103 protein-coding genes, 1 tRNA gene and 6 pseudogenes (1 of these 110 running past the window's edge) are annotated in these 115343 nt (G+C 42.6%); 20 read left to right on the top strand and 90 right to left on the bottom strand.

What is annotated here, in order from left to right; genetic code table 11:
- The 14 genes from rplP to murB all read right to left on the bottom strand — a co-directional run.
- Positions 1-2, bottom strand: a 2-nt sliver of a protein-coding gene (gene rplP, locus I2D69_RS04155) for a 50S ribosomal protein L16 (RefSeq protein WP_117852531.1). It extends 436 nt beyond the left edge of the window; only 2 of the gene's 438 nt are visible here; only part of the start codon is in view: it crosses the left edge, with 2 bases visible at positions 1-2; its stop codon lies off the left edge, out of view.
- Positions 2-658 (bottom strand): 30S ribosomal protein S3, encoded by a 657-nt coding sequence (gene rpsC, locus I2D69_RS04150; RefSeq protein WP_117852529.1) that lies wholly within the window; start codon positions 656-658, stop codon positions 2-4. Before rpsC ends, rplP begins: the two co-directional genes overlap by 1 nt.
- A gap of 11 nt (positions 659-669) precedes the next feature.
- Complete coding sequence (rplV, locus tag I2D69_RS04145; RefSeq protein WP_117852663.1) at positions 670-1059, bottom strand: 50S ribosomal protein L22; 390 nt, start codon at positions 1057-1059, stop codon at positions 670-672.
- Positions 1060-1156: 97 nt separating this feature from the next.
- Positions 1157-1438 (bottom strand): 30S ribosomal protein S19, encoded by a 282-nt coding sequence (gene rpsS / locus I2D69_RS04140; protein WP_015526921.1) that lies wholly within the window; start codon positions 1436-1438, stop codon positions 1157-1159.
- A gap of 15 nt (positions 1439-1453) precedes the next feature.
- Positions 1454-2299 (bottom strand): 50S ribosomal protein L2, encoded by an 846-nt coding sequence (gene rplB, locus I2D69_RS04135; RefSeq protein WP_118581211.1) that lies wholly within the window; start codon positions 2297-2299, stop codon positions 1454-1456.
- 62 nt (positions 2300-2361) lie between these two features.
- Entirely contained in the window at positions 2362-2661 is a 300-nt protein-coding gene (gene rplW, locus I2D69_RS04130; protein WP_117852524.1) for a 50S ribosomal protein L23, read from the bottom strand.
- Positions 2661-3281: a 50S ribosomal protein L4 gene (gene rplD, locus I2D69_RS04125; protein ID WP_118581214.1), complete on the bottom strand. Its 621-nt coding sequence runs from the start codon at positions 3279-3281 to the stop codon at positions 2661-2663. The genes rplW and rplD overlap by 1 nt, the downstream gene beginning before the upstream one ends.
- A 21-nt stretch (positions 3282-3302) precedes the next feature.
- Positions 3303-3935, bottom strand: a complete 633-nt coding sequence (gene rplC, locus I2D69_RS04120) for a 50S ribosomal protein L3 (protein WP_117852520.1) — start codon at positions 3933-3935, stop codon at positions 3303-3305.
- Positions 3936-4015: 80 nt separating this feature from the next.
- Positions 4016-4333: a 30S ribosomal protein S10 gene (gene rpsJ / locus I2D69_RS04115; protein ID WP_117852518.1), complete on the bottom strand. Its 318-nt coding sequence runs from the start codon at positions 4331-4333 to the stop codon at positions 4016-4018.
- Between the two features lie 569 nt (positions 4334-4902).
- Positions 4903-5970, bottom strand: a complete 1068-nt coding sequence (locus tag I2D69_RS04110) for a hypothetical protein (protein ID WP_148461642.1) — start codon at positions 5968-5970, stop codon at positions 4903-4905.
- 31 nt (positions 5971-6001) lie between these two features.
- Positions 6002-6256, bottom strand: a complete 255-nt coding sequence (locus I2D69_RS04105; RefSeq protein ID WP_118581220.1) for an HPr family phosphocarrier protein — start codon at positions 6254-6256, stop codon at positions 6002-6004.
- The gene (gene whiA / locus I2D69_RS04100; RefSeq protein WP_148461643.1) at positions 6253-7212 is read right to left on the bottom strand and encodes a DNA-binding protein WhiA; all 960 of its coding nucleotides are present in this window, start codon (positions 7210-7212) and stop codon (positions 6253-6255) included. Before whiA ends, I2D69_RS04105 begins: the two co-directional genes overlap by 4 nt.
- Before the next feature lie 17 nt (positions 7213-7229).
- On the bottom strand, positions 7230-8108 hold the full coding sequence (rapZ, locus tag I2D69_RS04095) for an RNase adapter RapZ (protein WP_118581226.1): 879 nt from the start codon (positions 8106-8108) through the stop codon (positions 7230-7232).
- 114 nt (positions 8109-8222) lie between these two features.
- Entirely contained in the window at positions 8223-9134 is a 912-nt protein-coding gene (gene murB, locus I2D69_RS04090) for a UDP-N-acetylmuramate dehydrogenase (protein ID WP_148461644.1), read from the bottom strand.
- 229 nt (positions 9135-9363) lie between these two features.
- Between murB and I2D69_RS04085 the strand changes: the two genes are divergently transcribed.
- A complete protein-coding gene (locus I2D69_RS04085) occupies positions 9364-9783 on the top strand; it encodes a stage V sporulation protein AB (protein ID WP_148461645.1) in 420 nt (139 codons plus the stop codon).
- Positions 9784-9814: 31 nt separating this feature from the next.
- On the opposite strand, the gene I2D69_RS04080 is transcribed toward I2D69_RS04085, so the two are convergent.
- The gene (locus tag I2D69_RS04080) at positions 9815-10819 is read right to left on the bottom strand and encodes an AraC family transcriptional regulator (protein ID WP_148461646.1); all 1005 of its coding nucleotides are present in this window, start codon (positions 10817-10819) and stop codon (positions 9815-9817) included.
- A gap of 221 nt (positions 10820-11040) precedes the next feature.
- Here I2D69_RS04080 and I2D69_RS04075 point away from each other — a divergent pair, with 221 nt between their 5' ends.
- From I2D69_RS04075 to phnE, 8 genes are all read left to right on the top strand, one after another.
- Complete coding sequence (locus I2D69_RS04075) at positions 11041-11511, top strand: SpoVA/SpoVAEb family sporulation membrane protein (RefSeq protein WP_148461647.1); 471 nt, start codon at positions 11041-11043, stop codon at positions 11509-11511.
- Entirely contained in the window at positions 11508-12602 is a 1095-nt protein-coding gene (locus tag I2D69_RS04070; protein WP_148461648.1) for a stage V sporulation protein AD, read from the top strand. The genes I2D69_RS04075 and I2D69_RS04070 overlap by 4 nt, the downstream gene beginning before the upstream one ends.
- Positions 12603-12715: 113 nt before the next feature.
- The gene (locus I2D69_RS04065) at positions 12716-13072 is read left to right on the top strand and encodes a SpoVA/SpoVAEb family sporulation membrane protein (protein ID WP_118581240.1); all 357 of its coding nucleotides are present in this window, start codon (positions 12716-12718) and stop codon (positions 13070-13072) included.
- A gap of 55 nt (positions 13073-13127) precedes the next feature.
- Positions 13128-13739 carry a stage V sporulation protein AA gene (locus I2D69_RS04060; protein ID WP_148461649.1) on the top strand — a complete coding sequence of 204 codons (612 nt, stop codon included), beginning with the start codon at positions 13128-13130 and terminating at the stop codon, positions 13737-13739.
- A 204-nt stretch (positions 13740-13943) separates the two neighbouring features.
- The gene (locus I2D69_RS04055) at positions 13944-15230 is read left to right on the top strand and encodes an O-acetylhomoserine aminocarboxypropyltransferase/cysteine synthase family protein (protein ID WP_148461650.1); all 1287 of its coding nucleotides are present in this window, start codon (positions 13944-13946) and stop codon (positions 15228-15230) included.
- A 767-nt stretch (positions 15231-15997) separates the two neighbouring features.
- Complete coding sequence (locus I2D69_RS04050) at positions 15998-17029, top strand: PhnD/SsuA/transferrin family substrate-binding protein (protein WP_148461651.1); 1032 nt, start codon at positions 15998-16000, stop codon at positions 17027-17029.
- Between the two features lie 93 nt (positions 17030-17122).
- Positions 17123-17902, top strand: a complete 780-nt coding sequence (phnC, locus tag I2D69_RS04045) for a phosphonate ABC transporter ATP-binding protein (protein WP_148461652.1) — start codon at positions 17123-17125, stop codon at positions 17900-17902.
- Positions 17895-19445, top strand: coding sequence for a phosphonate ABC transporter, permease protein PhnE (gene phnE, locus I2D69_RS04040; RefSeq protein ID WP_148461653.1), 1551 nt, complete (start codon positions 17895-17897; stop codon positions 19443-19445). The genes phnC and phnE overlap by 8 nt, the downstream gene beginning before the upstream one ends.
- A 99-nt stretch (positions 19446-19544) precedes the next feature.
- Here phnE and I2D69_RS04035 read toward each other — a convergent pair whose 3' ends face one another.
- From I2D69_RS04035 to I2D69_RS20765, 6 genes are all read right to left on the bottom strand, one after another.
- Entirely contained in the window at positions 19545-21536 is a 1992-nt protein-coding gene (locus I2D69_RS04035; protein WP_148461654.1) for a TIM-barrel domain-containing protein, read from the bottom strand.
- A gap of 92 nt (positions 21537-21628) precedes the next feature.
- Entirely contained in the window at positions 21629-23302 is a 1674-nt protein-coding gene (locus tag I2D69_RS04030; RefSeq protein WP_195379431.1) for an alpha-glucosidase, read from the bottom strand.
- 103 nt (positions 23303-23405) lie between these two features.
- Positions 23406-24248 (bottom strand): carbohydrate ABC transporter permease, encoded by an 843-nt coding sequence (locus I2D69_RS04025; protein WP_173769318.1) that lies wholly within the window; start codon positions 24246-24248, stop codon positions 23406-23408.
- The gene (locus tag I2D69_RS04020; protein ID WP_195379430.1) at positions 24245-25132 is read right to left on the bottom strand and encodes a sugar ABC transporter permease; all 888 of its coding nucleotides are present in this window, start codon (positions 25130-25132) and stop codon (positions 24245-24247) included. Before I2D69_RS04020 ends, I2D69_RS04025 begins: the two co-directional genes overlap by 4 nt.
- Positions 25133-25262: 130 nt before the next feature.
- Positions 25263-26528, bottom strand: a complete 1266-nt coding sequence (locus I2D69_RS04015) for an extracellular solute-binding protein (protein ID WP_173735079.1) — start codon at positions 26526-26528, stop codon at positions 25263-25265.
- A gap of 333 nt (positions 26529-26861) precedes the next feature.
- On the bottom strand, positions 26862-26981 hold the full coding sequence (locus I2D69_RS20765; RefSeq protein ID WP_313721529.1) for a DUF6783 domain-containing protein: 120 nt from the start codon (positions 26979-26981) through the stop codon (positions 26862-26864).
- On the opposite strand from I2D69_RS20765, the pseudogene I2D69_RS20760 reads away from it, so the two are divergent.
- Positions 26940-27041 (top strand): annotated as a pseudogene (locus tag I2D69_RS20760) (DUF6783 domain-containing protein); the annotation flags it as partial. The gene I2D69_RS20765 and the pseudogene I2D69_RS20760 sit on opposite strands and share 42 nt — an antisense overlap.
- A 34-nt stretch (positions 27042-27075) precedes the next feature.
- Here the strand turns inward: I2D69_RS20760 and I2D69_RS04010 are convergent.
- Positions 27076-28083: a LacI family DNA-binding transcriptional regulator gene (locus tag I2D69_RS04010; protein WP_173735080.1), complete on the bottom strand. Its 1008-nt coding sequence runs from the start codon at positions 28081-28083 to the stop codon at positions 27076-27078.
- Positions 28080-28583 carry a GNAT family N-acetyltransferase gene (locus I2D69_RS04005; RefSeq protein WP_173735081.1) on the bottom strand — a complete coding sequence of 168 codons (504 nt, stop codon included), beginning with the start codon at positions 28581-28583 and terminating at the stop codon, positions 28080-28082. Before I2D69_RS04005 ends, I2D69_RS04010 begins: the two co-directional genes overlap by 4 nt.
- 411 nt (positions 28584-28994) lie before the next feature.
- Here I2D69_RS04005 and I2D69_RS04000 point away from each other — a divergent pair, with 411 nt between their 5' ends.
- Entirely contained in the window at positions 28995-29315 is a 321-nt protein-coding gene (locus tag I2D69_RS04000) for a hypothetical protein (RefSeq protein ID WP_173735065.1), read from the top strand.
- Here the strand turns inward: I2D69_RS04000 and I2D69_RS03995 are convergent.
- The 4 genes and pseudogenes from I2D69_RS03995 to I2D69_RS03980 form a co-directional block, all read right to left on the bottom strand.
- Positions 29316-29477, bottom strand: a pseudogene (locus tag I2D69_RS03995) (carbohydrate kinase); the annotation flags it as partial. It lies immediately after the preceding gene.
- Entirely contained in the window at positions 29461-30825 is a 1365-nt protein-coding gene (locus tag I2D69_RS03990; RefSeq protein ID WP_173735082.1) for an MFS transporter, read from the bottom strand. The gene I2D69_RS03990 and the pseudogene I2D69_RS03995, both read right to left, overlap by 17 nt.
- Before the next feature lie 18 nt (positions 30826-30843).
- Entirely contained in the window at positions 30844-31236 is a 393-nt protein-coding gene (locus I2D69_RS03985) for a VOC family protein (protein WP_173735083.1), read from the bottom strand.
- Between the two features lie 9 nt (positions 31237-31245).
- Positions 31246-32274, bottom strand: coding sequence for an alcohol dehydrogenase catalytic domain-containing protein (locus tag I2D69_RS03980; protein ID WP_118581284.1), 1029 nt, complete (start codon positions 32272-32274; stop codon positions 31246-31248).
- A gap of 285 nt (positions 32275-32559) precedes the next feature.
- Here I2D69_RS03980 and I2D69_RS03975 point away from each other — a divergent pair, with 285 nt between their 5' ends.
- Entirely contained in the window at positions 32560-33963 is a 1404-nt protein-coding gene (locus I2D69_RS03975) for an IS1182 family transposase (protein WP_173769741.1), read from the top strand.
- A 152-nt stretch (positions 33964-34115) separates the two neighbouring features.
- Here I2D69_RS03975 and ltrA read toward each other — a convergent pair whose 3' ends face one another.
- Both ltrA and I2D69_RS03965 read right to left on the bottom strand, forming a co-directional pair.
- A complete protein-coding gene (gene ltrA / locus I2D69_RS03970; RefSeq protein WP_173735084.1) occupies positions 34116-35510 on the bottom strand; it encodes a group II intron reverse transcriptase/maturase in 1395 nt (464 codons plus the stop codon).
- Positions 35511-36144: 634 nt separating this feature from the next.
- Complete coding sequence (locus I2D69_RS03965) at positions 36145-37224, bottom strand: ROK family transcriptional regulator (protein ID WP_330634115.1); 1080 nt, start codon at positions 37222-37224, stop codon at positions 36145-36147.
- A gap of 65 nt (positions 37225-37289) precedes the next feature.
- Here I2D69_RS03965 and I2D69_RS19970 point away from each other — a divergent pair.
- Positions 37290-37571, top strand: a pseudogene (locus I2D69_RS19970) (plasmid segregation actin-type ATPase ParM); the annotation flags it as partial.
- A gap of 71 nt (positions 37572-37642) precedes the next feature.
- On the opposite strand, the gene I2D69_RS03955 reads toward I2D69_RS19970, so the two are convergent.
- The 11 genes and pseudogenes from I2D69_RS03955 to I2D69_RS20755 all read right to left on the bottom strand — a co-directional run.
- On the bottom strand, positions 37643-38404 hold the full coding sequence (locus I2D69_RS03955; protein ID WP_173769326.1) for a helix-turn-helix transcriptional regulator: 762 nt from the start codon (positions 38402-38404) through the stop codon (positions 37643-37645).
- 318 nt (positions 38405-38722) lie between these two features.
- Positions 38723-39094 carry a TnpV protein gene (locus I2D69_RS03950; protein ID WP_173769327.1) on the bottom strand — a complete coding sequence of 124 codons (372 nt, stop codon included), beginning with the start codon at positions 39092-39094 and terminating at the stop codon, positions 38723-38725.
- A 133-nt stretch (positions 39095-39227) separates the two neighbouring features.
- Positions 39228-41657 carry an ABC transporter permease gene (locus I2D69_RS03945; RefSeq protein ID WP_173769328.1) on the bottom strand — a complete coding sequence of 810 codons (2430 nt, stop codon included), beginning with the start codon at positions 41655-41657 and terminating at the stop codon, positions 39228-39230.
- A complete protein-coding gene (locus I2D69_RS03940) occupies positions 41654-42328 on the bottom strand; it encodes an ABC transporter ATP-binding protein (protein WP_173769329.1) in 675 nt (224 codons plus the stop codon). The genes I2D69_RS03945 and I2D69_RS03940 overlap by 4 nt, the downstream gene beginning before the upstream one ends.
- Positions 42329-42441: 113 nt before the next feature.
- Positions 42442-43707: a HAMP domain-containing sensor histidine kinase gene (locus tag I2D69_RS03935; protein WP_195379429.1), complete on the bottom strand. Its 1266-nt coding sequence runs from the start codon at positions 43705-43707 to the stop codon at positions 42442-42444.
- The gene (locus tag I2D69_RS03930; RefSeq protein ID WP_008120506.1) at positions 43683-44372 is read right to left on the bottom strand and encodes a response regulator transcription factor; all 690 of its coding nucleotides are present in this window, start codon (positions 44370-44372) and stop codon (positions 43683-43685) included. Before I2D69_RS03930 ends, I2D69_RS03935 begins: the two co-directional genes overlap by 25 nt.
- Before the next feature lie 20 nt (positions 44373-44392).
- Positions 44393-44695 (bottom strand): 23S rRNA methyltransferase, encoded by a 303-nt coding sequence (locus tag I2D69_RS03925; protein WP_330602557.1) that lies wholly within the window; start codon positions 44693-44695, stop codon positions 44393-44395.
- A gap of 132 nt (positions 44696-44827) precedes the next feature.
- On the bottom strand, positions 44828-46120 hold the full coding sequence (locus I2D69_RS03920; protein WP_173770441.1) for a hypothetical protein: 1293 nt from the start codon (positions 46118-46120) through the stop codon (positions 44828-44830).
- Positions 46120-49260: a serine/threonine-protein kinase gene (locus tag I2D69_RS03915; protein ID WP_173770440.1), complete on the bottom strand. Its 3141-nt coding sequence runs from the start codon at positions 49258-49260 to the stop codon at positions 46120-46122. The genes I2D69_RS03920 and I2D69_RS03915 overlap by 1 nt, the downstream gene beginning before the upstream one ends.
- Positions 49261-49384: 124 nt before the next feature.
- Positions 49385-49915: a recombinase zinc beta ribbon domain-containing protein gene (locus I2D69_RS03910; RefSeq protein ID WP_347708377.1), complete on the bottom strand. Its 531-nt coding sequence runs from the start codon at positions 49913-49915 to the stop codon at positions 49385-49387.
- A 9-nt stretch (positions 49916-49924) separates the two neighbouring features.
- Positions 49925-50185, bottom strand: a pseudogene (locus I2D69_RS20755) (phage portal protein); the annotation flags it as partial.
- 270 nt (positions 50186-50455) lie between these two features.
- Between I2D69_RS20755 and I2D69_RS03900 the strand changes: the two are divergent.
- The gene (locus I2D69_RS03900; RefSeq protein WP_173770439.1) at positions 50456-50977 is read left to right on the top strand and encodes a type III toxin-antitoxin system ToxN/AbiQ family toxin; all 522 of its coding nucleotides are present in this window, start codon (positions 50456-50458) and stop codon (positions 50975-50977) included.
- A gap of 51 nt (positions 50978-51028) precedes the next feature.
- Here the strand turns inward: I2D69_RS03900 and I2D69_RS03895 are convergent.
- The 5 genes and pseudogenes from I2D69_RS03895 to I2D69_RS03875 form a co-directional block, all read right to left on the bottom strand.
- Positions 51029-51271, bottom strand: a pseudogene (locus tag I2D69_RS03895) (terminase TerL endonuclease subunit); the annotation flags it as partial.
- A pseudogene (locus I2D69_RS03890) lies at positions 51265-52365 on the bottom strand (lysozyme family protein); the annotation flags it as partial. The pseudogenes I2D69_RS03890 and I2D69_RS03895, both read right to left, overlap by 7 nt.
- A gap of 151 nt (positions 52366-52516) precedes the next feature.
- Positions 52517-53815 (bottom strand): hypothetical protein, encoded by a 1299-nt coding sequence (locus I2D69_RS03885; protein WP_173770456.1) that lies wholly within the window; start codon positions 53813-53815, stop codon positions 52517-52519.
- 100 nt (positions 53816-53915) lie between these two features.
- Positions 53916-55592, bottom strand: coding sequence for a 23S rRNA (uracil(1939)-C(5))-methyltransferase RlmD (gene rlmD / locus I2D69_RS03880; protein WP_173770455.1), 1677 nt, complete (start codon positions 55590-55592; stop codon positions 53916-53918).
- Positions 55593-55597: 5 nt separating this feature from the next.
- The gene (locus I2D69_RS03875; RefSeq protein ID WP_195379428.1) at positions 55598-56545 is read right to left on the bottom strand and encodes an HD domain-containing protein; all 948 of its coding nucleotides are present in this window, start codon (positions 56543-56545) and stop codon (positions 55598-55600) included.
- A 797-nt stretch (positions 56546-57342) separates the two neighbouring features.
- Here I2D69_RS03875 and I2D69_RS03870 point away from each other — a divergent pair.
- From I2D69_RS03870 to I2D69_RS03860, 3 genes are read left to right on the top strand one after another with little or no spacing between them, the layout of a single operon-like run.
- The gene (locus I2D69_RS03870) at positions 57343-59724 is read left to right on the top strand and encodes an endonuclease MutS2 (protein WP_173769850.1); all 2382 of its coding nucleotides are present in this window, start codon (positions 57343-57345) and stop codon (positions 59722-59724) included.
- Between the two features lie 22 nt (positions 59725-59746).
- Positions 59747-60448: a response regulator transcription factor gene (locus I2D69_RS03865; RefSeq protein WP_173769851.1), complete on the top strand. Its 702-nt coding sequence runs from the start codon at positions 59747-59749 to the stop codon at positions 60446-60448.
- On the top strand, positions 60445-61950 hold the full coding sequence (locus tag I2D69_RS03860) for a HAMP domain-containing sensor histidine kinase (RefSeq protein WP_118582330.1): 1506 nt from the start codon (positions 60445-60447) through the stop codon (positions 61948-61950). Before I2D69_RS03865 ends, I2D69_RS03860 begins: the two co-directional genes overlap by 4 nt.
- 70 nt (positions 61951-62020) lie before the next feature.
- Here the strand turns inward: I2D69_RS03860 and I2D69_RS03855 are convergent, their stop codons facing one another.
- From I2D69_RS03855 to I2D69_RS03830, 6 genes are all read right to left on the bottom strand, one after another.
- Positions 62021-62521, bottom strand: coding sequence for a tRNA (cytidine(34)-2'-O)-methyltransferase (locus I2D69_RS03855; RefSeq protein WP_173718216.1), 501 nt, complete (start codon positions 62519-62521; stop codon positions 62021-62023).
- 43 nt (positions 62522-62564) lie between these two features.
- Complete coding sequence (locus I2D69_RS03850; RefSeq protein WP_173716892.1) at positions 62565-63152, bottom strand: AIR synthase-related protein; 588 nt, start codon at positions 63150-63152, stop codon at positions 62565-62567.
- A gap of 210 nt (positions 63153-63362) precedes the next feature.
- Positions 63363-65102: a B12-binding domain-containing radical SAM protein gene (locus tag I2D69_RS03845; protein WP_173718215.1), complete on the bottom strand. Its 1740-nt coding sequence runs from the start codon at positions 65100-65102 to the stop codon at positions 63363-63365.
- A gap of 5 nt (positions 65103-65107) precedes the next feature.
- Entirely contained in the window at positions 65108-65410 is a 303-nt protein-coding gene (gene trxA, locus I2D69_RS03840; protein ID WP_118582321.1) for a thioredoxin, read from the bottom strand.
- A gap of 55 nt (positions 65411-65465) precedes the next feature.
- Complete coding sequence (locus I2D69_RS03835) at positions 65466-66464, bottom strand: FAD-dependent oxidoreductase (RefSeq protein ID WP_173718214.1); 999 nt, start codon at positions 66462-66464, stop codon at positions 65466-65468.
- Positions 66465-66625: 161 nt separating this feature from the next.
- Positions 66626-68482, bottom strand: coding sequence for a DUF6020 family protein (locus tag I2D69_RS03830; protein WP_195379427.1), 1857 nt, complete (start codon positions 68480-68482; stop codon positions 66626-66628).
- 175 nt (positions 68483-68657) lie between these two features.
- Between I2D69_RS03830 and I2D69_RS03825 the strand changes: the two genes are divergently transcribed.
- A tRNA-Phe gene (locus I2D69_RS03825) sits at positions 68658-68730 on the top strand.
- Positions 68731-68787: 57 nt separating this feature from the next.
- Here the strand turns inward: I2D69_RS03825 and I2D69_RS03820 are convergent.
- From I2D69_RS03820 to I2D69_RS03760, 13 genes are all read right to left on the bottom strand, one after another.
- Positions 68788-69396, bottom strand: a complete 609-nt coding sequence (locus I2D69_RS03820) for an HAD family phosphatase (protein WP_195379426.1) — start codon at positions 69394-69396, stop codon at positions 68788-68790.
- On the bottom strand, positions 69396-70412 hold the full coding sequence (gene galE, locus I2D69_RS03815; protein WP_118582312.1) for a UDP-glucose 4-epimerase GalE: 1017 nt from the start codon (positions 70410-70412) through the stop codon (positions 69396-69398). The genes I2D69_RS03820 and galE overlap by 1 nt, the downstream gene beginning before the upstream one ends.
- 202 nt (positions 70413-70614) lie before the next feature.
- Positions 70615-71697: an aminoglycoside phosphotransferase family protein gene (locus tag I2D69_RS03810; protein WP_148461808.1), complete on the bottom strand. Its 1083-nt coding sequence runs from the start codon at positions 71695-71697 to the stop codon at positions 70615-70617.
- A gap of 36 nt (positions 71698-71733) precedes the next feature.
- The gene (locus tag I2D69_RS03805; protein WP_148461673.1) at positions 71734-72663 is read right to left on the bottom strand and encodes a sugar phosphate nucleotidyltransferase; all 930 of its coding nucleotides are present in this window, start codon (positions 72661-72663) and stop codon (positions 71734-71736) included.
- Positions 72664-72810: 147 nt separating this feature from the next.
- On the bottom strand, positions 72811-73638 hold the full coding sequence (locus tag I2D69_RS03800; RefSeq protein WP_118582306.1) for an acyltransferase domain-containing protein: 828 nt from the start codon (positions 73636-73638) through the stop codon (positions 72811-72813).
- A complete protein-coding gene (locus tag I2D69_RS03795; protein ID WP_118582303.1) occupies positions 73625-74875 on the bottom strand; it encodes a Gfo/Idh/MocA family oxidoreductase in 1251 nt (416 codons plus the stop codon). Before I2D69_RS03795 ends, I2D69_RS03800 begins: the two co-directional genes overlap by 14 nt.
- 6 nt (positions 74876-74881) lie before the next feature.
- On the bottom strand, positions 74882-76192 hold the full coding sequence (locus I2D69_RS03790) for an alpha-L-fucosidase (protein ID WP_173716896.1): 1311 nt from the start codon (positions 76190-76192) through the stop codon (positions 74882-74884).
- A gap of 82 nt (positions 76193-76274) precedes the next feature.
- Positions 76275-77129: a carbohydrate ABC transporter permease gene (locus tag I2D69_RS03785; RefSeq protein ID WP_148461675.1), complete on the bottom strand. Its 855-nt coding sequence runs from the start codon at positions 77127-77129 to the stop codon at positions 76275-76277.
- Between the two features lie 19 nt (positions 77130-77148).
- Complete coding sequence (locus I2D69_RS03780) at positions 77149-78084, bottom strand: sugar ABC transporter permease (RefSeq protein WP_227199100.1); 936 nt, start codon at positions 78082-78084, stop codon at positions 77149-77151.
- An 83-nt stretch (positions 78085-78167) separates the two neighbouring features.
- Complete coding sequence (locus I2D69_RS03775; RefSeq protein ID WP_148461677.1) at positions 78168-79445, bottom strand: ABC transporter substrate-binding protein; 1278 nt, start codon at positions 79443-79445, stop codon at positions 78168-78170.
- 178 nt (positions 79446-79623) lie between these two features.
- Complete coding sequence (locus I2D69_RS03770) at positions 79624-80883, bottom strand: ABC transporter substrate-binding protein (RefSeq protein ID WP_148461678.1); 1260 nt, start codon at positions 80881-80883, stop codon at positions 79624-79626.
- Positions 80867-81622, bottom strand: a complete 756-nt coding sequence (locus I2D69_RS03765) for a response regulator (RefSeq protein ID WP_148461679.1) — start codon at positions 81620-81622, stop codon at positions 80867-80869. The genes I2D69_RS03770 and I2D69_RS03765 overlap by 17 nt, the downstream gene beginning before the upstream one ends.
- Positions 81597-83339, bottom strand: coding sequence for a histidine kinase (locus I2D69_RS03760; protein WP_148461680.1), 1743 nt, complete (start codon positions 83337-83339; stop codon positions 81597-81599). Before I2D69_RS03760 ends, I2D69_RS03765 begins: the two co-directional genes overlap by 26 nt.
- Positions 83340-83598: 259 nt before the next feature.
- Here I2D69_RS03760 and nagB point away from each other — a divergent pair, with 259 nt between their 5' ends.
- On the top strand, positions 83599-84324 hold the full coding sequence (nagB, locus tag I2D69_RS03755) for a glucosamine-6-phosphate deaminase (protein WP_118582282.1): 726 nt from the start codon (positions 83599-83601) through the stop codon (positions 84322-84324).
- Between the two features lie 89 nt (positions 84325-84413).
- On the opposite strand, the gene I2D69_RS03750 is transcribed toward nagB, so the two are convergent.
- The 20 genes from I2D69_RS03750 to I2D69_RS03650 all read right to left on the bottom strand — a co-directional run bounded on the left by I2D69_RS03750 (position 84414) and on the right by I2D69_RS03650 (position 110399).
- Entirely contained in the window at positions 84414-85748 is a 1335-nt protein-coding gene (locus tag I2D69_RS03750; protein ID WP_195379425.1) for an ATP-binding protein, read from the bottom strand.
- Positions 85745-86431, bottom strand: a complete 687-nt coding sequence (locus tag I2D69_RS03745) for a response regulator transcription factor (RefSeq protein ID WP_148461682.1) — start codon at positions 86429-86431, stop codon at positions 85745-85747. Before I2D69_RS03745 ends, I2D69_RS03750 begins: the two co-directional genes overlap by 4 nt.
- 296 nt (positions 86432-86727) lie before the next feature.
- On the bottom strand, positions 86728-88497 hold the full coding sequence (locus I2D69_RS03740; RefSeq protein WP_148461683.1) for a Na/Pi cotransporter family protein: 1770 nt from the start codon (positions 88495-88497) through the stop codon (positions 86728-86730).
- A gap of 436 nt (positions 88498-88933) precedes the next feature.
- Entirely contained in the window at positions 88934-89434 is a 501-nt protein-coding gene (greA, locus tag I2D69_RS03735) for a transcription elongation factor GreA (protein ID WP_118582273.1), read from the bottom strand.
- 131 nt (positions 89435-89565) lie between these two features.
- Entirely contained in the window at positions 89566-92487 is a 2922-nt protein-coding gene (locus I2D69_RS03730; protein WP_195379424.1) for a TetM/TetW/TetO/TetS family tetracycline resistance ribosomal protection protein, read from the bottom strand.
- A 91-nt stretch (positions 92488-92578) separates the two neighbouring features.
- Entirely contained in the window at positions 92579-94084 is a 1506-nt protein-coding gene (locus I2D69_RS03725) for a recombinase family protein (protein WP_271742580.1), read from the bottom strand.
- A 134-nt stretch (positions 94085-94218) separates the two neighbouring features.
- Positions 94219-94383: a hypothetical protein gene (locus tag I2D69_RS03720; RefSeq protein WP_195379422.1), complete on the bottom strand. Its 165-nt coding sequence runs from the start codon at positions 94381-94383 to the stop codon at positions 94219-94221.
- A 492-nt stretch (positions 94384-94875) separates the two neighbouring features.
- Complete coding sequence (locus I2D69_RS03710; RefSeq protein WP_004840986.1) at positions 94876-95301, bottom strand: sigma-70 family RNA polymerase sigma factor; 426 nt, start codon at positions 95299-95301, stop codon at positions 94876-94878.
- A gap of 616 nt (positions 95302-95917) precedes the next feature.
- Entirely contained in the window at positions 95918-98410 is a 2493-nt protein-coding gene (locus I2D69_RS03705) for an ABC transporter permease (protein ID WP_195379421.1), read from the bottom strand.
- Positions 98407-99081 (bottom strand): ABC transporter ATP-binding protein, encoded by a 675-nt coding sequence (locus I2D69_RS03700; protein WP_004611623.1) that lies wholly within the window; start codon positions 99079-99081, stop codon positions 98407-98409. The genes I2D69_RS03705 and I2D69_RS03700 overlap by 4 nt, the downstream gene beginning before the upstream one ends.
- A 68-nt stretch (positions 99082-99149) precedes the next feature.
- A complete protein-coding gene (locus I2D69_RS03695; protein ID WP_004611622.1) occupies positions 99150-100232 on the bottom strand; it encodes a HAMP domain-containing sensor histidine kinase in 1083 nt (360 codons plus the stop codon).
- A gap of 5 nt (positions 100233-100237) precedes the next feature.
- Positions 100238-100915 carry a response regulator transcription factor gene (locus tag I2D69_RS03690; protein ID WP_004611621.1) on the bottom strand — a complete coding sequence of 226 codons (678 nt, stop codon included), beginning with the start codon at positions 100913-100915 and terminating at the stop codon, positions 100238-100240.
- Positions 100916-101079: 164 nt separating this feature from the next.
- Positions 101080-101850, bottom strand: coding sequence for a response regulator (locus I2D69_RS03685; protein WP_195379420.1), 771 nt, complete (start codon positions 101848-101850; stop codon positions 101080-101082).
- Between the two features lie 82 nt (positions 101851-101932).
- Positions 101933-104317, bottom strand: a complete 2385-nt coding sequence (locus I2D69_RS03680; protein WP_195379419.1) for an FtsX-like permease family protein — start codon at positions 104315-104317, stop codon at positions 101933-101935.
- Between the two features lie 77 nt (positions 104318-104394).
- A complete protein-coding gene (locus I2D69_RS03675) occupies positions 104395-106779 on the bottom strand; it encodes an ABC transporter permease (protein WP_050624150.1) in 2385 nt (794 codons plus the stop codon).
- A 14-nt stretch (positions 106780-106793) separates the two neighbouring features.
- A complete protein-coding gene (locus I2D69_RS03670) occupies positions 106794-107459 on the bottom strand; it encodes an ABC transporter ATP-binding protein (RefSeq protein WP_003501940.1) in 666 nt (221 codons plus the stop codon).
- Between the two features lie 293 nt (positions 107460-107752).
- Positions 107753-108169 (bottom strand): hypothetical protein, encoded by a 417-nt coding sequence (locus I2D69_RS03665; RefSeq protein WP_077138744.1) that lies wholly within the window; start codon positions 108167-108169, stop codon positions 107753-107755.
- A 121-nt stretch (positions 108170-108290) separates the two neighbouring features.
- Positions 108291-108551: a hypothetical protein gene (locus tag I2D69_RS03660; protein ID WP_195379418.1), complete on the bottom strand. Its 261-nt coding sequence runs from the start codon at positions 108549-108551 to the stop codon at positions 108291-108293.
- Between the two features lie 130 nt (positions 108552-108681).
- Complete coding sequence (locus I2D69_RS03655) at positions 108682-109713, bottom strand: HAMP domain-containing sensor histidine kinase (RefSeq protein ID WP_118555897.1); 1032 nt, start codon at positions 109711-109713, stop codon at positions 108682-108684.
- The gene (locus I2D69_RS03650) at positions 109710-110399 is read right to left on the bottom strand and encodes a response regulator transcription factor (protein WP_039959333.1); all 690 of its coding nucleotides are present in this window, start codon (positions 110397-110399) and stop codon (positions 109710-109712) included. The genes I2D69_RS03655 and I2D69_RS03650 overlap by 4 nt, the downstream gene beginning before the upstream one ends.
- 258 nt (positions 110400-110657) lie before the next feature.
- Here I2D69_RS03650 and I2D69_RS03645 point away from each other — a divergent pair, with 258 nt between their 5' ends.
- Positions 110658-111014 carry a helix-turn-helix transcriptional regulator gene (locus I2D69_RS03645; RefSeq protein ID WP_172698083.1) on the top strand — a complete coding sequence of 119 codons (357 nt, stop codon included), beginning with the start codon at positions 110658-110660 and terminating at the stop codon, positions 111012-111014.
- A 223-nt stretch (positions 111015-111237) separates the two neighbouring features.
- Here I2D69_RS03645 and I2D69_RS03640 read toward each other — a convergent pair whose 3' ends face one another.
- From I2D69_RS03640 to I2D69_RS03615, 6 genes are all read right to left on the bottom strand, one after another.
- Entirely contained in the window at positions 111238-112650 is a 1413-nt protein-coding gene (locus tag I2D69_RS03640) for a relaxase/mobilization nuclease domain-containing protein (RefSeq protein WP_172698081.1), read from the bottom strand.
- A gap of 54 nt (positions 112651-112704) precedes the next feature.
- Positions 112705-113031, bottom strand: coding sequence for a hypothetical protein (locus I2D69_RS03635; RefSeq protein WP_172698080.1), 327 nt, complete (start codon positions 113029-113031; stop codon positions 112705-112707).
- Entirely contained in the window at positions 113028-113882 is an 855-nt protein-coding gene (locus tag I2D69_RS03630; RefSeq protein WP_172698079.1) for a nucleotidyl transferase AbiEii/AbiGii toxin family protein, read from the bottom strand. The genes I2D69_RS03635 and I2D69_RS03630 overlap by 4 nt, the downstream gene beginning before the upstream one ends.
- Positions 113879-114475 (bottom strand): type IV toxin-antitoxin system AbiEi family antitoxin domain-containing protein, encoded by a 597-nt coding sequence (locus tag I2D69_RS03625; RefSeq protein WP_172698078.1) that lies wholly within the window; start codon positions 114473-114475, stop codon positions 113879-113881. Before I2D69_RS03625 ends, I2D69_RS03630 begins: the two co-directional genes overlap by 4 nt.
- A gap of 121 nt (positions 114476-114596) precedes the next feature.
- Positions 114597-114896, bottom strand: a complete 300-nt coding sequence (locus I2D69_RS03620) for a CD1845 family protein (protein WP_002570980.1) — start codon at positions 114894-114896, stop codon at positions 114597-114599.
- Positions 114893-115195, bottom strand: a complete 303-nt coding sequence (locus I2D69_RS03615; protein WP_054330203.1) for a hypothetical protein — start codon at positions 115193-115195, stop codon at positions 114893-114895. Before I2D69_RS03615 ends, I2D69_RS03620 begins: the two co-directional genes overlap by 4 nt.
- Positions 115196-115343 lie beyond the last annotated feature (148 nt).

The following is a 115343-nucleotide window of genomic DNA, read 5'->3' as shown; positions in this document are numbered from 1 at the left end:
ATTATTTATCGCTCCCTTCCTTAGTTCCTTTAGTTGGAAGAATCTCACCATTGTAGATCCATGCCTTTACACCAACTTTGCCATATGTGGTGTCTGCTTCTGCGAAACCATAATCGATGTCTGCACGAAGTGTCTGAAGCGGAATAGTTCCATCGCTGTAGAACTCTGTACGAGCCATATCAGCTCCACCAAGACGTCCGGATACGGATGTTTTGATTCCCTTTGCTCCAGATTTCATTGTACGCTGCATTGTAGATTTCATAGCACGTCTGAAGGAGATACGGTTCTCCAGCTGAAGAGCGATGTTCTCTGCAACAAGCTGAGCGTCTCTGTCTGGTCTCTTAACTTCTTTGATATCAACGATAAGCTTCTTGTCTGTGTATTTAGCAAGTTCAGCTTTAACTTTCTCGATCTCAGCGCCGCCTTTACCGATTACGATACCAGGTTTAGCTGTGTAAATGATAACTTTGACTCTGTCAGATGCTCTCTCGATCTCGATCTTGGAAACACCTGCGCTGTATAATTTCTTTTTGAGGAATGTTCTGATGTTGTAGTCCTCTACCAGATAGTCTGCGAAATCGCTCTCTGCATACCATCTTGAATCCCAATCCTTGATAACACCGACTCTAAGGCCATGTGGGTTAACTTTCTGTCCCATGTTTATCCTCCTTATTTCTCATCCAGCACGATGGTAATATGGCTTGTTCTCTTCTCGATTCTGTAAGCTCTACCCTGTGCTCTTGGCTGGATTCTCTTCATTGTAGGTCCTTTATTTGCATAGCAGGCTGCAACGACGAGATTGTCTGCGTTCATTCCGTTATTGTTCTCAGCGTTAGCAATAGCTGATTCCAGTAACTTTTTGATTACGCTGGAAGCGTATCTTGGGTTGTATGTCAGGATACCAAGTGCTGTCTGCACATCTTTGCCACGGATTGCATCTAAAACGTAGCAGGCTTTCTGAACAGAAATTCTTGCATAAGATAATTTTGCAGACGGTCTTGTCTCTCTATTATTCTCATTTCTGGCTCTCTTAATCTGGCTTCTATGTCCTTTTGCCATTTTAAAGTGCCTCCTTTCGTCATATTCAATATTCAGGTAAACACCTGGGTTGCCCGGACCGCTTCTTGCGATCAGGCAGCCTGGTGAAAAGTACTAACTAACGAACACCGGATTTCTTTTCGTCTTTTCCGTGTCCTCTGTAGGTTCTGGTAGCAACAAACTCACCAAGTTTGTGACCAACCATATCCTCAGTAATATATACCGGCACATGTTTTCTTCCGTCATGGACAGCGATTGTATGTCCAACAAAAGACGGGAAGATTGTGGAACGGCGTGACCAAGTTTTGATTACGGATTTATCATTTGCAGCGTTTAATGCATCTACTTTTTTAAGTAAGCTCTGATCTGCAAAAGGTCCTTTTTTCAGTGAACGAGACATTCTTAATCCTCCTTATTATTTGCTTAAAGCTTTTCCATCGCGTCTTCTTACGATGAGCTTGTTGGACGCTTTGTTTTTCTTTCTTGTCTTCAGACCAAGAGCAGGTTTGCCCCAAGGTGTACACGGACCTGGACGTCCAACCGGAGCGCGGCCCTCTCCACCACCATGTGGATGGTCATTCGGGTTCATAACAGAACCGCGAACTGTAGGTCTGATTCCCATGTGACGCTTACGGCCAGCTTTACCGATGTTGATCAGGTTGTGATCACCATTTCCGATGATACCAACTGTAGCACGGCAGATGATCGGAACCATTCTCATCTCACCAGATGGGAGACGAAGTGTAGCGTATTTGCCTTCTTTAGCCATAAGCTGAGCACCATTACCAGCGGAACGAACCATCTGTCCGCCCTTTCCTGGGTGAAGCTCAATGTTATGAACCATAGTACCAACCGGGATAAGCTCTAACGGTAAGCAGTTACCTACACGGATTTCAGCTTCCGGTCCGTTCATAACTTTCTGTCCAACTTTAAGTCCTTCCGGAGCAAGAATGTATGCTTTCTCGCCATCTGCATAGCAGATAAGTGCGATGTTTGCTGTTCTGTTCGGATCATACTCAACAGATTTAACTACTGCCGGGATTCCATCTTTTCTTCTCTTGAAGTCAATGATTCTATATTTTCTACGGCTTCCGCCTCCCTGATGTCTTACAGTGATCTTACCCTGGTTGTTACGTCCAGCGTTTTTCTTTAAAGACACGGTAAGGGATTTCTCTGGTGTTGCTTTAGTGATCTCAGAGAAGTCGGAACCAGTCATATGTCTTCTAGACGGGGTATATGGGTTATAACTTTTGATTCCCATTTCTTTTCTCCTTTCAAATTTGTTCTCACGCTTTTGAATGCGTATAAACTGCTATCTGTTAATTAAAGACCCTCGAAGATCTCGATGTCTTTGCTGTCCTCTGTAAGGGCTACGATAGCTTTTTTGGATTTAGCAGTTTTTCCAACTACCATTCCGCGGCGTTTTTTCTTACCATCAAGATTCATGGTATTTACGCTTTTAACTTTTGTTCCATCGAACATTTTCTCAACTGCTTCTTTGATCTGAGCTTTGTTTGCTTCCGGATGAACAAGGAAAGTATATTTCTTCTCACCCATAGCAGCCATGGATTTTTCAGTGATCACTGGTCTTTTGATCACGTCGTAATATTTAATATCTGCCATTATGCGTATACCTCCTCGATGGATGCTACAGCGTCTTTAGTTACTACTACAGTACCGTGGCTCATAACATCATATACGTTGATGCCGTTAGCAGCTACAGTCTGTACGTTCTCGATATTTCTTGCAGAAAGGATTACGTTCTTGTCTTCCTGTGCTGTTACAATAAGAGCTTTCTCTGCTTTCAGGTTTGTAAGAACCTTCTGCATTTCTTTTGTCTTTGCATCAGCAAGTGCAAGGCTATCAACAACTACGAATTTATTGTCCTGAACTTTGGAAGTCAGAGCGGATTTAAGAGCTGCTCTTCTTTCTTTTTTGTTCATTTTTACTTCATAATCTCTTGGAGTTGGTGCGAAAATAATTCCGCCGCCTGTCCACTGTGCAGCACGGATGGATCCCTGTCTAGCATGACCGGTTCCTTTCTGTCTCCAAGGTTTTCTTCCGCCACCGCTTACTTCAGAACGAGTTTTCGCTTTCTGAGTACCCTGGCGTTTATTTGCAAGCTGACGAACAACAGCAAGGTGAACAAGATGCTCATTGACTTCAACGCCGAATACTGCATCGTTCAGCTCCATTGTTCCAACTTCATTGCCTTCCATATTATAAACAGTTACGTTTGCCATTTGTGTGCTCCTCCTTTCTTATTATAAGGACTTTACTGTCTCTTTGATTGTAACCAAGGATTTCTTAGGTCCTGGAACAGCACCTTTAACTAACAGTAAGTTATTCTCTGTATCTACGCGTACGATCTCAAGATTCTGAACAGTTACCTGCTCGCTTCCCATATGACCTGGCATGTGTTTTCCTTTGAATACCTTGCTCGGATCAGAACAAGCACCATTGGAACCTGCATGACGATGATATTTGGAACCGTGAGCCATAGGTCCTCTGGACTGTCCATGTCTCTTGATTGCGCCCTGGAAGCCTTTACCTTTTGAAACTGCTGTTGCATCGATGTGATCTCCAGCTGCAAAGATATCAGCTTTAATTTCCTGTCCTACCTCATATTCAGCAGCGTTCTCAAAACGGAATTCTTTAACGAATCTCTTAACTGCAACGCCTGCTTTTGCAAAGTGGCCTGTTTCCGGTTTGTTCACCAGTTTCTCTCTGATGTCGCCGAAGCCAACCTGAACTGCTGTGTATCCGTCGTTCTCATCTGTTTTAACCTGAGTTACGACACATGGACCAGCCTGTAAAACGGTTACCGGAATTAACATTCCATCTTCGTTGAAGATCTGAGTCATTCCGACTTTGGTAGCTAAAATAGCTTTCTTCATCTTTCTTCCTCCTATAGCGGATTGCCCTTTCGGGTAATCATATAATAAATAGCTAAATGCTTATGCATTTACAAGATTAATTATTTTGCCTTCATCTTGATGTCGATATGAACACCAGCAGGCATTTCCAGTCTGGACAGTGCATCAACTGTCTTCTGGGTCGGAGCAATGATATCAATCAGTCTCTTATGTGTTCTCTGCTCAAACTGTTCTCTGGAATCTTTATATTTGTGAACAGCTCTTAAGATTGTAACAACTTCCTTCTTAGTTGGAAGCGGAACCGGTCCGCTAACTGTTGCACCATTCTTCTTAACAGTGTCGATGATCTTTGCAGCAGATGCATCTACTAACTGATGATCGTAAGCTTTTAATGTGATTCTCATTACCTGATTTGCCATAAAAAAAGTCTCCTCCTATTCGTACTCACTATCAGTACGACAAGCGGCGACTGTACACATCTCCGTGTGTGTCCTAAAACATCTTCCTGCTACGGACATTCTTTCACACGTCCCATCCCAAGATGGCTATTGAACTTGTACAGTGACTTGTCGTCAGTTTCCTAACTTGACATTCGCTCCACGGAAAACCCGCCTTAGTCGGCGGCAACCTCGCGCTTCATTGCTATCATGTCACAGCAGATATTAGTATACACAAAGGTTTTAAAAATTGCAAGTGTTTTTTTCAAAAAATCCAGATGTTTTTTTGTATTATTTTAAATACAATCCAGAGTGTGTCTGAAAATGGTTTTATGCAAGATGTGAGTGTGTATATTCCAGTTTTTTCTTTCTTCCTATTATATAGTGCTTCTAATAGCTGTCGGTTACACTCCTGCTGCCGGCAACTATCAATCAGCTTTCATTATTTAACACAGTGGCTCTAAAACCTTACGAAATCATTGTCTTTTCCTTAATATAAAAACGAGAAGAGGCATCATCGAATGCCTCTTCTTTCCTATTATAATAATGAATTAATCTTCATCATCATAGTATTCGTCTTCATCCTCATCTTCGTCAGCAAAGATATCAGAATAATCAAACAAAGTTACCTTGGTTATCTCATCCTTTACAATGTCAGGAGCATCTCCTTCTTTCTTTGCTTTCGCAGCAAGCTGCGCCGGTGAATATCTTGGGATTGCCAGTTTCTTGATCTCAACTGGTTTATCCTCTTCTTCCTCATGAATCTCCGGAGCTGCTTTCTTCTTCAGTGCTGCCTTCTTAGTCTGTGTTGCAGGCTTAGCAGACTTCCTGACTGGTTTGGAGTCTTTTGCAGTAGCTGCTGCTACTTCTTTCTTCAGAAGTTCATGTGCTTCACTTGTAGCACTCTGTACAGCTCTTTGTGGCGCTTCCTCTTCCTCTACATCAAAATCATCTTCATCGATTTCATCCACAAAGCCACCGGTACGGATCTTACGCTTCTCTTTCTTGCTGCGCTTGCCCTGAGCTTTGATTTCACGCTCTTCATCACGGTACTCACGCTCTTTACGCTTTTCTTCTTTCTTCAGCTCTTTACGGCTCTTCACGTATCCTGGTTCTGTATCCTCCGGATAGTCGTCATAATCATCCAGATCTTTTTTCCAGAGTTCTGCGATTACATAAAGAATAATCAGAAACAAAACGGTAAGCCCAAGAACAATCAGACCCTCAATACTCTTGGTAGCTGCCATCAGATATCCGATAAACGGAATTGTTACAACAATTTTCGGAAGGTAGCTTCCAATTGCCACATTAATCGGCTGTCCCTGAGAAACAGTTGGATCCATAGCAGTACCTGTACCATTTGTGACTTCAGCGCTGGCCAGTGTATAACGATACACTGCATTCTCATCATTTACAAGGATCGGTGTACCCAGAGCTGCTTCTTCGGTTTTAACCGGAATTGCATATGTAACAGATCCCATTGCCAGATTTGACTTGACTGTGGAGTCGTCTCTGATTTCAGTCGTCACTCCAAAGAATGGAGGAACCGCTAATGCAACCACACAAAGTATGGTACATATTACAACAAAATGTACTATAAATTTCAAAAACTTAGACATTGGTAACCATCCTCACTTTTTACGGCAGCCTTTACTGGTTGCTCAGATACTGTTCAATACTGCTCATCGCAGCTTCTTCATCTTCACCATTAGCAGAAAGTGTAATCTCCTCACCGGCGTCAAGTCCCAGTGTCATCATACCCATAATACTCTTGGCATTTACTTTCTTCTTGCCTACTTCTACATAAATTTCACTGTTGAACTGACTTGCCACCTGTACCAGCTGTGCAACGGGTCTGGCTTCAAGCCCTGTGGACAGGTGAATGGTGATTGGTTTTTTAATCATAATAACTCCTCCTTGTTTTCCCTCAGGTCATCTGCAAGCAGGCTTAATTTACGAAGCCGGTGATTTACTCCAGACTTTCCAACCTGTGGATTCAACATCAATCCTAGTTCTTTAAGTGTTGCTTCCGGATACTGCAACCGCAATCTGGCGATCTCCTCAAGTCCTTCATTCAGACTCTCCAGGCCCACCTTTTCCTCAAGAAGTCTGATATCCTCGATCTGCTTCACTGCTGCATTAACCGTCTTATTTATGTTAGCAGTCTCACAGTTTACCTTCCGATTCACAGAATTGCGCATCTCTTTCAGGATACGGATATTCTCCAGATCCATAAGAGCAACATTTGCTTCCATAATAGCAAGCATGTCTACGATCTGTGCGCCTTCCTTCACATAGAGTACATAAGACTTCTTACGCAGAACAATCTTGGCATCTATATGAAAGCTGTGAATAATTTCCTGTAGCTGCCCGCTGATCTCCCGGCTGGGACATACAATTTCGAAATGATATCCCTTCTGCGGATCACTGATCGAACCTGCCGAGAGAAAAGCACCGCGTACAAACGCCCTTTTGCAGCAATCCCTCTGATATACAATAGAATTGGATACAAGTGGCATTCCTCCGCTCACTCCCGAAAATTCCAGCTTGGCAGAATCCAGTATTTCCTTTACCAAAACCTGATCAATAATGGAAATACAATAAAGATTTCCCTTTCTGAAACAGTCAATCCGGGAATTTGATACATCTGTCTCTATATTAAATGTTTTTTGCAATAATGTAAAGCCTTTTCTTGAAAGTGCCTCATTTTCTGTCTGGATACGCAGGGATTTTTTCCCATCAGTTCCAGCCTCCAGGCTGCCGCAGAAAGTAAAGATTGCAGCCAGTTCCGCAATCCTGCAGTGTCTTCCGGAGCCGATATGCCTGGAAAGTTCTTCTTTCACCATCCCTGAAAAAGACATTCATCGATCTCCTCTTTCTATTTTTTCAATAGGCGATCTTTATCCACATCTCTGTGCTCCAATCGAAAACCGTATTCACCATTTCTGGCGATCCGGCTATACAACTCTCTTGCAATGGTAACGGAACGGTGCTTGCCCCCTGTGCAGCCAACTGCAATTACAAGGCTTGTTTTACCCTCCTGTGCATACTTAGGAATCAGGAACTCCACCATATCTTCCAGTTTATTTGCAAAAATCCTTGCGGTCTCATTATCCATCACATAATTAAACACGCTCTCATCCATACCGGTAAGGGGACGTAATTCATCCTCATAATATGGATTCGGAAGAAAACGCACATCGAATACCAGGTCTGCATCTGCCGGAATTCCATACTTAAATCCAAAAGACAGAACCGTGACCATCATATTACAGAATTTTTCATTATTTACAAAAATCTTCTCAATTTCCTGGCGCAGCTCCCTTGTAAGAAGGTGACTGGTATCAATAATATAATCAGCTCTCTTACGAAGAAAATCCATTTTCTGGCGTTCCAGACGGATTCCGTCATCTACCCTGCCGTTACTGGCAAGCGGATGGCTGCGTCTGGTTTCCTTATAACGCTTTACCAGCACGGAATCTTCTGCATCCATAAAAAGAATCTCAAAATCATATCCAGCTTCTTTCATATGATCCAGAACCTGTGCCAGTTCTTCCAGAGAGTGACCGCTTCTGGCATCAATACCAAGAGCCGCATTCTGGACTCCTTCTTCATGTACTTCCAGCATCAGGGAAGCAAATTTCTCCACCAATGGAATAGGAAGATTGTCCACACAAAAATAGTGGGCATCCTCCAGCATTTTCAGCACTGTGGATTTTCCAGCACCGGAAACGCCTGTAACAATTACAAATCGCATAATTTATCTCCTGCCGGGCAGAATGTTTAATGTTCATAACCTAACCTGTAACGCAAATTGAACTCATCTGCCTCTTATGTGTCTTAAGTCCATTCCAAAGGACTCTTTATGGATCTAGAATTCTCCCAGAAACTTCACCTCAGGTTCAAGCTTCACACCAAATTTCTCCAGAACAATTCTTTGAACGTCAGACATCAATGTAGTAACATCTTTCGCTGTGGCATTTCCTGTATTGATCACGAAACCGCAATGTTTCTCGGAAACCTGGGCACCGCCTACCTGATAGCCTCGCAATCCGCTGTCCATGATCAGTTTACCTGCAAAATAGCCCTCTGGCCGTTTGAAAGTGCTTCCTGCACTTGGATAAGAAAGCGGCTGCTTGCTGGTTCGCATCCCTGCCAGCTCCTGCATACGGCTGCGAATCTCCTCCTGATCACCTTTTTCAAGAGAAATGACAGCTTCCAGAACAATATAGCCAGCTTCTTTTATCACACTGGTTCGATAACCCATGTGAAGTTCATCTGCCTGCAAGGTCAGGACTCCGCCCTCTGGAGTAAGAACCGTGACTTCTTTCAGAACATCCTTCATTTCTCCGCCATACGCTCCTGCATTCATCACCACAGCGCCGCCTAAGGTTCCCGGAATTCCCCCTGCAAACTCAAAGCCAGTCAGCGATGCCTCTCTTGCAGCTGCAGCAATTCCAGATAAAAGAGCTCCTGCCTGGGCATGGATCCGGCTGTCTTCAACTCTGATCTGTCCAAAGTTTCTATACAGCTGCACTACCACTCCCTGATAGCCCTTGTCGCTTACAAGAAGATTGCTTCCATTTCCAAGAATAAAATATGGAACATTTTTTTCCTTACAAACTGCTATGATTCTCCTAATCTCGTCAGCATTCTCCGGTACCAGAAAGAAATCTGCCGGACCGCCAATTCGGAATGTAGTATGCCTGCTCATAAGCTCCGCTTCCAGTATCCGGTTATCTTCCAGAATTTCCTGGAACCTCTGTTTTAAATTCACATTCACAGATTTACATCCTCTATCTTTCTATACTCAACTTTTCTATCAAATAATATCTGCGCCAATCCTATTCTTTCCATTGCCGCATCGTTTTATTATACTATTTAACTTCACAAATGTACAGAAAAAACGCATATTTTCTAAGATTCTTTCCATACTAAATGTTGTTATGATAGTTGCAAAACAACAAACTTTTCTCAGCGACAGGTCCGTTTCGTGAAAGGAGAATTCACCCATGCTCCAGCAAGTTTTTCTATCCATAGTTGGCTTCTGCTCTGGAATCATCATCGCAGGCGGTGTAGTTGGCCTGCTTATCGGTCTTTCCATCGTTCCCCGCTATGCCGGTATCACTCATACAGGAAAACATATATTGTTATATGAAGATATTACGCTTCTTGGCATTGTATGTGGCAACCTTTTTTTCCTCTATGGCTGGCACATTCCAGGCGGAACCTTTGCTCTGCTCCTTTATGGACTTTTTTCCGGTATCTTTCTGGGCGGATGGATCATGGCACTTGCTGAGATGGCAGATGTTTTCCCCATCTTTTCCAGAAGGATCAAACTGACCAATGGAATCCGATGGGTCGTGATCGCGGTGGCCTTCGGAAAAGCTTTGGGATCTTTGTATTATTTTTATAAACGGTGTTTTCCCTGAATTGCGTAAAAAAATCGACGCAGCTAATTTTCTATAATAAATAAGAAGGAACGTTTTTACCAGACTTTCCTTTTTTATCCTTCTTTGACACCTTGGCGCTTTCTTCTTTATTTTCTCCGGTGATTATCGGACATTCATCTGACAGGCCACGGTACCATTTCCGATAATCTGCAGGAGAACAGCCCATCTCTTTTCGGAAAGTCTCTGAAAAATAGCTTGCTCCTGCAAAACCATTTTCCACTGCAATATCTCCCATGGAAGCAGTCTTCTCCAGAACTGCATCCATACTGTTCCAGATTCTGCATTTCTGCAAATATTCGAATGGAGTCATCTCCATATGTTTCTTAAAGAAACGGCAAAAATCACCAGTGCTTACCTGGCATGCTTCTGCCATAGCAGAAAGAGTCAGTTTCTCGTTACAATGCTCCGTGAGATATCCTGTCATACGATTTAGTTTCAACCGTTCCCTGATCACTGCATTCTTACATTCTGGACGCGGCTGGGCAAATTTCTTATAAAGGCTTCCCCATGCAGTGAACAGCCAGCTCTTCATATCCAGTTCATAGGCCATATCCCTGCCTTCTGCTGTCTGCGCAGCGGCAAGAAGTGCCTGAAGAAGAATGTCTTCATCTGTATCTTCCTCAGCTGATGGCATAAACCTGCAATAAGCGAATGATTCTGCTTCTGCAACCGGTGAAATATATTTATTCTGAAGGCTCTCATCTCCAGCTGCCAGATACTCTCCAGCCACCTCAATTATATAAAAACTGCTGCTTTCCTTCTCACTTCTGACCAGACGATAGGACTGTCCTGCATTGATAAATAAAGCCTCTCCAGCTTCCAGATCTACTTTCTCCTGATTTATCTGACACTGTATTTCTCCTTCTTCTGCCAATAAAAAAGTAAATGCATTCCCACTGATGCATGGCATATGTCCAAATTCCGGCTGAAGCAGTCCCAGCTTATAGATTCTGATCTTATTCTCAGTTTCCTCTGTAAGGAGCTTTACTCCCTTCCCCATAAAATATTTTCCCATAAGTTACCTCTCTTCTTTGGTTTATAATATAAAGCTACTGCTATTCTGTTTACAAGCAATAGCAGCATCTTCCGTAATAACTATAACAATACTATCATAATAGTATAAATTCAGCTAAAAAGAAAGTATATTTTACATATTTTTTCACATAATAATAAAACCCAAAAGGTTACTGTACTCTAAACAAGCAGTTCCATTCATCATGGCTACAGGAGGCATTTATGAACAATTCCATACCAAAAGAAAAGCAGAAACAATACGCCGATTATGTAAAACAGATCACCCCCACCCACAGTCTTCCCATGAACATGGCAAAGGCTTTTCTCACAGGCGGTGCAATCTGTGTCGTTGGGCAGATTATAACAAATTTCGCAAAATCCAGAGGATTAGACCAGGATATGGCCGGTACCTGGTGTTCTGTCACCCTGGTTTTCATCAGTGTTATTCTTACCGGATTTAATATTTATCCAAAGATTGGAAAATTTGGCGGAGCGGGAAGTCTGGTTCCAATCACTGGTTTTGCTAATTCCGTAGCTGCCCCTGCCATTGAATATAAAACGGAGGGTCAGGTCTTTGGAATCGGCTGCAAGATTTTCACCATTGCAGGTCCTGTGATTCTTTACGGAATCATGAGTTCCTGGGTTGCCGGAGTGATCTACTATCTTCTGAAAATAATGGAGGTGATTTCATGAATTCACAGACACCAGCCAGACTTACCGGTTCTGCCAGTATGAGCTTTCAGAATCCGGTTTACGTTGTAAGCTGTGCTTCTGTAGTTGGAAAAAAGGAAGGGGAAGGACCTCTTGGAAGCAAATTCGATCTGGTCTGCGAAGAGCCTATGTTTGGAGAGGATACCTGGGAAGCTGCGGAAAGCACCATGCAAAAAGAAGCAGCCGCATTGGCTCTTGGAAAAGCCGGGCTTACTCCCGGGGATATCCGCATGACCTTCGCAGGTGATCTTCTGGCTCAGACTACCGCCTCTTCCTTTGGAATTGCCGGAATGGGAATCCCATTTTATGGACTTTTCGGTGCATGCTCCACCATAGGGGAATCCCTCTCTCTTGGCGCCATGTCTGCCGCAGCCGGATACGGAGAACATATTCTCTGTGCCACTTCCAGCCATTTTGCCAGTGCAGAAAAAGAATTCCGCTTTCCTCTGGCTTACGGAAACCAGCGTCCTCTCTCAGCCACATGGACTGTTACCGGGAGCGGTGCCTGTGTTCTCTCCGGAACTTTGCCTGTTCCGGAAATCCCGGAAAAGACTGAGTCGCTTATTTCAGAAGAAGGATGTGTCCAAATAACAGGACTTACCACTGGAAGGCTGATTGACTTTGGACTTAAGGATTCTCTGAACATGGGTGGATGCATGGCACCTGCCGCCTGCGATACCATTTACCGGAATTTTTGTGACTTTGGCCGAGCACCTGATGATTACGATGCAATCTTCACCGGAGACCTGGGAGCTGTTGGAAAACGGATCCTACTGGATCTGTTAAATGAAAAAGGATATGATATAGAGTCCATTTATCAGGACTGTGGGCTTTTAATCTTTGATGGTGAAACACAGGATACTCATTCTGGTGGAAGTGGTTGTGGGTGCAGTGCATCTGTGCTGGCTGCCTATATTCTGCCGGAACTGGCAAAAGGAACCTGGAAAAGGGTGCTCTTTGTTCCTACAGGAGCATTGCTTTCCAAAACAAGTTTTAATGAGGGAGATTCCATTCCGGGGATTGCACATGCGGTAGTGTTAGAGCATGTTTCAAAAAAAGATCAAAAGCAGTAAACTAAATAATTGTGCGTACTTCCTGTATAATTGCAATCCTATAAACCGTACTGTATTAATTATAATCTGTCTCTACCAACTATCTTTGTCTGTATCTATGAGGAGATGATTCCATGGACTATTTTAATGCATTCTGGGTAGGTGGCCTGATCTGCGCCCTTGTCCAGATTTTACTTGATAAAACCAAACTTATGCCCGGACGTGTCATGGTTCTTCTGGTATGCACCGGCTCTATTCTTGGCGCCATAGGCATTTATCAGCCTCTGATTGATTTCGCCGGTGCCGGTGCTGCTGTGCCACTACTTGGTTTCGGGAATACACTATGGAAAGGTCTGAAAGAAGCCATCGACACAGATGGTGTCATCGGGCTTTTCACAGGAGGCTTCACCGCCTGCGCAGCTGGTGTCTCTGCAGCCCTGATTTTTTCTTATCTGGCAAGCTGGTTTTTTAAACCGAAAATGAAAGAATAACAACGTACTTTATCCTTGCCTGTAACCAACATTTTTTGCAATGGGAGTGAATTTCATGAGTGACACACTATACATCCAAACCAAAGAAAACGTGGAGGTTCATCACCCCCATGTCTATCTCCAGGACATTGCTAAGCTATCCTGCACCAATTCCAAAATTTTAAATCACCTGCGGGTTCTCCCGGTAGCAAACCTGGATCCGGACAAGACAGGCAGGTATGTGATTTCTGTTATGGATCTTATAAATGATATCCAGCTCAAAGAGCCTGATCTTGCTATTACGCATATTGGCGAACCAAACTTCATCATCACCTATCAGAAGGAAGGAACTGTCAATATTGTTATAAGATGGTGCAAAGTCATATTTGTCTGCCTCGCCACCTTTTTCGGTGCAGGCTTTTCCATTATGACCTTTAACAATGACGTAGACATCCCCGCTCTATTTGAGCAGATCTACACCCAGGTCACCGGACAGCCCACAACCGGCAATACTGTCTTGGAAATCTCCTACTCTCTCGGTATCGGTCTTGGTGTCCTGTTCTTCTTCAACCACTTCGGTAGAATAAAGCTCACCGACGATCCCACACCTATGCAGGTGCAGATGCGTCTGTATGAAGATGACATAAATACCACGATCATTGAAGATATTTCACGAAATAAAGAATGACCGCTCACAGTAAGTTACTGTTCACTCCGTGACCAGTAACACGCTTCGCGATGCACAGAAATCATGCATTCGCATGATTTCGCGCCGCAATTTGCACCAAGCCGTTGCTATTTTTATAAAAAAATGATACTATATCTTTATGTGAATGCTCTCTGTGAACACTTTTCCACAGGGAGCTTATTTTACCAGAAGAGGAGACACATCATGAACAATTACAGAATGGGAACAAAATGTGTTCAGGCCGGATATAAACCGGGAAATGGTGAACCAAGACAGATCCCGATCATTCAGTCAACAACATTCAAATACGACACCAGCGAGGATATGGGAAAACTTTTCGACCTTGAAGCTGAGGGTTATTTCTACTCCCGCCTTCAGAATCCTACCTGCGACCATGTTGCAGCCAAGATTGCTGCAATGGAGGGTGGAACTGCAGCTATGCTCACTTCTTCCGGACAGGCAGCCAATTTCATGGCTCTGTTCAATATCTGTGAGTGCGGAGACCACATTGTGGCTTCTTCTTCCATTTATGGCGGAACCTTCAACTTAATCTCTGTTACCATGGCCAAAATGGGTATCACCGCAACCTTTGTTTCCCCAGATGCTACTGAAGAAGAATTAAACGCAGCTTTCAAGCCAAATACCAAAGTTATGTTCGGCGAAACCATTGCGAATCCGGCACTTACCGTCCTGGATATTGAACTTTTTGCAAAAGTTGCTCACGAACATGGGGTTCCCCTTGTAGTCGATAACACCTTCCCTACACCAGTAAACTGCCGCCCCATCGAATGGGGTGCTGACATTGTTACTCACTCCACCACCAAATACATGGACGGACATGGTGCAGCATTAGGCGGTGCTATAATTGATGGCGGTCACTTTGACTGGATGGCGCACAAAGACCGATATCCAGGACTTTGCACGCCAGATGAGAGCTATCACGGAATTACATATGCTGAGAAATTTGGAAAAGAAGGCGCATTCATCACGAAATGTACCGCTCAGCTTATGCGTGATTTCGGTTCCATGCAGTCCCCGAACAGTGCTTTCATCCTGAATCTCGGACTGGAGTCCTTGCATGTACGCATGCCGAAGCATGTGGAGAATGGACAGGCTGTAGCAGAATTTCTGGAAAGCCATCCGAAGGTAGCTTACGTAAATTACCCTGGACTTCCATCTAATAAATACTATGACAGAGCGAAGAAATATCTGCCAAACGGCGGCTGCGGTGTTGTCTCCTTCGGTCTGAAGGGCGGCCGTGAAGCAGCTTCCACCTTTATGCAGAACTTAAAGCTTGGCGCAATTGAGACTCACGTAGCAGATGCAAGAACCTGCTGCCTGAACCCTGCCACCTCCACCCACAGACAGATGACAGACGAGCAGCTCATTGAAGCTGGCGTACCGGCAGAGCTGATCCGTATCAGTCTTGGTCTTGAGGATAAAGAGGATCTGATCGCGGATATTTCCAATGCGCTGGATGCAATTAAATAATTGCATGCTTTCCACAATAACGGATTGAAATTATAGAGTTTTACACTTTTTATAACTATTCCTACACATAAATCCCCATAACAGACCTTAAATTTGATCTGTTACGGGGATTTTTCTTTTCCTCACTAAAGCATATACCACGTCAATTATTTTCGATGGAGAACTGCCATGTTTTTTTTCCATATTATTGAACTTCGAATAAGCAATAACTTCTCCATCTCCATTTTTACATTTTTACATTTTTACAAATGCTATACCAGAATTTTTTATTGTAATTCCAGGACAGGTATGATACAATTTATCCGGTTAACGGAATGCAGTGCCAGGGGGAGCGCCCTTGTGCTGCGGTCAGAATTTGTGATGACGAAAACCAGATTGCGAGGGAGCCCGTAGGTCCGGGTTGAGAGGATCCCGTCAGGATCGACCGAAACCTGTTCACCTGTTTTTTTGCAGGTGGATTGTCAGCATCTGCTCGAAAGTCATTTTCGATACATGCTGGGAGGCATGTATTTTTATTTACATGAATAATGAGCCCTTCTCACCATGGCATATTTGAGAGTCCATTGCTGTAATCTCTATTCCCAGCTTTGCAGAAAAATTTTTTCAAACATTCTATAGTAAGAAATTGGGCAATTTTCTCGTTATAACCGACTTCCAGCAGAAATAAAGTTACTGCCCATTTTATTCGCAGCGATTCGCTTTGCGTCATATTTCAAATGCGCAGTAACACATTATATGATCAAACAAAAGCATGGAGGTATTTCACTATGAAGAAACACATTGTATCCGCACTTTCCCTGGCATTATGCCTGGGACTTACCGTTGGGAGCACTGTCACTGTTTTTGCAGAGGACACCAAAACCATTGATTCTCTGAAGATTGCATTTTCCCCATATGCAGATTCCGACACCATCACCACTGCTACAGAGCCGCTGGAAGATTTACTGAAGGAAACATTGCTCACCAAGGGGTATGACGTGGAGAACGTGGACATGACAGTAGGTACAAGCTACACCGCTGTTGGCCAGGCTTTAAGTGCAGGAAGCGCAGATATCGGATTTATTTCCGGCGGAAATTACGTACTTTTCTCTGATGACTGTGACGTTCTTCTTACCGCCCTTCGCTATGGAATCAACAAAGATTCTGATGATCCGAAAGATTGGAATGATGGTACAATCGAAGAAAACACCGATGAGATGTCTACCTATTACCGTTCTATTATTCTGGCAGGTCCAAGCGAAAAGGGACAGGCTTTACTGGAAAAGGTAAATAACGGCGAAGAGCTTACCTGGGATGATCTGAACGATGCTACCTGGGCTGTTATGGGACCAACTTCAGCTTCCGGTTATATTTATCCAAGCTTATGGCTGAACGAAAAATATGGAAAGGGAATCAGTGATCTGGCAAATGCGGTAGAATCTGATTCTTATACAACCTCTCTTGCACGTCTGGCTTCCGGACAGGCTGATGTGATGGTTTCTTATGGCCACATCCGTACCAAATACGCACCGGAATGGAAAGAGACCTTCGGAGGTACAGATGATATGGTAAATCAGACTGGTGTGATCGGAGTTACAGATAAGATTTACAATGATATGATTGCCTACAGCAAAACTTCTGAAGTTATGCAGGATGAAGATTTCCGCCAGGCGCTGGGAGATTCCTTTATTGAGATTGCGAATACGGACGAGGGAAAAGATATTATCAGCGTGTTCAGCCAGGTTGGATATGAATGGGGCGATGACTCCAATTACGATGGCGAACGAGAGGCGCAGGAGCTGCTGAAGTCTATGGAATAGACTTCAACTTTTCTGAATAGTTACAAAATATTTTAAACTGCCGGGGCAGATTATTTGCCTCGGCAGTAGTTTTAAACGAGGTCAATTTTATCTATGAATTTACAGATTCAGCATATCGCAAAAAAATTTCATAATGGCACAAAAGCCCTGGCAGATGTGGATTTCTCCGTCTCACAGGGGGAATTTGTCTCGGTGATCGGGCCTTCGGGGGCGGGGAAGACAACGCTCTTTCGCATTCTCAATGGAATGATGGAGTGCACTGGCGGACAGGTGCTTCTGGATGATAAGCGCTTTGATTCTCTAAAAGGAAGGAAAAAACGTGAACTGCAAAAATCCATCGCAACTATTTATCAGGACTTTTGTCTGGTGGAGAATTCTACCTGTCTGAAGAATGTGCTGACTGCCGGACTTCCGGATATGGGATTTTTCCAGGGCGTGTTTGGACTTTATGGAAAAACACGTAAAGAAGAAGCTCTGAAACTGCTGGATCGGGTTGGACTTCTGGAAAAGGCAGAGGAACCGATTAAGAATCTGTCTGGCGGACAAAAGCAAAGGGTGGCAATTGCAAGAGCACTTATGCGGCACCCGGCGATCCTGCTGGCAGATGAACCGGTGGCGTCTCTTGATCCAGTTACCGGGAGACAGATTCTAGAGTTGCTGAAGAGTATTCATGAGACTGATGGTGTCACCATTTTAATGAACAGCCATAATCTGGAATTCTCCCAGGAGTTCTCCGACCGACTTATTGGTCTGAAAGATGGCAAGGTTGTATTTGACGGTAAGACTGCTGATCTGACTGATTCTATCACTACACAAATTTATAACAAAAATGATACTCAGATAGAGAATAAGCGAGGTGTCGCTTATGAATGATAACAAAACAAGCAAAAATTCCATTGTGGCAAAATTTGCTGTTCCAATTTCTTTTCTGATTTTGTTTTTCCTTGCAGCAAATTTCACAGACTGTGACCTTGTAACTTTCTGGAAACGAAGGAACCACCTCACCGACCTGGTCGTGGATATGATCCCGCCAGATTTTTCTTATATTCAGAAGATCCTGCTACCGCTTTTTTACACCATTCAGATGTCTGTTACCGGAACGGTACTTGGCACCTTTTTTGCCCTTGTACTCTCGCCTTTTGGCGCTGCAAACTTAGGATTTCCAGCTGTAATACGACGGATACTTAGAATTGTAATCCAGATTCTCCGTTCTTTTCCAGCCTTGATTCTGGCGCTTACTGCTACCTTTCTTTTCGGGCTTGGAACCTTTGCAGGTACTTTTGCCATTACCTTGTACACCTTTGCCATTATGACAAAACTTACCTACGAGGATGCAAGTGCCGCCGATGTAAAAGCTTACCAGGCACTTCGGGCTATGGGTGTTTCAAAGTATGTAGCTTATATCCATGGAATTCTACCAGAGATCATTCCTGGATTTCTCACCAATGCACTTTACCTGTTGGAAACCAATGTACGGCACAGCTCCATTTTAGGATATGTGGGAGCTGGCGGTATCGGACTGCTTCTCAATGAGAAGATTTCCTGGTTGGAGTATGACAAAGTGGGGACCATTCTGCTGATGCTGTTTCTAACAGTGTGTGTGATTGAATATTTCAGTCGGTATCTGGCCGCCTTGATACGAAAAGAGCGCACAATAAAAAAAGAGCAGGCCAGACTGCTGCTTCTGTTTCTGGCTGCCCTGTTTCTGATCTGCACGTTTACCCTTTCCCTGCCGGATTTTTCCAGAACCAGTCCACAGACTTTGCGAAATATGTTTGCTGGCTTTCTGCAGCCAGACTGGAGCTTCTTTTTCTCGGCTGAAAAAGATGGGCTTGGGTATCTTTTACTGGAAACAGTGTGCATTGCTTTTATTGGAACGGTAATCGGAGCCATTGTATCTGCACCGCTGGCTTTTCTAAATACCAAACGTTTCGTACCTGCTCCTGTGTCCTTTCTTTTTAACCTGGTGATCATGGTAATCCGTTCGGTGCCTTTTCTGGTGTATGGACTGATTTTCATCCGGGTATCCGGGCCAGGAGCTTTCACAGGAGTGCTGACATTGGCCGTATGCAGTATCGGACTTCTCACCAAAAGATTTACAGAAGCACTAGATGCCCTGGACCCTCGTCCCTATCATGCGCTGCTGGCCATGGGGGTCCGTCCTCTTCCCGCCATCTGCCACAGTGTCCTGCCGCAGCTGAAGCCTGTTTTCACCTCTATCATCCTCTACCGGTTTGATGTAAACATCCGTGAAGCTTCCGTTCTCGGTCTGGTAGGCGCAGGCGGAATCGGAGCGCCCCTTATTTTTTCCATGAATCAATATGCCTGGGAAAAAGCTGGTGCAATCATGCTGGGATTGATTCTGTTTGTGTGGTTTATCGATATGGTATCTGAAAAAATCGGAGCTGGCAATTGATGGCCAGCTCCGATTTTCTGTCTTCTGGATCCTGTTTAAAAAATCTTTTAAACCTCGTCGTGAAATTTCCAAAGACTTTCAAGGGATCTTTTCATTCTGTTATTTTTCTAATTTTCTATAATTCTCAGCCTTATCGTACTCCTTATGCACGCCATCATCCTCGTACAAAGTATAACTGCTGCCTTCATATCCCAGCATAGTGAGTTTGGAAGTATCAATATCCTTCACACACTCCGCAGCCTCTGCAACCGGAATACACTTACCACTACGGATAAACAGAGGCACTTCATTTAAGGCAACCTCCACATAATGAACGCCCTTTTCCAGAATCTCCTCAGAAATGCTTCCGTCTGTCAGAAATTTCACAAACTTCATTTCTTCCGGAAGGTAAACATAACGCCCTCTTGCGTTCTGCTCGTAAACCGGTGCGATCATAATCTCATTTCCAAGGATCAGCTGGTCTTCCACCCGGATTGCCATCTTATCATCCGGATAAACAAAGCCAAGTGGTTTGAAATACATATCATCGTTTAAAGCGGCCTTCATGTATTCGCTGTACAGATACGGAACAAGGCGGTATCTCGTATTTACCACATTTCGGAAATCCTCAACATTCTCAAACTGATAGCACTCTTGCTCTCTTGTTCCGATTGCGGAATGGTTACGCATAAGCGGAGTAAATACCCCAAGTGCCATATGGCGAAGCACCAGGTCTCTTGTTGCATCCGCACCAAATCCACCAAGATCTGCTCCTGTGTAAAGGAATCCGCACATATTCAAAGACGGCAGCATTTTCAGGTTCAGAAGAATGTGTGACCACCAGGATTTATTGTCTCCCATCCAGATTCCGCCGTAACGGTGCATTCCAATATAGGAGGAACGGGAAAACATCAGGAAACGCTTCTCCGGATCAATGCGGTCGAATGCTTCGCCTGCTGCTCTTGTCATATTGTAGCCAAACAGGTTATGTACCTTGTCGTGACGGATCTTTTTGCCATCCACATTATGATAAAATCTGCGGTAATCTTCTGGGTTGTTTGCGAGTCCGTTTAGCTCGCCCTGCATTTTCCAAATGTGGATCTTACCTTCTTTATCCTGGTAAAACTCTCCGGCAAGTTTCTTCGCCTCTTCCATTCCCTCTGAGGAATAGAAAATAGCAGGCTCATTCATATCGTTCCAGAAGCCTTCAATCCCCTGTCTAATAAGGAAGCTGTATTTGTCTCCAAACCACTTTCTGGCATCCTTGTTCAGAAAATCCGGGAAATGAGTATCCCCCGGCCATACGGCTGCCACAAAATCACTTCCGTCCTCCCGCTGGCAGAAGTATCTTTTTTCCACACCTTCCTCGTAAACCTCATAGCCGCTTTCCACTTTTACACCAGCATCAATAATAGGGATCAGGCGTAGCTCCTGGTCTTTCATCTCTTTTACAAAATCCGGGAAATCAGGGAAATTCTCCGGATTCAACGTAAAGTCCTTGTAGGAATCCATATAATCAATATCCATGTAGATCATGTCCAGGGGAATGTGATTCTCACGGTATCCTGCTGCCACCTTGCGAAAATCCTCCTTGGTGGTATATCCCCATCTGCTCTGTCCGAAACCAAATGCAAATTTCGGGGGAATATAGCTGCGTCCGATCACATGGCGAAACTGCTTTACAATATCATAGGCAGATTCACCTTCAATCACATACACATTCAGATCTGCATCTGCGCATGTCACTTTCAGGGTGTCCATTCTGGTATATCCAATATCAAAGGTCAGTTCAGAAGGGTAGTCGAAAAACAGTCCAAATGTTGTCTTTCCGCTTACAATGATAAAGTTGTGGGCACCATACAAAGAACGCTTGTCTTCCGTATGGTTTGGATCATCGGTACAATTGCTGATATAGCAGTATCCTCTTTTATTGATGCCGCGGTTGGCTTCCCCAAGTCCATAAACAATATCATCCTCATCCATCACATATGTAAAATCAAAGCCCTTTTCCAGGCTGATTTTTCCATAAGGAAAAGCGCCATTCGCTGTTTCAATCTTCTCTGTTACTGCCTCCGTATCAAAAGGAGCTCCGTATCTGTATTTTCTGATCATAACAATCTTCCTCGTCTTTCAAAAAAGAGGCAAAAAATTTTGCCCCTTTAAGTCTGGTTATGCTGCTGTCCGTTTCTCGTCCAGTAACCTGTTTATTTATATAACACAAATGCCTCATAAGGTTTCAGCACGATTTTACCCTTAAATACTTTTCGGTCAAGGTTTGTAATCAGGCACTGGGAACCTTCAAATTCTGCAGGAACTTCAAATTCTGCAGACTGCTCACTGAAATTGCAGACTGTAAGAAGTCTTTCCTCATCCAGCTTTCTTGTATATGCGAAAATCTGATCATCCTCACGGCAAAGAGGTTCAAACTCACCGTACACAATAATATCTTTCTCCTTGCGAAGAGCGATCAGTTTCTGATAATAATGGAAAATGGAATCCAGATCATCCAACTGACTGGCTGCATTGATTTCTTTACAGTTTGGATTTATTTTAATCCACGGCTCCCCATCTGTAAAACCTGCTTTTTCTGAACCGTCCCACTGCATAGGTGTTCTTGCATTATCACGGCTTCTGAGCATCAGACATTTCATCATGTAATCCGGCTCCATCAGCCCTGCATCTGTCAGCTCTGTATAATACTGAATGCTCTCAATATCCTTATAATCTTCCAGCTTATGGAAATATGCGTTTGTCATGCCAAGCTCTTCTCCCTGGTATACATAAGGGGTTCCCTGCATCATATGAAGACAGGTTGCCAGCATTTTTGCAGAAGTCTCTCGGTATGCCGGATTGTCATTTCCAAATCTGGAAACGCTTCTTGGCTGATCATGATTTCCCAGGAAAAGACTGTTCCATGCTTTTCCCTGAAGTTCCTCCTGCCATTTGATCATCGTCTTTTTGAAAGCCTTAAAGTCATATCTGTCAGTGGTCCATTTGCCAAACTCCGCATGCGGGGAAGCATCTTCTACATGTTCAAACTGGAACACCATATTCAGCTCGCCACTGTCTTCCCCGGCATATTTCTGTGCCTCTTCAATGGTAACACCAGAAGTTTCCCCAACTGTCATGATATCATATTTAGACAATACCTCACGGTTCATTTCCTGTAAAAATTCATGGACCCGCGGACCGTGAACGCTGTATGGACCGAAATCTCCATACAGGCCGCTTTTCACTTCTCCATCCGGGAAAGCCTGATCCTTTGAAATCATACTGATCACATCCATACGGAAGCCGTCGATTCCCTTGTCACACCAGAATTTCATCATATCGTAAACTTCCTGGCGCACTTTCTCATTTTCCCAGTTCAGATCCGGCTGTTTTTTGGAAAACAGGTGCAGGTAATACATCTGTGTCTCATTGTCGTATTCCCATGCAGAACCGCCGAATGCACCGCCCCAGTTATTTGGCTCTTTTCCGTTTACCGGATTTTTCCAGATGTAATAGTCACGGTACGGATTATCCTTGGACTTTTTGCTCTCCAGGAACCACTGATGTTCGTCTGAAGTATGATTTACAACCAGGTCCATCAGCACCTTGATTCCACGCTCATGCGCCTGAAAAAGTAACTCCTCGTAATCCTGCATGGTTCCGTAATCTTTGTAAATTCTGCGATAATCTGAAATATCATAGCCATTGTCATCCTGTGGGGACTCCAGCATAGGTGAGATCCACAGAACATTTACCCCAAGTTCCTTCAGATAATCAAGTTTCTCTATAATTCCTCTGATATCACCAATTCCATCCCCATTGCTGTCATTGAAGCTTTTTGGATAGATTTGGTATACAATACTTTCTTTCCACCAGTTCTTCTTCATTTCCTGGCTGTCCTCCTGATATTCTATATTTATTTTCCCACAGAATATTCTTGCCCGGTACATGACCGCAGTGAAATATTCCCATGGCGCGTATTTGTTTTCTCTATTTTACTGCACCGGCTACTACACCATTCATGATCCATTTCTGACAGAAAATATACACAATCAGCACTGGAAGCAGAACAAGCAGATAAGAAGCAAATGCCAGATTATAATCAACAGAAAACTGTTTTTTAAATACATACTGGGCAAGCTGCAGTGTCTGTTGGCTTTCATCACTTAACAGTACCAATGGCATGGTAAAGTCATTCCAGGTCCACATGAAGGAAAGGATCGCTACTGTAGCTGTGGTAGGCTTCAGAACCGGGAAAATAATCCTGGAAAAAATCTGAATCGGATTTGCCCCGTCAATCATGGCTGCTTCGTCAAGTGCCTCCGGGATTGCCTTTACTGCCCCTGTATAAAGGAACGTATTCATAGGAAGACCGAAAATAATGTACAGGAATGTAATTCCGAAAATATTATCCAGGTGAAAAGCATTTGCCTGCACAACCAGCGGAAGCATGATTACCTGGAACGGTATAAACATGGCACTGATAAAGTAATAATACATGAGGGAAAAGAATTTGCTCTTTTTACGGTTTCTTGTGATGGCATAAGCGGCAAAAGAGTTTGTGATCAGTGTAAAAATCAGATTCACCACTGTGATAAATGCTGTATTAAGAAACTTTCTTGGAAAATTTGTCATTACCCAGGCATCTGCAAAGTTCTGAAGTCTGATTTTTCTTGGCAGTGCCAGAATGTTGTTCATATCTGTTGGATCCTTGATGGCAATCATCAGTGCCATATAAAGAGGCAGCAGGATGACAAGTACGATTCCAATGATCAGAAGGATCGTAACAGGCCAGTTGTAACGCTCTTTTACTTTCACTGTATTCTGTTTCATCCTAATTTTTCCTCCCTCTTCTCAAGTACACGCAGCTGGAATACGGAAATCAGTACCACTACCACAAAAAGCATAACCGCATTGGCTGACTGATAAGCGAACTGTCCGCCTCCGAAGCCCTTTTTGTAGATCAATACTGCAATAGATGTTGTGCTGGTTCCAGGACCGCCATCTGTCATAGCCATGATCTGATCGTAAACCATCAGATAACCCTTTGCGGAAAGTACCATATTGATGGTAAAAGATGGTGCCAGCAGAGGGAACGTGATTTTGCTGAATCTTTTTAAGCCGGTCGCTCCATCCAGGTCAGCAGCCTCATATACATCTGTGTCAATGGACTGAAGTCCTGCAATGTAGATCAAGGTGTTAAAAGCGCATCCGATCCATAAGGATACCGCAACAATTCCCCAGATAGCATAATTGGTTCCAAGAATATTTACACTTAAAGCTTTGATTCCAAGGCCTTTTCCCAGCTGTGGAATCAGGTTCGCAAAAATATAGTTGAAAATAAATCCTACGATCAGACTTCCCAGCATATATGGAAGGAAATAAAAAGCTTTGATTGTGTTTTTAAACTTGATCTTTGCATTTAATGCACAGGCCAGGATCAGACTGATCACGTTTACCAGAATAGTAGTGATCACCGCAAATTTGAATGTAAACAAATATGCATTTCCTGTATCCACATCAGAAAACATATGGATATAATTTCGAAGTCCTACAAAATTCCACTCTCCATATCCTCTCCAGTCTGTAAAACTGTACATAACACCTTTTAAGAATGGAATGGTGTGGAAAGTGAAAAACAGAACTGCAAGAATTCCTACATAAATGTAGTAAACCCGGTTAACAGCAGGTTTTTTCCGTGGGGCTTTATTCTTCATGGAATCCTCCCTTATTTTCTTACAAGGCTGCTGTTCACTTAGTGGCCAGCAGCCTTACAATTCATACGGATCAAAAGGTGACAGTTCACGTTCTTCACCTTTCGCCTGTATTTTCCATCAGTCACATAGATCAGTCTACATTTGCAATGTCATATTTCTCATCGCACTGTGCAAGGAACTGATTTATGTTCTCCTCGTTGTCCATTCCGTTTGTGTAGTTCAGGCACATTTCGGTCAGAAGTGCGGACATATCAAATCCGGATGGATAGTAATGATCTGGGAAGTTTGCAACCTTTCCAGCTGCAATATCTTCTTTCACACCTGCCACTGTCTCATTCTCCTGCTCTACACCTTTTACAGCTGAGAAAGCAAACTGATCATCAATGTACATTTTTGCATTTTCTGGCTCAAGCATAAAGGATACAAATTCTTTTGCCACTTCTTCATTTGCACTGTCTTTGCATACGCCAAGAAGTATATCTACACCAGAGGTTACATAGTTCTGGGATTCCTCATTGGAAGCCGGGAATGCAAACATATCCACATTGATATCTTTATTTGCATTTTTGTACTGGTTGACTGCCCAGTTTCCATTGATGATCATGGCAGCTTCTCCATTTGCAAAAGCTTTGTTTCCATCGTCGTAGGTTAGTCCCATAAAATCGTCCTGAGCATAGTCAAGAAGCTTCATATATTTTTCTGCAATTTCCTCGTGGGTTCCAACAAATGTGGTCTTGCCGGCTTTACGTTCATCATTAAAGCTCTCCGGAGCAAGGTCAGATGCAATACTGTTCCATGGGCAGTTACTTGTCCATGCATCTTTGTATGTCATAAGAAGTGGCTGTTCACCTGCATCCTGAAGTTTCTCGAGTACATCAATGAATTCGTCCCATGTTTTTGGAATCTCAATGCCATATTCTTTGAATTTGTCAACGTTATAAATGACACCGGAAGCGTTTGTTGCATACGGAACGCCATATGCTTTCTCTTCTTTATCCTTATTTACATCATATACCATCTGAAGGTAGGATTCCTGAATATTGGAAATGTAATCCTCGCTGCTTAAGTCCACCAGCATTCCGGCACTTTCTACCTCTGTGTAGTTGTTGTCACCGCCCATTGCAACGATATCCGGCATATCATTCTTCGCCATTCTGGTCTTTAATACAGTTCCTGCATCTGCCGGAGCTGTGATCTTGATTGTCACGTCCTCATGTGTCTCATTAAATTTGTCTACCAGCTTCTGAAGAATATCCTTGTTCTCTGCCTTGCTGGAAAAAAGTTCCAGTTCTGTTCCTTTTGCAGAAGAATCTCCCTCAGAGGAACTGCCGCAGCCGGTAACTGTACCAACCAGCAATGTACCTGCCATTAATGTGCAAATAAGTTTCTTGTTCATCTTTCTTTCCTCCATTATTTTACTCAATGAAGGCTGCGCAGCACTTGTTTATTTGAAAGCTTTTCCGGACACGTCTGTCCTGCTTTCCTTTCGGTGGCTTCATAATATCGTAACTTTTCAGCAAAATCAACAGGTTTCTCGAGAAACTTAAATTGTAGACAAACTTTTATTTTGTATTTTGTGCATATTGTATAGTTTTTTATCATGAAGATTCATGAGTTCTCAGATTGTCCCCCCTGTCTTATAATTTCCCCGGATAGCAGGGATTTCATGCAAATTGTTTTCTTTATGTAACAGGAATCCAAACGTAAGCTTCTGTTACGAAAAAAACAGTCAAGCTCCAGAGCGTGTTTGAAAAAGGCTTTCTGCAAGATGTGCGTCACAATTTGTGGGAGATTTCGCCCGGATGAGGGCGCCGTAGCGGGCTACGGCAACCGAATTCGGGTGAAATATACCGCAAAGTGGGGCGTGCAGATTGCGGGAATGATTTTTCAAACAGGCTCTATAGCCTGACTGTCTTCTCTTCAAATTCTTTTGAACGATCTGTTCATATTTTCACAGAATCTCTTTTTACAAGGTACACCGGACTTTTTATATTAAACTCTTTTAACTGCTCCCCGGCAACCATCCGAAGCAGGCGGCTGAACGCCAAATGTGCCTTCTGACCTACATCCTGATGAACTGTTGTAAGTCTTGGACGGACCATTCTGGCATAGATACTGTCGTCGAAGCCGGTAACAGATACCTGTTCCGGAACCTTAATTCCATGATCTGACAAAAAGTTCATGGCCTCAATTGCTGCATAATCTGAGGAAAATGCCACTGCTTTTACCTGCAGAAAACGCGGAAGAAGTTCTTTATATTTCTGGATACGGCGGTTTCTTTCCCCCGGGATCACGATCAGACGAGTGCGGCTACAGAATTTTCCTTCTTTTTCCATAGCCTGCTTAAAGCCCATCCAACGGCTGTAATCACTGTCAATATCTGTTTCTGCAAGAAACAAAGCTTTGTCAAAACCGCAGGAACAGAGGTAACTTCCAATCTGATAGCCGCCTGAATAATCATCCACTCCCACATTCTGGAAAAAATATTCTCCTGCGGGATAGGCATCTATGAGAACCATTTTCTTATTCAGCTTTCTGGACAATTTCCGATATTTTTCATCATTATATCCCAGAATGATCAGTCCTTCTACATTCCATCTGGAAGCAATATCCACCACGTTCTGGATATTCTCCCCTCCGATCAGCATGATATAGTATCCTTTCATTTCAGCTTCCATCTGAATGGTTCCTACCAGTTCTCCTACAAAGGAGTCCTGCAGGGAGTACATTCCATGAGCCTGGGCAAAACCAAGTACCACGCCTATGATCCTGGAACCATGTCCGGACAGCATAACGGAACCCATATGCGGAACATAATTCTGTTCTTTCAGGATTGCCGTTATTTTATCAATGGTTTTCTGGGAAACTCTTTTCGTATTGCCATTTATTACATTTGATACGGTAGTCCTGCTCACTCCCGCCATATCCGCAATATCCTGAAGCCGGATCATCTGATTTTCCTGCTCATATCATGCCATTCTTCCCCGCCCCAAGCGGAACCGGAAATTCCGTTGTCGGTGTAGTCCATTTTTTTGTACATCTCTACTTTGTTATCCAGACAGGTCAGGTACAGGCATTCGCGTCCTCTTTTTTGTTCTCTTTTCACATATTGTGTCATGATTTCACGTGCAAGCCCCTGGTGGCGATACTCTGGAAGAACGTCAAGACCAAGGAGCATAACGTTCTTTCCTTCCGGATTGTGAAGAGTACTATCCGTAAAAAATTCATCACGAAAGACTGCTTCGTCTGTTGCCACCCCATTGAGAAAGCCGGCAACTTTACCTGTTTCTTTATCCACTGCAACCATAAATGTCTCGGGTGCATTTGCCACTCGTTCTCTCATACTCTTGGCAGAGCAGGCCTCATTTGGCGGAAAACAGATCTGCTCAATCTGAATCACCTGGTCTAACTCCTCTGGAAGAATGTCTCTAAATTCGTATTTGGTTGTCATTTTTTCCTCATCCTTTTATATTTCATGCGCTCTCTCCACTTTAATAGCGAAAAAACCGTAAACTCCTTTTTATTATACCTCTGCGTCTTTTTTCCGTCAATGTAAGAACAGCAAACGGCATACCTTGAAATATCCCTTGAAGTGTCCCGGAGGACTTCATCGCCGTACTTATCAATCATCCGTACCAGAAAATCAATGCACCGCTCAAATTCAATATTCTGTTGCATAAGCTCCTCCCGTTATTGTTTTGATCTGAGCTTATTTTACAGAACCTGCTTGAAAACCACATTGAATAGAAATTGATTGTAAATTGACACAATCACTTTAAAAATATCCGCATTTTCTTGAATCGAATATATGTTCGTATTATGATAGATATACTCAATCTTAACTACGAAAGGGGAATTTCTATTGAATCAATGCGATTTTTCTTCTATTAGCACTTGTTTAAAAAACCATATCAGCGAAAGTAATCAAATGAGTCAGCCTGATTTTTTATACGAATTATTTGAAGATTTTATGGATGATCCGGCAAATCAGGATTTTTCAATGGACAACGGTCTGGTTTGCCGCTGGATGACTGGTCAGACTAAAATCAGTCCTAAAATATCCGCTTACTATTCCAAGCCATCCAACCAGAGAAAATTAGCCCATATGTTTAATGCATGGAATGGAAGTAGATTGTTACAAAAAGCTATTTCAAACAATAGGAAATATCTTAGATCTGATTGAAAAAGATGTGCGATACCCAAAGTGGCTTGCAACGGTTAGAAGATTTGCCGGAGCACCGCCGGGATTCTGTTCGAACAATTTTCTCCCATCCTGACTGTGTCCTGCTTCCGTAAAATCAATCAGCAATTCTCCCAATGCCACGATATCAACTTTTTCTTCCATTTTTCAGTTCTTCCACAATCTCGTTATAACGTTTTTTATTTAACCGGTAGAAAAATAATACAACCGCAGTCACAATCCACAGTGCACCTGGAATCGTCGTAAATGCATGTTTCATAATTGAAAGTACAATTGCATTTTGTGTCTGATTTGCAATATAACCATATTTTCCAAGTAATCCTGCTAAAAGTGCTGTTCCAACTGCCATTCCGACTTTATTTCCAAGTGAAATAAATGCATACTGAAAACCATCATTTCTAAGTCCGGTTTTCCACTCCCCATATTCCACACAGTCTGGAATAATTGCATAGATTGCGGTATTAAATCCAGAGAAAAAAAACTGTGTGAGACCAGATAATGCATAAAAAATAGCCGGTGATTCTTTGGCATTGAAGAAAAACATAGTCAACATGAAAATTCCTGTAAATAAAGCAAAGAGAGATGCTGTTCTTCCTTTGTTATTTAACTTGCGGAATAATGGTTGAAAACAGGCTGCCCCGATGATAGAAGGAATAATGATGCACATCGAATAAGTTGTGTAGTAGGAGGCATTCCCTTCCACATATGTAAAGTAATACAGAATATCTGCGTTTCTACCATACAGTGTAAATCCAAATAATATCTGTCCTGCCAATGCAAGAAGATATGGTCTGTTCTGCATGACTGCTTTCAATTGTATCTTTACAGAAATTTTTTCTTTTTCCGGAGTAAGCACTGCCTCTTTCGTCTTCGCAAAGCAGAAGAAATGACAGGCTGTAAAAATACATCCATATATGACCGCAACCGTCAGATATCCTGTCTTTGCACTATGACTGCCGAATTTGCTGAGCAGTGGAACTGTGATAATATTTATCACACCAATTGCAATCATCGCTGCAACCGAACGGGATGTATTTATTTTTGCACGTTCATCAATATCCTGTGTCATAGCACCACACAAGGTTCCATATGGAATATTCACACAGGTATACCCCAAAACCAGCAGACAATATGTAATTACCATATAAATGATCTTTCCATTCTGCGGCCAGTCGGGTCTTGCCCAGAATGTCATAACAAGAAGAATCGCTGTGATTGGTGCCGCTACTAACAGCCATGGACGGTACCGTCCCCATCTCGATTTTGTTTTATCTGTAAGTCCCCCGACGATTGGATCATTGATTGCATCCCAGAATCTTGAAAAAAGCATAAGTGCTGACACAGCCGCCATACTGATTCCGAACACGTCTGTATAAAATATCATCAGAAAATTACTGACGAACATCCAGCTGAAATTACATCCAACATCACCAAACCCATATGCAATCTTACTGATCAGCGGTACTTTTCCATTTTTGTTTTCGCTTCCCATATGTCTCTCCTATTTTTATCAGAGTTTCTGACAGAACTCTATTCTTTCCTCATTTGGGCCCTTAATCATAAAATACTTCACACCATTTTCCCAAAATGGTAGTTCTTCGATTCCGTCTGTAATAATTGTGTATTTTTCATTGCAGATTTTCTGATACATACTTTCAATGTCTTCCACATCAAGTGCAACATGTTGGTATGCACCGTCTGACATTGCCGCCTGCCCATTTTCAAAAGTCTCTATACAGTAATTTTTTATCTGTAAAAATGCCACTTTTCCCCCTGCTTTTTCATTATAAGACTGCATAATCACTTCAAATCCAAGACTCTTATAAAACTCAACTGTTTTCTGTAAATCGTTTGTCGGAAGCCCGACATGGGCAACTCCGACAATTCCATATTTATTTTCCATACGAACTCCTTACTTTTCACTGACGTTGATAATTACTTTCATCGTTGTTTCGCGGTTATCATCAATATACTGGTATGCTTTCAGATAATCTTTAAAAGCAAATGTCTTTGAGATGAGCGGTTTCAAATGAACTTTGCCCTCATTTACCAATCTGATTCCATCTATATAATCATCATGGCGGTACATCATCGTGCTCTTAATGTCAAGTTCGTGGTCATTTGCCACTGCAAGATCTACTTCTGCCATTCCTGCAAAAACAGCCACCAGTACAATCGTGCTTCCTTTTCTTGCATATTTAATTGCCTGTCCCATTGTGATATTGTTTCCGGCACAGTCGTAGATCACATCCGCCTTGTCCGGTCCAAATGCTTCGAGCATTGCCGCACTGAAGTCTTTATTTTTGGTATTCACACACACATCAATTCCACATTCTTTTGCCTTTGCCAGTCTAAGATCACTGATATCTGTGATCATCACTTTCGCTGCCCCCATTCCTTTTGCTGCCTGTGCCACGAGATTTCCAATCGGTCCTGCTCCAAGAACTGCAATATTCATGCCAGCCACATCACCTATCTGTTTTACACCATGAACTGCCACAGCAAGAGGTTCAATCATAGCGCCTTCTTCATAGGACATATCTTCTGGAATAGGTGTTACTTTAGATGCATCCACTGCAAAATACTCAGATGCTGTTCCTGTCGTCTGAAATCCCATTACTTTTAATTCCTCACAGAGATTATACTTTCCATGACGACATGGATAGCAATGTCCACAATATACCTGAGGCTCTATCGTCACCTTCTGTCCCACATGAAACTCTGTGACATTTTTTCCAAATTCTGTAATCTCACCGGAAACCTCATGTCCTTGTGTTACCGGATATTTTGTAAACGGATGTTTTCCATGATAAACATGAATATCTGATCCACAAACACCAATATTCATAATCTTTACCAAAACCTGATTTTCCTTTACCTCCGGAACCGGAACCTCTCTGAAAATAATTTCTCCTGGATTTGTCATTACCTGTTGTAACATAATTGTTTCCTCCTTTTTCATGTCGTTTTATTCTATGTTTTATAAAATGTTTTATTAAAGTAATTACATTATTACAATGTAAACACAATTTGTCAATATGTTTTTTCATATTTTTATACATTTCATAATTTTAAAATACATTTTTTGTATATTTTTCACAATTAAATCGAGTAGGAGGCGGTGACTAACCGCCGTCCTCTCACACCACCGTGCGTCAGACTGTCTAACAATTAAGAAAAATGCTATAATAAAACTACCAAATACAGTATCGTAGGGGGATTCGTTATGGCATATATTGTTGGCACAGATAGATATCAGACAAGAATGATAACCACTTCATTAGACGACTTAATAAGTAAGGATAATTCTGTCCGAGTAATAGATTCTTATGTAGAATCCTTAGATTTAGAAAATCTGGGTTTTATAGAGTATAGCGGTAGGAATCGAGGACAATCACCTTATCGCCGATCTGATTTATTAAAACTTCATATCTATGGTTATTTAAATAAGATTCGTTCTAGCCGCGCATTGGAAACAGAAGCAAAACGCAACCTTGAATTAATGTGGCTGGTAAACTGCATAACACCTGATCATGGTACTATTGCAGGGTTTGTTCAGAAGAACAATGCTGCGTTTCATAATACATTACGAAATCTTACCCTTATTCTCAAAGGTTGGGGACTCATTGATGGCGAACTGATTGTTATTGATGGAACAAAGATCCATGCTCAAAACAGCAAGCATAATTGTATTACGCAAAGCGGTTTAGATAAAAAAATCGAATATGCAGAAGCTCAGATAAATGCATATCTTATGGCAATCGCTAAAGATGAGGTGCCGGCAGATGACCTTACAGATAAACTAAAAACCTATCAAGAGTTAAAAGAACAGTATCTTACACAAAAACAGGAATTAAAAGATGAAGGACTGGAACAAAAGAGTTTGACAGATCCTGATTCAAGAAGGATGAAAAATAACGGTTCATTGGATATCTGCTACAATGTACAGTCTGTTGTAGATGCAAAGAATCATTTCGTTGTAGATATTTCGACGACTAATGATATAAATGATCAAAACCAGCTTTATACTATGGCACAAAAAGCATCCGAACTTTTAGAAAAAGAGTCTTCTACAGTTCTTGCAGATACAGGTTATTATAACGGAACGGAGATAAAAAAATGCGTTGATGCTGGAATGAATGTCTTTATAAAAAAAGCTAAAGCGAATAATGCTACAAAAGATAATGAATTTCGCAAAGAAAAGTTTATCTATAATGGTGAGACTGATGAATACACATGCCCAGCAGGAAATAGATTACGATTTTTTGAAAACACTTCGAAGAATGGTATGAAGTATCGCAAATATAAGTGTACAGACTGCAATTCATGCAAATATAAAAAAGACTGCACTACTTCTTCATCTGGAAGAACGATACAGCGTTGGGTACATGAAGATGTTCTTGAAACTGTGTATAATGAAACACTAAATAATAACGAGGTTTATAAACAGAGAAGATGTATCGTGGAGCATCCATTTGGGACTATAAAAAGGAGCCTCGGATATAATTTCTTTCTTCGACGCAGACAAGAGAATGTTGACGCAGAAGCTGCATCTATGTTTATCGCTTATAACTTTAAGCGATTATTAAGCATGTTTTCAACAGAAGAATTAGTAATGAGGTTTGAATAATGTATGATGTAACAGAGGGGAACACATGTAATTCATGTGAAAAACAAAGATAAAAATGGTATTAAAAAAATCGAAGATAAAAATACCGTCTACATCAGACTGAATTTTTGAATTGTTAGACAGTCTGGCGTACCGTTCGGTACACGGCGGTTTCAATAGTTGACGTGCACAGACTGATAGGCTGTGGCTAAATCATAGAAGCCACTGTTTATCAGTCTTTCTTTTGTCATGGCTTTCTTAACTGTCGTCAGATTGGCACAATACCAGTGTCCCCTTCGACAGTTTGCCGCCATGTTCGCATAATATTCATGGATTCCCATTTTTATCAGATTTCTCTTCTTTGTTCTGGGCAATTTCCATTGTTTCCATATACACATACGTATTCTGTGATAGAGCCATCCGTTGACGTCATCTATGTTGTTCTTCATACTTGCAATTCCGTAATAGTTAAGCCATCCCCTCGCATATACCTTAATCTTCTCAAGGCTTGGCTTGATTGACTGACATCGCTTACGGGAAGATAACTCCTTCAGTCTAGACTTAAACTTCTTCCATGACTTCGTATGAACTCGGACATAAATGCCTTTTCCGTTCCTTCCCAATGCAAAGCCAAGGAATTTAAAATTTCGGATTGCAAACACGCTGACAGTACGGCTCTTTTCTCGGTTGACTGTAAGTTTCAGCCTCTCCTCAAGATATTTTGTACTGCTTTCCAAGAGTCTCTCTGATGCTCGCTTGCTCTCTGCAAGAAGCACGATGTCATCTGCATATCTTATGCATGGAACACCTCTTTTCAAGAATTCTTGGTCGAACTCATTGAGGTAGACATTTGCCAGCAACGGTGATAGATTTCCACCTTGTGGCGAGCCTTCCTCTGTGTCAATGACTACTCCGTTTTCCATTACACCGCTCTTCAGATAGCGCTTTATCAGCTGTACTACACGTTCATCTTTTACATTCTTTCGGAGAAGATTGATGAGAATTTCGTGATTAAGAGTATCGAAGTACTTTGACAAGTCAAGGACTACAGCAAATGTATAGCCTTGTTCGGCATACTCCTTAACCTTAAGTATTGCGTCTTTTGCACTTCTGTTCGAACGATAGCCATAGCTACCCTCTGCAAACAGCGGTTCATAGATTGGCACTAACTGTTGGGTTATTGCCTGTTGAAGTGTACGGTCTACCACTGTTGGTATGCCAAGCTTTCGCACACCACCATCTGGTTTGGGAATCTCAACTCGTCTTACTGAAGACGGAGTATACTTTCCACGATAAATGCGGTCGGTTATCTCTTGTTGATGTTCCTTTAGATATGGAAGAGCCTCCTCAATGGTCATGCCATCAATTCCTGGCGCTCCCTTGTTTGCCTTGACTCTCTTATACGCTCTGTTAAAGTTGTCTTTATACAGTATCGCTTCCAAAAGTCTCGGCTGTGCACTGTCTCTTTCTTTCCATATCCGATTGAATGACCTAGACGCTTTTGCATACCCTTCGTGTTCCGCACTATCTCTCTGCGAACAGTCATTGTTTTCAATGTTTTCTGCCATAGACGGTCATTCCTCCTTTCTCGGTCATACTTAAGATTCCTACTGATTCGGTCCTTCACCTCTCGGCTACTATGACCTCTGCTGACTTCTGTGCGTTCAGCATTGCTTTATGCAATGGTTACCTCTTTCAAGGCGTACCGCACAGACCTCCCTGGGTACCACACGTTTCTTCCTCTCCATCCATCTGCCTCATTTATCACGCAGGATTCCGTGTAGTTATTGGGCTTTGACTTGGGTGGCAGTCTTACCCTCATGCATAACCTTATATGAGATTTCTGTTCGTCAGACCAGAGATTTGCCCGGGGTTAGTCTGTTCCCACATCCGGCTTCCTTCAGATTCCACCTCACGATGGACACCCTTGCCTTCGGCTATATCCTTCCCACTACCGGGCGGATTCGGGACTTTAACCCGTTAGAAACGTGCGCCTCCAGGCGCACCACGCAAAAAAACGGAAAGGAAACCGTAGTTACTGTTTTCTTTCCGTTTTTTACTATAATTTCTTTTTTTAATTTTACACAACTTCTCGTTTTTCACACATATAAAGCGGACATCCGCATTCGCTTTGCAACCTGTCAGTGGGAGCTGTACCGTACGGAATTTTCAGTTCAGAAAATTCCTACCTGTGAACAGTTACTACAATTCTACCATATGTTTTGTGAAAAAGTATTTCGCGGCTCCAACAGCTGACGCTTCTTTCTTATACGAACAATTTTTCAAGTATGAAACATCGTGCTCAAAGCCATTATATGCCATCACTTTTTCTCCCAGTGGTATCATATAATCTGACAATACACCTCCCACATCACCTCCTAGTATGATATCCATATCATATGCCATCCGCAGATTTGATATCAAAACAGCAAGATGATCCAGATACTCATTCCATTTCTGCAAAATTTTTTCATTACCACTTTCAATTTTTTCCATAAATGCATCCAGTGACTGCCTGTTATCTTTTGTCAGTACACTTGCAGCACAATATGCATCTGCACATCCTGATTTACCACAATAACACTTTCTTCCACCGGGAACGAGTATCATGTGACCAAACTCCCCTGCTTTCTGGTTCTGCCCTCGAAACAGCTTTCCATCTATGCAGAATGCACCTCCTAATGTGTGGTTCAAAGACAGATATATCGCATTTGGATACTTTTGCTTTTTTTCTGCAAGCATTGCAGCATTAGCATCGTTTTCAAAATATGCTGGAATTTCCAGAGCCTGCTCTAAAAAGCGCAGACTATAATTCTCTATACCTAAAGCATGGGATTTTAAAACAATCCGTTCTTTCTGATCAATAATTCCTGGAATCGCCACTCCAATCCCAAGTAGCGTGTCCTTCGCTACTTCGCCTTCCAGAAAAGTTTTGACCTTTTGTGCCACCTCTGTACAATAAGATAATTCAGCCGTAAATTTTAAACGGATGCGATCTTTTTTTATAATCTCATCTCCAAGATTTACTAATACCATTTCTATATGATTCGCTGTAATCAAAATTCCCATTGCATGACAGTATGACTTATTAATCCCTATACTTTTTGCCTTCCTTCCACCGGTTGAAGCATATTCCCCAGTTTCTTCCAACACCCTTTTTTCTAACAAGTCATTCACATTTGCTAACACAGTCGGCATACTCAAGTTTAACTCTTTTGCGATTTCTGCCTTGGATGTAACATGATTGTTTAGAACATAATTAATTATTTTTTTTCTTGTTATATTTTTTTTATCTTTATTTTCCGTTTTCTTACCCTCTTTTATTAAATATATTATAAAAGAATTATATGCTTTTTTATTCTTCTTGTAAAGTAATGTTCTATAATAAAAATTTGCTGCATTCAGAAATAGTTACTGTTCCCTCTGATTTTCGTATGCTTATCTCACAGCAAAGCAGTACCACACCGGTACAGCCTGCTGAATCAATCAATACGAAAACGGAGGTATTTTTTATGCGAGAACTCAGAAACACAAAAATCATCGCTGTAGATCATGGCTATGGCAATATGAAAACAGCAAACACCGTCACGCCAACCGGAATCAAAGCCTATGAAACAGAACCACTCTTCTGCATCATTCCATATTTCCCATGAAGAATGTTGTAAATTAGTACTATCCACAACGATAACAGGTAATTTAATTATTCGTATTTTTTCCCAATAATGTAAATCGAAACTACCATACCACCTAATATTATAATTAAGAAAATTTTATTCAAAATATCCCATAAAGCTATATTGAAACAATTGATTATTATAATACCTGCAAGAGGATATAGAACAACCGTTGCAAGTGTCCATATTTTTAAAGTTGTGCAGATGTATATCCAATTTCCATTGTTAAAAGATAAACCAACTAGATGTATTCTAAAAATTCCTTGTGAAACATAATTTATCTTATTGGCATCATAATATGTTGGTAATATGTCTTTTGCAAAGAAACAAAACCATGCACCAAATAAAAGCATTCCCCCTGTAACCAGCAATATATCCCCTTTCATCTCAGCTAACGAACTTTCAGATACAACTAACATAATAATTTCTGTAATAGATATAAAAAAACATAACAAATATGCTAATATCCAGTTTTTTCTATGCTGGTGAATAGAATCCCTAACAGCCATATCGAGAGAGCCTACCACCAATTCCTCGATTTCTTTTTTTTCAATATTTTTCTGTGTATCTATTTTTTCTCCACGTAACAATTCTGTAACGGTAACATCTAATATATCAGCTATTGGTATGAGTAATACGACATTGGGCATACTAAGACCACGTTCCCATTTGCTAACTGTTTTATCTGATACATATAATTTTTCAGCCAAATCCTTTTGAGTTAAATTCTTTTCCTTTCTTAATTCGGTTACAAATAAACCGAATTTTTCATTACTAATCTGATACATATATCCACCTCCTGCACACATATTATAATGAGAGTGTGCATAAATCACTCGACCAGCAGTAGAATTGCAGAATATTAGCACATAATTCATCAAATAATCTCCCCATTATGATTATTTCTATAAAGTTATATTCGAATATTTTTTAAGCCATACTATGGAATAATTAAATCGGCAACTTATAACTATGACGGAAAAAACCAGCCTTCCGAAACTTAGAAAAGATCACTTTCTATAGAATTGTAATTTGCTTCTTTGGCCCCTTATAAACACAAAAGCTGAACAAACAGGATTTTTCGTCCTACTTGTTCAGCTCTTTGTTTACCTGTAAATCAGTTCTTTTAACACAATCTCTTCTGCTGCATTCCGGATATTATTTACAGCTCCAACCCACACCATCTGATCACGAGCTTTCAATTCTTCCGTAACGCCTTGCTTCTCCATCATCTGACGCACCAGAATATCCATCCTCTCCTGTGCTTCATCGTCCACAGCATTCAGATGTTCTGTTAATCTGTCTTCCAACATATACAGAGAATACATTGCCGGACGATGCTCTTTCAGATACGTTTTCCGAATCATTCCATATTTCCCATAATGCGGTTCTTCATCTGTACTGACAAGATTCGGATAGTAAATTCCGTCTGCTCCCATTGTGTAGGTTCCACCTATTTTTTCAAATGTGCTTTTCATGTGTTATTCCTCCTTGAAATCAGCGATATTCTTAGATCATCGCAAAATATTTCAGGACAGCCTTGATAGCATACAAAATGGAAGTTATCTATTTCTCCTCTTCGTTAAGACCTAGTTCATTACATATTACTTGCTATCCCTGATACCTTATTCTTTCTACCAGCGTTTCCTTTTTCAGATTACTGCTTAAAACAAGGGAAAGCACAATCTGCAAAAGACTGACCAGCAAAATCATAGCAAGAATTGGTGTAATTGGAACATGATAGACATTCATTCCAAATATTCCATTATGCTTTGCATAGGCAAAGAGCGCATAGCCAAGTGGCAGACCAACGATAAGTGCTACACATATGGTGCCAACCGTAAAAATCAGTCCCTGTAACTGCAGGCATAAATTTAATTGTTTATTTGTCATACCCACAGCCTGTAATACACCATATTCCTGCTTCTTCGTGGTGATATTGATGATCATGGTGTTTGCCAGATTCATAAACCCAATGAGACCGACAATTGCCATGAACAGATAGCAGCCAAGCTTCATCATACGGCTTGCGTATTCTGCAGTTTGCAATTCTGCGTGATAGGTGTTCAGCTTGATATGAGAAGTATCGGAGAGCAGGTCATTCAGGCTTTGCTCTACAGATGCCACATCTTTTTTAGCACAATCCACCCACAGGTATCCATAAGATGTCCCTTTCGGATCTACAGAGCGGTATACTTCTTCCGGAATGACCAGATAAGTGTCCGCGCTTACAAAGGAGCCTGCGATTTTTCCATGATAGGTATAGGTTCCGCTTCCGTTATCAAAGTTGAATGTAATCGGTGCACCCGCAGAATACCCGTCAGCTTCCATCCACATGGACCAGCCAAAGAAAACATCCCCGTTTTTGACAGCCTGTGCATAGTCCATGGAACCGATATCGCCATCCCCGCGCATCATTTCAAAATCCTCTTGATTTACGATTGCAACCGGAAATTTTGTTCCGTTCAGATCTGCAGAGACGATTTCTCTCGTCAGTACATCCGTTACACCGGGGATGGATTTGATTTCTTTAATCAATGAATCATTCAGTGGGTTGTTCTGTAGGATTGTGTCCAGATTATTCTCCGAATAGGCTTCATCATAATTCTGGGAATAATCCAGCTGCAACTCAAATTGTCCATGGTTGATTGCAATCCGCGCCTCGTACTCCGGGTCAATATTCCCAACATAATTAGAAATAATTACAAACAATACACAGGAAAGCCCCATGGTAAGAATCGTAGCAATGGTTCTTTTCGGATTGCCTGTCACATTTGCCATTGCCATGGAGAAAACGGTGACATCTTTTCTGCCTTTTCGTCTGCCCTGTTTTTGCGTTTTGGAGCCGTCAAGATACCGTGTCGCTTCGATTGGTGAAATCCGGGAAACAATTTTCATGGGTTTGCGCAGAGCCAAAACGACCGTAAGAAACGATACAAAAATGCAGATGAGCATAATTGGCAGTGAAAACAGAGGCACCTGATAGTTCTTGATTCCGGACGATACCAGATTTCCCTGCTCCACCAGCCAGTTGAAGCTGACTTTTGCAATCAGGAAACCAAACAGCAGCCCCAGCGGTATCGAAGGAACCGCCAGAAGAATACCCTCACGAAAGATCAACTGCTTCATCTGCTTTCTGGTTGCACCCAGCGCCTTGATTTTCCCGTACTCCTGAACCTTCTGGGCGATCCCGACCTGGAAGATATTATAAATGACCACAACGGAAAACAGCACGATTCCGAGGATCAGGATTCCACAAAGCACAATCATTTCATAGCTCGGCTGCAATACCCACTGCAGGTAGAGGTCATTGATGATCACGTTTTTCTGGTCAATGCCGCAGGAATCCGCGATTTCTTTTATAACAGGCGAAACATTATTCATAGATACATTTGCAGAATCGCTCAAGGTAAAATAGATATTATATTGCCTGTCACCCTCCGCAACACGCTCATTTAAAAAATCCTGCGAACCGAATACAACATAGGAAGCCTCGATGGTATATTCATCCCGATCATATAAAATCCCGCTGACAGTAAATTCCACCGGTGCGTATTCCGACTGCATGCCGGAACGGTACTCCAATGTTACGGTGTCTCCGACCTTTACATCATGGTATCCCTCTGCATCAAAGAAAGCGCGTCCTGCGGCAATTTCCTGCGCCTTTTTTGGATAGGTACCTTCCTTCAACACATATTCCTGATTATAGGGAAGCATTTTCCTGACCGTTTCATCCGCACTGACAAAGCCGCCATTTTCATTTCCTTTCAGGATGCCCTCCGTACACATGATGCCGATATCAGATATCTCAGCTCTGCGTTCCACTTCTTTTAATTGCGTACCATCTGCGGCGATAAACAGGCCGTAGTTGCTTCCGTATGAGCTTGCCGCCTGACTTTTCTGTAAACGAATTACCCCATTTCCCACAGTACTGATAATAACAAGCAGCATCGTGGTCAGACAAATTGCCATCATGATCAGTATACTTCTTGTCCTGTTCCTTTTGTCATTGCTATATGCAATCCTGTTTATTGTCTTCATCTGAAATCCACCACCTGTCCGTCCTCAATCACCAGAATACGGTCAGCGACCTGTGCAATTTCGTCATCATGGGTAATCATTACAATTGTCTGTCCATATTTTTTTGCTGTCATCTTAAGCAGAGCGATTACCTCATCACTGGTCTTGGAATCAAGATTGCCTGTCGGCTCATCTGCAAATATAATTTCCGGACGATTCACCAGTGCTCTTGCAATTGCTACTCTCTGCTGCTGTCCTCCGGATAACTGATTTGGCAGATTGTAAATCCTCTTTTCAATCCCCAGAGTTGCAATAATATCATTTACATACGCTTCATCCACTTTTCTTCCATCCAGCCCCAGTGGCAGTACAATATTTTCCCAGACATTAACAGATGATACCAGATTGAATGCCTGAAATACAAATCCGATTTTTCTTCTGCGGAAAACAGCAAGGGCATCTTCCTTCATTCTGTATAAATTTTTCCCTGCTAAAATAACACTGCCTTTTGTCGGGGTATCAAGCCCTCCAAGCATATGTAGTAATGTACTTTTACCCGAACCTGACTTTCCGACAATTGCGACAAATTCTCCCCGCTCAATCTGAATGTCCACCTGATTGACCGCTTTGACCTGATTCTCACCTGCGCCATAAAACTTACAAAGCTGCTTGGTTTCTAATATCACACTCATGTGTTGCCTCCTTTTCATCCTACATCCAAATTGTATCAGGGCAATCTTTCATTTCACTTTCAAAAAACGAGCAGAAGTCTTACAGAATTGTAAGATTTCTGCTCACTTAAAATTTAACCAACATATGGTAATTGAATCACAAACGTGCTTCCTTTTTTCTTTTTGCCGGAGGTTACCGTAATCGTACCTGCGTGTTTTTCGATAATTTCTCTCGATAGAAAAAGTCCGATTCCTGTACCACTCTTTTCCATGACCTCCTTGGAACTTCCTCTGTAAAATCGTTGAAAAATTTTGTGATACTCATTCTGCGGAATACCAATTCCCTGATCCTCAATTTCCATTCTTACAAGATCGTTTCTTTTTTGTAACCGGATAAATATTTTTGAACCACACGGACTGTACTTGACCGCATTATCCAGAACGTTGATCACAGCTTCACCAAGCCACCTTTTATCCTGCATAATCGTGCATGTTTCCAACTCTTTTTCATAGTCAAAAACGAATTCAATTTCTTTCTCATCCGCTTTAGGATAAGTGCGATTCACAGCAGATATGACAGTATCCATAAGCGGAAGTTTTTTCTTATTAATCTGAATCAGTCCAGTTTCCATCTTGGATATTTCAAGAAGCGACTGCAATAATGTCTCCAGTCCATCCAGAGCACTCCGACAACGGATACGAAACTCCTCCTGTTCTGTGGCACTTAAGTCATTCTGCATCAGCACACTAAAACATGTATCCAAAGCTGCAACCGGTGTCTTTAACTGGTGAGAAATATCAGAAACCATTTCTTTCGTGTTCTCCTTTTCTGCCCTTGCTTCTTCCTTTATCAACTGAATATGATGTCCGATTGCTTCAAGCTGGTCATTCAATTTTTCCAGTTCTGCATGATTTTCCGTTTTCAGTAAATCATCAAATTTATTTTCACGGAATCTGATCAGAATTTCTTCCAACTGGTCTAAAATTTTCTGATGATTCGCATCTTCTTTTTTCTTCCAATAAAATAAAAAAGTCAAAAGAAGCACGCATATCACAGTGCTTACAGCACCGGTCACCATAACCTGATGTCGGAATTGCGAATAAAATGCATTCCCTTTATTCCCCCAGTATCCATATTGCTCCAATAATCGCCTTCCCTGTTCGTTAGTTTCAATATCCTTATCCTTAAGCAATTTAGAAACAGCATCCAGCCCGGAAAATTCTTCCTTTGCAGCAATCTCTGTCATAAGATTCATTTTATATTTATAATCTTCATAAAACACATACGTGGTAAAGCAATTTAATATTGCAAACAATAATATGACAGGTAATACCAAGGAGAGCACTACTGTAATCTTCTTGCGATATCTCTTTGTCACTGCCTTACCTCCTGATTCCATATATACCCAAGACCTCTGATATTCTTTATATAGACCGGTGCAGCCGGATTATCTTCGATTTTCTCACGGAGTCTTCTGATATTGACAGCGATTGTATTTTCATCCACAAAATCCCCTTCCAGATCAAACACATTTTCCAATATTTGTGTTTTTGAAAGAATCTGTTTCGGATTCTGAAGAAAAAAAGTCAGCATTTTCAACTCCGTTTTTGTCAGACTGATTTCACGACTCTTTATCAGGACTTTCATTTCTCCTGCGATAAATACGATATCTCCCGAAATCATCTTTCCGGCTTCCGTTTTCTCCTGTCTGCGGCGGAAATGTGCTTCTATTTTCAAAAGAAGTACCGAAAGACTAAACGGCTTTGTAATATAATCATCTGCCCCTGCTTCATATCCCATGACCTGATCCATCTCCTGATCTAGTGCTGTAAGACAAATAATGTATGTATTATAATTGCATCTCATCCACCTTACAAATTCCAGTCCATTCCCATCCGGAAGATTCACATCACAAATGGTAACATCCACATTATTATCACTTGCAATTCTTTTCGCTTTTTTCACTGATTCTGCTGAAAAAACCTCATATCCGGATTTTTTCAGTGAGAATGTAATTCCACGATTTAAATTTTCATCATCTTCAACCACGAGTATACCTGGCATAGCATCTGCACCTCTCTTTATTAACTATTCATCTTAAAATGCTTCAATGCCTCCACAATTGCACTCTCTTTATCTTCTGGACACTGCGGTTGCCTGCTATCTTCATTTTTAGGTAAATTATAATTCTTTCCAACCTCAATTCCGCATTTTCTCTTTACCTGTGAGATATACAGATTGGAAACCTTCATGCCGGCATTATGTTCAGCCACATATTTCTTTATCTCATCATATGTAGCCTTAGTCTCTGCAGATGTTATATCCATATCATCAAGTTCAATCGTGACATTAATGTAATTATCCTGCTTTTGTTTCAGTTGGGACAAAAGAACAACCGTCTCGACATGCGGTGAAAGTTTCTTCTTATACTAAATAGCAAAACTGTTGCCTTTTGCGAAAAGGTTCATACTCCACCTAGGGGAATACCTTTCACCCCGCCTTCAAAATCCACATATGTCTTACATTACTTGCAAATAAAATTCGACCTTATGAATATGTGTATTGCTATCCATAATTACTATGTCTTTAGGTACTCCGGTTATTATGTATTTTTCATCAAATACTAACGAAAGATAATATTCTGTCTTTACTTGAACAACCTTATCTCTTGAGCATTCTGGCATAGTTCTTTGAATAATAGAAAGTGCCTTTCTAAAATCATAACACTCCGCATACCCTATCTCAGATAGCTTTTTACCATTAAGGACTGACAGAACTTTACTACACCATTCACTTTTCGCCCAATCATCCAGATGATAAACATTAATTTTACAATTCTCACATTTATCAGCAAGATATTTTAATAGGACCTCAAATTCTTCATCTGATAATTTTCTGTCAGAAAGAATTTCCTTTTCAATTATTGGTTCTAATTCATCTCTATCGCCCTTATTTTTTCTATATTTCTGCAAGTCATTTTTTAAATTTTCATTTTCTTCTAAATCAACTCCTAAAAATGTTTTTCTTAGACCATATTTCACGAAAATATTCTTCAAAACTTTCTTTTTTCTAATTTGCTCTATTATTTCGCTCTTAAATAAGACAAGCAAAGGATCGTTCCTTTTATTAACAGCCATAATATCTATATCAATTCCTTCTGAACTGACATAAATATATATAGGAATTCGAACAAATTTAACATAAACATTTTCTATACTGTCTATGCTTAGGAGTTCATCCGGCTCACTTTTAGTTTTGTCATTATAGATATTCATTTCATCAAGGAAAACTTTATTAACACTATCGATATTTTCTTTAAATATTTCTATATCATTTACTTCGAAGTCAGCATCTAGTTTTTTGTCATTAACATTAACTCTATCAACAAACTGATAATTTTCGTGTTCAAGAATGATTTTCCGATTAATAGGATCTAAATAAACATTTTTAACTCTATCTTTCTTCCTTTGTACGGTCCTCAATTCTCGTAATGCTTGTTTCCCTTTAGCCAACAAGCTACATCGATTTGTCGTACAATAAATTACATCTTTTACGCTTAAATCTGCAAGTGTTACTTCTAGTAGATTTCTATCAATTCCCAATATATTTACTAATTCATCTATTTCTTGAATTCCTTCATTTATTAAACGTAATACTATTTCGTCCAGTAATGGAAGCGAATAAAATGAACGTTTAGTAATTGACAGTATTGTTTTCATTATAGGGACATAGATTTCATCACGTTTTATAAAAAGATATCCATCATTCTTCCGTACATTAATGTTAGACATAGATTCAATTAATTTATCCATTATATTTCACCTCCCGGTATAACAAGGCACTCGTCCTCATGTTCACAAATATAATCAATAATCTCAATAAACTTATTATCTGGGTCATCAAATTTATAAAAGAAGTCCATATCTCCACAAATAATAAGCAAATTTTTTGCCCGCGAAAAAGCTACATTAACCCTCTCCTTTTCTTTTTGAAAGCCAATTGAGTTTTTAGTTCTAACTGTACTGTATATGATAATATCATTTTCTCTACCCTGAAATGCATCAAGTGTATTAATATCAATTCCTTTTGCAATTCTATCATATCCACTATTATTTACGGACTTTCTAATTAAGTCTTTTTGACCTCGATACCCTGTAATAATACCAATATCTAAATTCGGAAGCACCCCTTCATTTTTAAAGCCCTCCAATAATTTTTTAACCAAAGTATTCTCCGCATAATTGCAATAGGAGCCTCCCTTAAGCCTACTTTCATCTTTTCTATCCATCATTGAAGTGTCAATCCAAATAATGGATTTTCCTGCAAATTTTTTTATTGGATGCATCCGATTCTTATCATCAACCTCCGTTGCAATTTTACCCTCATAAAAGACTTGACTAATCAAATTTCCAATATTTCTTCTCATTCTATATTGCACAGTCAGGATTTGCTTATGAGTATCTGGTAATACATTAAACAATAAATCAAATAGTCTATACTTTGGTTCTTTTGTCAGCTTAGCTATTATCGGAGATAATTCTTGGTCTGCATATGCTGGTAGTTGGTTTTGATCTCCTACCAATATAATCTTTTTGGATTTAATAATTGACACTAATAATTCAGGGGTTGTCGCTTTTGCTGCTTCATCTATAATTACATAATCAAAATCTAACTCCTTAACAAAATCATTAGATAAAAAACCTACGCAAGTTCCGGCAATAATAGTTGCACTTTTTATCACTTGGTAATCTAACGTTTCTAAATTACTACATCTATTAATCCAATCAGCTTGAATATCCTTAATTCTTTCCCATCTATCCAATGATTTTTGCTCAGTAATATTAGCATACAACAAATTCTGCTGTTCAATATACGTGTTAGATTTCTCTTTAATCTCTGTAAACATCTTTTTTCTAATCGCATTCATAGTACAGGTTTCTTCAACCTTTGGCGATATATTCTCTGCACGACCAATTCGGATGATATCTAATTTCCCTTCATCTATATCGACCAGTCCCTCAATAATATTGTCTACAGCGGTATGTGATTGAGATACAACTAATATTCTCGATGTATCATCGAATTTATTTATTTGCATCAAAATTTGGCGCACAATCTCTTTTATAACTGTTGTTTTTCCAGTTCCTGGAGGCCCTTGTATTAAACTTATACTATCTGAGTACAAAGCTTTTCTTATTGCTTCTTTTTGAGACGAATTTAACGTATCTTTACTAAATTTAATATTTTGCAAAAATGGAGTATAGGTTGGTTCATCCAAATTGAGCAAAATGTCTTTTAAGTTTTTAGACGAGTAGTTATCATCATGCAACGCACGAATTGCATAATGTTGCCTTTTATATGCGCTTATATTCGCTCTAAAATCTTCCATTACCGGACGATGCTTTCTAAGTAATGGGCGCACTTTCCCCATTTGCACTTTCTTGTCCAAATCAATAATAAGTAACGTTTCATCATCTTCATAGTTTATTCCATGATAAGTACCTATATCAAAATAAAAAGAATTACCTCTACTGTCCACATCCTCAATGATATAACTCATATCATTCTCCAAGCCATCAATATCATTGTTTTTATATTCTTCAACAGTTAAAATTAATTGTTGATCTACTATATTAAACGCAGAGTAAACAACTCTTCCTACTCGCTCCTTTTCATTTTTCATGGACTCATCTAATCCATCTTGCCACTTTCCGAATAATTCTTCAAATAATTCATCTTGCTTTTGTAATGCACTTTTACTGTTTATATTATTTCTAAATTGTACGATTAGTTTTTCATTATCATTATCTAATCTTCTACTGCTATAATTGCCTCTTCCACTTTCTATAAATTTAACTATGCCATCAATAATAAAACCCCTTTTTTGATTGCTAATTCTTCTATCAACGGATAATGGCATAATTCTATTAACTACAAACAGTTCATCTTTTTCATTATATATACATTCAACCGCAATTTTCTTTCCAGAAAAAATATAAACATCAGTATTGTGATTATAAAAGGCAGAACACTCCTTAAACTGACTCTTTAAAAATGATTTTGTAAAGATAGTCATATTCGTATTTGCTTCGATTAACGAAACATTCTTCAAATATCTCAGTTTATCAACATCTATACTACACAAATATGTATCTTTCTGTGAACTATTATCTCCAATAATTTCCTCAAAAGCATCAATAACCGTCCCAACCTCTTGAAATCTATTTTCCGGTTCTTCCGCTATCATCTTAGCAATTAGTATCCCTAAATTTTCCGGAACTTCTAAATCCTGCAAAGTTCTACAGATCATTTCTGTACCGTTTGGTAACATACCAAACAGAATATAGAAAATTACTGCACCTAAAGAATAAATATCACTAGCTTCCGTTGTACTATTACCTTTAACTACTTCCGGAGCCGAAAAATTAGGAGAATAAAACGGCAGAGTTGTCTCTTGCTCTACTATAGATTTTATCTTACTCGTTCCAAAATCAATAATTTTCACTTCACCCGTTTCAATATTATACATAATATTGGACGGCTTGATATCACGATGTAAAACGTTGTTATTATGTGCCTCTTCAATAGCCTTTAAAATTTTTAAGCAAAGTTCATACTTTTCTACCTGTGAAAAATTGCTTAAGTCCAATTCTTCAAGATTTGTTCCATCAACATAATCTAATAAAATTAATCCCCAGTCATTTTTACCTCTAAACTCTGCATTTAACATATAGTCTCTGATTTTTACAATATTATCGCAAGAATTTAATGTTTTAAGGGCATCAACCTCCCTCTTAAATATTAATTTTTGAAATCTATTATTTAACGAACCGATTAATTTTAATGCATAAACTTTATCGCATATTCTTTTATTTTTTTCTTTAACTTTCAAAATAATCGTTTCACTAGTCCTAGACGCATGAATTACTTCTAATACTTCATAATTATCCATATTATTTTGCAACTCCTTCTTTGAGTAATAATCTTATTTTACCATACCAGTTCAACTTTTACTATCTGCAAAAGAGCAAGAAAAAAGCCGATCAGGAATCGCAACTCCCAATCGGCATCTTTTCTTACTTCTCTTCATTTTTACATTCAATCTCCGTTCCGTCCAGGAACACTACCAACAATGTTCCGTCCCCAAAGACCTTGATGTGGTCCAGCGTTTTCAGCATGAAGTCCGTATCCATCTCCGTCAAAGGTTCTGCCCCATCGGTGTATTCTATGAACTTCTCTGCCCGATAACCTTCCAATAGGTTCTCACTCTGAAGCTGCTCCGTCCACTGCTCCATGAAATCCTCTCTGTTCTCCACCAGTGCGTTCCAAGCCATCAGATAAGCCTTTACCAGCGTTTCTTCCTCTACGTGACGGTTGGCGCATCCCATGACTCCTTTGACCTTGTAGCGTTCACTGCACTGCCATACCTTACGGTCAACGCCCGTGCTGCTCCGACAGCCCTTCCGTGCAAATACCTTATTACAGTCTCCGCAAATTATCTTGGATGCAAATGGATTGCTTTCCGGCCGGTGGGAATAGGCGTTTGTCCCATGCTCCTCCAGATACTTTTTCCTGCGTTTTATTTCAAGCTGTACACATTCCCATATCCGCTTTGAAATGAGCGTATAAAGCGGGTGGTCACAGACCCTTTCCTTCCCACCATCTTTGTATCGATATACATGAATCGGAAGTGATGCAATTGCTTCTGACAAAATCCTCACACATGCATAAACTGCAGTAGTCTGCATGGCTGTCATTTCATTGACGCTCTTTCCGCTGGTGCTTCGTCCGAAATTGAACGAATACTCACCATTACTGTAATTCCGTACAGGCTTATCCCTCGCCTGACCGAAACCAAGCAAACTTTTTATACCCATCTGCTATCCCTCTCTTTCTTTTTGTTCCTGTCTGTGATAAAATTGATTCCATAGATATCGAAAAAAGTTCATAAAATTTTAGCAATTAAAGGCATTGATTTTTTGCTGTAAATTGCATATAATAAAAACACAGATAGAAATATCTGTGCAGCGGTTAGAGCGTCCAGTTAAAATGCTCGTTTAAAAGCGGTTAGATTGTCCAATTAAAACAATCGGTTAACAGCAGTGGGTGGAGTAATCCACCCGCTTTTTTACTTTTCAGGAGGCTCTATGGATTGGTACGTTGTCGATAAAAAATATATAAATTACCTGACACAGTTTGATTCCCATGTCGGATATGTGGAGTATGGGGAACGTTTGAAACTCCATGTGGGAATTCTTCTTACTATCGGAGATTTCCACTACTATGTTCCTATTTCCTCTGCAAAACCGAAACATCAGAAGATGTCCAACAGTCTGGATTTCCACAAACTCCAGGATGAATCCACCGGATATCTTTATGCTGTATTGAATATCAATAATATGATTCCGGTTCCTGATAACTGCCTTACTCAGTTAAAATATAATCAGGTAGAAAGTTTCCGTTCTTTCAGCAACGAAAAGGAAAAAACCGACTATGTTTACCTTCTCCAGAAAGAAAAAGCCCTGATTGACAATGTTCAGGACACTCTGCAAAACAAAGCCCTGAAATTATACCAGAAGTGCATTGCCAAGCCGGATTCTTCCCTTGCTGCAAGATGCTGTAATTTCAAAATGCTGGAAGAAAAATGCAGTTCTTATTCCGATACATAAACAAAACCATGATCATTCAAACCTCTCCATCTGCCGGAGAGGTTTTCTTTCTTAAAAAACAAGAATTCCCCTGCCATCATATACACTTCCCTCGCTGCCCTGATTACGAATTGCACGGTCAAGTGCCATAACGGTTTCTACTGCTGCATCGATTTTTTCCGTAGATTTTTCCTTATCCATTTTGATATTTCCGGCAGGGTCTTGTCTGACATACACATTATCCATCATCCACCGGAGAACCTTATGTCCACCGTGGGCAATTCGCTCCTCAAGTGTCAGCTTCATAAGTTGCCGAAGTTATCACCCTGCAAGGCAAGTTTGATATGCTCCATATCAATCGGTTTTTCTACCTCAGCAGAGATAAGGGCTGCCTTTAATTCCTGCACACCGCACTCAATCGAATATTCTGGGTCTTTAATCCCATTCGGCTCGTGGGGATACCTTGTGTTAAAGCTGCCTTCAGCCGCCTGCATGGGGTCAAGTCCACGCCCGCCAGACTCCTGCATCATAACCGCCTTGATAAGCTCCACATATTCAGGAATACCGTATTGTTTGGCATATTTCTGTATCAAAGGCTCATAGGCTTCCACCTCCGCACTGACAGGGGTATAAGCGTTGCTCCCGCTTCCGCCGCCAAACAGGGAAACAGCACAGCCGAGCAGAACAACAATGAGAATAATCACAACTGCAATCCAACCGCCTGCAATTATAGCAGAAATCAGAGCTTTTGTTCCTGCAATAATCGCCTTGACCGCAGCTATGGTTGCTCTGACTGTCGCTTTGGTGGCTTCGGCGGTTGCCTTTGCGGTGGCTTTTGCCGCCTGTGATGCCTTTTGGGCAGTTTTCGCAGAAGCTTTTTCCGCCTGTGCCGTTTTTACCGAGGTTTCCGTCGTTTTGATTGCCGCCTTAGAAGTTGCCTGTGCGGTTTTAATTCCCTTTTCGGTAGTCTTGACTGTTCCCTTAGCAGTTGTTTTCACCGCTTTTTCTGCATTTCGTGCTGTGCTCTTAATCATTTTTTGCCCCTGCTGTCGGGTCTTTATCAACTGCGATTTTGCTGTCTGGGAAACATCGGGGGCAGCGGAACGGCTTGCAGCCCCGTGACGGATCTGCAAGCCGTGTTGTTCTGACATATTCTGTACTGCTTTCTGTTCTGCGGCTTTGACAGCCCGACTTTGCTTGAAATCGGTTATTTTATCTTTTGTCTTACCGATATTCTCCTGCGTTGTCTTGACTGCCTTTTGCCCCTGCTTATTGAACTGGTGGATACCTTCGTCCTTTACACGGTCTGCCGCAAAAGAAATCCTGTCCGCAGCATATTCTGTGACAGAGTTTTCATCAGAATAATATCCCTGTTCCGCTTTTTCCTTTATCCCCACATACAAGGCTATGTATCAAAAGTTTTCTTTCGTGGCTATCCAAATATAGATGATTAAATTTCTCTCTCATAAGCACACCTCCACTTCTTTAGCTTCATTATAAGTTTCGGAAAAATAATATACAAATCTATAACTGGGAGATTTTGATAAAAACTCATTCCTATCATAAATTTCTTCCATCTAAATACTGGATTGCGGTTGAAATTAAAGACAGGCAACGTTTATAAAAATATTCATAATGCCTTTTATCCTGAATATCCGTTTTTGTTGTTTCATGGTGTCGAATTCTAAAATTATTGCCAAGTATGGTAAGCTCATGAAATTCCTTTTCAAATAATTCTAAAAACGGCTGTTGATTATTACCCATATCCATTATAATCTTATTAACCGATTTCTTCTTATCTACAGTCGATGAGCAGTAATATGTCTTTAGTCTCTCAAATGCATCCCAAAGTTTCTCCACTGCAATTTGCAAATTGTTTTCATCATAATATTTTGAAGCCTCTTGTAATAACTCTTTCAGTCCTACTTCTTGAACAGACACTAATGAATTTTTATTTATCTGGGTATCAAATGTATTCATTAGCTTCCCCTTGGAAAGCTGAAACGGTATCTCATTCAGTTTTAATATAGCATTAATCTGTGGTTCAAAGTCATCTGAGATACTATGTTTCGCAAAAAACTCTATTGCGTCCAACACGCAAAATGGAGAATTAGAAAGTATGAATGCTTGCAAATCAGCAGTTTCAACATATTCTTTTTTATCATTATAACACTTTGGCACATAAAATTGCCTTATTTCATTGAAAACATCCTCAGCTACTGTTGTATTATAATTCCATCCCGTTTCGTCAGTCGCTTGATATACGATATTATATCGCTCCAGAAACTGATAAATTTGATTTCTCGCTTTCCGCTTTATGGACAATACTATCTTTTTTGCTTTTATGTCCTTTGCATTTCGTTGAGAATATGGAATAAACAACGTATTATCTTCTTGCCGATATATTCTCCATCCATAAACATCACGATTGGATATTTTCTCAGCAGGGTAAATCTCATAACCGTCATTTTGTAATAGCTTGTTAGTTGCCACTAAAAATTCTTTCCAATATCCCTTATCATATCGAACAGCAGGGTGAAATACTTCGCAAAGAAATTTTAAATATACTTCATCGCTACCATCTTGTAAATTGAATCTTTTGTCTTCAAAAACCCAGCAGTATGGATAATCATCATTATTCACTGTATGTTGCCAAATATCCTGTTCTGCATTTGCAAATCTTGAATCAAAACTTGGCATTCTCTCCAAATCATATAATCTTTTAAGAAAATCTATTTCTTCAAGGCGACCATAATAATTATAAGTAACGGTTCGGGTTTGAAAAAATTCGTCTATCTCTAATCCATTCTGAAATAAATCTAAAATATCTCGCTTTGTTATTTCTGTAATACGGTTCACTCCATTTTCCTCCTTTCAAGCATATTCAGCACTTATATATTACTTCCCAAATATTTTAAAGAAAAGCGTACCACTATTTTTAATGATACGCTCACCATTATTAAATCACTTCAAAATGCTTCAATGCATCCTTTATCGCTTCCACTTTCTCTGCTGTCGGATGCTTCCTTGGCTTTTTCAATTCTTCTACCGCATTAAGAGCATCATACATCGGCAAGCCTAAATCTCTCTTTACCTCTGCGATATATGCGGTATGTACCTTGAAGCCGTATTTAGCTTCTATGTACTCCTTTATCATTTTGTAGGTCACTCGTTCTTTGGGCTTATATTCTTCGGCTCTTTTAGCGATATTATCAAGCGGAACTTTTCCCTCACCCTCGCCAAACTCAACTTTTACGTTGATATGTCCGTCTGGCTTTTTGTGGGAAAGCAGTACTACCGTCTCCACCGACACCGTATTCGGGAACATATCAACCGGGCAGACTTTCTTCAATTCGTAGCCTCTTTCACAAAGATACTTCAAATCCCGTGCCAGAGTTGCGCTGTCGCAGCTTACGTAAACTACCCGGTCAGGCTGCATTTCGATAATGGTAGAAAGCAAGGTCTCGTCGCAGCCTTTTCTCGGCGGGTCTACTACAATCACGTCAGCACGCTCACCAGTGCGGGCAAACTGCTCTGGAAGCACTTCCTCCGCTTTTCCCACAAAAAATTCCGTATTATCAAATCCGTTCAGACATGCATTCTCTTTAGCATTCTCAATGGCAGCAGGAATGATCTCCACGCCCCTTACCATCTTTGCCTTCTGTGCAAGAAACAGAGAAATTGTTCCAATTCCGCAGTAAAGATCCCACACAGTCTCATTTCCGGAAAGTTGTGCATATTCCAGTGCTTTTCCATAAAGACGCCCTGTCTGATAAGGATTTACCTGAAAAAAGGACAGCGGCGAAATCTGATAGGAAATCTCTCCGATCTTGTCTGTAATGTATGGCTGTCCCCAGAGCAGCCGCACCTTTTCCCCAAGGATCACATTATTTCGCTTCTTATTCACATTTACCATCACACTGACAGCCTCCGGAATCTGACGAAGGGATTTCACCAGAGCCTCTTCGCCAGGAAGCTTCTCCCCGTTAATGATCAGACAGACCATCATCTCGTCTGTAAAAAAGCCATATCGAATCAGCACATGACGCACTAAACCCTTGCCAGTATTCTCATCATACGGCTGGATGTGGAACTTCTCCATATGAGCGATCACACGATCCAAAACCTCCTTATTCCGTGTTACCCCAAGAGCACAGTCCCGGTTCTCAATAATACTGTGGGTACGGCCGGCATAAAATCCGGTAATAATTCTGCCGTCTTTTGACTTTCCAACTGGAAACTGCGCTTTATTTCTATAGTGGAAAGGCTGGTCCATTCCCAGGATTTTCTCCATAGGAATATCTGTAAAGCCGCCAATCCGCTCCAAATGTCCCCTGACTTTGGAAGTCTTAAATTCCAGCTGCTTCTCATAAGAAAGGGCCTGCAGCTGACAGCCTCCGCACTGTCTTGCAAACTGACACTTCGGCTCCACACGGTCAGGAGATGGAGTGATAATCTCCTCCAATCTTCCGTAACCGTAATTTTTCTTCGCTTTCATGATCTTTGCGCGGACTGTGTCTCCGATTACTGCATCTTTGACAAAAACGGTGAAGCCATCAGCCTTTCCGATACCTTCACCGTCAATTCCGCAATCTTCAATCTTTAACGTAACAATATCATTCTTACGATACTCCATAAAGATTACCATTCTCCTGTCTTTCTTAAGTTAGATTCAAATATTCTGTTAAATCCAAGCCATTCTTTCTTGCTCTTATCTGCTGCAAAAATCTCGGTAAGAGTCTCCATGCGGGCATCTGTATTATCTGCAAGATTCAAAGCAACTGCCTCTACCATAGCAGGTTTCTTAGGGGAACCGTACTCAAGTTCGCCATGATGTGCCAGGATACAATGTACCAGCTGGTTCTCCAGATCCAGTGGAAAGTCCGGTATCTCCTTAATCAGATCATGAATCATCTGTGCTCCGATTATAATATGTCCCAGAAGCTGTCCCTCATCTGTATAATCATTCAGTGGAAAAGAAGAAAGTTCTCTTGTCTTTCCTACATCATGAAGAAGTGCTGCTGTGATCAGCATATCTCGCTTGATCACAGGATAAGCAGATGCCATATAATCACAAAGCCTGGCAACACTTAAAGTGTGCTCCATCAACCCGCCTATAAAGCCATGATGTACGGTCTTGGCTGCGGAATGCTCCTCGAAAGATTTCAAAAATTCTTTATCCTCTATAAACAGTTTCTTCAAAAGTGTATTCAGATGAGTATTCTTCACAGTGCCGATCATGGCAACCAGCTGGGTGTACATATCATCTGTGCTGTTCTCACTTACCGGAAGATAATCTGCCGGATTGTACTCACCCTCGCCTGCTTTGCGCACACGCTTGATATTCAGCTGCATAGCTCCTGCAAAGCTGGTCACGTCTCCCATGACTTCAATGTAATCCAGTGCGTCAAAATCATCAATTCCAAGAGAATTCGGATCCCAGATCTTTCCATCCATCATTCCAGTCTTATCCTGGAGTATAATATTCTCATAAGGCTTTCCGTTCTTGGTCACAGCCGGCTGCTTCTGCTTACACAGATAAATGCCACTGATCCGGTCGCCTTCATGTAACTCATTTAAAAAACGCATAATTTCCTTCCCTTTCTAAAAAAGACACGTCCGTTTTCCCAGACATTACAATCTTTTGTATCATAACAAATATTTATGAACATTTTATGAATTTCTCCCCACTTTTTCCTTTTCAAGTCCTTGAAAATCATGTACAATAAGGTGTGCAGTAATTATTGTTTACAAATTTGCTATTTAATGTGTTGGTCATTATCCCGGACGCGATTTCACAATGTATATTCACCGCCGCGCGTCGCAACGTTCCGGCAAGCTAATGACTAACTACGACTAAGACGCTCAGGAAAGCCTTCGCGCCTAAGTCTCCGTAAGTCATGGATCTCGCCTCCACTAAAACCGCTCCTAAAATGCGCGGCTTGCGAATATACATTGCAAAATCGCTGGTTACTGGAAAGGGAAGAAAGAAACAGTAACGACAACAACGCGGGTGGGGTGAAGTAGTTGGTATCCCGCAACTTTATTGTTTTTTCTAATCTATCGTTGTCAAGAAAGTATAGGGAAACCAGTCACTCACCCTCCCCCCTTCGTTAAAAGTTCTTACCAACCAGCAAGTCCCCAGTACACAGCATTTGGGCAATGTGTATTACTCCAACGAGCCATTTCAGGCGCGTTCCTAGCGAAGGTGAAATCCAGCGCTTACGAAGACTTATGCGTGAGGGCTCTCCCGAACGCATTAGTCGCAGTTAGCGATTAGTTCATCGGAGCGTTGCGCCGGCGAGTGAGTAATACACATTGTCCAAATGCGTCCGCATTGAAGAACTTTTAATCAACTAAATAGCAATTGATTTATAGGAGATATTATGAATCCAAAAGCTTTAAAATCACTTGAATACTACAAGATCATCGACCAACTGACAGAGAAGGCTTCTTCCCAGATGGGGAAAGACCTGTGCAGGCACCTCCTGCCCTCTGAAGATGTTTACGAAATCCGTCATATGCAGACCCAGACCAGAGACGCCCTCACACGCCTTTTCCAGAAAGGAAACATCTCCTTTGGAAGCGTAAAAGACGTGCGCGGCTCACTGAAACGTCTGGAAATCGGAAGTTCCCTTGGAATTTCCGAACTCCTTGCCATTGCCGGACTTCTGGAAAATACCAACCGTGTCAAAGCCTACTCCCGAAATGAGCGCGGAGATGCAAGAGAAGACTCTCTGGACGGCATGTTTGAGAGTTTGGAGCCATTGACTCCCCTCTCAGCCGAAATCCGCCGCTGCATCATTTCCCAGGACGAAATCAGTGACGACGCCAGTGCCGGTCTGATGCATGTACGCCGCAGCATGAAAGTTGCCAATGACCGCATCCACACCCAGCTGGCCTCCCTGGTAAACGGAAGCGCCCGTAATTACCTTCAGGACTCCGTTATCACCATGCGAAATGGCCGCTACTGTATCCCGGTAAAAGCCGAATACAAAGGCCAGGTTCCAGGTATGATCCACGACCAATCTTCCACAGGCTCCACCTTATTCATTGAGCCTCTGGCGATTGTCAAACTGAACAACGACATCCGCGAGCTGGAGCTTCAGGAACAGAAAGAGATCGAGGCAGTTCTCGCTACCCTAAGTGAACAGACCGCCCAGAATGTGGACGCCATTCGCGCAGACCTTGACATTATGATCCAGCTGGATTTCATTTTTGCCAGAGCAGGACTTGCACTGGATATGAATGCCACAGAGCCCATTTTCAATACAGAAAAACGCATTCACCTGAAACAGGCACGCCACCCGCTCATTCCCAGGAAGAAAGCCGTTCCCATTGACATCCGTCTTGGAGAAGACTTCGACCTCCTTGTTGTCACCGGACCAAACACCGGTGGTAAAACCGTTTCCCTTAAGACAGTTGGACTTCTGACCCTGATGGGACAGGCGGGACTTCACATTCCAGCCCTGGACCGCTCCGAGCTTTCTGTTTTCCGTGAGGTTTACGCAGATATCGGGGACGAGCAGAGCATCGAGCAGTCTCTCAGTACCTTTTCCTCACATATGACCAACGTAGTGTCTTTCCTGAAAAAAGCAGATCAGGACTCTCTGGTGCTTTTTGATGAGCTTGGCGCTGGTACCGACCCGACAGAAGGAGCGGCACTTGCCATCTCCATTTTGTCCTTCCTGCATGAACAAGGCATCCGCACTATGGCAACCACCCATTACAGTGAACTGAAAGTTTACGCCCTGTCCACTGACGGCGTTGAAAATGCCTGCTGTGAGTTTAATGTGGAAACCCTGCGTCCTACTTACCGCCTGCTCATCGGTGTTCCTGGAAAGAGTAATGCCTTTGCGATTTCTTCCAAACTTGGACTTCCGGACTTTATCATTGAGCGCGCCAAAGATCAGATCAGCCAGAAGGACGAGTCCTTCGAGGATGTACTTACCTCCCTGGAAAACAGCCGCGTGATCATCGAAAACGAGCGTCAGGAAGCAGAGCGTTACAAAACCCAGATTGCTTCCTTGAAACAGGAGTTAGAGTCCAAACAGGAGAAGCTGGACGAACGTAAAGAGCGGATCTTGCGCGAAGCCAACGAAGAAGCCCGTAAGATTCTTGCAGATGCTAAGGAATACGCAGATCAGACCATGAAAATGTTCCACAAATTCCAGAAAGATCACGTGGACACTGCTGCCATTGAAAAAGAACGCCAGAATCTTAGAAACCGCATAAACAAAGCCGAAAAGGGCATGTCCATGAACACCACCGTAAAGAAACCGAAAAAAGAGCTGAAGCCTAAGGATCTTTCCCTTGGAGATACCGTTCAGGTACTGAGCATGAATCTGAAAGGAACTGTCAGCAGTCATCCCGATTCCAAAGGCTTTCTTTTTGTACAGATGGGTATCATCCGTTCCAAGGTTCATATTTCTGACCTGGAGCTTGTTGACGAACCAGTTATCAACACTCCTGGACTTTCCAGAACAGGAGCAGGCAAGATCCGCATGTCCAAGTCTACCAGTGTTTCCACTGAAATTAATCTTCTTGGAAAAACTGTAGATGAGGCTGTGGCAGAACTGGATAAATATCTGGATGACGCTTATCTGGCACACTTAAAGAGCGTGCGTATCGTACATGGTAAAGGTACCGGTGCCCTTCGAAAAGGAGTACACAATTATCTCCGCCGCCAGAAGCATGTGGCAGATTTCCACCTGGCTGAATTTGGCGAAGGAGATGCTGGTGTTACCATTGTAGAATTTAAGAAATAACTATATTTTATAAGGAGAAACTATGGTTACTAAACAGAAAATCCTCATTGTCGATGATGACAACAATATTGCAGAGCTGATTTCTCTGTATCTTACCAAAGAATGTTTCGAAACAAAAATTGTAAACGATGGCGAGCTGGCTTTAAAAGAATTTCAGACTTTTCGCCCGAACCTAATTCTTCTGGATCTGATGCTTCCAGGTATTGACGGCTATCAGGTCTGCCGTGAGATCCGCCACACCTCAGACGTGCCGATCATTATGCTTTCCGCAAAAGGAGAAACCTTTGACAAGGTACTTGGCCTGGAGCTTGGCGCCGACGACTACATTATCAAGCCTTTTGATTCAAAAGAACTGGTTGCCCGTGTCCGTGCAGTTCTACGCCGTTTCCAGCCCAAACAGGCTGCAGTTGTAAGCGATGAGAAATGTGCCACTTATCCGGATCTTATTGTCAACCTTACCAACTATTCCGTTACTTATATGGGAAAACAGGTAGACATGCCGCCTAAGGAGCTGGAGCTTCTCTATTTCCTTGCTTCCTCACCCAATCAGGTATTCACCAGAGAGCAGCTTCTGGACCACATCTGGGGCTACGAATATATTGGCGATACCAGAACTGTAGACGTTCACATTAAACGTCTGCGCGAAAAAATCAAAGATCATCCGAACTGGTCTATTTCTACAGTCTGGGGAATCGGATACAAGTTTGAGGTAAAAAACGAATGAGAAAAACGGTTCACAGCAAACTGATCTGCAGTTATATTTTCATTGGAATTGTAGGCTTCCTTTTCGCTACAGCAGGTGGCTCTCATTTCGTGGAAACCTATCTGGAAGAAGAAGTTGGCGCAAGGCTGTATGACAGTGCTGTACGATTTGCTTCTGATGCTGTCACTGTACAGCAGATTGCAGACAATGATAGCAAAGGACTGGAAAAGATTATGGATATTCTGGCTTCCGGAGAGGAAGCCGGGATACTAATCCTGGATAAAAATTTCCATGTGATCGTGCAGTCCTCAAATCTGGAATATAACGTCAGTTCTGCGAAATCCACTGCCGATTCTGAAGTTCAGACTTCAGAAACAGATAAAATCCCAGAGAATGGAACATCCTCTGAAAAATTCTCTGCTGCAAACACAATTTCCATCCCCTATTCTGATCTGGACTTCTGGCTTAATACCCAATATCAGATCAGTAATTTTTATGGCTATTTTTCCAGTCCCCATCTTAATGTGATGATATCGGTGGAAAATTCCGGTGTAACAGAAGGCTATGTTACCTACCATTATGACATGCAGCAGCTTTATCAGAAACGAAGCGGTCTTCTTGGAATTCTTCAGATGGTTTTTTTTGCCGTGTATGCCTTGTGCGGACTGCTCCTTCTCTGCTATCAGAAATGGATCCATACTCCAATGCAGCAGATCATCAAGGGGGCTTCCGAATATGCCAACGGAGATCTGAGTTATCGCATTCCAGTGAAATCCGAGGACGAAATGGGCTATCTTGCCAAAACCCTGAACTACATGGCAGACAGGATCAACCAGAACGGAGAATACCAGCGCACCTTTATTGCCAATGTTTCCCACGATTTCCGCTCTCCTCTGACTTCCATCAAAGGATATGTGGAGGCAATTCTGGATGGCACCATCCCCCCGGAATTGCAGGACAAATATTTAAATATCATTTCCCATGAAGCTGACCGTCTGGAAAAACTGACGCGGAGCCTTCTGGTGCTGAATGATCTGGATGAACGGAAACGGATGATGAATATCCGCAAATTTGATATTAATGATGTGATCAAAAATACTGCCAATACGTTTGAGGTAATCTGTTCCAAAAAGAATATTGACCTGGAACTGCTGCTTTCCGGAAGAGAGCTGTTCGTAGAGGCAGATATGGAACAGATCCAGCAGGTACTGTACAATTTATTGGACAATGCAATCAAATTCAGTAATGACAATTCCTCGATCAACATCGAAACATCCGTAAAAAATGATAAGGTTTTCGTTTCTGTGAAGGATCACGGAGTAGGAATCCCCAAGGACAGCCTGTCCAAGGTGTGGGACAGATTCTACAAGACAGATACCTCCCGCGGAAAAGACCGGAAAGGTACAGGACTTGGGCTTTCTATTGTGAAAGAGATCATCAAAGCTCATAATCAGAATATAAATGTGATCAGCACGGAAGGTGTTGGAACAGAATTCATTTTTACTTTAAAGAAAGCAAAATAAATTATTCAGCAATTCTTTTTATAAAAAACAAAGACCTGGAGCGTGTTGAAAAAAAGCTCCAGGTCTTTTACTATTTCCAGTCATACTTGCGCAGATGCCCATCCAGTTTCAAATGGGCAAAGTCATGCTGACGAAAGGCTTCATAAAGAATAATGGCAACCGAATTACTCAGATTCAGGGATCTTGTTTCTCCCAGCATGGGAATCCTTACGCAGGTCTCCTGATTGTCACGGAGAATCTCCTCCGGGATTCCGGCACTCTCCTTGCCAAACATGATAAAGCAGTCATCCTCATACTTCACATCCGCATAAGTCTGAGGTGCTTTCGTAGTCGCATAATAAATCTTCGCTCCAGGATTTCTCTCCAGAAAATCTTCATAATCCAGATAAGTAGTTACATCCAGATCTTTCCAGTAGTCCATTCCGGCACGTTTCAGTGCTTTCTCACTTAATGAAAATCCCAACGGCTCGATCAGATGGAGCCTGGTTCCTGTAGCCACACAGGTACGTCCTATATTTCCTGTGTTCGCCGGAATCTCCGGCTCATGAAGTACAATGTTTAATGTTCCCATAGTTTTTATACTCTCCTGTAATTACAGCAGTTTTATTTCGATTTTAAGGCAATATCTTATATATCTCGTCTTTAGCCGGCCGCTCCAGATACCTGCCATTCCCATTGTAGTAAAGCATTCTGTCATTTCCAGCATTCGTCTGTCCAATCACAGCAGCCATCATGCCCATTCTGCGAAGCTCCTGCACCAATGCTTCTCCTGCCGGAATACCGATCAGAACAGCCCCTTCCGAATTCAGCTTATAAGGATTAATGTCAAAGATTTCACAAATTTCAATTGTCTCCTGGCGTATGGGTACCTTGGAAAAATCCATTTCCAGTCCCACCTGGGAAGCCTCCGCCATCTTCCACAGAGCACTCAGAAAACCACCCTCGCCCATTGCATAAAAAGCGGTAGCGCCAGCCTCTTTTATATTTATCTCATCCGCAGTCCCGTAAAGGGTTCTCAGATTCTCTGCCTCCCGTAAAAAACCTTCTGAAAAATGCTCTCTTAAAATCTCATGTTTTTCCCTTGCAATCTGCGCTGTGCCGTAAAGAGCAATGGCTCCAGCCACCACCAGTTCGTTTCCAGGCGTAAGAAGCCCGCTGATTTCAGCCTGCAGTGCTTCCATAGCCGCTTTTCCAAGCCTCATTTTCTCTTTTCCCTACAGAAGAAGAGAGAGGACAGCAGGAACTACCATTGCCAGAACAAGAATAACAGCAATGATCGCAGTTACAAGTTTTCTTTTCTTTGGATCAAACATTCCCATAATTTTTAACCTCTCATAACCATCCGGCACTTTACAGACTACAAATATACGCCATGTCAATACGGCCAGCCGAACAGTTACACCCTTTCTTTATTATATCTGAATTTCCTTCACTGCCGCATTATGAAGCAGTGGATCCCGGTTTTCATAATCAAACAACAATATTTTCCCATCCCGGAACACCTCAATATGCGCTGTCTTGGGCACCTTTTCCTGGCGCCTGTACTCCCAGACTGCTTTCTCATAGGGCTTCTGGTCATACTCAAAGGATGGATGACTTTTCAGGTTTTCGCGGAGATACAGGTCGTAGATCATGCTGTCTGCCACCTTTTCCCAGGTCGCAGTTTCCATTCCTCTGCAATCTTCCGCAGCTTTTCCCGCGGAATTCTCCACCTCAGGATCCTGATTTCCAGATTTTACTGCGGATTGTTCTTCCAGTTCTTCCTTCACAAACTCCAGCAGAATCTCATATCTGCGCATTCTGGAATGGGAAATCTCTGAATAACCTTTTTTCTCATAAAACTGTCCCAGCTTCTCATACAATGTGAAAGCATCCTCAAACAAAGGCTCCACACAGGCGATGGTATTCTGAAACTGTCCACTATTATAGTACAGTTCCACCATACTTTCCACCATTTTCAGCTTCAAAATGTCTTCATATGGCAGCCACCTGGTTCCCAGTACCTCATATGGCTCCAGTTCTTTATGCACAATGCCATATTCCTCTGTCATCTCTTTCATATGAGAGCCCTTCAGAACCTTCAGAAATCCAAGCTGAAGCTGCTGGGGACGAAGTGCATAAACATCATTGAAGGACCGGTGAAAGCTGTCATAATCCTCATAAGGAAGACCAGCGATCAGATCCAGATGCTGGTGAATATTCTTAAAACTGTGGATGCGTTTTACAATCCCTGCCAGCTTCGGAAAATCCATAGTCCTGTGGATAGCACGAATAGTGTCCGGATTTGTGGACTGTACACCGATTTCCAGCTGGATCAGCCCCGGACGCATGGTGCTCATCAGTTCCAGTTCATTTTCCCTCAACAAATCTGCTGAAATCTCAAAGTGGAAATTGGTAATTCCATTATCATGATCTTTTATGTACTGCCAGATGGTCATTGCATGATCGTGCTTGCAATTAAAGGTTCTGTCCACAAATTTCACCTGTGGCACTTTGTGATCCAGGAAAAACTGAAGTTCTTTCTTTACCAGTTCCAGGTCGCGAAAACGCAGTTTCTTGTCCACAGATGACAGACAATAGCTGCATGAAAAAGGACAGCCCCGACTGCTCTCATAATAGATAATACGGTTTTCAAAATCCTTCAGATCTTCATAAGCAAAGGGTACCCTGCTTAAATCCATGATCTGCCGCCATCCGTTATTCTGAATTGTACCGTCTGGTTTACAGTACACAAGTCCGGTGGTTTCCTCCAGAGAAGGACTTCCATTCACATAGTGCTTCACCAGTTCCAGGAAGGTCTCCTCTCCTTCTCCAACCATTACACCATCAAATGCCGGGTTCTTTTTCAGAAATTCCTCTGCATCATACGATACCTCCGGGCCTCCCGCCCAGAAAGGAACATCCGGCAGGATCTTTCTCAGATCCTGCATCAGTTCCCGCACAAAAGTAATGTTCCAGATATAGCAGGATATGCAGATCACATCCGGGTGACATCTGTAAATATCCTTCAGAATGTCATCCTTCTGCTGATTGATGGTGTATTCCCGAAGTACAACATTGCTGTCATATTCTTTTGCGCAGGCTTTCAGGTTAAAGACAGCCAGATTGGAATGTATATATTTTGCATTACATGCTGCAAGTAATATCTTCATCGTTCTTACTCGTCCAGAAGTTTCTTTAACTCTTCTTTATCTGTAAGACCAACCAGACGGTGTGCTTCTGCTCCGTTCTTGAAAATGATCAGGGTAGGGATGCTCATAACCCGGAACTGCTGTGCAAGCTCCATGTTCTGGTCTACATCAAGCTTTCCTACTGCATAGCCTTCCTCTCCCAGTTCCTCCACGATTGGCCCCTGACGCATGCATGGTCCGCACCAGGTTGCCCAGAAATCAAGAAGAAACGGTTTCTCAGATTTTAATACTTCCTCTTCGAAATTCTGTGTTGTGATTACTTTTGCCATAATTGATCCATCCTTTCTATCGGTCTATTCTTCTCTCTGATTTCACGCCGCAATTCTACTTTTTTTGTCTGTTTCTCACATACTGGTTTGCACTGAGTCCTGCCTGAGCGCCATCGTAAACTGCCTTTGCCACCTGCAAAAGACCGCCGGTACAATCACCTGCTGCAAAAAGCCCCGGAATGGTGCTCTCCATCTTTTCGTTTACCTTGATGTTGCCTTTCTCAGTAAGTGCCGCGCCCATCTGTCTTGCCATCTCTGCACTTCCTGCAGTTCCAAGAGCTACAAAAACGCCGTCTGCCGGGACAAATGTCTCCGTGGAATCCCTTACCGGACTCTCCGGGTTATGGAGCTCTGAAGCTTCCATTTCAGCTTCCTTTCCTTCTGGCAAAAGCTGAAAGTTCTTCTCTCCGTCAGTATCTGATTTTGCATCCGTCTCAGACTGAGAGATCAGACGCAGTCCGGACACCTTCTCGTCTCCCTCTACAGACTGAATTTTCATTGTATTCACCGCAAAAGAAGATTTCCTGGAAAACTCCGGTTCTTTCCCATCTGTGTAAATGGTAACAGAACCAGCCATAGGTGCCAGTTCTTCTGCCTCATGAAGAGCAAAGTCGCTGTTTCCAAGCACTGCAACATCCTTTCCCCTGTAGAAAAATGCGTCGCACACAGCACAGTAGCTGACACCTCTTCCCTCAAGTTCCTTAATCCCCGGAATTGCAGGAGCCTTTCGTTTGCTTCCTGTGGCAAGAATCACGCTGATGGTGTCAAAATCACCTGCTGTTGTCTTTACTGTAAAAGTATCAAACCCGCCAATCCCCAGCACCTGTGCCTCCAGGATCCGCACGCCTAATGCTTTCGCCTGTGCAAGTCCTGTCTCAAATAATTCTTTCCCGGAAACAGGATGTTCCATACCATAATAATTCTCTATTTTTTCTGCTTTTTCCAAAGCACCAATGCCGTTATTGATCACCAGTGGATCCATATTTGCCCGGGCAGCATACAAAGCTGCGGAAATTCCTGCCGGTCCGGCACCGATAATGATTATTTTTTCCATATACTTCAGAATCACCTGCCTTTCTTATGATTCCAATCATTTCCACATATTGTTATTTACCATGTAACTGTTCCGTATCTTCACAGTTACCCCATTCCCTGAAGGGTACCTGCTAAATAGTTACCTGACAATATACTTTCTATAAAAGAAATTCAGACTTTTCATTTTTCGTCGGTTCTTTTATCGTCTATAGCCTTCTCTGCATAAGCCAGTCCCCAGAATATCACAGCTGGCATACACGCCATCAACGGAAACGCATAACGCAGAAGACCGTTTACCGGAGAAGCTATACAGATTGCCACATTCAGCGCCGGGGCAGCCAATACCAGGATTCCTTTCCATCGCTTCCTGTAGATCAGATATCCAAGGAGCAGAATCACGATCCATGTGTAGGTTCCCGCATTGCAGATCTGCGCAAGACCTGGAATCTGACTCCACAGATCGGCATAACGTTTCAGCTGATTCCTTGTCTCTGCGGAAAAGATCTGATGATAATCTGACTCTTCAATCAGCGGCTCATTTACTGTATAGAAGCGGTAGGAGCTCTGCGCGGTGCAATTATGAAATGGGTAATAATATCCATAGCTGTTATGAAGTGTGGCTTCTATATACACCCCCGGATGCCTCAGAAACATGCTGAACCAGGCATTAAAGTAGCGTTTCAGCTTCGCCATGGTAATATGTCCGCCGCGATAAGTTGCCTTTACCGGATCAGACAGTTCCGGATTATACAAATCCGCAATCTCATCATACTTCATCACCCCGTCAATTGCTCTAGCTTCTTCCTTTGTCACATCATCCGGATATTCCTTCAGATATCTGGCTGTCTGCTGCATTGGAATTGAGAAAAATACTCTGGATGGGAAATTACCAATGTATAGTCTCGGTGCCACTTCTTTCTGAAGCCCCATGTAGCCCACTGTCACAAGGATCACCATTCCAACTGCATACAGTCTGCGTTTTTTTCCAAGGAAAAAGAATAACAGGATAAATGCAGGAAGCACCATGTAAAGTCCATTATTTCTGGTAATGCACATGCCAAAGCCAACCAGAAACAGCACTGTCAGCTGCTGTCTTAAAGACTGACCGCTTTTTTCCCGAAGGGTGGGAATGCAACATTCCACATAGATTACCATGAAAAGGGAAAACAGAGCGCTGAAACTTCCATCCTTAATGATCGTCTGGGAATAAGCTCCAAATACAGGCACAAGACTGAAAAATGCAATACAGCAGATATTGAACCATCTTGGTGCTCCCCATGATTTCAGTTTATAACAAACAGTGGCATAACATACCGCATAAATCAGTGCCAGCACGCCAACCACCATGAAAATGCCCCAGTTATCACTGATCACATTTCCAATTGTCATCAAGGCTCCCATTATAAGGCTTAATTCCCATGGATGCTTGTTTGTAAATCTCTGATTTCCGGCAAACATATTCAGCTGCCGGAAGCCATCATAGGGAACACTTCCTGGCCAGAAGATCAGGATATAGGGAAGCCATCCTGCCAAAATCAGCAAAAATGCTACCAGAAGGTAGTGTTTTTCCATAAATTCCGGAAATTTCTTTATATTCCTGCTGTGCAGAAAAGGATGCTTCTCTCCATATGCATATAAAAGACTGATCACTATATCAAACAGAAAAAAGAATCCTGCCCATGTAAGCAATGCAATCAGAATCTGATTTCTCCCAGCTGTAAAGAAGGACCAGTTTCCCTGCACGGAAAAGGACATTCCGATCAGCATAAAAACAGAAAACATGGCGGCGATCAGATGCGTGATCCATTTACAGCTTCTGCAAAAATTCCTCCAGCATTTCATGTACAATGCAATGATCGCAATGAGAACCACCAGTTTGTCGATTCCGATTCCTGTCATCTCTTTCTTGCATAAAGAAAGAAATGTTTCTCCCGGATTATCTGCCGAACCAGCATACAAGCCCGTCATGGAAAGAGCAAACACTGTTAAAATGGCAGCAATAACCGGCAAAGTATATTTTTTTAATTTTTTTTCCACCAATAAATCCTCCCGATTTTTATCACACTGCCATTCTAACATTACTATATATGAAAAGCAAGGCGTGGTTTTTACAAGGTAAATTTTGGGAATTTACAGATTTTTTGAAATTTTTGTTGCGCCAGAGCAGTTTCTGTGCTATTATATGCGCTGTAAGTTCAGAGAACTTATAAATGCCCAGATAGCTCAGTTGGTAGAGCAGAGGACTGAAAATCCTCGTGTCGCTGGTTCGATTCCGGCTCTGGGCATTTTTTTATTTTTCGGACACGCTCTGGAAAAAGCCGCCCCCGAAGGGGCGGCCTCATTTATTTTGTAAGCATTTCATCTAATGTTTCGTTCAGCATCTCTCTGGATGTCACCTGTATCGCCTGAATTCCTGCCTTCTTCGCTCCTTCCACATTATCCATGCGGTCATCGAAAAACAGACACTCTTCTGCTTTCAGGCTATATTTCTCCAGAAGGATTTCATAAATTTCCCTGTCTGGCTTCAGGGCGTGAACCTGATAGGAAACAACTCCCCCATCAAGCACATCCAGGAATTTCGCTCCCTTGGTGTGCACATGGAACAGTTCTTCTGAGTAGTTGGAAAGCAGGTAAATCTTATAACCATTTTCCTTTAGCGCTGCAACCTTGTCCCAGACCTCCGGACGCTTTACAGCCATCTGCTCTCCGTTTCGAAGGAACCAGCCCATCACATCCACATCGTCCGGGTACTTCAGTTCATACTGATGAATGGCTTCCTCAAGGCTCAGCCTTCCTCCGTCAAGTCCCTGTACCCAGATCTCATTGTCAAACATTTCCTCGCCAATTCTCTTCGCCTCAGCTTCAGAAAGGCCGTAGTCCCTGGTCAGCATCTCAAACCAGCGATACTCCACCAGTACATCTCCAACATCAAAAATTAAATTCCGAATCATTAGTCTTCATAACCATTCGGGTTATTACTCTGCCATCTCCAGGAATCCTCGCACATCTCACGGATGCCATTCTCAGCTGTCCAGCCAAGCTCTTTCGCTGCCTTGGAAGCATCGCAGTAGCAGGTAGCAATATCGCCTGCACGACGTGGTTTGATCGCATATGGGATCTTAACGCCTGTTGCAGCTTCGAAATTCTTCACAATATCAAGAACACTGTAGCCTTTTCCTGTGCCAAGGTTATAGATTGCAAGTCCAGGATTCTCCTCGATCTTTTTAAGCGCTTTTACATGACCTTTGGCAAGATCTACTACATGGATATAATCTCTCACGCCGGTTCCATCCGGAGTGTCATAGTCATTACCGAATACGCCAAGCTCTTTCAGCTTGCCAACAGCAACCTGTGTGATGTATGGCATAAGGTTGTTCGGGATACCATTTGGGTTTTCGCCGATGGTTCCGCTCTTGTGGGCACCGATCGGATTAAAATAACGAAGCAGCATTACGTTCCACTCCGGATCTGCTTTCTGGATGTCTGTAAGAACCTGCTCCAGCATGGATTTGGTCCAGCCATATGGGTTGGTACACTGTCCTTTCGGGCATTCTTCTGTGATCGGGATCTGTGCCGGATCTCCATATACAGTTGCAGAGGAAGAGAAAATAATATTCTTAACACCATGTTTTCTCATTACATCTACAAGAGTCAGGGTTCCTGCAATATTATTCTCATAATATTCCCAAGGCTTTACAACGGACTCTCCAACAGCCTTCAGTCCGGCAAAATGAATACAGGAGTCAATGTCTTCTTTGTCAAAAATCTGGTCAAGGGCTTCCCTGTCCAGGATATCTGCTTTATAAAATTTAACCGGCTTGCCTGTGATCTTGGAAACTCTGTCAAGGGCCTTCTCGCTGGAATTAGACAGATTATCCAGAACTACTACGTCATAACCGGAATTCTGAAGTTCTACAACTGTATGGCTTCCAATGTATCCTGCACCGCCTGTTACTAAAATTGCCATGATATTTTCCTCCTCGTTTGCTGCAAAGTTCCCACCATTCATCACAATCAATAAACAAATAACCTTCTGCTGTTTTCTCTTTTCACAGCACTCCACGGAATGTTATCCGCAAACAGCAACTGTGATGGTTTATGTCCATTCTTTGCAATCCTTATTAGTAACCTGGAAGGCATTTTTTATGCCTGCCAAGTTTAGAATACCACTATTTATATTTTTCTACAATAGCTTTCATCTCAGATAATTTCTGTTCCATATCCCACACCAACTTGAACTGGGTTCTTGCACGATCCAGATTCTGATTCTCTCGATGGATGCGGAAATAATGATCTCCCTCCAGATGGTCTGCCAGGAAACGCATTCCACACTCAAAGGTCATCAGGATTGCACCCATCGGAAGCATTTCCACCTCCAAATCTGTGAGGGCACCGCCGCAGCCTTCCAGAAATCCTTTTACATACACCTCAAACAGATGAAGGTCACAGGACACTTTGGAAATATCCTGCTCATCCTCTGCTGCCGTGCTTGCGCCAAAACGGATGGAATCACCAAAATCATTCAGAGAAAGTCCCGGCATTACCGTGTCCAGATCGATCACACAGATTCCCTTATGGGTAGCATTGTCGATCATGATATTATTCAGCTTTGTGTCATTGTGCGTTACACGAAGAGGCAGCTTACCTGCATCCTGTAAATCCACAAGTGTATGGGCCAGCTGCTCTCTTTCCAGGACAAACTGTATCTCCTTCTGAACATCAGCCGCCCGTCCGCATGCATCCTCTTCCACAGCCTTTTTAAAATTGGCAAATCGCTTCACTGTATTATGAAAATCCGGGATTGTCTCATGAAGAGTATCTGCCGGATAATCAGCAAGAAGGCGCTGGAAATTACCAAATGCAAGAGCACTCTGGTAAAAATCCTCGTCATTTTCCACCTGATCAAAGCAGGTTGCATCTTCTATAAACAGATACGCTCTCCAGTATTCTCCCTCTTTATCTACAAAATAAGGAGCTCCAGCACGGTCATTTACGATATTCAGGGTTTCGCGCTCTGCATCCCCGCCATTTTCCAGGATTTTCTTCTTCAGCCAGGAGGTGACACCACTGATATTCTCCATAAGACCAACAGGATCTTTGAAAATCTGCTTGTTCATTTTCTGGAGAATATAGCGCTTCTGTCCGGCTTCTGTGGAAAATACAGCACAGTAAGTCTCATTAATGTGGCCATTTCCAAATATGCCAACCTCTTCAAGTTTACCGCCAAAATCAAAGCTGTTGATTACTTCCATCAGTTCCTGATGGCTTACATCTTTTGTTTTTCCCACTTATTTTTCCTCCCAAAGCTTCTGAGGATAAAGACCGTCATCTTTCAGCTTCTGAATTGCAGCAACTACTACCGGCTTATCTTCTTTATAGGTAACTCCATACCATTTGTCCATAGATTTCAGAACTTTGACAGTTGCTTTCTTCTCGCCAAGAAGCTCATCTACAACAAATGGAAGGAAATATTCGCATTTCAGAGGATTCTTTTCCACATTTTCTTTCAGGAATAATGGGAATCTGTCCTTCAGTTCTCTCAGAATGCTTGCAGAAAATCCCCACATATTCATAGACACCGTAGCATCCATAGGAAGCTCTGTCCATGTAGCACCATCATCCTCGGTATAAGCAGCACCGCCATCTCTCTTCTCAATATGGGTGCGCTCATTAATATCCTTCAGAAATCCCTCTTCGTCTGTCACACAAACACCACGAGCCACATGTCCATTATCTGTCAATGTGTTCTCAAGCTTGTAGCCTACCATCATGTACTGATAAATGCCGTCTTTATCCTGATTCTCTGTAAGGAAATCATATGCCATCTTAAATGCATGACGTCCATAATAATCATCCGCATTAATAACGGCAAAAGGTCCATCAATCACATTGATACAGCTCATGATTGCATGTCCGGTTCCCCATGGCTTCACACGTCCTTCCGGAACTGTAAAGCCTTCCGGAAGATTATGCAGATCCTGGAATACAAATTCTACCTGGATATGCTTACTCATACGATCTCCGATAGCAGCACGGAAATCAGCCTCATTCTCCTTCTTTATAATAAATACAATTTTTTCAAACCCTGCCTGAATAGCATCATAGATAGAAAAATCAATGATAATGTCCCCGTCCTTATCAATAGGATCGATCTGCTTCAGGCCACCATATCTGCTTCCCATACCTGCTGCCATTACTACCAATACCGGCTTTTTCATGTTATTGCTGCCTCCCATTTTTTATTTGTCAAAACGGATATTCCTAATCCGCTTTGTTGCTTATTCATAACGATACCAGGGACAAACAATTGCCCCTGGTTCGATGGTAACAGACAAATCTCTTCTTGTCAATTTCTATCAATTATTTCACAGGAAATACTCCGGTTTTAATATTCCCAGACCGCTCCCCAGCACTTTTCCTGACTTCAGATATTTCTTTGCAGCTCTCTGAAGAGATGTGTTCTCGGAATATACATTCAGGTTCCGCTGTACCTTTCCCCAAATACGCCATTCAGCCTCACGCTCATCCCAATCTGTTTCTACAATCTGAAATTGATTCTGAAACATAATGATATTGCTTTTCTCCGGCAAAATGTCTTTAAGCCCCGGATAGAGCAGCCAGGAATGACACAGATACGGCATCTCTTTTCCCCAGAAAGCCATTCCCTGAATAATGGATTCCCTCACACTCTCCAGTGTGAGCTTTTCGCCCTGTGGAATATGAATACTGATGATCGGATCTCCTTTTTTTACCATTCTTTCTCCTGCTGTAAAATTCCAGCGGGAATCCATGATTTCAAATTGCATTCTTCCAAGCCTGAAAATGGTAAGCTTCATATGGCGGAAAAACCAGTCGTATTCATCAATTCCATACTCTCCATATTCCAGAAAACAGTTTTCACACCAAAAGGTCAGATCGTAAAAAGTGTCCCTGAAAATTTCCCGGCTGATTCCCCGCTTTTCATAAGCATCATAGGTTTCGGCGCCCATGCGGCATAAATAATACAGAAACACAAGCCGATAATCCTTTTCCAAAAGAATTTTTTCATAAAACAAAGCTCTGTCTTTCTCATACAAAAGCTTATTTTCCTGATATTCTTCCTCCCCAATGCGTCCGGATTCCTGAAGCTCATTAAGCAGATGCACAGCCTCCGGCAGCATGTTGATTTCAGCTAAAAATTCATTTATTTTCATTGGCAAATCCTCTGAGATTTACAACCTGTCCCGTTATTCTTGCTTCCTCTGCTGCCAGTGCCATCAGATGACTCTCCACGGAAACAGCAGCGTCTGTTTTACCCTTTCTTCCTTCTCCTACCATACGGACAAAATCATGCATCATACTCATATCACTTCCGTTATGTCCGTTTGCAGGTGTGTGAAGCTCTATTGTCTCCAGATTCCCACTGACAAAATCTCTGATCTCAATAGTACCTGCATCCATATCGCCTTTGATCTCACCTTTTGTTCCCATAAGACGGATCCGTCTAGCACACTGGTCTGTAAAGGCTGTCATAAGGAAGGACGCTGTTACCTGATTTTCAAACTTTATGTCAACGGACTGGTGATCTACTACTGTATTATCACAGTGGAATACACATCTTCCGTAAGGTCCTTTTTTCAAAGCCTCCAATACATGCTCCGGATCTGTCTGATCGGTCACTGCACGTACCAGATAGCCATCTAAATTCTCCAGATAAAAGCGTGGTGCATAGAAAGCACATTCATCTCTATGTGGGCATCCATCCAGACAATAAGCAGGAGCTCCTTCCGGTGCATTTTCCTCTGTAAAATAAGACAGTTCACCAAAGGAACTAAGGCTTTCGCATTTACTGTCTGCCAGCCACAGCATGATATCCATATCATGACAGCATTTCTGCAGGATCATAGGACTGGATTCCTCTGCATTTCTCCAGTTTCCTCTTACAAAGCTATGTGCCTGATGCCAGTAACCTACCTCTTCCATATGCTGGATAGTCATAAGTCTTCCTATTTTGCCTTCTTCCAGAAGTTCTTTTAATTTGGAAAAGAACGGAGAATACCGAAGTACGTGGCACACGGACAGAATACGGTCGTATTTCTTCGCCATCTCTCCCATTTCAATGATTTCTTTCTTGTCGGGAGACATGGGCTTTTCACAAAGTACATGATATCCCTTTTTCAGAGCCATGATCGTAGGCTCATAATGCATCCTGTCCATGGTGCAGATCATGGCACAATCTGCCAGCTTTTCTTTTCCAAGAAGCTCTTCATAGCTTTCGAAGCAAAGCTCTTCCGGAATATTGTGTCTTTTTGCAAAGCTCTCTCTGCGCTCTTTATCCGGCTCTGCAACTGCCACCACCTGAAATTCATCTGGATGGTCCAGTGCATACTGAGAATAAACATGACCTCCTCTAAGGCCTGCTCCAATTACAATACTCGTTACCTTTTTCATACTCTTTTACTCCTGTCGCAAACGTATTTTTAAAACCGTATCTTTTTCATCTGGCAATGGATAGGTAAATACCGGATCATCTCCGAAGGAAACAAAGGCCACATCCGGATACAGCACCGTATTCCATGCTTCCCCTCTGTTCACCTCACTGCCGTCTGCAAGATATGTAACAGATTCCAGCTTATCCGGGCCGATTCCATACAGCGGAAGTGCTCCAAGCGGTGTCTCATAAACATGAGCATAAATGATGTCACCTTTCTGGGTATATCTTCCCCAATCCGGCTTTTCCAATTTGGAAATTCCGCATCCGTAAATGCTCTCCCCATTTTTTTTCATCCATTTTCCAACTTCTGTGAGAATCTGAACACTCTCCTCCGGAATATTTCCACGGGCATCTGGTCCCACGTTCAGGATCATATTTCCACCCTTGCTGGCACATTCCACCAGCTTTCTTACAAGCATCTGAGGGGTCTTATACTGATGGTCGAAATTGCAATATCCCCAATGATTATTCATAGTGGCACAAAGTTCCCATGGAATGGGTTCTCCCTTGTCATCACATACTCCTTTTGGAGGAATGATCTGCTCCGGACTTGCAAAATCACCGCTGTAAATCAGTGGTTTCTCTGTTGTAATGCTGCCATGGTTATCCCCCGCACCTTCCAGACGGTTGTCAATGATCACATCCGGCTGATACTTTCGAACCATTTTGATCAGCTCTGTGGCTTTCCATTTTTCTCCGGTCATATCGTCATAGGAAAAATCGAACCATAGAAGATCCAGCTTGCCATACCCTGTTACAAGTTCCTTTATCTGGCCATGCATATACGCAAGATATCTGTCAAAATCAATTTTTTCATCTTTATATGCCGGATTGTTTCGCATAGGATGCTGCCTGTCTCCATATTTAGGAAAATCCGGATGATGCCAGTCGATAATGGAAAAATAAAGACCAACCTTTAATCCTTCCTCTCGGCATGCATCTACAAATTCTCTTACCAGGTCTCTGCCTGCTTTTGTGTTTGTTGACTTGTAGTCTGTCAGTTTAGAGTCAAACAGACAAAATCCGTCATGGTGCTTTGCTGTAAGTACCACGTACTTCATGCCTGCTTTTTTTGCCAGACAAACCCATTTCTTCGGATCATAATCCACAGGATCAAACTGATCAAAATACTTACTGTATTCCTCAATTGTCATTTCTTTCTGTGACATCATCCATTCACCGCATGCTGGAATGGAGTATAATCCCCAATGAATAAACATACCGAATCTGTCTTCCATAAACCATTTGGTGCGCTGTCTTATTTCCTCATTCATGTTTCTATTCTCCTGCCTTCTTCATTATATCAGAAAATTTTGTATATTCAGCATTTTTATCAAAAAACTTTCATTTCACCTGTCAACCTTTCACGGCTCCGCCAGACAGTGCCTCAATAAAGAATCTGCTGAAAATACAGTACAGAAGCACAGGCGGAAGAATGATAATCACCATAGCGGAAAAAAGTCCGTTATAATTGGTGTTAAAGGCTGTTGTGAAAGTAGACAAAAGCGCCGGTACTGTCAGCTTTTCCCTTGTGATCAGCACAAGAGAGGCCCAGTAATACTCATTCCAATTATTCAAAAACGCAAGCACAGCTGCTGTCATAATTCCCGGACGTGCAATTGGAAAAATTACTTTCATCCAGGTCTGTACATACCCACATCCGTCAATTCTCGCCGCCTCTTCCAGCTCTCTTGGGATATTGTCGTAATAGTTTTTGATCACAAAAAAACTCACTGCAATTCCACTGCAGGAATAAATCAGGATCAGCGCAGATCTTGTATCATATAAATGCAGGCGGTTTACCAGATTATATACCGGATAAGTAAGGGCTGTGGCTGGGATAAACATGGTGGAATACAAAAGTACATTTACCAGTGCTTTTCCTTTGAATTCCATTCGCGCTACCACATATGCAGACATGGAAATCATCACCACACTGATCACCACGGAAACACCTGCGACAAAAAGACTGTTTCCAAAATATCTCATCACATGTAAATCTTTAAATGTGGAAATATAACCATCCAGACAAATGGATTCCGGAAGCTGAAAGCCAGGTCTCGCCATAGGATCTTTTTTCAGGCTGGATAAAACCAGCCAGCCAATGGGAAGCAACGACACGATCAGCGCCCACGCAAGACAAATGTAAGTCACGATCCTGGTTCCCGCCGGCATACTATTTACACCTTTCAGGGTATTTGTTTTTTTCATATTCATCCTCTTTTCCTTCTTATTCTTTCTCTTTCCTGAAAGAAATGCTGTATACAAAATTAATCACCAGAATGATCACCATCCCAGCCAGGATCTGGATCATTGCCACTGCATTGGCTCGTCCAAACTGGGTTCTCGGACTGGTAATGGCAAGCTCGCGGATAATGTAACTGATACTGTAGGTTCCTGCAGCTCCTTTTGTCAGGAAATAAACCTCGTTATAAAGAAGGAAGCCGGAGGTTGCAGCAAGAACGGATACTGTTTTTAAAGTTCCTTTGATCATAGGGATTGTAATATACCAGTCCTGTCTCAGACCGCTTGCCCCATCCAGCATAGCTGCTTCTCTTACCTCTTCCGGCACTGCCATAATATTCCCCAAAATCATTAAAGTTGTAGTTCCTGTAAAGAAAATATAGGCACAGGTCATGGCCACAAAAGCCGGTCCTTTCAGAAGTAGGATATTATCCCTGAATTCTTTGTTGAAAAGACGAATGATCGGGTTGATAATTCCATAAGAAGGGTTGTACAATTGTAAAAATACAATGCCCATAGCGGCAGTTGAGATCATATTCGGAATAATATAGACATTTCGTACAAATTTAATACCTTTTACCTTTCTGGACAGGGCCAGAGCGATCAAAGCAGCAATGGGAATCTGTACCACTGTTCCAAGAATGGCCCAGGTGGTTGAATTTTTCAGTGCTTCCCAGAAAAATGGATACTTGTTAAAAATATAATCATAATTATCCCACAAATTGCTCCAGCCGAAAAACTCCGGACTAGTAATATTGGTATAATCCCATTTGCAGAAAGAAGTGATAAACACCGTAATAATGGGATACAGATAAAATACGCAAAATGCGATCAGGGTAGGCGCAAGAAACGCTATAATAAATCCTTTTCTCCGCGTACCCAGCTTATTCTTTCTTTTTTTCGCAGCATTCTGATTTTCCAAATTCATACCTCCAAAAAGGGAAGAGATTTCTCCCCTCCCTCTTCTATTTCATTCATAGTTTCTGTTCATCACAGCTGTGTGCTTTAAGCAACCAACGCGATCAGCTCTGTCTGAAGTGCTGCAAATCTTGCATCAATATCTGTTCCTGATACCGCACACTCCATCAATGCATTGATGATAGCTTTGTCCACGTCAGATCCCCAGGTATAGTTCATGTCAATCACTACAGTATCAGCTTCATTTACCTGAGAACAAGCCTGTGCAAGCTTTCTTGTAGCTGCATCATCACTCTCTTCTGCAAGTGCGTTCAAATCAACTGTTGTGTTACATGGATTTGCCTGTACGCCAGTGAAGATTTTTTCTTGAACCTCAGCACTTGTCATATATTTGATAAACTCAAGTGCCAGCTCTGTTTTCTCATCACTCATGTTATTTGCCACAGCAAGTCCGCCGCCTGCAGAAGCGATTGCAATATTTCCAGGGAATAAAGCAGGCTCAATGGCATCTGTTAAAGACGCATCAATTCCACTTGCATTCCATACACCATTGAAAAGAACACCAGCCTTACCATTTGTATTAAATTCTGCCATAAGATTTCCGTTATCATCTGTAGTATGCTCAGAACCATTTGCCTGATCCAGGTTTGCAGCAGTCTTAAATGCAGCTGCAAATTCCTCTGAATTGATGGTGTCCTCTGTCAGCTCAGATTCCAGCATTTTCTTTCCTTCATCTGTAGAAGCCATAACTGTGTTTACAATATAGCTGGAGCCCTGTCCTGCAATGTATCCGTACACATCCTCGTCCAGAGCACAGATTTTTTCCATTGCTTCTCCAAAAGAATCCCAGTCTGCAAACGCCTCCTCTGTAATTCCGGCTTTTTCAAAAATATCGGAATTATACCATAAGCCACGGCTCTCAATCTGATCATGCACTGCATAAATATGACCATCCATATCATGCTGTGTATAGTTAAGACCAACTGCATCCTGCAGACCATTTTCATCGATATACGGTTTCAGATCGTATACCAGATCCTGGGAAAGTGCTGCCTGCGGAACTCCGCCACCGCCTACATCTACCAGATCCGGGAAGGAACCGCCAGCAACCTGTGCACTTACAATGTCATCTCTGTTTTCTACAGCGATTGGTTTGAATGTAACTGATCCATCAGCATGTTCCTTTGCGAACTCATCATAGATATCCCTCATAACCTGAGCTGCAGCCCACTCGCTCTCATCCTGGTAATATCCATGGTAAAATTCCAGAACATCATCATCTGCATAAGCAGTCGTTCCAAATCCAACCAGTGCAGTAGTCCCCATTGCTGCTGCCAGTAAAACACTTACCATTTTTTTCTTCATTACAAAAATCCTCCTTCATAAATTATACGTCTTTGCTTTAACTGTCCTTATTTTACCCTTGTTTTTGGTATTTTTGAATGAATCCCGTTTGCAATTTACAGGTATTTATTGACATTTTCACAATAAAAATAAGGAAAATATTTACCTGACGGCAATATTTTCCTTATCTTTATTTTCCCTATTTATCTATTTTCATTTCACCCAGCTGCCGGGTAAAAGCTTCCGGTGAAATTTTACCGGTAAGCTCTCTGAAAATGTTTTCTGTAAAATAGGCTTTCTGTTCATAAGTCCACAGATTATCCGGAACTTCAATTTTATCCTCTGCGCTTAATACCAGGGAAGCAGCCTGAAACAGCCGCGGCATTTCCTTCTCGTAAGAATCCAGAACTACCTGCTTATTCGCCGGAATCTGCTCTGTTTCCTCCAAAATCCGCGTCTGCACCTTCTTGCTTAGCATATATTTCAGGAACCGGATGGAAGCCTCCTCTTTCTGTTCGTTTCCACTTTTTCCAAGCACATAACCAAAACAGGCAGATTCGCAAGACAGCTTCTTCCCGGATGTAGTTGGAAGCAGTGCATACTTGGCATTAATGTTTTCGGAAATCATGGAAGCGCCCCATACGCCATTCACATATATGGCAAGCTTTCCTTCATTGAACAATCTGGTCTCATCCAAATAACTGTATTCTGCATTTTCGGAGGTGGAATATACATAAATTTCCTGCAGCCGTTTCAATACCTCTGAAATTGTACCGATATCGTTTCTGTCCTTTTCTGTACCTTCTTCCAGAAGCATATGATCCATAAAATAAAGATAGCCCTCCGGAGATGTCTGAAGCGAAGCAATTTCATTATTCTCACGTTCCGACCATTTCCAGATTTTGTAGCACATACCGCGAAAAGCATCCCAGGTCCTGGGAATTTCCTTTACGCCAGCTGCGTGCAGAATATCTTCATTATACCAATAACCACCACTTAAGGACAAAACATCTGACACTGTAAACAGCTCCCCTTCTTCTGTGGTCCAATAGTTCAGATTGGTCTGGGAAATATTGGAGGCAAACTCTTCATCTTTTTTCACATAGGGCATAATATCCAGCGCCATATCATTTTCTACAATAAAATCATAGGTTGTATTCTGTCCCATACCGCTGAAGGTAATCACATCCGGCATATCTCCCACCATGATCATGTCCTCCACCTTACGCAGCATTTCCTTTCTTCCTGGCATGGAGATCAGCTGCACCTCAATGTCCGGATTCTCCTTCTGAAATCCATCGTAAATATCCCTCATAGCTACATGATCTTCACCAGTTCCGCCCCATGCATGAATCATTGTGATAGTTACAGGCTCTTTTTCTTCTTTCCCGCAGCCTCCAAGGATCAGACTCCCGGCTATTCCGATACTAAAGAAAAGACCTCTAATTTTTCTCTTCATGTTGTTCTCTTTTCCTGAATTCTTTTGGTGATACCCCGGTTATCTTTTTAAACATTTTTGAGAAATAACCAGCATCTTCCACTCCTACCGCTTCTGAAATCTCATAAGTCTTCATCTCTGTATTCTGCAGATATTCTTTTGCCTTTTCCACCCGTTTCATTAAAATCTCATCAAACAGATTCACACCTGTTTTATTCTTATAATAACGGCTGAGATAGCTGCGGTTCACATGCAGGGTATCTGCAATATCATCCAGCGTGATCTTTTTGCGAAAATTTTCTTCCAGATACTGTTCAATCTGATCAAGCAGTGATTCCGGTTCTTCTGCCTTCGTATGCTCCTGGATTTCGATCTCCTTTTTCAGTCTGGATAGCTTTCCAATTGCTTTTTCCACTGCCAGTGGAAGTTCGTCTATAATGGAAATCTTAAGCACATACTCACATACACTGTATTTAATGGCACGTTTGGCATACTCAAAATCTGAATATGCGGTAAGGATGATCACCTGGGTTTCCGGGCAGGTTTCGTATACATATTTACATACTTCTAATCCGTCAACACCAGGCATCTGTATATCTGTGATCACAATGTCCGGCATTTCTCCCCGGATCTTCTCCAATAGTTCCTGTCCATCACTGACTACGCTCTCCAAAGAACAGTCCATTTTTTCCCAATTTATCAGTTTCTGCAAAGCCTCTCTGATGTATCCTTCATCATCGGCTGCTACCACTTTCCACATAATTTCCACCTCTTTCAATTGGAACTGCAATTTCTATTTCCGTTCCCTTTCCCGGTTCGCTCCAGACCTGAAACTTGTAATAATCTCCATACAGGATCCGGAGCATTTTCTTTGTATTTTCCCAGCCCACATGGGTATGAGGAGTTTTTTCTTTATTTTCCTCTGCCTTCGTCTGATTCCGACAAACGCCTACTCCATCATCTTTTACCCAGATGTAGAGCATTTCCCTTTCATATAAAAGGACCTGCAGATTTCCTTTTCCACGCTTTGGTTCCAAACCATGCGAAACTGCATTTTCCACCAGTGGCTCAATAAGAAGACGGGGAATCAGATCTTCGCCGATTTTTTCATCTTCAAGCTTCACCTCATAAGACAGTTTATCCTGGTAACGGCTTTTCTGCAGATATAAATAAAACTGAACTATTTCCAGTTCCTCTTTTACCTTTATCTTAATCTCTTTTTCCCGGAATATCTTACCCTGCATCAGTCTGGAAAAAGCATTCAGTCCATCGTAAACTTCTTCGTTTCCAGCCATTTTCGCTTTCAGACTCAGCATGGCCAGAATATTAAACTGGAAATGCGGATTTATCTGGGACTGCAGATATTTTACCTGAGACCGGGCTGCCACAATTTCTTTTTCATAAACCTGAGTAATCAGATATTCGATCCTGTCTGCCATCTCATTAAACACGATTCCCATGTCATGAAATTCCTGAATAGAGGAATCTTCCATTCTGGCATTCAGATCCGGTTTTCCAAAAGCCTGTATGCTTTGGATCATCCTGGTAACCGGTTTGGTGAAACGGTAGCTGATAGCATATGCAACCAGAAATGCAATTCCCAGTACCACAATAAGACCCACAAGAACGATAAAAAGAGTGGGCTTCAAAATAGAAAAAATATTCCCATACCCTACTGAGATCACTGTACGTACTCCAAATCCACAGAGATTTCCATAACCAATCACCTTCGTACCTGCCAGGTCTTTTGTTCCATTCCATGAATTCTCAGAAGTCTGCAGCTTTTTCACCAGCTCCTGAGCTCCTTCTGAGGCAAGCAGCTGATCGTTTTTATCCAGGACAGCCCATCCTCCATTATGATACAGCTGTACCGTTTCCAGAACTTTCGCTACTGCACTCTGACTGATCTGCACGATTCCGATTCCTTTTTCCCTCATATTTTCATCATAAATTCTAAAAAAAATATTTAATTCATCTTTATCAGACAAACAGGCGTACTGGTCACTGGTACTTTTAAATTCCTGCTGCATGTTTTCGTATTTTCGCTTCTGTTCTCTCCCGGCAGCCAGTGTGGTGGCATAATAGTGCTCATAAATACATTCATTCCCATTATTAAACAGATAAATTCCAGTAACAAAAGGAAGCTGGCGTTCCACCATATTCCGCTCTGAAAAAAGCTCCATGCTGTAAGAAAGCTGTGGTTCTATTTCCTCCAGGTCGTATTCTTCTTTCTGAAAAAAGTCATCCAGTACCGTATTATGACGTATGGCGATCACACTATCCTCAATAAACTGCATATGAGCCTCATACTGCTGACTGGTATATCGAAGTACATATTCAATATCTTCCTGTGTTTTCTGAAAGAAGAAAGAGAAAAAGACATAGAAAACAGCTGCACATACAGACAGTAAAGTACATACAGAGGTCAGTATCATCAGAAATGTAAGTTCCCTTTTCAGAGTGTAGTTTTTTTTCATTTTATTTATCCCCAGGGTAAATTTCTATATTATAAATTCATTATAGGAAAAGCTTTCGAAACTTGCAATCAGTTTTCACCAAAAAAAGCAATAAAAAGCAGAAATATTTATAGCATTTCACCTAAATATAGGGTATACTGTTATTGTCTGAAAGAACAAGGGCAGGGTTTTTATATGACAGCATTCTGATAATGCCGTTATTTTTTTGCACCTTGTTAAAGTGATCATTCTCACTTATTGACAAAGAAGGAGAGGTAAAATGAAAGTAATTAAAGTCAAGAATTATGAAGAGCTGAGCCGTACTGCAGCTACTATTATCGCCGGTGTTATTTTGTCCAAACCGGATTGTATCCTTGGACTTGCTACCGGTTCTTCCCCGGTAGGTACCTACGATCAGCTAGCTGCTATGTATGAAGAGGGAATACTGGATTTTTCCCATGTAAAATCTGTGAACCTGGACGAATATGTAGGACTGGACGGATCCAATGACCAGAGCTACCGTTACTTCATGAACAAGAACCTGTTCAGCAGAGTCAATATAGATATTAAGAATACCTATGTTCCGGACGGAACCAATCCGGATACAGAGGCCTGCTGCGAAGCTTACAATACACTGCTTAAGAATATAGGAGCTGCAGACCTTCAGCTTCTTGGAATAGGACCTAATGGTCACATCGGATTTAATGAACCAGACGACCATTTCCAGGCTGGCACACACTGTGTAGATCTTACAGAGGCTACCATCCAGGCGAATAAACGCTTTTTTGCAAGCGAGGAGGATGTGCCTCGCAAGGCTATTTCTATGGGAACTGGCAATATTATGAGCGCAAAGACCATTCTTCTTGTAGCTAACGGCAAGAATAAAGCCAAGGCTCTCGCTGCTGCGATCAAAGGACCTGTTACCCCACAGTGCCCGGCTTCCATCCTTCAGTTCCATCCCAATGCAATTATTGTGGCAGATGAGGATGCACTGAGCGAACTGTAATTAAAAAAAAGGAGCTGCTTCAATATGTTCCAAAAAGGCTTTCTGCAAGCTGTACGTCACAATTTGCAGAAAGCCTTTTTCAACACGCTCTAAAAAAGCAGCTCCATTTTTGTACCTTTTCCAAGATCGCTGTCCACATTGATCTGTGCATGATGTAAGGTTGCCCCGTGCTTTACAATGGACAGTCCAAGACCGGTTCCTCCAGTCTGCCGCGAATGGCTTTTGTCCACCCGGTAAAATCTCTCAAATATTCTTTTCTGTTCAGATTTCGGAATTCCGATTCCATCATCCTCAACCCGGTAAAAAGGACGATTCCCTTTTCTGCCTACATAAATATGAATGTGTCCTCCCGGATTGGTGTAACGAACAGCATTGTCCGCAATATTGTACAGCATTTCATATAAAACATGCCGTACTCCCTGAATGTTGATTGGAATACCACAATAATCCAACGAAATGTTTTTCTTTTCCGCATGATCCCGGAGATTGTTTACCACATCCTTTGCCAGCTCATCAAGCTCCACACTTTCCATGGAGACCACTGCATCCTGCTGTTCATCCAGGCGCGACAGCTGGATAATATCTGCCACCAGATTTCCCAGACGATTGGCCTCCTTATAGATTCGTCCTGAAAAATCAGCAATATTCTCCGGTCTCACCATTCCATTCATCATCAGCTCCGCATAACCGGAAATAGACATCAGAGGTGTCTTTAATTCATGGGAAACATTTGCAGAGAATTCCCTTCTCACAGCCTCAGTCTTCTTCAACTCCTCCAGCTGGCTTGCAATCTGCTTATTCTGCTGATCCACCCGCATCAACAAAGGACGGAGTTCTTCGTAGCATACATTCGAAAGAGGATGCTCCAGATCCAGGTTGTTCACCGGCTCGATCAGACTCTTTGTCTGCCTTTGCACCAGAACGATCTCTACCAGAATGATCAACAGCATCAAAATTCCAAGCCAGATAAAGCTGCTAAGCAACGTATGGAACACACTGTCTGTTGTTTTTGCCAGGCGGAGGATTCTGCCATCATTCAGCTTCACCGCATAATAAAAGGTCTGGTGTGACAAGGTTTCCGAATAACGGACGATTTCTCCCTGTCCATCTTCCATAGCCTGGATAAATTCCGGACGGCTGCTGTGGTTTGGAAGTTTTGAAGCCTCTGCCTCATTATCATAGAGTACGTTTCCCTCTGAATCGGTGAGCGTAATACGGGTATCTGTGGTTTTTCCCACATTTCCGTTTAAATACTCTTCTCCAACTTCTTCAATCCCCACTTTTACATATTCAGCTTCATCTCGGACGCCCTTTTTCATAGTACTGTTAAACTTATCATACATCACAAAGCTGGCGGCTATAAAGGTAAGGATAACCGTGAGAACGATCATCACACTGGTATGACTGAGGATTTTCTTTTTCATCCCTGACTGCCTCCCTTGTCTGCCATTCTGTAACCTACGCCGCGGACAGTCTCGATTAGTCTGCCGGCATCCCCAAGCTTCTGCCGAAGGGTTCGCACATGTACATCCACAGTTCTGGTCTCCCCGTCAAAATCATAGCCCCATATATGGCACAAAATCTGGTCACGGGTCATAACGATTCCTCTGTTTTCCATAAGATACAGAAGAAGTTCAAATTCCTTGCGGGTAAGCTCCACAGGCTGATCATCACAATACACCTGATGACGGCCTGGAAAAATACGAAGTTCCTCACAGCTAAGCTCTCTGTCATCTCCGTGGCGGCTGCTGCGCCTGAGCACCGCCTTCACTCTGGCTATAAATTCCATCATTCCAAAGGGCTTGGTAATATAATCGTCTGCACCGGCTTCCAGAGCACGGACCTTATCAAATTCTGCTTCCTTGGCAGTTACCATAATGATGGGAATATCTCTGGTTCCGGAAGATTTTTTCAGTTTTTCCAGAATGGAATATCCATCCTCTCCCGGAAGCATAATATCAAGAAGAATCAGCTCTGGTTCCTCCTCTGCAAGGGCTTTCCACAATTCCTGGGAGTCTTCTAACCCTCTTGCATGAAATCCGGTCGTCTCTAATGTATATACTAAAAGATCACGGATGTTGTTATCATCTTCAACACAAAAAATCATTTTTTAGTATTCTCCTCCCATGTCTTACCTATTTTTACATTACTTGTAAATCATCATTATTTCCTAGTATACGTACTTTTTTCCCCTTATACAAGTGCACAACTGTAAAGTCACGGTAAAAAGCAGGAAAACAGGTTACCGTTCACGACCTGACCAGTAACACGCTTCGCGATGCACAGAAATCATACATTTGCATGTTTTTGCGCCGCAAAAATTATATTACCAGTCGCTGCCTCCGGAAATGATTCTCACAGGAATTTTTCCAGAGCAGCAACTGGCAACATCTACTCTCCCGGTTACGGAAGCATATAGTTCACACGGGCAACCTCCAGTTCGTGATGGAAATGTTCTCCCGGTGCATTTTTTACAGTGTCAAGGTGACTGTGGGTATCATAAAGATCCTCATGCACCTGAGTCACACAGACTCCGATATTGGAACAATGATCTGCGATTCTCTCCAGGCTGGTTGTAATGTCAGAAAGCACAAATCCCATCTCTATTGTACATTCTCCGGCACGAAGACGATTTACATGGCGTCTTTTCAGCTCACGGCTGAGCTCATCGATCACTTCTTCCAGAGGCTCAATTTCTTCGGCTGCTCTCATGTCCTGGTTTGCAAAAACGCTATACGCTTTTTCCACAATATCCGACACGGCCTTTTCCATAATGTGAAGTTCCTGCACCGCCTTGTCTGAAAAGCGGGCATTTTTTTCTGAAATTTCCTTTGCAGATTTCATAATGCTAAGTGCGTGGTCGGAAATACGCTCAAAATCTCCGATACAGTGAAGCATAATGGACAAGCTGTGGCTGTCTTCCAGAGAAAGATCTTTCTGATTCAACTTGATCAGATAGGTTCCCAGTTCGTCCTCATAGCGGTCAACCTTTGCTTCAATCTTTTCCACACGGAAAGCTGTCTCCTCCTGGAAATCATCCAGCAAGCCAAAAGAAAGGTTCAAAGCGGTTTTGGACTGCTCTGCCATTTTCCTGGCAGCTGTTTTGCTCTGCTCAATAGCAATACCAGGATTACTAAGAAAACGGGATTCCAGGATCATAAACTCCTGATCTTCTGCGGAAATAACTTTCTCCTCTTTTGTATCACGGACAGTTGCACATGCCATTTTTACAAGCATATCTCCAAATGGAAGAAGTACAAGTGTTGCAATGATGTTAAAGGCACTGTGGATCACTGCGATGCCGGCAGGACCTGCCACTTCTTCAATGAAAGAGAAATGTAAAAATCCATTCAGCACATAGAATACAACCATAAATGTAACAGTTCCTACAATATTAAAGTACAGATGAACGATTGCTGCACGTTTTGCATTCTTAGTAGCACCGATTGAAGAAAGCATTGCTGTAATACAGGTTCCAATATTCTGTCCCATGATAATCGGAAGCGCTGCTCCGTAACGGACTGCACCAGTTACACAAAGCGCCTGGAGAATACCAACAGAAGCTGATGAAGACTGAATAACAGCAGTCAGAAGTGCACCAGCCAGCACACCTAAAACAGGGTTGGAGAACTTCAGAAGGATGTTTGTAAATTCCGGTACCTCTGCCAGAGGTTTTACGGCACCGCTCATGGTATTCATACCGAACATCAGCACTGCGAAACCAACCAGAATGTTTCCAATATCTTTCTTCTTTTCATCATGAAGGAAGACAATAAAAACAACTCCGATCAATGCCAGAATCGGTGAAAATGAGTTTGGGTTCAAAAGTCTTACAAAGAAATTGGAGCTTTCAATTCCAGCCAGGCTGAGAATCCATGCGGTAACAGTAGTACCGATATTTGCGCCCATAATAAAGCCAACAGCCTGGGACAGATGCATGATTCCCGAGTTTACGAAGCCGACTACCATAACTGTGGTTGCCGATGAAGACTGAATGATTGCAGTAACTGCTGCACCAACCAAAACTGCTTTCACACGGTTAGATGAAAGGTTTTCCAGAATCTTTTCCAGTTTACCGCCGGAAAGCTTTTCCAGACCGTCTCCCATTACCTGCATTCCATAAAGGAACATCGCCAGTCCGCCGACCAATGTCAGAATGCTAAAAAAATCCATTACGTTTCCTCTCCTTTTTTTATCCTTTTAAAAGTTTATTGGGTTCTTAATTTCTTTTGTTTACAAAACCAATATAAGTGGGCTATGTAAAGTTTCGGGTGAGAAGAATGTTAAATATATGTAAAATACTTTACAATCTTGGATTTTCTTATACAGAAAAAATGTAAAGCCAGGCTGTTGAAAATGTAAAATATTTGTTTGATAATTGATTTTACTGTATTTTCCAAATTTTACATTCAAAAAAATCCCCCAGGGAACATGAAGAATAATTTTACAATTATCGCTGCATATCTCATGAGGGATTTTTATATAATACGTGTAATGATTCAGTACCTTCACTGTTACATGCTTCGCGGAACAACAGGCTGAAGCAATCTATTACATCGAATATTAAGTAACTGCCATATTGACTTGTCTGAAAAAGACTCTGATACCTTTAAAATCCTCGGATTTCCTCTTCCTCTGAATGGGTTTTATCGATGGAGCGGATTTCCAGAAAATAACTGTAACTATCATTTACCTTTACTTCCACTCTGTCGCCAATCTTATGACCTTTCAGTGCCATGCCAATCGGAGAGTCAATACTGATTCTGTTCTCCATGGAATTTCCCCGGATGGAAGTAACAAGCTTATATTTCTCAACCTCGTCATCTTCCTCAAAATAAACTTCTACAATGTCATCCATTCCAACCTCGTCACTGCAGGATTTATCAGAAACGATGGTTGCTGTTTTTAACATATTCTCCAGATAGCGGATGCGACTCTCGTTCTGGTTCTTATGACGCTTGGCAGCGTAGTATTCAAAATTCTCACTTAAATCGCCCTGGGCACGTGCTTCCTTTACTGCCTCAATTGCTTCTTTGCGGACAACCAGCTTACGGTGCTCAATCTCCTGTTCAATTTTCTCTACGTCTTTTTTGGTGAGCTTCTCTCTCATTTTTATACATCTCCTTTATAGCTGCAACACCACTTTGCACACCACCTTAACAGATGGGAAAGAGTTTGTCAAATTGCCAATGGAAAACATTAATTCCAATAATGCTATTGTTCACTCCATGAACAGAAACCCTATAATTTCTTTTTCCCCAGTCGGACTTCTTCCATCAGCTTCGCAGTCTCAGCATCTGCATGATCAAAAAGATAGGTATGACTGGACTGGCGGTGCTGATGCCATTCCTGGCGGAGCTGCTTTCTGGTCTCTTCGATTTCTTCTTTCAGACCTCTTGCGGAAATACGGTTGGCGCCCTGACCCATAATGATAATCTGTTCCAGTCCGTCTGAAGTAGCAACCGTTACCTGATGCTGTCTGCCGATTTTGTGGACTGTTTTTTCAATATATTGATCGGCAGTCTCCGCTTCTTTTGTGTAAACCACATGAATATTGTGATAAGTAAGCACTTCCTCCTGGTGTCCCTCCACCTTGTAAGCATCAAATACAAGAATCAAAGTACATTTCTTATATCCCTGATAATTACTTAAAATATCCATCAGCTTCGTCTGTGCTGCACGGACATCCGCATCTGCCAGTTCTTTCAGCTCCGGCCAGGCAAAAATAATGTTATAACCATCCACAAGAAGGTATTCTTCCTGGTCTTTTTTTGCAGAAGAACTGCTGCCAGAATAAGATAGGGCACTTACCACTTTTTTATAAGAAGACACGCGGTCTCTTTTCACCGGACCAAAGGTACGCTCAAAAATGGCCTGAAGTTCTTTGTCATCCTCATAGCTTCCACGGTAGGCAGATTCCGGCGGCTGGTAACCACTTCCCGCATGACTTCCACTTCCAGATGTATTTCTGGCAGTTCCTGTACTACCAGCTCCACTGCGTGCTGAATTTCTGGCACTTTGAGCAGTATCGTCTCCACTTGCAGGATTTCCAGAGCCTGACGCAGCATCCTCCCAGTCTTCCTCGCTGAGATCATCCTCAAACTCTGCCATAATCCCAGTATCCAGGTGCATATACTCTTCCACTTCATACCATGGCACCACAAATCCGGCTCCATGGGCACAAAATACAGACCCGGTAGGATTATCCAGATCCCGCTCAGAATCGTAGCCGATCTGTTCCACGATCTCATCTTGATTTTTACAAGGCTCATATCCTTTTAAACTGCAGAACAGTCTTCCCATTCCCCTTGTATAAGAAACTACTTCTTTCTGGTAATCGCGCATAGTCGAAACAGGCGCTTTTCCCTTCAAAATAGCGGTATTTTCCTCTGTCTCCATAGGAAGAAGAGTTCCCTGCATTTTCTGGATATCATTCATTGCACGGCCAACAACCTCCACCGGCACTTCCAGCCGAAATTCATAGTAAGGCTCCAGCAGAACATTCTGTGCTTTCTTAAGCCCCTGACGGATAGCCCGATAAGTAGCCTGACGGAAATCTCCGCCTTCTGTGTGTTTCTGGTGGGCCCGTCCGGTAAGCAGGGTAATCTGCATATCTGTGATCGGTGCACCAGTCAGCACTCCTCTGTGTTCCTTTTCTTCCAGATGAGTGAGGATCAGTCTCTGCCAGTTCCGGTCCAGCACATCCTCACTGCAGGCGGTAAAAAACTGCATTCCGCTTCCTTGCTCCCCTGGTTCCAGAAGAAGGTGAACTTCCGCATAATGGCGCAAAGGCTCAAAATGTCCCACACCTTCCACAGGTGCCGCAATGGTTTCTTTATATACAATATTTCCCGTTCCAAAATCCACAGCCACATGGAACCGCTCCCAGATCAGCCTTTTCAGGATCTCGATCTGCACATCTCCCATGAGCATGGCGTGGATTTCTCCCAGCTGCTCGTCCCACACAATATGAAGCTGAGGATCTTCCTCTTCCAGTTCTCTCAGCTTCTTCAGCATCTGATGCACATCGCAGCCTTCCGGCAAAATAATCTGATAGTTCAGTACCGGCTCCAGTACTGGCATATTGGAATTCTCTGTCACGCCAAGTCCCTGTCCTGGAAAAGTATGGGAAAGACCTGTCACTGCGCACACGGTTCCCGCGGGCACTTCTTTCACCAATTCAACTCTGGCGCCAGAGTAAATCCGGATCTGGTCAGCCTTTTCCTCCCATACTTCCTCTCCTGCTGCCACATTTCCCTTGCTGGTAATAAGAAGTTCTTTTACTTTCAGTGTCCCGCCTGTAATCTTCATATAGGAAAGACGGTTTCCCTGATCGTCTCTGGCGATCTTATAAACCTTCGCACCAAAAGCCTCAGGATATACCGGCCATCTGGTGTACCTGTCCAGTCCGTGGATCAGCTTCTCCACCCCTTCCATTCTCAGTGCAGAACCAAAATAGCATGGAAAAACCTTTCGATCTGCGATCAGACCGGTAATCTCTCTCCTGGATACTTCTCCTGTTTCCAGATATTTTTCCAGCAGTTTCTCGTCACACATAGCAAGACTCTCCAGAAATTCTTCAGAAAATTTATTTTCCATCAAATTCTGCTGTTCTTTTTCACCAGCCGGTAATTCCGGTTCCAAATCTCCATCAGCATTTTCATTTTCTGAAAAATCCATGCAGTTCTCATTCAGCCTTTTTTTCAATTCGGTCAAAAGAGCATCGTGATCCGTTCCATCCTGATCCATTTTGTTCACAAAAATAAATGTGGGGATCTGGTACCGCTCAAGCAATTTCCATAAAGTCACCGTATGTCCCTGCACACCATCTGCACCGTTAATCAAAAGCACTGCATAGTCCAGAACCTGCAAGGTACGTTCCATCTCTGCAGAAAAATCCACATGTCCAGGCGTATCCAGAATGGTAACTCTTGTTTCCGGGAATTCCAGCACTGCCTGCTTGGAAAAAATCGTGATTCCCCGCTCGCGCTCAAGGGGAGAGGTATCCAGATATGCATCCTTGTGATCCACTCTTCCAAGCTTTCGTATCTTGCCGCTTAAATATAAAAGTGCTTCTGACAATGTAGTTTTTCCTGCATCTACATGGGCCAACAGACCAGCACATATATGTTTTTTCGTTTTTTCAGGCTTCTGTTCGCCCATAAAAACGCCTCCCTTCTGATGGCATAATATTGAATTATACCACAAAAGGAGGCGTTGGTCGAGATGCTGTTGCACTCGGTTCAATATAAACTTATCGCATAGGAAGTTTAGGATAGATGTGAATGCTAACTTCTCCACCTGGTGTACGGTAAGCAGTGATCCGTTCCATAACAATCTTCCATAAACGATTCTTTTCTTCAACAGAAAGCTGTGGATAGCTGTCGAGAATGTGCTGTGTTGTCGGAATTATTTCTTTCTCTACATCATGAATATCTTTTTGAGCCCCCTGTTTTTTCAGCAACTCATTTTCAGCTGCCTGAACTTTATGTATTTCTCTGGTTAAGGTATCATTTCGCTTTGTAAACATTTCTATTGTATAAATACCCTTCTCCAGATATTCACATATCTTATCCTGCTGTAACTGAAGCTCTGTAAGTTGCTCTCTTACAATACTCAATGCCGTCTCCGTAGAGTCCGTTTGTGCTACCTTATCTTCCTTTATTTTAATAGTGTACTCACCCCACCATTGAGACATGGCTTTCACCACTTCTGCTTCAAGAAAATCACATTTTATAGTCCGACAATTACATCCACGAGTTGGACATCTGTACCATGGAGAAGTGTTTTGGGTCTTCGCCGGAACATTCCGCTTCATTACTGCTCCACACTTTTCACAAAAAAGAATTGTTGCAAATGGATTCATAAGTTTTTTATCCTTATGAACTGATGCGTGATTACGACTGCTCTGAACTGCTTTTACTCGATCCCACTGTTCCTGATCTATAATTGGCTCATGTAATCCTTCATACAACTCATAGTCTTTACTGGTAACTCTTTTCTTAGTAAGCATCCCGTCTTTAACTACTCGCTTTGTAGGTTCATGTTTCCAGCGGATCATTCCCAAATAAACTTCATTATTTAAGATATTTGTGATGGATGTTTGCCCCCATGTACCAGTTAGAGATGGAATGTTCATTTGATTCAGTTCATGGGCAATCGTATTGTAGCCAATTCCTTGTTTCCCATACATATCAAAAATCATCCGCACCACTTTTGCTTCTTTCGGTTCAATTCGCAGGCTATTCCCTTTCATACCAACCAGTTTATAGGCACGGTATCCATACGGAGCTACTGAACCAAGAAATTTGCCCTCAGAAGCTGATTGATTTCTTCCGCGAACCAAGCGCTTTGTGATGGTTTTCAATTCGTACCGGCTGAACATAAACTTCATATCAGTAAACTGTTCATCCGATTCATTCTGAAGATCATAGATCTTGGACGGTGTGATAATTTTACAATTATTCGTTTGAAGTACCTGCATGATATAACCGGATTCCAAGGATGACCCTCTGGAAAGACGCTCAATATCAATACAAATAACTCCTGCATACATTCCAGTATTGACCAGTTCCAGCAAACGAAGCATCTTAGGTCTGGACGACAAGGATTCTCCCGAAACTACTTCTTCCAAGACATCAACAACATTTAATCGTCTTTCCTTACAAAAAGACTCTAAAATGCGTCGATGTCTGTTCAAAGTTTCTTCAACAGAAATTTCGTCAAAATCTGTATCCATTCTGGATTTCCTCAAATACATCAAATACCGTTCCATTATCACACCTCCTTCCCGCGGGTTATTCTGTTACCATTTTACTCAACACTTTTCCTTTTCGCAAAGATACGGATTAATGTTTCCACATCCTTGCTTATGAGAAAGAAGCTTGCTATGCTTTAAGATTCACTTAATTTCTCTGCCTTCGTACTGCGATAGGAATTAGAAATAAGCTCACCTATCTTCAATAAAATTTGTGAGATTTCTGCTGCTTCAATATCAATACAATAATCGTCATGGATACAGATAACAGCATCTTTCTCACTTACAGCTGTCATAATCATATATCCTCCATATATATCCAAAAAACAGCCATACTGGTTATTGATGAGGTGCTATCTATACACGCTCTCTCCCAATATGGCTGTTGACTAATTTACTTATTACTTATTTTACTCGTCACATTTGCCACGCAACCCTGACGATGGGAACATAACAGGTCTCCGCTGGCGCGGTTGTCATAACTCCGCAGCGTCGTTTTACTCGTGCGCCGCAGGGTTCCCCCCAAGTCTTTAGGAGGCCGTGAGGAAGTATCTTTAAGCCCCCGTGCAGTCCTCGCGGCGGATCTGCCACCATCCGCTTTGTGGAATCGTAGATTGCTCCGAAACAGCTCTGTTCATCACCTCCCTGGCTGCTCCATCTTCGCGGCGTCCCACACTCGCTCATACACGGGTTATGTACCTGTTATGCTGTCTATGAAATTGTCAAAGTGCTGTTGAAGGGGGAAAACTTGTCCTTCTAATAGTAATGAAAAAAAGAGCAAGATTTTCGCTATGCTAATCAAACTTTTTCAAATTTTTAGCCAGCCATTTCAAACCGCGTTGGATGCTGTCATACACTCTACTGAGATCAACGCCTTCTGTCTTGGCAATTTCTTTAACTGTCATACCCAGATAAAACCGAGCATAAATCCTCTTTGCCTGCTTCTCCGGTAAGGCCATCACCGCAGAATAGAGCTGTTCTCGAAGCTGCTTTTCCTCCATGAGCATTTCTGGCGTCGGCGGCTGATACACTACCTGTTTCTCTATACCATTATCACAGTCCAGAGAATAGTACGCTTTGTAGTTATACATCTGGCGCTGGCGTGCAGCTTCTGCTCGCTTATCTGTCAGGAATACTTCTTGTACTTCACTGCTTACTTCTATAAAAACATCCGTTTTGTATATATCAGGATACAACTCCCTAAGATTGACTTTCTTCATTATGTACCTCCATTTCGATTCATGGGCGATTAGCGAGTGAATCGAATGGAGGTGGTGATCGGCAGCGACATACTTCGGGGGCTTTCCCGAAAAACCGATACCAAAAAGCGCCAGCTCCCCACAATTGGAAACTGGCGCAACAAAAATACCTACTATTTTGCTGATTTAGATGGAATGATAATACTGATTGATAGTCATACCTCCCCGGAGGAGGAACAAGACTTTTTTTAATTGATGAAGCTCATGGGTGCTATGAATGATGATAATTGCCATGGCGGTATCCTCCTGTGTACCGCCCTCTTAATCGCATGAGCATCGTTGGAAAAACAAAAAGAAACGGCGGCTCTGATTTCTCAAAGCCGCCACTTCATAGGTGCATAGAAATATGTCTGCTGTACGACGGCTTTTTTTCTTTTGCCGTCGTTCGGCAGATTTAATCACATTTTCTATCTTACTTTTAATTCTATGATAAAAACCAAATGTTGCAGAAATCTCCTAATCGCTTTCTTTTTCAGCAAGAAAACAGGCTGAATTGCTTCATTTTTGTAGCAATTCAAGTTTTATCTCGTTTCAGTCAGAGAAAAGCTATTCAAGAACCAACATCCAATCAAAAAATCTATTCAACCGTTTCAATGGAATCTACAATACTCATTTTTGAAATTTTCCGCAGCGGAATTGCTGTCGCCATCAAGCAGGCTCCTACTGCCAAGAGGGTTGCTTCAAGAATGGGTATGACAGGAATTGCAACAAGCTGGAGGGTGTCGCTCGTGGCCGCCTCAATGAAAATCGTACAAACATATCCCAGCACGCTTCCAATCACAGAGGCAATAATCCCGTAATATGCACCTTCCCAAAGAAAAGTTTTATAGAGGCTACCGGCGCTCATTCCAATGGCCCGTTGCATACCGATTTCTGTTACTCTGGTGTGAATATTTGTGTAAACGGTATTGATGATATTAAGAATACCAATCAGGCCAACGAAAAGAATCAGCCCCCATGCCAGCATTTGAATTTGTGCAAAGCTCTCTTTTAGTTGCTGGTCGGTTTCTTCATATGACAAGAATGTTGTCCCCGGTATTCTGTTACAAAACGCCTCGATAAATGTATCAAAGTTTTCCCTGTCAGCACCCTCGTTCAGTGTAGGCAAAAACTCTGAATAGGTATCTTTTCCCGTCAGGCGTTCATAGATAGCATCATCAACGATCACTTGAACACCATTTGTGAAACCGCCATTTCCAATACCAAGATAACCGTCATAGCCATCCAAGGTTTTCAAAACATTCAGCTCCATTCCCGCAACACAGATGCTTTCTCCGGCCTCTATATTTGTAAATTCAAGAACATCTTCGCCGTAGCTCATGGGAATAGGATTCCTTACTATACAGGCGTTCCCTGATTTCAGTTGTCCAAGCTGTTCTTCTGGTAATTGATCCCCCATAAAATAATCCCAATATTCATCGTTCAATCCGACAACCTGAAAAGTTTCGCCGGGTTTCAGTTGAAATTCAAGACTGATTTCATCGAGCAGCCCATTTTCATTTTGTTCGTAAAGCGAAAATTGTATGGCGGCTACACTTTGCACAGCTTCATTTTTCCGCAAAGTGTTCAGATCATCTGTGGTAAATCCAATACTTTCATTTGTGATCTGATAATCTCCTACATGATTATCTTGCAGGGCGCTTGCAGCGTTCAGGAGAGAGGAAAACCCTTGCAGGGCAATAAAAACCGTGATACTCATAACAAGGGACAAAATTGTAATTGCAGTACGGCCTTTATTTCTCTTTAAGTTCAGGCGGGCATAATATGCTTCAAAATTATGGATTTTCTTTGTTTTACGCTTTCTGCGCCGAATTTTTAGATTTGTTCCAGACATCGCCATAATGGGAGATACCCTTGCGGCTGATCTGGCTGCTGGTAATGCTGCAAACAACGCAAACGCCAAAGTGATTGCTCCGCTTAAAACCAGTAAGGTTCCATTCAAAGAACTGTTCTCTGCTATTAGAGTTTTCAATTCAGAAGCATCCTGAACCAAGAACAATTCAGGGGAAACCAGGCCGGTAGCTGCCTCTAAAATTCCTCTGGCACTCAGGAAACCAAGAAGCATACCAATAGGAATCCCCATCAGGCACAATAGGATTACTTCAATTACAATGATCTGATAAAGCTGTCCTTTTTCGCCTCCAATAGCCCGAAGTGTTCCATATCCCTTTATCCGTTTTGATACAGATATTTTCAGAATGTTGTAAATCACAAGACCAGCAGCCAGCAAAATCAAAGTACCCACTAATATCCCTGCGACTGTCATAAAAGAGAATCCCTTATCATTAGCACCCTCGGAATTTGCAGTATAGGAAATTCCCAAGGCGTTCAAATATACAATATTATAGCTGGTATCAAGCTCATGGATATTAAATTCCTTATTGATGTCATCGACAACTGCTTGAAAATTCTTTTTATCGGCAGTCCGAATATCCACATTGTAATAAATATAAGATTCCGTTAAAAGTTGTTCAGCAGTTCCTTCCCCTACAACTCCCGTAACAGTGCCGCTTGTATATCCCAAGTAGTTATTTTTCAATATCCCTGTAAGAACAAATTCTGCTGTATAGGAATAGCTGTCCGCAATGTTGTGGCGAAGATTTTTTTGCAGTGAAAGTGTAATCTTATCTCCAATACCGCCCTCAAAGCCAAGATATTTCAGAATATCTTCCGAAAGAGCTATTTCCATCGGGGCTTCCGGCAGACGACCTTCTTCTACACTGGTACTGGATGGATAGATAGCGGCAGTATCATCCCAATATTCCATCAAACCAAGGGTAAGAGATGGGGAGAGTTCTAAACTTCCCATATAAATAGATTTCCCTACATAGGAAAGGCGCTCATCCTGTTCCAGTGCGTGAAGCTGCTCTGCATTCATCTGCAAAAAAGTGGCATATCGGTTTCCTCCGATAGCGATGGCTTGCTGTTCCCGCATTGCACTAAGTACGCCAATGGATTGTCCTACAATGGTTGTCATCATAGTAGACAGCACAACGGCAATCAAAATAAGAATAGAAGTGACTTTTTGGGACAGCAGTTCTTTCAATGCTAATGTACGATAAGATTTCATTTCGCTGTCACCTCCGTAAGCACACCATCTACAATCTGAAACTGCCGGTCTGCCATTCGTGCAATACGGCTGTCATGGGTAATGACAACGAGAGCTTTCCCCATCTTTTTCCATACATTTTGAAGCAGTTCCATGACTTCGCCGCCGCTTTTGCTGTCCAGATTTCCCGTAGGCTCATCCGCAAAAATTACATCCGGCTTTGCAATCAAAGCGCGGGCGATGGCTACACGCTGCTGCTGGCCGCCGGATAACTCATGGGGCAGATGTTCCAAGCGGCCCTGAATGCCAAGTAGTTCTGTAATCTGTTTCAGGTATGCTTCATCCGGTTTTTGTTTATCCAGCAAAAGAGGCATGATAATATTTTCTTTCGCCGTCAGAACTGGAAGCAGATTAAATTGCTGAAAAATAAATCCAATCCGTTTACGGCGGAATGCCGACAATTCCTTATCGCTGTAACTGTAAATATCTTTACCATCGTAGGTCAGCGAGCCGGAAGATGGCTTATCCAAGCCGGAAAGCAAATGCAGCAGGGTACTTTTTCCGCTTCCCGATGGCCCCATAATGGAAATAAAATCGCTGGATACAATTTCGAGATTTGCACGATCCAAAGCCACCACTCGGTTTTCACCGTCACCATAAATCTTTGATAAATTCTTTGCCTCAATATTCATAAAAAACACTCTCCTTATTTGTGGTATAAGGAGAGTGTAAATGATAAATCTCAAAAATCGCTCAAGGATTACACAAAATGAAAAATAGCCATTGCGGATGCACCGCCCCCGGCTCGATTTTCCAAAATCAATCGGCCACCATGTTTTTCACATAAAATTCTGCTGCTGTAAAGCCCCATTCCAAAATGTGAGGAATTACTACTTGTCGTTTCAAAGGGGGTTGGCCCATTCTGTACGAGAGACAGCGGATAACCAGCACCATCATCTTCTACATTCAAGGTCATAGAATCATTTTGCAGCGTTATTTGAATAGAGATTGCTTTTTCTGCAAATCGCGCCGCATTTCCAATCAGATTTTCCGCTACGGTAAGAAATAGCCCGTGATCTATACAAACAGTTCCGCCTGATGGGACTAAAACAGAAACTTTTTTGGATAGCGCCAACAGTCGTGCTGTTTCCTGCAATTCACTCTGCAAAACGGATAGTCTGATTTCTTTTGGCTTAACAGAGAGTTGTTCCAACTTTTGAACACTGCTCATAGCTTCTACATACTGCTCAATCCGTAAAGTGTAACTTTCCAGCCGGTCTATGGTCTGTTCGTCCTGAATACCTTGCCGCAAAAGTTTTACACTTCCTTTTAATACCGTAATCGGGTTACGCAGATCATGGGAAAATGCGGCATTGAGCCGTTTGCGTTCCTCGGCCTGTTGCCACAATAGCCGATTCGATTTCAGAAGTTCACTCCGCATTTCTTCAAAGGCAGCACATAGTTGTCCCATTTCATCGTTAGACAAAATCGGCAGCGAAAAATCCAGATCATTATTCTGAATCCGCATAATGCCATTTTGCAGGCAGGAAATAGGCTGTTTCAATTTGAGATAATAAAAAAGAAAGACTGAAACAATCAATCCGCCTACTGGAAAAAGAATACAGGAAACCGTCTGCACAATGTTTAGGGTAGCCAAAATACGCTGTTGTGACACCGTAGGAGATGGCAAAGGTACAACAGAGCCATCCGACAAAATTTCTACACCGCCTAAAGGATAATGGTTTTCAATGCCTCGGCAAAGGAAGATAACTGTCCCAAGCAGGAGAAATGCCACTGCCAAACAGGAGAGGGATAATAGCAGGAAAGATTTCTTTAGTCCCATATTTTTTAGGCGTTCCACCGATAACCACACCCCCAAACCGTTTCAATGTAATTGTGCAATGTATGTGCTGCAAATTTAGCGCGTATTTTCCGAATATGCTCCATAATTGTATCGCTGTTTCCGTCCCCATCCAAGCCCCACACAAGCTCATAAATTCGCTCGCGGTCAAAAACCTGTCCTGCATTGAGGGATAAAAGTTCTACAATCTCAAACTCCCTCTTAGATAGCGGGATGTTCAGATTATTGATTGTAACTGTTCGGGCGGAATAATCCAGTATCAATTCACCAAAGAAGCGTACTGCCGAATTATTTTGGCGTCGCTGCTCCCGGCGCAGATGTGCGGCAATACGCGCCCCCAATTCATCCAAATCAAAGGGCTTGACGATATAATCATCCGCCCCGGCCTGAAATCCAATGATTTTATCGCTGGATTCAATACGAGCGGTTAAAAAAAGAATGGGACAGGCTATGTGTTCCCGTATCTGCTGGCATACAGTCAGACCATCCATTCCCGGCATATTGATGTCCAATAAAATTAAGTCTGGTTTGCAAGCTACTTTTTTGAGCGCTTCTTGTCCGCTATAAGCAGTCAGAATATCATATTGTGTTTGAAAATAACTCTGTATCATATCAACAATACCGCGTTCATCATCAACGATCAGTAATTTAGGATTCAAAATCATGCACCTCCGTTCTTTATATGATATATGGTAAATCTCAAAAATTCCTCAACTTTCTATGAAACCACAGCCGTTCCCCTACATTATACGATATTCAGAACAAACATTGAAGATAAATGAATTAAAAATGGCGGCCTTGCTTAACAAAGCCGCCGAATAAAAAAGCTTCATTCCACAAAGAACAAAACCCGCCGGATCAGCTCCGGGATATTGACCGGGGCGGTGATATAGTCGTTCACGCCCTCATGCCGGTATTCATATTCCGTGGCAGGGTCGTTGTTCTCGGTGAGGATAAAGAACGGCAGAAGCCGGACAGGGGGATTCTTCATTTGGAACATCCCCGCCACCCGCCGTAGCGTATGAAACAGCTCCATTGCTGTGCCGTCCGGCAGTTCCAGATCGCACAAGATCAGTTCTATTTCCTTATCCTCAAAAATCCGGCGCTTGGCTTCCCAAATCGAGGAAACCAGAATCAGGTCAAAGCCCTTTTGTAGCATAGCAGCCCGCAGCACTTCGGCGCTGGTATCTTCTGCATAGACAAAGAGCAGCTTGTGAAAAGTCGGGGCCTTTTCGCCGGATAACTGCCGGTAAGCGTATTCCACCAGCTTATCTTGCAGCAGCAGCCCTTTCATTTTGTCCATGCACAGCGTCGCGCCCCGGCGCATAGCCTCCTGTTCGTAGTCGTCCTTGTCATGGCAGGACGCCAGAACAAAAGGCAGCTCCTTGTCTGCGGCCCGCACCTCGTCCAGAAAGTCCATGCCAGAACCATCCGGCAGGTCGAGATCACAGCAGACCACCAGCGGCATTTCCTCTTGGATGACGGCCCTCGCTTCTTCCAGTGTAGAAGCCGTTTTTACTGGGTAGCCCCGGCGCTGTAAATACTTTCTCAGATTCCATATATAGGTATCACTATCATCAATCAACAATATCTTTTTCATATCCACTCCTGATTTTAATTAGAAATAAAATGATAATAGAAAAAGCGGGGCAGCGCACTGCCGCCCCGCCACTTTCAAAAGGTTATTCCATCGCCCGCATTTCTTCCACCAGCGATTGATTTTTCTGTCTGCGCATTGTCCAGAAGGACAGGATAACCTCCAGACCAAACAGCACCAGCACGAACAGACCCATTTGCAGGAAGGGGAAGGAATATGGCATGATCGCTCCAAAGAAAGTCATTTCACTGAATTTCCGGGCAGCGATCACTGCAATCGGGAGGCCGACTGCCAGGGTTGCCAACGCAGCAAAAAACGCATAGCAGATCCCTTCATAAATGGTCATTTGACAAAGCTGCTTTCTGGTCAGACCGATGGCGCGAAAGACGCTGTTTTCCCTCTTTCTGGACATCTGATTGGAGAGGGTGGTGTTGATGAGATTGACCACGCCAAAGAGGAACACCAGCCAGGACAGCGCCTGAAAACCTCCAAAAACGACCCTGTTTTCCATTTCCTCATAATCCTTATGTATCCCAATGGTATCCAAGTCAAGATCCGGATTGGAAGAAATGATCGCACTCAGACTGTTTTCAATCTGCTCCGCCTTTTGGGGATCGCTGACAATGCTCCAGGAATAATCAAAACAATCGATCATAGGCATTGCTTCCTGAAATAGCTCTTTGGTTGCAACAATGCAGGTGCTGTCCAATGCCAGAGGACCATGACCATTTTTAAGCCCATCGTTTATGAGCAGACCGGAAACAGTGACAGGAATCTCTTGATCCCCTATGGTAAGTTTGATAACTGACCCCACATCTACACCGATCATATCTTCTGCATAATCCATATCAAGTGCAATACTATGGGAATCTTGAGGTAAAGTTCCGGACACAAGCGCCGCTTCCATTTGATCCCTGTTTCGGTCACTCAACAGATCACACATTCCGCCGGAAGAACTTTCCTCATTTTCAAACCGCACATGAACCGCCTGACGATTTTCTATCACATCTGTTACGCCATCCACGGCCAGCACCTCCTGCCGAAGCGCTTCATTCAAAGGATTTCCTTTTGACATCACCTCATATTCTGTTTTTTCAGAATGGATATAGATTTTATAATCCCCATCCGGGAAATACTGTCTTGCGATCCGCTCCGGCGAACGAACCAAAAGAATAGAAGCTGTCACCAAAAGGATCACCCCGCCCAGACTCAGGGAAGCCACGATACTGATCGTCTTTTTGCGGTCACGCCTGAAATTTGCAATTCCCATGGAGAGGGGATTTAACCGCATATTCTTCTTATGTGTGTGGGCCTTTCCGCTCTGATTGCCGGTAAAGCGGACTGCTTCAATCGGGGAGATACTGGCGGCAATCTTTACCGGTCTGCGGATCGCAATGGATACCATAAACCAGCCAAGCAGTGCAGTCAAAACAATCGCGGCTGCATAAAATAGCAGATTAAACCCACGGGGAAACAGTGCAAACCCGGCTGCACATCCCAGCAAAATACCGATACCAATGCCAGCCCATCCTAAGAAACGGCCTTCTTTTTTGACAATACGGCGGATCTGTTTTGGCGTTGTGCCGATGGTCCGCAGTTGTCCATAGCTTTGGATTTTATCATTGATAGAAATTCGGAAGATACTTTGTATCACAACATACCCTCCGATGATGACCAGAACTGCAATTCCGGCAACCAGCGCCAGCATACTGACATTCACAGGCTGCTTATAGAACTTCATATAGCTGAGGTTCATGATCGGCATTTCCAGCTGATATTCCTTGGCAATCTCCCTGCTGCGGGCAGTCAGCTCTGTTTCATCCATTTGCTGCTCATTCTTAAAATGCACATAGGCTCGATAATCAGCGGGGTCATAGCCGCTCCATCCTTTCAGGGCTTCTTTGGAAAGAAGGATGGAAGATCCATTTACCTCTTTTTCCTTATAGCCTTCCATAATGCCAGTCACCGTGTATTCTCCGTGAAAGCTCTCGCTGCTTAGCATAACCTTTTCGCCAATCCCGGCGTCTGCAGCATAGTTGGAAAGGAAATAACGGCTCACCACCACCTCATCCTCCTTTTGGGGCAGTCGGCCTTCCAGCAGCTTCATCTGGTCACGGGCAATATACATCGTTTCCTCATCACAATAGATATAGGAGGCATTGTATCCCTGCTCCGCAGGTTCCACAGCCAGCATATAATACTCTCCTACCCTTGAGAAGTCATCCAGCCCCTTCAGGGTGGACACATCTTCCTCAGTAATCCTGGTATAGACCGCCTCATAAGTATCCTCCACATGATTTTTCTCTATCTGCCGGGTAGACAAAGCCATCACAATCGAAAAACAGATCAGACAGGATGCCAGCGCAACGGCGATCACCACCATCAAATTCCGGCGTTTTTCGCTTTTCAAACTTTTTCTTGCCAGTTTCCTGACAATATTTCCTGTATCATTTTCAAATGGTACTGTCATTTTGATCATCTCCTTTAAGTCTTATATTTCTGCTGTCAGCAAAGCGGCGGCTTCACATCGGAAGCCGCCGCTTCTGGTTAGTCCATGGTCTTGATCCGCTCTACAAGGGAAAGCCGTTTAGAGTAACGGACAGCAACCACAGAGAAAATTCCGGTCACGACCAAAAGTGCCAGAACAAAAACAACCGTTTCCATCAAAGGGAATTGATAGGACAGTTCCCCAAAAATATTAAAGCTGCTGATCACATAGTCAAAAATCCAGCCCAGGATTCCGCCAATGCCAACTGACAAAAATACCGTAACCCCTGCGTACCACAGGCATTCTGCGATCAGCATACGGGAAACCTGCTTTCCGGTCATTCCCACAGACTGCAAAATCCCAAGCTCCTGCTGCCTTGCCAGCAGATTGGTCATCAGGGTGTTGACCAGATTTACCATGGAGAACACAAACAGGAACGCCAGCAGCAGATAAACACCGCGGGTCATCATCTTTAGCTGCGATTCCAGGGATGCCGCATGGTCTGCTCTGGAAAAGACCGTCAGCACCGGATTTTCCAGCAGGCTGAAAATAGACGCCCTGAGCGCATCCGAGTCCTCCGAGGTATGGACATTCCAAACGGCCTCCCTGTTCTCAATATCCGGGTAGAGTTGATCGGCCAGTTCTTCTGTAAGGGTAAACAGGCCCCATGCGCCGGTGCCTGATGTTACTGACGGTTTCGCAATCCCCATGACCGTTACTTCTATGGCCTTACCGTCCATGGATTCAAAGGTCAGCACATCCCCGACCGCAGGCGTATAGCCATAAAACATACTTAAAAGATGATCTTCCGAATCAGTCACGATCACACCGTTGTTTGCGGCAAGCTCCTCATAATCTACGCTGCCCTGTTCCAGATTTTCCTCCGGCAGCCATTGTTCCATCTGCTCTCTGTCAAATACAGGGAACTTTAATGCAACACTTTCCTGGGGGAATTTCACCGTTGCGGATGTTACTTCATGGCTGGTGATAGATTCCACACCATCTATGGCAAGAAGCTCCTGACGAAGTTCTTCTGTCAATGGATTTTCACGCGCGATGGCAGGCAATCCTTCCGCGCCTCCCGAATCCATCCAGCTGACCTCATAGTTGCAGTGATCTCCCATGGCTTCTATCGCCATCTTTTCGGGACTGATGGAGTTGAGTACCGTAGCGGCTGTTACCAGAAACACACCCGTCAATCCCAGAGATACCAGAGTGATGACCGTCTTTTTCCTGCTCCGCCTAAAGTTCATCTGTGCCATGGAGAACGGCGTAATGCGGTGGTTTTTCTGATCCTTCCGGTCTGTTGCCGTTTCATAACCACTGGAGCGGACCGCTTCGATTGGGGATACCCTCGCCGCCATGCGGACAGGCGCATGAATGGACAGAAATACCGTCAGGGCGCAGGCTGCTGCGGTCGCAGCCAGATAGGGCAGATTGCCCATCCAGCTCCAATGTGCCGGGAAAATAGCAAACCCGATAGCCCCTCCAACCAAAAGCCCCAGTGGGATACCGCAAAGAGATAACAGCAATCCCTCCCGCCGCACGATCCGCCGGATCTGTTTTGGTGTTGTGCCGATCACTTTCAGGCGTCCATATTCCCGCATTTTGCCCTTTACGGAAATGAAAAAGATACTGTAAATGACCACGGCACAGGCAACCAGCAAAAGGATTGCCACGGGAATGTAATATTTCATCACACCGGACTTAAAGCCCTGCATATCGAAATAGTTGGAACTGTAAAAAATCTGATCCTCTGAGACATCGTTGGCAGAAAGGAATGCTGCAATATCCGCCTTGAGCTGCTCCAGCTCCATACTATCAGCACCAGTATAACGAAGCCGAAATTCAAACAGCGGCTCTCCCTGCGCCATCTCCTCCACAAATGCTTCAGATACATAAAGCTGGAACATACGGGAGTCATTCTCCACATCCATGATACCGCTGACGGTATAGGTCTGCTTTCCGTTTCCAAGATTCACTTCTATGGTCTGCCCGACTTCTGCGGGGATTTCAAAATAATCAAGAAATGCCCGTTCTACCAGAATTTCATTGGCAGCCTGCGGAAGTGTCCCAGTAAAGGAAGGCTTCTTACCCAATTCCATCCAGTTGGCATCCGCATACTCCACAGTCAGAACGCTGTCACCATAGCGGGCAGAACCGTAATTCTGGGAAAGGCCCCAGCGTTCCACTTCCGGGCAGTCTTTCAGTCTTTCAATCGTATCACGGTCACAATTCACCACAACCGCCTGATACTGTCCCCGAATGTCCGCCTCCAGTTTTCTGTCACTTCCCGCTCCTGCACAAAAAATCGCTGCCATCAAAGCGGCTGCCAGAGCGATCGTTACGATCACAAACAGGTTGCGCCGCTTATCTGTCTGAATGCTTCGTGACGCCAATTTTTTAATGACCGGCCCTGTATCATTTTCAAAAGGCAATGTCATGTCTGCCACCTCCTTTATCCAACGATTTTGCCATCCTCAATCCGCACGATACGGTCTGCAAGCTGGGCAATGGCATCATTATGTGTGATCATCACCAGCGTCTGGTTAAATTCACGACTCGTTCTCTGCAAAAGCCCCAACACATCGGCGCTGGTCCTGCTGTCCAGGTTTCCAGTGGGTTCATCGGCAAGGACGATAGCGGGCTTTGACACCAGAGCGCGGGCGATAGCCACACGCTGCTGCTGGCCGCCGGAGAGGTTGTTTGGCATATTCTTCAGCTTATCCTCCAGTCCCAGCATGGACACCACATCCGCCATGAATTTCTGATCCACCGTATCCCCATCCAGTTCCACGGGCAAAACGATGTTCTCATGAACATTTAGGATCGGCACCAGATTGTAGTTCTGGAAAATAAAGCCGATATTGCGACGGCGGAATATGGTAAGCTGCTCGTCGTTCATCTTCGCCAGCTCCTTATCCCGCACCATCACGCTGCCGGAGGTGGGGGTATCCAAACCGCCCATCATGTGAAGCAGGGTGGACTTACCGGAGCCGGAAGTGCCGACCACCGCCACAAATTCGCCCTCCTCCACAGAGAAGTTCACGCCATCCAGGGCGCGGGTAATGTTCGGCTCTGTGCCGTAGTATTTTTTAAGATCAGTTGTCTGCAAAATTTTCATAACAGTTACCTGCCTTTCTTAATTTGTTGAGTATAGAGTAAAGAGCAAATGTTGCAGAATTGTCCTAAATGGCATGAAAATCTATGGTGAATTGCTTCAATTTTAGGACAATTCATATTCTTATTGAACAAGCAACTTTTTTATTGCATTGCTTCATGTATACGCTTGCTTTTGTTGATAAGATCATTATAAAACCCAAATGTCCGAGAAATGTTACAACGCTCGGACATTTCAAAAAAATTTACAGCGGGCATCCAGAAATAACTGTCCGCCGAAACATACTACACGATTTTTTAGATAGATTGATTGTGAAATAATTTCAATCCAATCACCACATTTATCATAAATTCCACAATGAGAATTATACTAATGGCAACATTAAAATTACATAAGTTATATAACCCGATATAGATTTCACAAGTAAGAAATACAACTTGCAGACACAAATTTAGGTATGCCACTAAATACTCGTTAGTTCTATTCCACAATCTAAACAGGAACCTTGTAAAAATAGGTTTTCCAGCAAAAGCAAAAAGCACTGACAATACCGGTACTAAAAATATATAGTAAGAATCTACTGCATTTCTGGGGGATGTACCTGCCCATTGAATTGCTATATTATCAGGAACAACGAAAAATAAAACAATAGATAAAATAACATTGATTATTAAAATGATTGTTGTTGCTTTGCAAAAATTGATTTTTTTCATGGTGTTTTCTCCTGTTATAAGTGTGCTTTAATTTGTTGAGTAAAGAGTAAAGGGCAAATGTTGCAGAATTGTCCTAAATGGCATGAAAATCCATGGTGAATTGCTTCAATTTTAGGACAATTCATTTTCGTGTGTCTTTTTTATAAAACCGGATAGATATAAGCAAAACCATTGCTAACTGAATTACAACAAAAAACAGCGTCAGCCAAACGCTCTCATAATAAGAAATATCTGTCCAGAAGACCACCAGATCTACCAGAGCCACCACACCAGCCGACCATCTGATTTCTCTTGGAAAGAAGTGCCGGAGCAGCAGAACAACAACGACCGGCGGGATCAGCAAGCAAGCTGCATTGATGAGTAATGTCTTTGTGATTTCCATAAGGCCACCTCCAATTTCATAATGTTGCTGTCAGCATAAATCCCAAATGTTGCAGAATTGTCCTAAAATCCATTGCCCTCTAAAAATTTTTCAAAAAAAAGGCAGCCTGCCAAAACAGACTGCCTCAGAATTATTTTATGGGCAGGAACACGGAAAAAGTTGATCCTTCCCCAACTTTAGACTCAACGGTAATATAGCCCCCCTGCATGGTAATGATCTCACGGGCAAGGTATAAGCCGATTCCGACCCCATCTATATCATGCACCGCTTCATCCCGATAGAAGCGTTTGAAGATCGTGCCCTGAGAATGCTCCGGGATGCCTCTGCCTGTATCTGTCACATCTATCCTCAAATACATTTCCCAATCCCGTACCCTCACCTGGATGCTGCCACCGGCAGAGGTGTACTTTACCGCATTATCCAGAATGTTAAACAATGCTTCGGAAGTCCAGCGGCTGTCATGGGATATTGTCAGATCAGATGGGCAGTCCACCGACAGGCTGATCTCTTTTTGTTCCATCGGAGCCAGAACACCATTGATGGCGCTCACCAGCGTATCCCCGATCACAGCATCCTGTTTCTCCAGCGTAATGACACCCGTTTCCAGGCGGGAGGTTTTCACCATTCCCTGAATGAGAAAATCCAGTTTATCCAGCTGTGTGCCTGTGGCCTGCAAAAACTCCTTACGCTTTTCTTCTGTCAATGGCCTTGTCAGCATCGTATCGTTGATCAGCTTCAAATTTGCGATGGGGGTTTTGGTCTGGTGGGAAATATCTGATACCAGGGATTGCAGTTCTTCCTTTTCTCCCTCTGCCGTATGTCTGGTTTTCTGCATCACATTATAGAGCCGTTCCAGACGATGGCTAATCCGAGACAGCAGTGTTTCCGCTTCATAGTCTACCTGGGGCCAGTCTGTACTGTCCATCATGTGATCCAATGTCTGGCACAAACCATCGGTGAACAGAGAAAGTTTCTTTTGAAAATAGTGCAGAAAAACCATGCCCCAAATGTAAAATGCAGCTGTCAAAATAATGCCGCAGATGACAACACGCACATCTTTCGTCAATAGGAAAAAAATCAACAGCAGCAAAGCGGCAGTGAGCAGAGTCCCCGCCACAATTTTTCTCAAAAATGCCCTGACAGATAAATTTTGCAGCTTCATCGAGGCTCACCGCCGATCCACTGATAGCCCATGCCGTAAGCTGTCTTAATATATTTCCGCTCGTCTGTTTCGATTTTTTTACGGATACGGCTGATGATCGTCGTCAGAGTATGCTCATCCACAAAATCCCCATCAATGTCCCACAGCTTCTCTAAAATCTGCCGCTTGGTCAGAATAATCCGGGGGTTCTTTACGAACAGGAACAGGGTGCGGTATTCCTTCGGTGTAAAGTCCAGGGATTCTCCGGCAAGGGACGCACTTTGTTCGGAGAAGTCAATTTTCAGAAAGCCATCATCAAACAGATCATGCCGGGGTGTCCGCAGTTCCAGATTTGCAAAAACCGCCGCTACTTTTTTGCAAAGCACCGTCACAGAAAAGGGCTTGGTCACATAATCTGCGCCGCCGACTTCATAGCCCTTGAGCATATCGCTCTCCTTATCATTGGCTGTGATAAAGATGATATAGGTATGCTGACCGCGATTCCGGATTTCTTCACACAAATCCAGTCCGCTGCCATCGGGCAGGTTAATATCCAACAGTGCCACATCAAATTCATTTTCCCGCAGCTTTCTTACCGCGCTGTCAAAATTAAAAACAGAAATGACCTCATATCCATCAGAGGTCAGATTGTATGCCAATGTCCGATTCAAAAGCTGATCGTCCTCTACAATTAGAATCTTCTTCAAGACATTCACTTCCTTCCTTATTTTTCAACTATATTGATAGGATAAACACAAAATGTTACAGAAATGTCCTAAATCTAAAAATCAAAACATTTTTTATTTTTCCTTACTATCAACATTGTAACATAGCTCATCAAGGATACAACTGCACTTTTTCTATTCCCTCTCACAAAATCAGTATAATCGTATCTGTCAACAGGTATAATAAGGTTATTCCTTTGTGCAAATCGGCACGATAGAATATATTTGAGGTGAACGATTATGCCGATTGATGATTTGACCGCTTTGGGGCAAAAAATGCGGGAAGCCCGAAAGAAAAAAGACCTGACACAACAAGAACTTGCGGATCTGAGCCATGTATCTATCAAGCAAATTGCAAAAATAGAAAAAGGAAAAATAAATCCATCTTATTTGATTTTGAAGGCGTTGGCAAAGGTTCTGCCGATCTCTCTGGACACTCTGATCAATCCAGATGTTTCTCCAGAAGATGAGGGAGCCACTCAGATGAAGATACTTTATTGCAACTGTCCGTCAGAAATGCGTGAAACCCTCTTGCGCCATACGCAGGAGACCGCGAAAGAACTAACAGAACTATCCGAGAAATTTGAAACGAATTGAGCCGGTGAGTGAAATTTGACTGTTTCCTCACTGGCTCCTTTCATTTCCGGGTAAAAAGGGGCAAGCAATGCCGGTGTTAATACACACCGACCCGCAGAGCGCAAAATCCCTCCGTGATTTTCCTCTCCGCTTGCTTGTTGAGGGCAGCGCCCCCAAGCCCCTTTGAACACAGAATTTCATTCTGTGGCTGCGCGTTCTGCGAACGCTTTTGACCAGGACCAGCTTATCGCTGGCCGTGGTCTTTTTCTTTTTCAACATCCTGTTCTACCTCCATTTTCAGCACCCGATCCACATTGGCCTTTGCCGTTAAAAGCTCCCGCATTTCCTCACGGGAACGCCGGTACTCGGCATAGGTCTTTTTCTTTTCTTCCAGCAATTTCGCATACTCTGTCTGCAACTCTTTGACCTTGGGCAGCTTCTTGATGCCCATCTCGTCAAAGGCATTCTTAGCAGCCTGGTGGAGCAGAATTTCTTCCTCATGTTCTTCCCGGAATTTCTTAGAGTAGCCGGCCTTGCGGTATGCCACATAGACCTCACGGGTCTTGGCATAATTTACGATGTGAGTACGCAGAACAGCAATCTCTGCCATGCGCTTTTCAGCCGCTTTGATCTGCGCCGAAAGCTCATTGTGATGTGCCGTGGCAGCCGCAGCCTTTTCTTCTAAAATCGCATACTCCAACAGGTTATTCTCTGACAGGTAATTCATGGTCTGTGCCATTTGTTTCAGATTGAAAACCTTAGCCCATCGAGCATAGCCAGCACCTTTTCCTGCCTGCAATTTTGCCTGAATATCCACCAGCAGATTGACCTTCGGCGGCTCTGCCTGTGCGACCACTTTCTTTCGTGGGGTATGCGCTTTCTTCCCGGAGAGAACCGCCTGCAAATCTTCCAATCCATATCCTTCGCCCAGGCTGTCCATACGGGCGGCTTTTTCCCAACCGGAGAGCTTCAGACGATACGATTTTCCTCGTTTTGATACCTCACAGCTGGACTCTTGCAGCAGCTTCAGCAACGCCTCAAAGTCAGTAGGACTTTGTGATAATGCGTTGTCAATCGTCACACGCAGCAGCTCTCGGTGAGAGGGCTTTGCCTGATCGCCCAGCCATTTGTTATAGCTCTTTCCGTGAGGTTTCGGATTCTCTACAATGGACAGTCCGTTTTCGACGCAGATGGTGTCACTTAACTGTCGGACTGCCTTGGTGCTGCTCCAAAAGTTTCGGAACTTTCGGTCATATTCTAAGCTGACCGATGACCAGATAATGTGATTATGAATGTGCGACTTGTCTATGTGAGTGCAGACCACAAAGGCATGATTGCCTTTGGTAAAACGCTTGGCAAATTCCACACCCAGCCGGTTAGCTTCCTCCGGTGTGATCTCACCGGGGCGGAAGGACTGGCGCACATGATAGGCAATCACATCATCCGCACCGCGCACTCGTCCGGTAGCGGCAATGTACTGCCGCTTTGCCAGAAGGAACTCTGCATCCGCAGTCCTGCTGTCACACGCATAGCCGGTAATGAGCCTGCCGTTATCTGTTTTTTGGGGATTGGCCACATAGTCGATGATGTCACTGATCGCCCGACTTTCTGTGCGGCCCTTGCCGACATGAAGCGGCATGATTCTTGTGGTTGCCATAGAAGGAACCTCCTTTCCGAAAAGAAAACGGCCTGCCGTAGCAGACCGCTTTCACTATTCTATAAAACTTTCTTCATCGAAAAATTTGAACTTATCATCTTCTAAATGTTTTGGTGGAAATCTCATTTCATATTGCTCTTGTGCTAATGCACGGACATCAGGCCTCCTATCCTTTAATCGATTTTTCAGCCAGGATAACTGCTCTTTCGATAGCCCCCATGGAAGATTCAATAGACGATTCAGTGTCATCAGTTCAGCCTGCTTTTCTGCTGGTAGCGAAGCACAGGATTTACAAATGTGGGCTGCATGACCTTTGCCTGAAAATTTTTCGTTGGCTTTGTATTCGCCACAAATTTTACAATAGTGTCCATGCTTTTTCATACGCTGATGCCCTTCTCGCAAAGAACATATAACCTGTGAATTGCTTTCATAATCACATCCCATTCCAAATCAGAAGCATAAGAAAACTTTTTACAGTATGCCTCCCAAAGTTTTTGCATAACTAAATCATTTTCCACTTCGTCAAAAACTTCTTCAGCCTGGTTAAGATACTTCTCCGATCCCCGTTTATGAGCAGTTGCCAGAAGCGCATCATGTAAAATTTTCGGGTTCAGCGTAGTTCCATGCAGCTGTTCTAAAATGTAAATATCGTAGAAATCTCTCATACGGGTATTGGTTGTGGCCCTGGTAATAATGGTTTCCAGTTTTTCTGCCAGCACAGTTTCTAAATTATAAGCCCAAATATCAATGGAGCGATCTTCCAACATAAGTTTGAATGAATACCGAACCTCTCTTGGAGTAATTGCATCTCCCGTAGAAATATCAATTTTCAAAGGGGTCACTACCCCATCGAATGTTGTACTCATGCTGACTCGAATACCTGGATACTCTGCTTCATCCATAATCTCCGAAATACTTTTTAGCTGGAATTTAACACCATCATCAATCGGAACAGTTACGATTGATGAAATTAGATTCTCAATATCCTCCACATTGACATTGGCTCCTTTTATTGTTGCATCTAAATCCATCGTAGAACGAGCATCCAATCCAACCATAGCTGCTACCAACATACCACCCTTCAAGATAAACTTATCACGATATTCAGAAAGAGAAATACGCTCCAAAAAACGCTCCATCATGTAGTTCCTCATTAAAATCTGAGCATCTGCGGATTTTTCTCTGGAAAGGTTTCGTATTAAATCTTTAAGCTGCCTTGCTGTTTTTATCATAAAAGTACCTCCAAATACTGTCGTAAAATTTTTTCCACCTTGAACATCCCAGCATATTGCATTAAAGCTCGCAGGTTCTTATCTTTTCTACGGGCATAAGATTTTAGCGCTCCCTGAAAGGTCTGAATTTCAATTCTGCTGCGGCTTCTGAGCAAATCACAGATCGTCCGCTCCATATCATAAACCGGCACAGTATGCCCGAACGGAGTTTTCGCTGTTGTAAGTCCTACATCATGTAAGCCTGCTTTAATCGTAAAAACTTGAATGCCTTCTGCTTTCATTTTGCTTGGATTGCATCCAGTTTTGACCGTAACTGTATATTCTATTGGTTCACGGTCTGTCAGATCGTGAAAAAATAAAGCTGTTTCATGTGAAAATACTGCTTGTTCAAATCGCAAATGAAGCAGATACATGGCATCCACCCAGGAATCTTTGGCCAGATAAATCCCATGTGCGACTCTATCCAAATCTCGGGAACGCACATAATCATAAAATACCGGCTTTGAAATTCCAGAAGATACGACCTGTGATGTTCGTAGCATTCCTTCTTGTGCTGTTAACATCTGATCCAGCTGTTCAAATTGTCCCATCATATCACTTCCTTTCGCACTAATATTATACGCGATATTAGTTCAAAAGTAAAGTCGTGGATATATAGTTCCTCTTCCCAAATTTAACAGACGGTGTTTGGCATTTTGTGGCTTTGCGTATTTTTTATCCATAAACCCTATCCTGAATCGCAAATTTCAAACTCTGCACCTTGCCCAGTAACCAAATCGCAGCCAGCGGCAGTCCCATAGGGCTAATCAAAAATGCCATGACTAAAAGGATCACACCGTTCTGCGGAGAATAGGTAAGCAGCACAGCCACGCCAAGTAGAGCAATTACAGTGCTGAGCAGGCCAAGCACCAGACCGGATATGTAGATCAGCCCCGTGCAGAGCCAGACAAAAAGCGTCAGCACCAAAATGACCGGTGCAGTTACGATCATCAGCAGGCATTTCAAAATCTTCATCCCAATTCCTCCTTCCAGCGGTCCAGATACCGTTTGCACAGGGTATCCGCTTCTTTTATATCATCTTCCGTCAGTTCCCGTCTGCCTTTGGTCAGTTCAATCTCCAGATAAGTCCGGTAATCATCGGATAAGAGGTCAAACAGTTCCCTGGGAGTATGGCACACTTCGCCGGTGCAATAGTGAAAGTCCTGGTCAAACTCAACCCTTACACATCCATGACGGCTGATATAAACTTCGATGGTCTTATCTGCGGCCAGATAGTCTGCAAAAATCTCCAACACTTTTTCAAATGTCAGCATCTGTTTTCACTCCTTTGCTTCTATTCTATTTCATATTATCCGGTATGGACAGGCAAAAGACAAGGATACCGGTAGAGTAGGCGGATGAAATTTTCATCCGCCCCTCATCAAACCGTGCATGAGGTTCTCCCTCACACGGCTTTCCGAC

Source organism: Ruminococcus sp. D54t1_190329_F1, assembly GCF_015551645.1.
GTDB lineage: Bacteria > Bacillota > Clostridia > Lachnospirales > Lachnospiraceae > Blautia_A > Blautia_A faecis.
This window is presented reverse-complemented; position numbering and strand designations above follow the sequence as displayed.

Excerpts from the sequence above, each read along its gene's own strand:
- I2D69_RS03775 (WP_148461677.1), bottom strand. The coding sequence starts at position 79,445 with ATGAAGAAAAAAATGGTAAGTGTTTTACTGGCAGCAGCAATGGGGACT.
- I2D69_RS03805 (WP_148461673.1), bottom strand. The coding sequence starts at position 72,663 with ATGAAAAAGCCGGTATTGGTAGTAATGGCAGCAGGTATGGGAAGCAGA.
- I2D69_RS04080 (WP_148461646.1), bottom strand. The coding sequence starts at position 10,819 with ATGGGAAAATATTTTATGGGGAAGGGAGTAAAGCTCCTTACAGAGGAA.
- greA (WP_118582273.1), bottom strand. The coding sequence starts at position 89,434 with ATGAGAGAGAAGCTCACCAAAAAAGACGTAGAGAAAATTGAACAGGAG.
- I2D69_RS03955 (WP_173769326.1), bottom strand. The coding sequence starts at position 38,404 with ATGTATCAGATTAGTAATGAAAAATTCGGTTTATTTGTAACCGAATTA.
- I2D69_RS03685 (WP_195379420.1), bottom strand. The coding sequence starts at position 101,850 with ATGAAAAAGATATTGTTGATTGATGATAGTGATACCTATATATGGAAT.
- I2D69_RS03765 (WP_148461679.1), bottom strand. The coding sequence starts at position 81,622 with ATGTGGAAAGTGGTAGCAGCCGATGATGAAGGATACATCAGAGAGGCT.
- I2D69_RS03690 (WP_004611621.1), bottom strand. The coding sequence starts at position 100,915 with ATGATTTTGAATCCTAAATTACTGATCGTTGATGATGAACGCGGTATT.
- I2D69_RS03980 (WP_118581284.1), bottom strand. The coding sequence starts at position 32,274 with ATGTTACAACAGGTAATGACAAATCCAGGAGAAATTATTTTCAGAGAG.
- I2D69_RS03710 (WP_004840986.1), bottom strand. The coding sequence starts at position 95,301 with ATGAAGAAAGTCAATCTTAGGGAGTTGTATCCTGATATATACAAAACG.
- I2D69_RS04060 (WP_148461649.1), top strand. The coding sequence starts at position 13,128 with ATGAGTGACACACTATACATCCAAACCAAAGAAAACGTGGAGGTTCAT.
- rapZ (WP_118581226.1), bottom strand. The coding sequence starts at position 8,108 with ATGCGATTTGTAATTGTTACAGGCGTTTCCGGTGCTGGAAAATCCACA.
- I2D69_RS04005 (WP_173735081.1), bottom strand. The coding sequence starts at position 28,583 with ATGACAACCAAATACGAATTTAGAGACATTCTTCCAGAGGAGTTAGAC.
- I2D69_RS03785 (WP_148461675.1), bottom strand. The coding sequence starts at position 77,129 with ATGAAAAAAACAAATACCCTGAAAGGTGTAAATAGTATGCCGGCGGGA.
- I2D69_RS03800 (WP_118582306.1), bottom strand. The coding sequence starts at position 73,638 with ATGAAAATAAATGAATTTTTAGCTGAAATCAACATGCTGCCGGAGGCT.
- galE (WP_118582312.1), bottom strand. The coding sequence starts at position 70,412 with ATGGCAATTTTAGTAACAGGCGGTGCAGGATACATTGGAAGCCATACA.
- I2D69_RS03945 (WP_173769328.1), bottom strand. The coding sequence starts at position 41,657 with ATGAAGACAATAAACAGGATTGCATATAGCAATGACAAAAGGAACAGG.
- I2D69_RS04110 (WP_148461642.1), bottom strand. The coding sequence starts at position 5,970 with ATGTCTAAGTTTTTGAAATTTATAGTACATTTTGTTGTAATATGTACC.
- whiA (WP_148461643.1), bottom strand. The coding sequence starts at position 7,212 with ATGTCTTTTTCAGGGATGGTGAAAGAAGAACTTTCCAGGCATATCGGC.
- I2D69_RS03810 (WP_148461808.1), bottom strand. The coding sequence starts at position 71,697 with ATGGAAGTAATCAACAGCTTTGATTTTGGCGGTAAACTTGAAGAGGTT.
- I2D69_RS03790 (WP_173716896.1), bottom strand. The coding sequence starts at position 76,192 with ATGAATGAGGAAATAAGACAGCGCACCAAATGGTTTATGGAAGACAGA.
- rplC (WP_117852520.1), bottom strand. The coding sequence starts at position 3,935 with ATGAAGAAAGCTATTTTAGCTACCAAAGTCGGAATGACTCAGATCTTC.
- I2D69_RS03915 (WP_173770440.1), bottom strand. The coding sequence starts at position 49,260 with ATGGATAATTATGAAGTATTAGAAGTAATTCATGCGTCTAGGACTAGT.
- I2D69_RS03740 (WP_148461683.1), bottom strand. The coding sequence starts at position 88,497 with ATGGATTTTTTTAGCATTCTGACATTGGTCGGCGGACTGGCGATGTTC.
- I2D69_RS03870 (WP_173769850.1), top strand. The coding sequence starts at position 57,343 with ATGAATCCAAAAGCTTTAAAATCACTTGAATACTACAAGATCATCGAC.
- I2D69_RS04085 (WP_148461645.1), top strand. The coding sequence starts at position 9,364 with ATGCTCCAGCAAGTTTTTCTATCCATAGTTGGCTTCTGCTCTGGAATC.
- I2D69_RS03930 (WP_008120506.1), bottom strand. The coding sequence starts at position 44,372 with ATGCCAGGTATACTCGTGGTTGAAGATGATGAAAATTTAAATCGTGGA.
- I2D69_RS03795 (WP_118582303.1), bottom strand. The coding sequence starts at position 74,875 with ATGAAAAAGGTAACGAGTATTGTAATTGGAGCAGGCCTTAGAGGAGGT.
- I2D69_RS03745 (WP_148461682.1), bottom strand. The coding sequence starts at position 86,431 with ATGATTTTTTGTGTTGAAGATGATAACAACATCCGTGATCTTTTAGTA.
- rplD (WP_118581214.1), bottom strand. The coding sequence starts at position 3,281 with ATGGCAAACGTAACTGTTTATAATATGGAAGGCAATGAAGTTGGAACA.
- I2D69_RS04010 (WP_173735080.1), bottom strand. The coding sequence starts at position 28,083 with ATGATCCGGCTTCAGGATATTGCGGATATGGCGGGAGTGAGCAGGACT.
- I2D69_RS03620 (WP_002570980.1), bottom strand. The coding sequence starts at position 114,896 with ATGAAGATTTTGAAATGCCTGCTGATGATCGTAACTGCACCGGTCATT.
- ltrA (WP_173735084.1), bottom strand. The coding sequence starts at position 35,510 with ATGGCAGAAAACATTGAAAACAATGACTGTTCGCAGAGAGATAGTGCG.
- I2D69_RS03860 (WP_118582330.1), top strand. The coding sequence starts at position 60,445 with ATGAGAAAAACGGTTCACAGCAAACTGATCTGCAGTTATATTTTCATT.
- I2D69_RS03900 (WP_173770439.1), top strand. The coding sequence starts at position 50,456 with ATGGATTGGTACGTTGTCGATAAAAAATATATAAATTACCTGACACAG.
- rplW (WP_117852524.1), bottom strand. The coding sequence starts at position 2,661 with ATGGCAGATATTAAATATTACGACGTGATCAAAAGACCAGTGATCACT.
- I2D69_RS03770 (WP_148461678.1), bottom strand. The coding sequence starts at position 80,883 with ATGAAGAGAAAAATTAGAGGTCTTTTCTTTAGTATCGGAATAGCCGGG.
- I2D69_RS03940 (WP_173769329.1), bottom strand. The coding sequence starts at position 42,328 with ATGAGTGTGATATTAGAAACCAAGCAGCTTTGTAAGTTTTATGGCGCA.
- I2D69_RS03985 (WP_173735083.1), bottom strand. The coding sequence starts at position 31,236 with ATGGAAAATAAATATGGAATTGTCGGAGTTGCCCATGTCGGGCTTCCG.
- I2D69_RS03695 (WP_004611622.1), bottom strand. The coding sequence starts at position 100,232 with ATGGGACTAAAGAAATCTTTCCTGCTATTATCCCTCTCCTGTTTGGCA.
- trxA (WP_118582321.1), bottom strand. The coding sequence starts at position 65,410 with ATGGCAAAAGTAATCACAACACAGAATTTCGAAGAGGAAGTATTAAAA.
- I2D69_RS03615 (WP_054330203.1), bottom strand. The coding sequence starts at position 115,195 with ATGCTGACATTTGAAAAAGTGTTGGAGATTTTTGCAGACTATCTGGCC.
- nagB (WP_118582282.1), top strand. The coding sequence starts at position 83,599 with ATGAAAGTAATTAAAGTCAAGAATTATGAAGAGCTGAGCCGTACTGCA.
- I2D69_RS03750 (WP_195379425.1), bottom strand. The coding sequence starts at position 85,748 with ATGAAAAAGAAAATCCTCAGTCATACCAGTGTGATGATCGTTCTCACG.
- I2D69_RS04055 (WP_148461650.1), top strand. The coding sequence starts at position 13,944 with ATGAACAATTACAGAATGGGAACAAAATGTGTTCAGGCCGGATATAAA.
- I2D69_RS03850 (WP_173716892.1), bottom strand. The coding sequence starts at position 63,152 with ATGAGGCTTGGAAAAGCGGCTATGGAAGCACTGCAGGCTGAAATCAGC.
- rpsJ (WP_117852518.1), bottom strand. The coding sequence starts at position 4,333 with ATGGCAAATCAGGTAATGAGAATCACATTAAAAGCTTACGATCATCAG.
- I2D69_RS03660 (WP_195379418.1), bottom strand. The coding sequence starts at position 108,551 with ATGGAAATCACAAAGACATTACTCATCAATGCAGCTTGCTTGCTGATC.
- I2D69_RS03700 (WP_004611623.1), bottom strand. The coding sequence starts at position 99,081 with ATGAATATTGAGGCAAAGAATTTATCAAAGATTTATGGTGACGGTGAA.
- I2D69_RS04075 (WP_148461647.1), top strand. The coding sequence starts at position 11,041 with ATGAACAATTCCATACCAAAAGAAAAGCAGAAACAATACGCCGATTAT.
- I2D69_RS04015 (WP_173735079.1), bottom strand. The coding sequence starts at position 26,528 with ATGAACAAGAAACTTATTTGCACATTAATGGCAGGTACATTGCTGGTT.
- I2D69_RS03665 (WP_077138744.1), bottom strand. The coding sequence starts at position 108,169 with ATGAAAAAAATCAATTTTTGCAAAGCAACAACAATCATTTTAATAATC.
- I2D69_RS03950 (WP_173769327.1), bottom strand. The coding sequence starts at position 39,094 with ATGAAAAGCACATTTGAAAAAATAGGTGGAACCTACACAATGGGAGCA.
- I2D69_RS04050 (WP_148461651.1), top strand. The coding sequence starts at position 15,998 with ATGAAGAAACACATTGTATCCGCACTTTCCCTGGCATTATGCCTGGGA.
- I2D69_RS03760 (WP_148461680.1), bottom strand. The coding sequence starts at position 83,339 with ATGAAAAAAAACTACACTCTGAAAAGGGAACTTACATTTCTGATGATA.
- I2D69_RS03625 (WP_172698078.1), bottom strand. The coding sequence starts at position 114,475 with ATGATGGGACAATTTGAACAGCTGGATCAGATGTTAACAGCACAAGAA.
- I2D69_RS03705 (WP_195379421.1), bottom strand. The coding sequence starts at position 98,410 with ATGAAATCTTATCGTACATTAGCATTGAAAGAACTGCTGTCCCAAAAA.
- I2D69_RS03720 (WP_195379422.1), bottom strand. The coding sequence starts at position 94,383 with ATGATTATGACAGCTGTAAGTGAGAAAGATGCTGTTATCTGTATCCAT.
- rplB (WP_118581211.1), bottom strand. The coding sequence starts at position 2,299 with ATGGGAATCAAAAGTTATAACCCATATACCCCGTCTAGAAGACATATG.
- I2D69_RS03855 (WP_173718216.1), bottom strand. The coding sequence starts at position 62,521 with ATGGGAACATTAAACATTGTACTTCATGAGCCGGAGATTCCGGCGAAC.
- I2D69_RS03680 (WP_195379419.1), bottom strand. The coding sequence starts at position 104,317 with ATGACAGTACCATTTGAAAATGATACAGGAAATATTGTCAGGAAACTG.
- I2D69_RS03635 (WP_172698080.1), bottom strand. The coding sequence starts at position 113,031 with ATGAAAAAGCATGGACACTATTGTAAAATTTGTGGCGAATACAAAGCC.
- I2D69_RS04030 (WP_195379431.1), bottom strand. The coding sequence starts at position 23,302 with ATGAAGAAGAACTGGTGGAAAGAAAGTATTGTATACCAAATCTATCCA.
- I2D69_RS03920 (WP_173770441.1), bottom strand. The coding sequence starts at position 46,120 with ATGGATAAATTAATTGAATCTATGTCTAACATTAATGTACGGAAGAAT.
- I2D69_RS03835 (WP_173718214.1), bottom strand. The coding sequence starts at position 66,464 with ATGGAAAAAATAATCATTATCGGTGCCGGACCGGCAGGAATTTCCGCA.
- I2D69_RS03640 (WP_172698081.1), bottom strand. The coding sequence starts at position 112,650 with ATGGCAACCACAAGAATCATGCCGCTTCATGTCGGCAAGGGCCGCACA.
- I2D69_RS04020 (WP_195379430.1), bottom strand. The coding sequence starts at position 25,132 with ATGAAGAATAAAGCCCCACGGAAAAAACCTGCTGTTAACCGGGTTTAC.
- rlmD (WP_173770455.1), bottom strand. The coding sequence starts at position 55,592 with ATGGAGTATCGTAAGAATGATATTGTTACGTTAAAGATTGAAGATTGC.
- I2D69_RS03730 (WP_195379424.1), bottom strand. The coding sequence starts at position 92,487 with ATGGGCGAACAGAAGCCTGAAAAAACGAAAAAACATATATGTGCTGGT.
- I2D69_RS03935 (WP_195379429.1), bottom strand. The coding sequence starts at position 43,707 with ATGGAATCAGGAGGTAAGGCAGTGACAAAGAGATATCGCAAGAAGATT.
- I2D69_RS03875 (WP_195379428.1), bottom strand. The coding sequence starts at position 56,545 with ATGCGTTTTTTAAATGAGTTACATGAAGGCGACCGGATCAGTGGCATT.
- I2D69_RS03975 (WP_173769741.1), top strand. The coding sequence starts at position 32,560 with ATGGCATATATTGTTGGCACAGATAGATATCAGACAAGAATGATAACC.
- I2D69_RS03845 (WP_173718215.1), bottom strand. The coding sequence starts at position 65,102 with ATGAAGATATTACTTGCAGCATGTAATGCAAAATATATACATTCCAAT.
- I2D69_RS04035 (WP_148461654.1), bottom strand. The coding sequence starts at position 21,536 with ATGATCAGAAAATACAGATACGGAGCTCCTTTTGATACGGAGGCAGTA.
- I2D69_RS03670 (WP_003501940.1), bottom strand. The coding sequence starts at position 107,459 with ATGAAAATTTTGCAGACAACTGATCTTAAAAAATACTACGGCACAGAG.
- I2D69_RS04105 (WP_118581220.1), bottom strand. The coding sequence starts at position 6,256 with ATGATTAAAAAACCAATCACCATTCACCTGTCCACAGGGCTTGAAGCC.
- I2D69_RS03675 (WP_050624150.1), bottom strand. The coding sequence starts at position 106,779 with ATGACATTGCCTTTTGAAAATGATACAGGGCCGGTCATTAAAAAATTG.
- rpsS (WP_015526921.1), bottom strand. The coding sequence starts at position 1,438 with ATGTCTCGTTCACTGAAAAAAGGACCTTTTGCAGATCAGAGCTTACTT.
- I2D69_RS04025 (WP_173769318.1), bottom strand. The coding sequence starts at position 24,248 with ATGAAACAGAATACAGTGAAAGTAAAAGAGCGTTACAACTGGCCTGTT.
- phnE (WP_148461653.1), top strand. The coding sequence starts at position 17,895 with ATGAATGATAACAAAACAAGCAAAAATTCCATTGTGGCAAAATTTGCT.
- I2D69_RS03645 (WP_172698083.1), top strand. The coding sequence starts at position 110,658 with ATGCCGATTGATGATTTGACCGCTTTGGGGCAAAAAATGCGGGAAGCC.
- I2D69_RS03655 (WP_118555897.1), bottom strand. The coding sequence starts at position 109,713 with ATGAAGCTGCAAAATTTATCTGTCAGGGCATTTTTGAGAAAAATTGTG.
- I2D69_RS03990 (WP_173735082.1), bottom strand. The coding sequence starts at position 30,825 with ATGGGAAGCGAAAACAAAAATGGAAAAGTACCGCTGATCAGTAAGATT.
- phnC (WP_148461652.1), top strand. The coding sequence starts at position 17,123 with ATGAATTTACAGATTCAGCATATCGCAAAAAAATTTCATAATGGCACA.
- rplV (WP_117852663.1), bottom strand. The coding sequence starts at position 1,059 with ATGGCAAAAGGACATAGAAGCCAGATTAAGAGAGCCAGAAATGAGAAT.
- rpsC (WP_117852529.1), bottom strand. The coding sequence starts at position 658 with ATGGGACAGAAAGTTAACCCACATGGCCTTAGAGTCGGTGTTATCAAG.
- I2D69_RS03865 (WP_173769851.1), top strand. The coding sequence starts at position 59,747 with ATGGTTACTAAACAGAAAATCCTCATTGTCGATGATGACAACAATATT.
- I2D69_RS04065 (WP_118581240.1), top strand. The coding sequence starts at position 12,716 with ATGGACTATTTTAATGCATTCTGGGTAGGTGGCCTGATCTGCGCCCTT.
- I2D69_RS03630 (WP_172698079.1), bottom strand. The coding sequence starts at position 113,882 with ATGATAAAAACAGCAAGGCAGCTTAAAGATTTAATACGAAACCTTTCC.
- I2D69_RS03820 (WP_195379426.1), bottom strand. The coding sequence starts at position 69,396 with ATGATTCGGAATTTAATTTTTGATGTTGGAGATGTACTGGTGGAGTAT.
- I2D69_RS04070 (WP_148461648.1), top strand. The coding sequence starts at position 11,508 with ATGAATTCACAGACACCAGCCAGACTTACCGGTTCTGCCAGTATGAGC.
- I2D69_RS03725 (WP_271742580.1), bottom strand. The coding sequence starts at position 94,084 with ATGTATTTGAGGAAATCCAGAATGGATACAGATTTTGACGAAATTTCT.